The following is a 115343-nucleotide window of genomic DNA, read 5'->3' as shown; positions in this document are numbered from 1 at the left end:
GGAGAGAGGCGCACGGAGCCGCTCAGCAAGTGGATCGCGGACGGCTACGACGAGTTCCTCTTCAGGTCGAACGGCGACAATTTCGTGACCTGCACCATCAAACCGACGATCTGGCTCTACCATCCGTCCTGGATATTCGAGAACAATCCCAAGGTGCCTCTATGGGCCAAACCAGAAATCGAGCGGGTTCCGAGCAGGCGCGATCCTCTCGTCCCCACCGTTCGCTGCGACAGTCTTCCCATGGGGCCGTACATGGAGCCGTACGTCGTCATCTACAAGGGCGCATGTAGGTTCATGGGAGCCGACAGAATCTTCCAGATCTCCCGGACGGACGAATACCGCAAGGAGGTAGCGCAGCATATCTGGGATGCCTTCTACGATTCCAAGAACACCAAACCGCCGATGAGGAATGACTTCGGCGAGATAATTGAGAAGGATATTCCAGGAAATTACGATGCTCCCCGATCCCGTCCCGACGGGACCATAAATCCCTCCGGGAAAGCGCTCACCAAAATCAGTGAGAACACCCTGGCCGCTGACGGGAAGAAGATGCGAGGCAAGAACAGGTACTGGACCACCAAAGCCTGCCAAGAATACTATCCAAACTGGGCCCAGCAGGATAAGGAGTGCGATGAGTTCCCATTCGCCTCGACGCAGGAGGGCGCCGGTGACGGAGTCCTCCTGGATGGCAAGTGGTTCCGATGGGAGAACGCTTCGGCCCGCGCTGTGAAGAAAGCGCACAACAGGGTGGCCGGACGGGATCTCTGGCTCTTCTACGCTCGTTACCGAGTGGTCAATAGCAGCAAGTTCTGGGTCAGCGTTAAATAGCAGCCCGCAGAACAGGTGCCCTGGCCGTGCCGGGCACCTGTTCCGCCGTTCATCGAAAGGCCCTCATGGCTCACCCAACCGATCTGTACGATCTGCTGGTCTCCTTCGGCCTCGACAGCGAGGAATACTCAGGCTTCCACCTGTTGTGGGCGGAGGACATGGGCGGCAACGAGCTGTGCCGCCGTCTGGGCGGCGACCCGGCCAGCGCGTTCCGATGCGACATCGACAACCTGGCGCGACCCGAACCTGAGCCAGGCCCCGGCATGTGGGCCGGTACAGCCAACGGCTGGGCACAGGCCTTACTGTTCGACCTCTACCGCACACCGCTGTCCTTCCTTCCAGAGGTGTCGCGCGACACACGAGCGCTCAGCATCCAATGCGGCTACGACAACCACCGCCTTGACTGGGCAGTCAACGGGGTCGTTGTCACCCTCTTCGCCATCAACTGGCCGACCGAACGTGGAGGCACCGACCCGCACGCCCTCGACACGCTCATGGAAGATCTCGCCTTCCAACTGGACAACCCAGATGACGACGGGATCGAGGACCCCGTGACCATCCAGGTCAGCGTCACGTCCGCCCTACGGCTGGCAGGCCGGATCACCGGGCGCGAGATCGACGCCAAATGGTTGAGCGCCGTGCACAGCAATTACTCACTCAAATCCAGCTGACACAGGATCCGCCGGCACCGCTACACCGGCAGGCACACTGTCGTTCTACCAGCGCTGGTCTGGGTGTGCGGTGACGTCGCGCAGTGCCGGCGCGAGCCGCTCCAGTTGGTCCACGCCGACCGAGAAGTCGGTGCCGATCGGCTGCAGGAGCGTCACATGATCCGCGCCGGCGGCCAGGTGCTCGCGTACCTTGGCGGCTATGTCGGCAGGGTCACCGTGGGCGATGAGCGCGTCCACCACCCGGTCACTCACCTCGGCGATCTCCTGGTCCGAGTAGCCGAACCGGGCCAGGGCCGCCGCCAACCAGGTCTGGCGGAGACTGCCCGACACCCACTCCCGTGCGATCGCCCGCGCCCGGTCGCGGTCGCCGCCCGGGACCACGGAGAGCCCGATGACCAGCAGTTTGTCCGGGCCAAGCACCTGACGCACCTGCGCGGTGAACTCGGGAGGCCCTCCGGCGGGCAGTGCCCCATCGGCGATCTCGCCGGCCAACGCGAGCATCTTCGGGCCGTTCGCGGCGATGATCCGCGGATAGGCCACGTCGGGTGCGGGTGGGGAGGTCGGGCTGTCCATCCGCTCGCGATAGTCGCGCATCGTGGCCAGCGGGCTGCCGAACTCCCGACCGGTGTCGGCCGCCTGCTGCGGATGCCCGACCCCCAGCCCGAGCACGAACCGGCCGGGATATGCCTGGGCGAGAACGGCCGCAGCACCATGCATGGTCTGCGGTGACCGGGCCCAGATGTTGGCGATGCCGGTGCCGAACACCATCCGCCGCGTGGCGGCCAGCAACACTGCCAGCTGCACGAGGGCGTCCTTTCCGCCGACGACCTCGTTGGTCCAGACGGCGTGGTAGCCGGCGCGTTCCAGCCGCTCGACGGCCTCGCGCTGCAGGTCGATGGACAGGGCGCTGGTGAACGAGACCGGCAGCGTCACGCCGACCGGCCCCAACGCCTGGCGGGCCGCGTCGACCACGGTGGTGGACCTCATGAGAATGCTCCTTGGGCTGCTCAACTTGCTCATCAGCTTGGGACCGCACCCCACTCAGGGTCCAATGAATGTTTCGCAAGGCGCATCCCGATTCGCGCATCACCGCAGTTGGAGGGGTGAGAGCTACGCTGGGCGCATGGCCGACTCGCCACTTCCTCCGGTGGACCTGGACCTGCGGCTGGTGCGCTCGTTCACCACCGTCGCCGAGCACCGGCACTTCGGTCGTGCGGCCGCAGCCCTCCATCTCACCCAGTCCTCGCTGAGCCGGCAGATCGCCCGGCTCGAACAGCAGGTGGGCGCCCGCCTGCTGGACCGCACCCCGCAGGGCAGCCGGCTCACGGACGCCGGAGAGGTCTTCCTCCCGCTCGCCCTCGCGCTGCTGCGCTCCGCCACCGGCGCTGCCGCGCAGGCCCGAGCCGCCGCCCAGCCCAGCCGGATCGCGATCGGCTACATCGGCAACCTCGTCGTCACCTCGGCGGTACGCGAGCTACGCCAGCGGCATCCCGACGCCGAGGTACGGATCTTCCACCTGGACTGGGGCGAACCACGCGCCGCGCTCCTCGACCACCGGGTGGACGCGGCGGTGGCCCGGCTGCCGTTCCCCACCGACGGGCTGCACGTCACGGTGCTCTACGACGAACCCCGGGCGCTGCTGGTGCCCGTTGATCATCGCCTGGCGGGCAAGGAATCGGTCACCCTCGACGACATCGCCGACGAGCCCCTGCCCCGGGCGCTCGACCCGGTCTGGAACGCCTTCTGGCGCGCCGACCCCCGGCCCGACGGAAGCCCGGCGCCCGACGGTCCCCTCATCGAGACAGGCGAGGACAAGCTCGAACTCGTCGCCAGCGGACAGGCCGTTGCCATCGTCCCCGCCACCGCCCGCATTGGCGAACTGCGCCCCGACCTCACCACGATCCCCCTGGAGGGCATCGAGCCCAGCCACGTCGTGCTGGCCACCCGAGCCGACGACCGCAGCCGCCTCGTCACGGCCTTCCGCAAATACGCCGAAGCCCATTTCACCGGGCCGGCGTGACCCAGCGCCCGGCTCCGTGCCTTACATCGCAGGGCTGACCAGTCCTGTTTGGTAAGCGATGACGACCAGTTGCGCACGGTCGCGCGCGCCCAGTTTCGCCATCGCGTGGCTGACATGGGTACGCGCGGTGGCCGGGCTCAGAAACAACTCGGCACCGATCTCGTTGTTGCTCAGGCCCTGTCCCACCAGGGCCAGCACTTCGCGCTCGCGCTCGGTCAGCACCGCGAGCCGGTCGTCCGCGGCCCGGGCAGCTGTTCGTCGCGCGGTGAACTGGCCGATGAGGCGTCGAGTGATCCGCGGCGCGAGCAACGCCTCCCCCGCGGCGACCACCCGGATGGCGTGCAGGAGCTCGGCCGGTCCGGCGTCTTTGAGCAGAAAGCCGCTGGCACCGGCCTGCAAGGCGTCGAAGACGTACTCGTCGGTGTCGTAGGTGGTGAGAATGATGACCCGGACCTGCTCCAACCCGCGTGTTCGGGCGATCTGTGCGGTGGCTTGAATCCCGTCCACCTTCGGCATGCGGATGTCCATGAGCACGACGTCGGGACGGGTGGCGCGGGCCCGCTCGACGGCTTCGGCGCCGTTGGTGGCCTCTCCCACCACCGTGATGTCGTCCTCGAGGTCGAGCAGGACCTTGAACCCGGATCGTACGAGACCCTCGTCGTCGGCCAGCAGCACCTTGATCAACGGCGAGGCGGCTGCCGCGTTCATAGGCTCCGCCCGGTCGGCGCGAGAGGCAGTCGTGCGCTCACTTCGAACCCGCCGCCTGGAAGCGGCCCGGCGTCGAGTTCTCCGCCCAGCAGTTGGCAGCGCTCGCGCATGCCGAGGATCCCGCGGCCGGGCTGGGCCGAGCCGCCGGTGCCGGGCTGATGCCGGGCCGGCAGGTGCGGGCCCGCGGAGCCATGACCTGGGGCGGCGTGGCGGCCCTCATCGGTCACGCGGATCTCCAATGCCTCGGTCCCGTGGTTCAGCGCCACCGTCACCCGGGTGGGGCCGACGTGGCGGATCACGTTGGTGATCGATTCCTGAAGGATCCGGTAGGCGGCACCCCCCACCGCACTCGGCAACGGCGCCGCGGACGAGCTCTCCTTGAGCTCGATGTCGAGTCCGGCCGCGCGGGCCTTGGCGGCCAGTTCGTCGATCTGCCCCAGCCCCGGGTACGGCACGCGCCCGTCGTTGTCGTCGCCGTCGTCACGGAGGACCCCGAGGATGGCCCGCATCTCATGCAGCGCCCGAGAACTGGTCTGCTCGATGGCACGCAGTGCCTCGCGCGCCACTTCCGGCTTCCTGTCGAGCACGTGCGCGGTGACGCCGGACTGGACGTTGATGATCGCTATGGCGTGCGCGACGGTGTCGTGGACCTCGCGCGCGATCCGGAGCCGTTCGGCGTCCACCCGCGCCCGCGCTTCCTTTTCGCGAGTCCGTTCGGCCAGCTCGGCGCGCTCCTGAGCTTCGGCCGCGATGACCTGCCGGGACCGAACGGACTCGCCGAGGGCCGCGCTCATGACCGACGCGCCGATCCGGAAGTACACCCAGCCGACGGCGGCGCGTGGCTCGATGTCGGCCGCGGCGACCAGCCAGCCGATGGCGAGCACCGAGGTGGCCACGCCCGCGATCACCAGCGACCGGCGCCCGTCCCCGTAGGCGGCGACGGTGTACAGGGCGACGAAGAGCCCGAGCCAACCGGGCCCGTCCGGGAAGTCCAGGCCGTAGTACACCAAGCTGGCGAGCGCGGCGGTGACGAACACCAGCACCGGCCACCGGCGTCGGACGACAACGACCACACCACTCACGACCAGCAGGACATATCCCAGGTTTCCGAGGTCGCTGAGGGGACGCTGTACCACCTCGCCGACATTGCGGACTATCGTGCCCTGCACCTGCATCACGGTGATGAAGAGCGCGATCAGCACGTCCTGCGCCGGCACCGGCACGCGCAACGACACCACGCGGTGTTTCATGCCGCGATCCTACGGTTCCCGCCTGCGAGAACACTCCACCCAGACGCGCGACCGCCTACGACGACGAGCGTACCGAGGCACGAGTCGTCTACGCAGAACTGCGTAGACGCTGCCATCAACGGTCGGAGGCAGCGACCACCTCGACGGCGCGACGATCGATTCCGCGAACCCTCCCAGACGCTCGCTCTCGTCACCGGCGCTTCTGCCGGCATCGGCGATCCACCGCGCTGGACACGCTGCGGGCGTCCGTCATCCAACGGAGTCCGTCATCCGACCGAGTCCGTCACCCGATCGAAAGGAAGCTCAATGTCCGTCTTGCTGGTGCTTGCCGCAGAAGCGACCTCGCCAGTCTGTACGACGCAGGCAGAATGCGCGGCCCAGGGTGTGGATACCTTCATCGGAACCCCTGCGCGAATCTGGGCCAGTGTGGCCGCACTGGTGGCGCTGGGCGGCGTGGTCATCGGCTGGCTGGCGCTGCGCTCCGCCCGTCGTACCGGCAACGGCGGGAGAAGGATGGCCATCGTGGCCCTGGTGGTGGGGCTGACCGGCGGGCTCAACGGCGCGGTGAAGCTGGCTGTCTCCGACGGCGGTCTCGGCACCGGCAACGGAGTATTCGGGGCGGCCGTGGCCCTGGTACTGGGGCTGGCCGGTGCGGCCCTCGGCTGGCTGGCTCTGGCCCGCTCCCGCCACCCCGAGCTGATCGGCTGACCCCAGCGAATACCACTCCACCGGCATAGGCGATCCACCGCGTCGGGCACGCTGCCGACGCCCATCATCCGACCGAAAGGAACCTCATGTCCGTCCCTCACGTGCAAGCCGCCCTGCTCGGAATTCTGGGGCACGCCACACCGGCAGCCGCCCATGTTCTGGCCCAGCCCGTCGATCCTTACACCCTGACCACCGGGCGTCTCTGGTCCGTGGTGGGCGCGCTGCTGGGGCTGGCCGGCGTCGTCATCGGCGGGCTGGCTCTGGCCCGCTCCGTCCGTCGTATCGGCAATGGCGGGAGGAGGGGAGCCATCGTGGCCTTGGCGGCGGGGCTGGCCTGCGCGGTCATCGGCGGGCTGGTCGTGGGCGCCGCCGACGGCGGTCCCGGCACCGGCTACGGAATAGTCGGGGGCTACGTGGACCTGGTGGTCGGGCTGATCGCCGTGGTCCTCGGTGGGCTGACTCTGGCCCGCTCCCGCCACACCGCCCGGCCGGGCCTGCGGCCTCGGCATGAGTAGTCCGTAGCTACTGCGGGTCGGCGAAGTCGGCTGCGGACCAGGTCAGCCGGCCGGAGCGGAGGTCGTCGATCAGGGCGGTCAGCCAGCGCTCCTCGGCGACGGCCACCGCGTGCAGGTATTCGAGTTCGAGCAGGCCGGCCCGGTGCAGACCCCCCTCGGCCTGACCGGTCAGCGCGGTCTGCAGTTCCGCCACCGATGCCGTGACGGCCGTCCGCCGGCGCTCCAGTAGGTCGGGGATCTCCTCGGGCGAAAGCAGCAGCAGGTGGGACAGCGCCGCCGGAAACTGCGGGAACTCCCGCTTCGGCACCGTGAGCAGGTCCACCAGCCATTCACGGGCGGCCGCACGGCCCGCGTCGGTGACCTTATAGACGGTCCGCTCGGGGTAGGCCTGGTCCCGCTCGGTGTCCAGCACCGCCACCAGGCCGGCCTCCGCGAGCCGGTCGATCGTCCGGTAGAGGCTCGTCCGCTGCTCGACGTTGACGACCAGATCCTTCCCCCAGTCCTTGATCAGCCGCTGGATTCCGTACGGATGCAGGGGCTTGTAGTGCAGCAGCGCCAGGACGGTGAGGGCCAGCGGCGAACCTCGGAACGCAGTACTCATGTCACCGACACTACTCCGGAAAATACTAGTTGACAAGCTACTAGTTGCAGTGAAACTATCCCGTCATGGAACAGAACACCGCGACTGTGAAGTCAGCACTCGTCATCGGCGGCGGGATCGCCGGGCCGGTCACCGCGATGGCCCTGCAGAAGGCGGGCATCGACGCCACCGTCTACGAGGCGTACGAGAAGACCGCCGACGGGGTCGGCGGTGGCATGAGCCTCGCCCCCAACGGAGTCGACGCGCTGGACGCGATCGACTGCGCCGACCTGATCCGGCCGCTCGGCGCGCCGATGACCGGCATCGTGCTCCAGGACTGGAAGGGCCGTCCGCTCGCCGAGTTCGGCAACCCGCCTGGGATCCGGCCGATGCAGTTCGTCTGGCGCGACGAGCTCTACCGGGTGCTGCACGACGAGGCCGCGCGGCGCGGTGTCAGAACCGAGCACGGCAAGCGCCTCGTCCGGGCCGAGGAGACCGCCGACGGGGTGACCGCGTACTTCGCGGACGGCACCCAGGCCACCGCCGACATCCTCATCGGCTGCGACGGTATCCGCTCGACCGTCCGCTCCCTCATCGACCCGGCGACCCCGGGACCGCAGTACGCAGGCCTGATCAGCTTCGGCGCCCGCGTCCGGGCCCCGGGGATCCCCTCGACCGGGGGCAAGATGCCGATGACCTTCGGCAAGAAGGCGTTCTTCGGTTACCAGGTCTTCGGCGCGGACGACGCCGTCTGGTTCGCGAACCTCCCACATCCCGAGCCGATGACCGCCGCCGAGGTCCAGGCGACCCCGGCCGCCGAGTGGCTGCCGATCCTGGCGGAGAAGTTCGCCGCCGACGGCACCCCGGCGCGGGACCTGATCGAGCGGACCGACCCATCGAACGTAGTGATCGTCGGCCCGATGGAGAACATGCCGCCCACCACCGTCACGTGGAGCCGGGGCCGGATCGTGCTGGTCGGCGACGCGGTGCATGCGCCGTCGTCCAGTTCGGGGCAGGGCGCGTCCCTGTCGATCGAGAGCGCGATCCAGCTCGCCCGCTGCCTACGCGATCTCCCCTACGCCGAGGCGTTCGCCGCCTACGAGGCCGAGCGCCGTCCCCGGGTCGAGCGGGTCATCAAGGAGACGACCCGCAAGAACGCCAGCAAGGCAGCGGGGCCGGTCGGCCGCGTCGTCAACGCCTACGCGATCCGGATCTTCGGCAAGCTGGGCAAGCCCGAGAAGATGACCTGGATCTTCGACTACCGGATCGACTGGGACGCCAAGGTGACCGGATGATCGCGAAGGCTCACCATGGGCTGTTCACGAGTGCGGGTGACCTGCGAGGGAGAGCGCGGAAGGAAGATCGCTTCCCGGAGGGGAGCTGATCGGCAGCCTTACCCAACCTCAACGACGAAAAGGACATCAACTCGCGAACCGCCTCTCAGTACAGTGTGGGAGTGGCAGGTGAACAGCTGAGTGCTCGGGTGGACAGCTGGATCTGGTCGGTGCGGCTGACCAGAACGCGTTCGATCGCGTCCGATGCCTGCCGAGGCGGTCACGTCCGGGTCAACGGGGTACGGGTCAAGCCCGCGCACGTCGTGCGGGTCGGTGACGAGGTCCGGCTACGGCACGAGGGGCACGAACGCATCGTGGTCGTCTCCCGGATCATCACCAAACGCGTCGGCGCCCCCGTGGCCGCCGAGTGCTACGTCGACAAGAGCCCGCCGCCTCCTCCGCGCGAGGAGATCGTCACGGTGGCCGTACGGGCTCGTGGCGCGGGCCGTCCCACCAAACGCGAACGCCGCAGCATCGACAAGCTGCTCGGACGCCCGGCGGTGGAGGGGCGGGGCACCGACCCGGAGTGAACGGGCGTACCGCATCGAACACGTGGGGCGGTAGCGAGCTCATCGAACGCCCCGCTGGCGAGGAGCAATCAGCGACCGCCTAAAGACCTTGGTTCACGCGATGGCGGTTCCTCCTCCACCGGATCCGCGCGAATACCCGTGACGCCCTGCCGCGCAGAGCTCGGTCCACTCGTTACCTTCTGGCGCCCGCGCCCGTCATATGAGCGACGGCCGTGTACGCCCACGGTCGTCGCTACCGACAACGAGATTGGAGACCAGGGTGCTGACGAACATCATGTATGTGACGGTCAACGTCACTGATCAGGACCGCGCGCTGAAGTTCTACACCGAAGGGCTCGGCCTGGACAAGCGCATCGACTACCCGGGACCCGAAGGACGCTTCCTCACCGTGGGCGTGGGCGACAGTCCGGTCGAGATCATCCTCTGGTCGCACGCGCCGGCCGCTGGACAGCCGGTCGAGAACCGGCCGGGTGTCACCCCCGGCCCGCTCATCCTCGAGTCGGACGACCTGAGAAAGGATTTCGAGGTGTTTCGCCAGCGAGGCGTAACATTCGATCGGCCCGAACCGGAGGACTACCCGTTCGGCGTTCGCATCGAGGCGGTGGATCCGGACGGCAACCAGATCTCGCTCCGCCAGCAGCGCCGCCCAAACCGTACCGATGGCTGACCGACCATAGACCATGCGACGATCCAGGCCCGTCACAACCCCGCGATCCGAGGAAAACCACCCGATGACCGACACCAGCCGGACGGACCTGCTGGCCGAAGCGTTCGAGGCCCAGCGCGACCGGCTGAGCGCGGTCGCCTACCGCGTGCTCGGATCACACGCCGACGCCGAGGACGTGGTCCAGGATGCCTGGATACGGCTCGCCCGCCAGGACGCGACGACCATCGAGAACCTGGCGGGCTGGCTGACCACGGTGGTCGGCCGGATCAGCCTGGATGTCCTGCGGTCCCGCCGCGAGTCGTCCTACGGAGACGGGTTGTCCGAGCTCGTGATCACGGTCGACGACAGCGCTGAGCCCGAGGACGTCGTGGCGCTCACCGACTCGGTGGGGCTCGCGCTGCTCGTCGTCCTGGACTCGCTCGGGCCCAGCGAGCGACTGGCGTTCGTGCTGCACGACCTGTTCGCGGTGCCGTTCGCCGAGATCGGCCAGATCCTCGGCAAATCCGCCGACGCCACCAAGATGATCGCCAGCCGCGCCCGCAGGAAGGTACAGGCAACCGAGCAGCTGACGATCGTCCGACGAGAACAACGACAGGTCATCAAAGCCTTCCAAACGGCCGCGGGCGGCGGCGATTTCGAGGCGCTGCTGCGCGTGCTCGACCCGGACGTGAAGCTGACGGTCGACACTCCGAACGGGGTGGTCGTCACCCTCGGCGCCACCACAGTCGCCACCGGCGCGCGGATGGTCTCCGGCGCTGTCGCACGACATCAAGCGGTGCTCGTCAACGGCCTGCCCGGGTACGTCTCGTGGCGCGAAGACGGAACCCCGCTCTCCATCATCTCGTTCACAGTCGCCGACGGCCGGATCGCCGCCATCGCGATCGTGGCCGATCCCGCCAGGATCGCATCGATGCACCTGCCAGACCATGCGTAAAGAAGGACACCTTTGACGCGGTGGCCTTCTCCGCCGCGATTCCAGCTCCTGTCACGCTGAAACGCGAACGCTCAGGTGAACGGCCGGCCGTTGAGCAACGCCCTGCCGAGAGCAGTGATGTGATGGAAGATGGCGTTGCCCTCACGCCTGGAATCAACAAGGCCGGCATTGCGCAATACTGTCGTGTGCCGGCTCGCCATGGCCAGCGAGATGCCGAGGCGCCGGGCCAGCTCCGTCGTGGTCATGGGTCCGGCGACCTGCTCCAGGACGTACGCGCGGGTCCGCCCGAGCAGAGCAACGACCGGTTTGTGTTCCATCTCGCCGTCCGCTCGGACCCGAGGCAGCCAGCCGACGGGCGGTTGTACAGGAAGGCACAGTACAGGCGGCAAATCGGTGTCCCGCAGCGTGATCGGATGGCGGCGGCAGAACGCTGACGGCAGGAGAACGAGCCCGCGCCCCTCAAGGTGCACGTCGTGCTCCACGTAGTCGAGCACGCGCAGGACTGGCGGCTCCCACACCACATCAGGATGCAGATCGCCGAGCAGGCGATCGACGCCGCCGTCAGCGAGCCCCTCCAGCCGCCGAGCGCGGTCGGCCTGAAGGTGCGGTCTCAGCATGCGTTTGTACGGAGCTATTCCGGCACGATGATACTCGGTAATGGCGTTGCCCAACCGGTCGAGCATCGGAGCGCCACCATCCAGCAGCGCCTTGATCGACGAGGAATTCGGCTGCTTGTCATTGAAATAGCTCAGCTCCTCGCGGAACCGTGGTGTCGGAGTGGACAGCAGCCAATCCAGTTGCTCTTCCAGGGCGGCGTCCCCGCGCCCTGGGGTGAGAAAGTCCGGTGAATATCCTTGAGGTGGCGTCAGTGAACGTAACAGGCGCATATCAACGACTTTCACCTGCCGCGCCCGCCGCCACCACTCCCCATAAATCAGATCCCGCCCTTCTTGTAGCACATGTAGGCTCAGCAGCACGTCCCACAACGGGTCGGTGTCCTCGGCCAAAGTAATCCGCCGTAGGTCCTGGCTGGTGAAGTGTATTCGCAGCACTTTCTGCCTTCTCGTCTCGTCCGAGCAGCTTTCCTCATCCTTCGACTACGGTCCGGACAGAATGGTTTGGCTCCGGGGCGCACCAGGTCCGTTGGGCCGCCGAGCTTTGCGGGCGCGAGCGACCGTCACAGGAAGGAGGACCGGTGGGCCTATCAGGGCGATGGTGGTCGCGAACGGGGTTCTGAGGTTGCGGCCGAACCGGTACGTATCGCCCGGCGAGGAGAAGCACTTCCCGGAGATCAGTAACGCGGAAGACGCGCACGTCGCATGCCCTGGAGCCGGATTTCGGACGGGGGTCGGTGTGTCTTCACAGGCAGGTCTCTCTCTGGCACGGGCAGGCCGGTGAAGTGCGATATTGCGTCAGCGTGCAAACGTTTGATTCGGCAGAGCACAACCGGCATTCTCTTGAGGCGTCAAGTCATCATCGCGGGACGCATATAAGCCGACGCGAGCTTGAAGAGCCTTATCTCTAAGGCACGCGTCATGTCCAGCCGTGGCTGAGTGCCTCTTGTGTGCGCAGTGGAGACCAGGCAGACAGGCTCGTGGCGTGCCCCGAGTCCGAAGGGAGCAGTCGTGATCAATATCATCACTCGTCTGGGCGATCGCGTGATCAGCGCATTCGTGCCGCAGGAGAAGGCCGAGGCGGTAGGCAGCTGCCTGGCCTACTCGTGCACCATTAATGGTCACCCCCACGCGGGGAGCTACGGGTACGACGCCTTCCGCGACCTCTACTGCTGGTACTGCAGGAGCTGACACCATGATGAGCGCTTGAGCCGTCTGATTTCGAACGCGCTCAAGCGCTCTCAAAAGACGGCCTTCAGGTCGCATATCTCTTGCGCTCGGGGGCGAACGATGTCCTCGCCCTGTTCGGGCCGGCCAGTGGTCTCAGGTGACATTGTTTCCGTCGACGCTGAAGTCTACGGTGAAGGGGGAATGACGGTGGCGCTGCTCGCCGCGAGCGTCGTACTCGTCGGGATCTTGTGTCTGCTCAACCTGGTTCTGGTGCTCGCCCTGGCCAAACGGGTGAGGGATCTGGCGACCGCGGTGGCTCAGGCACGCCATACGGGGACCGTCCGGGGTGGTTTCCTGGCGGTCGGCGAGACGGTCGGTGAGTTCACGGCACGGACGGTTGACGGCGGGGAGCTGACGCGCGATGCGCTGACCGGCGGAGCTGTGGTCGGATTCTTCAGTACGAGCTGTGGAGGATGCCGGGAGATGATCCCGGTCTTCGTCGAGCACGCCCGTGACCTTCGTGACCAGGGACGTCTTGCGCTGGCGGTGGTGGTGGCGGCGGAACGTGATGATCCGACGTCTTATGTGGAGCCGCTGGCACAGGTGGCGCGCGTGGTGGTGGAAGGTCACGAGGGTCTTCTCGGTAGCGCGTTCAAGGTCGGGGCCTTTCCCGCGTTCTGCGTGATCGGCGGCCACGCACGGGTGGGGGCGGTGAGCGCCGATCCCGGCGAGGTGGTGCATGCGCATGTAGCGGCCTCCTCGGGCAAGGCCGGAGCGTGATGGGTCGACTCGCAGCGGGTGCGGCGCTCAGCGCCGTTCGGCACGGTGGACGGCTTGTCGGGCTCTGCGGGCGGGCGGCCATGCCGCATGTCTGGGGCTACTTCCTGCTCGAAATCCTGATCGGGACGCAGGGGGTGGCGGCCGCCTGGCTCACCAAAGTGGTCATCGACGCTCTGATCGCGCACGCGCGGTTGGCGGACGTGCTGTGGCCGGTGGCGGTTCTGTCGATGCTGGGGCTGGTACGCGGGGTCGCTCCACTGGCCCGCAGGTACCTGGTCGCGGAGATAGACCGCCGAGCGGCCTTGACCGCACAGGACGGCCTGTTCCAGGCGATCGAGGGCTTAGTCGGGCTCGATCGCCTGGAAGATCCGGTCTTCTTGGACCGGCTCCGGCTCGCGCAGCAGAGTGTGATGGCGCCCGGCAGGTTCGTCGAGGCGGCTTTCGGCATCTTCCGTGGGACGCTGTCGCTCGTTGGTTTCATCGGTTCGCTCGCCGTGATCAGCCCGCCGGTGGCCGGCATTGTGGTCATCGCGGCGGTTCCGGGGTTCGTCGCCGAGTTCCGCGTGTCACAGCGCCGGCACAAGATGTTCATGGACATCGGCCCGGCACAGCGGCGGGAACTGTTCTACGCGAACCTGCTCACCAGCCCGCGGGCGGCCAAGGAGATCCGCCTGTTCCGGCTCGGCCCGTTCCTGCGCGGCCGGATGACCAGCGAACGGCGGGCCGCGAACGCGGCCAAGCGCCAACTCGACCGGCGTGAGCTGATGACGCAGACCGTGCTGGTCGTGCTGTCGGTCGTAGCCTCCGGCGCCGGTCTGCTGTGGATGGTCGCGGCGGCCGGCGACGGCCGGCTCACGATCGGGGACGTGTCGGTGTTCATCGCCGCGGTGGCCGGTACCCAATCAGGTCTCACCGACTTGATCGTCTCGACCACCGTGGCCTACCAGGAGGCGCTCATGTTCGAGCACTACGAGGCCGTCCTGAGCGCCAGCCCCGCGCCTGCCCCGGCTCCGGACGCACGGCCCGCCGCCATGCCCGCGCTCCGTGACGGCATCAGGCTGCGCGACGTATGGTTCCGCTACAGCGATGATCACGACTGGGTGCTGCGCGGGGTCAACCTGTTCATCCCGGCGGGCGCCACGATCGCGCTCATCGGGGCCAACGGCGCGGGCAAGAGCACGCTGGTGAAACTGTTGTGCCGGTTCTACGAGCCGACCCGAGGCGCCATCCTATGGGACGGCATCGACATCCGGCGGTTCCCGCACGAGGAGCTCCGAGCTCGGATGGGCGCCGTCTTCCAGGACTTCATGGAGTACGACTTCAGCGCCGCCGACAACATCGCTGTGGGGGAGCTCTCCGCGCTGGACGACGAGGCCCGCCTGCGCGAGGCCGCGGAGCTGGCGGGAATCCATGACGCCATCAGCGCGCTGCCTCGTGGTTACCAAACCCTGTTGACCCGGATGTTCGCCGCCGGTCCCGGCCCGGCCGGCTCGCAGGTCGGAGTGATCCTGTCGGGCGGGCAGTGGCAGCGCATCGCCCTGGCTCGCGCCTATCTGCGTCAGGACTGCGATGTCATGATCCTGGACGAGCCCAGCTCCGGGCTGGACGCCGACACCGAGCACGACATGCACACCAGGCTCAAGGACATCCGCAGCGCGAAGACCAGCATCCTGATCTCGCACCGCCTCGGCGCCGTACGGGACGCAGACCTGATCTTCGTGCTCGATGATGGCATCATCGCCGAGCAGGGCACACACGCCCAGCTACTGACCCTCGACGGCGACTACGCGCGGATGTTCTCCCGGCAGGCGGCCGGCTACCAGAGCGAGCAGGTGGGTCAACCATGATCATCGCACTGGCCTGCGGCCTGGTCATCGCCGCGGCCGCAGGGGCCGGGCTCACTCTGCGACGCCGGCTGCTGGTCATCACAGTGATCGGCAACAGTATGAAGCCGACCTACACCCCGGGAACGCGCCTGCTGACCCGGCGTGTCGCGAACGTCTCCAAGCTGCGGAGAGACGACGTCGTCGTGCTGAGACCACCAGCCGAGGAACGGCCGGTCGGCGTCACAGTGCCGACCGCCGACGGCAGGATGGTAGCCACCAGCTTGGGGCCCGTGACCGACCTGGTCATCAAGCGGGTGCACGCGCTGCCCGGCGACCCGGTGCCGCGCGGCCGCGTCCCGGCGCTCGCGCACGTCGACGAGGAGACCGTCCCCGCGGGCCGCATCGTCGTCCTCGGCGACAACCCGGAGGACTCGGTGGACTCTCGCCGGTATGGCTACCTCTCCGAGAATGCGCTGGTCGCCGTGGTCATCCGCACGCTGGCTGCAAATCGGAGCTTCCAGAGCTGATTGGGCGTTTCTGCCTGTTTTATCCCAGGTCAGCCCGACCGTCGGTGTTGAAGTCGTCGGTACGCCGCCTGCCCTTGGCCAGTCGAGGCTTGGATGCTGGCGACGCGCCAGTCTCAGTAAAGAGTGGGAGTTGCAGGCGAGCAGCTGAGCGCCGGGGCGGACAGCTGGTTCTCGTCGGTGCGGCTGACCCCGGCAACTGACGGCGGCAGCAGGTGAGTGCAAAAGAGTCGATCTTGCATGAGGAAAATAATGCTGCGCATGAGGCCGGCCAGAATCATCCGGTCGGCCTCATGCGATATCACGATGATCCTTTCACCCGGCGAAGTCGGATGAATCCCTCAGCAGGCGGGTCGCTATGAGCGGGTGACGGATCGGTGGCTGCTGCGGCAGGCCCGCTCCGACGGGCTGCTGGTGGTGTCGATGACCATGGCGCCGTTCGCGAAGTACGGCTGGACGCGATGACGCCCAAGCTGCGCATGCGGTTGTTTCGCGAAGGCTCCGGCGGGTTGGAGCCGGTCTGGCTGTGGTTGAACCACGACGGCACCCCGCGCCCGCCGCACGCCTGGCACAAGACCTTCGCCCGGGCCAACGCTCGGGGTGGACAAGGCCATGGCCGCATCCGGGGCGACCGGGCGGCTGTGGGCTCGCGCGCACATGCTGCGTCGTCGGCATGCGTTCGGGCCTGTCAAGTAGGGTCGGTCCGGCCTCGAACGGCGGGTCGCGTGCAAGCGCAGAGGGCCGTTGCTTAGTTTCGGGTCAACCCGCCCGTTCACGCCTGAATCGTCGTGTTGCTGAGGGAGAACGATGGACCAAGCCTACGACCAGGACTTCATGGAGGGCGATGGGCTCGAGCGGCACCAAGGGACGGATCTCGACATCCGCACAGTGATGGCGCGGATGCCACGCGATGTGAAGGAGTGGACGAAGCTCAGCGAAGTGCCCTGGGCCCGCTTCCTCCATGCCTATGGGCCGGCAAATGATATCCCAGATCTCTTAACGGGTATCAGGTCCGGCGATGCCGCCATCGCGGCGCGCGCGCTCGACGAACTGCGTGGCGCGATATGTCATCAGGGCACCACCTACCCGTCGTCGGCGCTGGTCGTGCCGTTCCTGCTCCGCATCGCCGCCGACCCGACGACACACCATCGAGCGGACGTGCTGAAGCTGCCCGCCGACTCGGCCCGGTGCATCATGTACGTCCGCCCCGGCTCGCGTGAAGGCTTGCTGCAGACCATCCCTTCACCCCCCGTAGTGCTCTTCGACAACGGGGGTTACCCCGCCAACTGGTCGGTCGAGGCCGCCCGCGACGCCATCGCCGCGGACGCGCACATCGTCCTGCCGCTGCTCGACGACGCCGACGCCGCGGTCCGCCAAGCGGCCTGCTACGTGCTCGCCGTCGCGACCGGTGACGGCCGGCGGATCTCCGCCGCGCTACGCGAGCGGCTCGACGTAGAAGACGTGCCGGGAGTACGCGTGAGCCTCACCCTAGCGATCGCGCAGTTGGCTCGGGACCGCCCGGACGAGCGACAATCCGCCATCGATTGGACCCGCGCATCCTGGTCGGACCCGGCACAGCCCGCCGAGGTCCGGCTGGGCGCCGCGCTTGCGTGGTCTTGCCTGGCGGACGATGATCCGGTTCCCGATGAGCTCTTTGCCGTGCTCACCGAGACGGTGTCGTTGGACAGATCACGCATGATGGAGCAGGTGCCCTGGGTCTGGGATATTCCCTACCCGGACAGGGGATTCTATCGTTGCCTGGAAGCAATGTTCGGGCCAGGCGTATACCGCTGGCTTCACCCCAACTCCGTCTGAGGCCGAGTTTCCATGGCAATGGGGCCTCTCAACTATTTGGGAGGCCCCATTGCGGTGACTACAAGGTCATGTGATTACGGGACAGCCTCAGTAGGCAGGCGGACCAGTTCCCCGGATGGTCTTCGCCGACTGGGCTCCCGGCTCCCATACCGACATCGACCAACCCTTGGGAAGGATGCGGGACACTAGCCCGTAGCAGTTGACCGGGGCGTTCCACATGGCTTTGTTGATGACGACTTGCGCGTGTTTGAGGCCACTCAGCCGCATCCACATCGCGTATTTCGTTTCGACGTGGGATGCTGTATAGAAGTTTTTACCCAAATATCCGTCGACAGCGCCCGATAGTTCGTCGTATCCGCTCGTAAGCTCGTTTCCCAGCGGCACTCCGTCACTGAACTCAAGTTCTATCGGATTTCCGCCCTCATCGAATATCTTTCCGGTGGTCTCGCGCTTGCCCGCAAGACCGTCCCGGGCCTTGTCTACAAAGCTCGGACATGAATTATGGACCAGGACCGAGGTGTCGGCCGCCAGGACGTAGTAGGAGTGAAGGTCCTCAACGGTCATGTTGTGAACGCGCTGCACAGCGGTCCACTTGTTGATCGCGCTGATCTGGACGTACGTTCCCGCGGACGTGCGCAGCCACATGCCGGGCTTGAGCTCGTCGGCCCTTACCCACTGCCGCAGCGCGGGCACCCAGAACGGGTGGTGGTCGGTGGCGATGATGCTGCCGTGCTTGTCACCCTCGTCACCATCGGTGTCGATGCTGATCTGCACGAGGCGCTTGTCGCCCTTGCTGGTCATGACTGCCGTGACGCGTTCTGCTCTGGTCTCCCCGGTCTCCGGGTCGGTGGCCAGAACCTCATCCCCAGCTTCGACGTCCTCGATGGGCTTGCGTGTGCCGTCGGCCATAAGCACCTCGGTGCCGGGCACGAAGCTGTGGCCGCAGCTCAGGATATTGTCGACGACCGCTTTCCCGGCTTTTCTGACAATGCTACCGACCTTCATGGAGAAGACATCGAAGGCTGCCCATGCACAGGATTCGAGATCGCTCTGCACGCATCCCTTGATATCCCCGTAGGCGACCTCCTTGACGAAGTCGATAACACCGTCGGCGGTTCTGTCCCGATTCCTCGCCGTCCACTTGTTGACGGCGTCAGGATTCTTCTGCCCGACTGCGGCCATCGTTACTTTGGTTTTATCGGACTTGCTGAGATTGCTGATGTGGGTGTTGGAGGAATACTCCGCAACGTCCGCCGGAGTGGCAGTCTTGGAATCGACCTTCTGCTGGAGGGTCGGTGCGCATTCCATGCGTCCCGATCCGTCTCCGCAACCGTCCACTATGTGGCCGTCTAGTTCGATGTTGTTGATGGGGTTGCCGCCGGTGAAGGCGTAGCGGTTGCTGGTCCAGGGGTCGAGGCCGAGGCTGAGATCGTCGAGGGCGCCGTTATAGCTGTCGAGGTTGAGGAAGCGGTTGAGGCCGGGGTTGTAGTTGCGGAACCCCATGTCGTACATGCCGGTGGAGTTGTCCCAGCGCTTGCCGTTGAAGCGGTAGGGGTTGTACTCCTCCTTGGCCGTGGGGTCGGCCGGATCCGGCTTGTCGATGCCGGTGAAGAGTTTGTCGTCGTTCTTGCCGTAGGCGGTGTAGCCGTAGGTAGCGCGGGTGTCACCCGTCTCCGACGTGATCTGCTCGACGTCGGTGTGCGGGTTGTAACCGTAGTAGGACGACTCCTCGCGATTGTCGTCGGTGGACTTCACCTGCGAAAGGCGTTCGCCCCGAGGCGAGTACTGGAAGGATTTAACCAGCTTGCCAGCCACTTCTTCGTCCAGTACTTCGGCGGACAGGCCGAGGTAGGAGTAAGCGGTGAGCGATATCAAGCGGTGAGTGCAGAACGCCCCGTACCGGCCAAAGGCCGCGAGCGCTGCCTCTGATCCGGCGCTGGCTGAGCGAAACCACACGGGCCTGGAGACAGCTTCGCCTCCAGGCCCTGCGAGGGTCCAACCGGCAGGATCACACGTCAAAATCCAGATACGCCTGCCGTGCGATGGCCCGTAGCTCCTGCCAGGCGGGAGCTGTCGCGACCGCTTCCTCGGTCCAGAGCTCGGTACCGTACTCCGTCATGTGACCGAGCTTGGCATCAACTGGTAGGAGCGCCTCGAGCGCTCTGCGGCTCAGCAGACCATGCTGCACCTTCGCCTGAGCCAGATGCAGTGCATCGTCGAATTCCAGAGCAAGTTCGTCCACGTCGACGTTCAGGCTTCGGACATGCTCCATCTGGCGGTCGGCATCCCAGCTCAGCCGGGTGAGGACATCGCGGATCCACCGATGGAAGTCTGGCTCCTGTTCGCCGGTCATCGAATTATTCCCCCTAAGTCTCCGTGTGTACCCACGACCCGCCAGTACGGGTCCTTTCCATGATGCCCGCCACCAGGATGCCAGCGGATCATGCGTGGAGACTGATTCCCCGTGTAGGGATCATAATACCGGAATACCCATCCTTGACCTGTTTTATTGCCGTGGCGCAGTTTTTCTACACGCCACCCGGGGGTGTCCTTCACCACTGCCAAGATTTGCTCCGGAGTTGCGCCACGGAGAACATTTGGATTTTCGTAGATGTCATCGACCGACTGGATTGATCCTATTGGCCCTGCTTCTTCGCGCAGTTTCTCCTTCAGGCGTTCACCATTTGCCGCGCTCGAGGCGGGTGAATCGATGACTTCATCGGCCCTACGGAAGAGCTTCTTGACGGCCTTGGTCCCCCATCTACCGATCTTGGTGAAGGGTATGAACCCGACAGCAGCCCAGCCGCAGTCGCCTGCATTACCTTCAGAACATCCGATTTCCTCTTCGAAGAGGGCGTTGAACCAGTTTTGGTAGCCGGCCTTGGCGGCCTCGTAGAGGGATGGGTTCTCAGTGAAGGTGGCTGTGAGCGGCGGTGCGTCATTCTGGCAGCCGAAGCCGACGCACGAGCTCTTTGTTGCCTTTGTCTTCGATATATATGGATTGCTGGTGTGTCGTGGGTTTTTGGCGCGCTTTTCGACGTCTTTCCGCCAGGCTGTATAGCCGCCGTTCTTGCCGTTGGCCCAGTCGTCAGGGATGTGGCCGTCTAGTTCGATGTTGTTGATGGGGTTGCCGCCGGTGAAGGCGTAACGGTTGCTGGTCCAGGGGTCGGTGCCGAGAGAGAGGTCGTCGAGGGCGCCGTTGTAGTTGTCGAGGTTGAGGAAGCGGTTGAGGCCGGGGTTGTAGTTGCGGAACCCCATGTCGTACATGCCGGTGGAGTTGTCCCAGCGCTTGCTGTTGAAGCGGTAGGGGTTGTACTCCTCCTTGGCCGTGGGGTCGGCCGGATCCGGCTTGTCGATGCCGGTGAAGAGTTTGTCGTCGTTCTTGCCGTAGGCGGTGTAGCCGTAGGTGGCGCGGGTGTCGCCGGTCTCGCTGGTGATCTGTTCGACATCGGTGTGCGGGTTGTATCCGTAGTAGGAGAATTCCTCGCGGCCGTCGTCGGCGACCTTCACCTGGGAGAGGCGCTCGCCCCACGGGCTGTATTGGAAGGACTTGGTGAGTTTGCCGGCCACCTCTTCGTCCAGGACCTCGCCGGAGAGGCCGAGGTAGGAGTAGGTGGTGGATTTGGCGTTGGCGGTGCCTTCCTTTTCGGTCTTGGTGGTGGTGCGGTCGAGCGGGTCGTAGGTATAGGTGGTGACGGTGTTGGTGGTGCCGTCGGTGCCGAGCTTTTCGTGCTTGGTGACGTGGTCGAAGCCGTCGTAGGTGTACTTCTCCCAGGTCTTGCCGCCGCCTTGGGTGGTGCGCAGTCGCCCGTACGGGTCGTAGGTGTACGTCGACGTCTGGCCGCCTGTGATCGAGGTCAGGAGGCGGTTGCGGTCGTAGGTGAAGGTGGTCTTCTTGCCGAGGACCTCTTCTTCCCAGACGTTGCTGTTGGCGTCGTGGGAGTAGGTTTCGGTTTCGGCCGTGCCACCGCCGGTCGGGGTTTTGACGGTCTTGGCGATGCGGTCGCGGGGGTCGTAGGTGTAGGTGTAGTCGTTCTCGAGGTAGGCGCCGGGGTTGTCGGCGTTCTGGATTTTGGCGTGGTCGTGGGCGCGTTGCAGGTTGCCCTGGTATCCGAGGGTGTGTTCGGCGACGAGTGTGGCGTTGGGCTTCTTTTCGAGGGAGTGGCGCAGGACGCCGGACAGGAAGTAGTCGTAGTCGACGGTGTTGCCGTTGGCCTTGGTCTCTTGCAGGCGTTCGGCGCGGGGGGTGTAGGTGTAGCGGGTGGTCTTCGGCGCGGTGTCGGTGGCCGACTTCTTGTTGACGACCTCCTCGACCAGGTCACGGATGTCGTAGCCGTAGGTGGCCAGCGTCTTGTCGTGGGTGCGCTGCACCACCGCGCTGTTTTCGTTGTAGCGGTAGGTGGTGGTGTTCTTCAGGACGCTGTTGAGCTTTTCCTGGATCTGGTCGATCTGGTTGAGCCCGGTGTAGCCGATCTCCCACCGGTCGATTTTGGCGGTCGGGGACTTGTCCTCGAGCAGAGTGAGGTTGGCGTTGGGGTCGTAGGTGTAGGTGAAGTCCTTCTTCTCGGTGTCGGTGTCACCGGTGTTGTCGCGTACCAGTTTGACGGCGTCGGCGGCGACGGTGCCGTTGGCGTCATCGGTCAACGTGACCGAGTGAGCGGTGCCGGCGGTGAAGGTGTAGGTGCCCAGGTCGACCCAGGTGCCGCTGTCCTTGGTCTGGTCGAGCGTGACGGTGTCCTGGCTGCCCTGGTGCTTGACCGTGTACTTGGCGTTGGTGGCCGTCGCGCCGGAGGGGTATTGGACCTGCACCTTGTAGGTGCCGTCGGCCGGGGTGGTCAGGTTCCAGGTGAAGGAGGACTGGCCGGTGCCCGAGGGGGCGGTGGCGTAGTCATAGCCGACGAATCCGCTGGCCGGCTCGGCTTGCGGACCGACGATGTTGGAAGCGGATGTGCCGCCCGTACCGAGGGTCCAGGTGCCGGTGGTGGTGACCTGGCCTGTGTCGGAGTTGTCCTCCATGACGACGTCCAAGCCGAGGGGGACGCCGTCGTCGGAGTGGGTCTTGAGCTTGCCGTCGGGGTAGTACGACCAGTCCAGGGCGCGCTGTGACGAGCCGCCCGCGGACGTGACGGTGCGGTTGGTCTGCAGGCCCAGGTCGTTGTAGTCGTAGGTGGTCTTGATGTCCCACGGGTCGGTGGTGGTCTTGGACCAGCCGTTGTCCCAGTAGGTCATCGTGGTGATGTTGCGGACGGTCTGACCGTGTGAGGGCGGGGCGGAGATCTCCTTCAGCCGGGAGACGGCGTCGTAGGCGTACAGGACGCTGTCGGGCTTGTTGTAGACCGGGTCCTGCCGGTCGAACGGGTAGATCTCCTCGGCGGGCCGGTTCAGCTTGTCGTACTTGGTCTCGGCGACGAAGTCGCGCAGGTCGCCGCCGCGTTCCACGCCGCGCGGGGTGATGGTCTTGGTCTTGTTGCCGACCTGGTCGTAGGCGAACTGAGTGGTGACGTACTTGATGGCGCCGTCGGTCTCGGAGTGCGGGACGCGCGTTTCGATGACGTCGCCACGCTTGTTGTAGCCGGTGAGGGACTTGTTGCCCTCTTGGTCGGCTCCACTGACGACCAGCCCGTCGAGGTCGTAGTCGGTCTTGGTGATGTATCCGGCGGCGTCGGTGACGGTTTTGACCTGGTGGTTGAGGTCGTAGGTGGAGATCGCGGTGTAGTCGGCGGTGTCGGTGGTGGCGTTCTTGCGCGGGTCGACGACCTTGGTGGTGTTGCCGACGGTGTCGTAGCTGTAGGTGATCTTGCGCTGTTCGGCGTTCAGGACGTCGGTCAGCTGGTAGATCGGGTCGTAGACGTAGGTGGTGGTGTAGTCCGCGGGGTCAGCCGGAGTGAGGTTGCCCTTCGGCTCGGTCTGGGTCTTCAGGTTGCCGGCCAGGTCCCAGGTGAAGGACGCCTTGCGCTCCTGACCGGTCGGGGTGTCCTTCGGCAGAACGGATTCGAGGAGTTGGTCGGCCTTGTCGTAGACCGCGGTGGCGACGGCGCCGTTGGGGGCGGTCGTCTTGGTGACGTTGTCGTTGGGGTCGTAGATCGGCGCCGGGGCGGTGATGAACTTGCCGGCGTCCTGGTCCTTGGGGGCCTTGGACTCCAGCGGCCGTTTGAAGATGTCGTACGTCTGCGTGGTCTGCTTGCCCAGCGCGTCGGTGACCGTCAGGACGTTGCCGCGCACGTCGTACGTGGTGGCGGTGACCTGCGCGTACGCGTCGGTGATCTTCTCCGGGTATCCGGAGGGGTGGTAGTCGCTCAAGCTGGTGGGGTTGCCGTTGGCGTCGGTCGACTTGGTCAGCTGGCCGAGCGGGTCGTACTCATACGAGGTGGTGTAGTCGCCGGCCGTCGCGGACTCGACACCGAGGGGGTCGGTGACCGTCTTGAGGTTGCCATTGGCGTCGTAGCCGAAGACCCACTTGCGGCCCTCGGGTGAGGTCTTCTCGGTCAGGTCGGCGACGTAGCCGTTCAGGAACGACTGGTAGGCCAGTGTGGTCGGGTTGGTGTCGTTGACGTTGGCCTCGGCGTCACGCAGCTCCAGCGGGTAGCCGGTCTTCTGGTCGAAGCTCCAGGTCGCGTACGCGCCGTTGTCCTCGGTCAGCTTGGTGACGTTGTGGTCGGGATCCCACTCCAGCCCGGTGGTCTCGTCCTTGGCGTTGGTGATCGATTCGGTGCGGCCATAGGCGTCGAGCACGTACTTGGTGGTGTGCTGGAGCGGGTCGGTGACGGTGGCGTGGATCATGCCGCCCTGCGGCCCGTCCGGGTCGACGTAGTCGAACGTGGTGACGCCGTCGAGCCGGTCGGTGAGAGTTTCGACCTTCCACTTGTCCTTGGGGTCGACCGGCGCCTCGTAGTACTTCAGCGACGTGGTGTTGCCGCGCGGGTCCTTGACGTTGACGAGCTTGACGTTCTTGGTGCCCTGGGTGGCGTCGTAGGTGAAGCGGAACGTCTTGGCCTCGTCGTCGCCCGCGCCGTCGATCATCTTGGCCATCAGGCCCTTGTCGGTGTAGGCGAAGGTCACCTTGCGGCCGGCGATGTCGGTGATCGACTCGACGTTGTCGATGATGTGCGGGTTGGTCAGCTTGGTGTCGTCGACGTCTTGGCCCGCATCGTCGACGTAGGTGTAGTCCTGGCCCTTCTGGTAGTAGGTCAGGGCGAGCGTCTTACGTCCGGCCGCGTCGGTGATGTGCTGCAGGAACTTGGTGGGCTTGTTGTTGGAACGGCGCCGTTCGTAGGTGAACGACATGGTGTTGCCGTTCTTGTCGACGATCGCCGACTGGAAGCCCTCTTCGTCGAAGAAGAACTGGGTGCGGTCCGGCTTGGTGAACACCCAGCGCCGCTGCTCGGCCAGCTCCCGCTGCTCCTGGGGGAAGGAGTCCGGGTCGACCTGCTGCAGGTACAGGTGTACGCCGCGTGGGTGGGTGTAGTCGCAGGTGGTGTAGTCGCAGTCGCGCTTGTCCAGGCCGTGGGTGTCCAGCGTCCACACGTGTGTGGTGCCGTCGCCGTCGGTCAGCCGGACCTGGTCGGGCCAGTTCTGGCCGGGCGGGTGGAACTGCAGCTGGGAGCCGAGTTTCGCCAGCGTGGAGGTCTGCAGCGACCAGCCGTAACCAAGAGACGCCGTGGAAGTGTCCAGGCTGTTGTAGGTCATCCGGACGAACGTCTGCGCGCCCCGGGAGGGGTTGGAGAAGGCGTTGTAGTTCCACACCACGTTGCCGGCGTACGGGTTGACCAGCGCGGTCGCTCCGGCGCCGGTGTTCTTGCCGGTGTACTGGTAGAACTTCTCCAGCCCAAGCAGGTCGGAGGTCGGGGAGTCGATGCGGATCTGCTGCGGCAGCTGCGGCAACTGGTGGGAGGCCGACTTCCAGTTGTTGGTGAGCGTGTCCTGGACGTCCCACACCAGTTGCAGGCCCTCGGCCAGGTTGGTGCCGCCGCCGCTCACCGTCGGCGCCTTGACGTTCGCCTCGACGGCCACGCTCTCGCCCGGGGCGAGCTGGTTCGGCAGCGGTGTCTTGAGCTGGTTGTCCGGGGTGGAGATGTCGGTGCCGTCGGGCAGCTTCCAGTGGTAACTCACCGCGGTCGAGGTGGCGGGCCAGGTCTCGGTGGTGGTGTTGGTGACCACCACCGTGATCTGCCGGGTGGCGCCGGAATCCAGCCGCTCGGAAGTGCCCGGCACGTAGAAGGCGGACGCGCCCGTGCTCTTCTCCGCGTACGTCACCCGCAGGCTCGGGCGCAGCACTGGCTCATCGGCCTCCGAGGCCAGGAACGAGGCCGACTGCTTGGCGGTGCCCGCCTCGTTGGCGACCTTGACCAGCAGCCCCTTGTTGGTCGCCGGATCGGTGACCCACGCCTTGGCCGCGTCGGTGGCCGTCCAGGTGCGCCAGCCGGGCGTGGCCGTGACGCCCGCCACCGACCCGAGCGCGGTGGCGTCGAAGTCCCCGCCCGCGCTGCTCCATGGGCTGTTCCACGTCGCTGCTTCATCGAAGCCGGCGGTGAGCTTGTGGGCGGTGAAGCTCGCGCCCGTCCCGGTGGAGGTGGCTCCCCACAGCGACAGCGTCGTCTCGCTGATCTGCGCATCGGCCGGGATCTCGGCGGCGAAATCGCCGAAGGTCACCACCGCGCGGGTGTTGCCGAGCGCGGTGGCGGTGTTGCCGACCTGCAGCCGCTTCTGCCCGCCCACCTGGTCGTGGCCGATCGACGGCTCGCCGGAGGCCAGCGTGGTGTCCGCCGTCCCGTACAGGGTCTTGGCGATCTGCCCCGGCCGGGGCAGGGTCACCGTCATCTCCTGCGACGGGGAGCTCTGGCCGTTCTTCAGCACCGCCTCGACCCAGTACGTCGCCTGGTGGATGTAGGAGGGGTCGGCCACCGCGGCCGGGTCGCCGCCGCTGGCCGTGTCCACGTACGAGGTGACATCCGTCGGCAGCGTGGTGATCAGCGTGTCGTAGCCGGCGCTGAACCCACCGCCGCTCTGGCAACCCGACGGGCACGTGCGGTGCAGCTCGTAACCGGCCAGATCATCGGATTCGTCGCCCGGCGTGGGATCGGCGTAGGCCGTCCACGCCAGCGAAGCCCCCACCGAGGTGGCCGTGGTCACCGGCTTGAGCGTCACGCTCGGCACACCCCAGGTGACCAGCAGCCGCGGGTGGTTGACCGTCTCACCGAACTGGCCGGCGCCGCCGTAGACGTCCTCGCTCGCCTCGTACACCGGTCCGCCGACCTTGCCGGTCGTCCCCTCATCGGCCGCCTTGAGCATGAACCCGGGGGTGTCGCCGTCGGAGTTCATCCACCTGTCGACCACGCTGGTGACGTTGAAGGAGTGCCAGCGCGACAGCTCACCCGGATTGCGCGTCACGCTCGCCGCCGGCGTCGCGGCCACGGCCGGCTGGTTGTTCCAGTTCACCAGCCAGGACTGCCAGTCACCGGTGATCTCCCGTGCCTCCACCGTGACCGGCCCGGCCTCACCGAGCGCCTGGTCGAAGTACGTCTCCAGGCGGGCGTCGTCGATCCTGGTGCCGATCAGCAGATCGGAGGGCATGTTGAAGCGCAGCAGCGCCCGGTTGATCGCACCCGAACTCGTCTTGCCCACCGGCAGCTGCCAGGCGGCGTCGAAGTTCGTGGTCTTCTTGCTGGAATCGACGTAGGCATCCCACGCCTCCGGCGTGATCCGCACCGTCGGGTCGATCACCACCGGCCACTTGCGCTCCGCCGCGCCCAGCCACGCCGCGTCCGGCTTGAGGGTGATCGTCGCCTCGGCGCCGTGCTGCTCCACGCTCTGGGTCACCGCGTCGGAATGGCGCTTGCCGTACGGCGAGGCGGGATCCGCCTGCGCGTCGATCATGAACGGCTTGGGGATGGTGAACGCCGCGGTGCCGTCCTCGCCGACGAAGGAGATCGAGCCGTCCTGGCTCTGCCGCGCCTGCACCCCACCGGTCTTGACGGTGAACGCGAACGACGCATCGGCCGCCGGCGCCTTGGTCAGCACCAGGTACTCCTTCACCCCCTCAGGGGTGATCTTGTAAACCACATCGACGCCGTCCCACACACCCGGATAGGTGACCGTGGAGCCGTCGACCTTCGGCGTAACCGGCCGGGAGTCACCCGCCACACCGAAGGTGACCTGCCGACCATCCAGCTTGATCTTGACCAGCCGGTCGGACCTGTCACCGAATCGCGTGGCGAAGCCCGTCTTGTCGTTACCGTGCGGGAACCCGTCCTCCGACGCGTCCTCCACGCGCGTGTCGACTGGCTGCCACTTGCCATCGCCGTCGAGGAAGTTGGCCGGTCGCGACGACACCTCGGCCTGCAGTCGGCCGTCCTCGAGCTCGAACACCGTCGCGAACCGCGACCGCTTGCCCGCAACCTCCTTGACCCGCTTGCCCGGCGGCTGCGCCACCGGCCGGCCTGTCCGGCCGTCGGCGCTGCGGCCAGGCAAGGTGATCTCGCCCTTGCCCGGACGCACCTCACCCTTCGGATCCTCGGCGAACCAACCGGCCACCGCATCACTCAGCCAGGACGTGAACCGGCTGAGCACATGCGGTTCGCCAGGCACAGACGATGCCTGGGCCACAGCCGAAGACGGCGGCGCCAGCGAGGCCACCAACACCATCGTGAGGACGACCACGACGGCACGCCGTAACCGGGCGCGCCCACGAGGGCGACTCGACCCGGGCACACGAGGCCGCTTGGGGGGTAACAACGACACAAGTACTCCACTCACGCAGGAAGCCAGCGCATAAGGCCTACATAAAGGCCCCAGCGCAAAACATCCGAATCAGGCCATAAAGCGACACGAACCGTCAAGATTCGCGCACAGTGACATATGGAGCCGAGAGCACCCCGAGCTCCACGCGGCCACAGAGGCCTCCTGCTGGGAAGATCGATCCCGGTCCACGCAAGAGCTGACCGCTCGTCAACGTGACTGTCCGTAAAGGCCGCAGGTCGTCACGAACAGACCACATCAACGCGTTGATCACATTCACAGCAAACCCTCAGGAAACGCTCATACCGGCATACATATGGACGTTGGACCCACTAGCTGCCGAAATATATGAAACGAGTGCCCGGCTCACCTTTTTTGGCAAAACTAGCCACCGTGGTCGCCGAGTGCTACGTCGGCAAGAGCCCTCCGTCTCCTCTGCGCGAGGAGACCGTCACGGTCGTGGCGCGGACCGTCCCACCAAACGCGAACGCCGCAGCATCGACAAACTACTCGGACGCCCAACGGCGGAGGGATGAGGCACCGGGCCCGACCCGGCGTGAACGGGCATACCGCATCGAACAGGTACGGGCGGTTCTCCCGCACTCACCTCACCGACGCTGTTCTCGCCGTTCTTCCGCCCGCCCCGCAAGCGACCGAGACCAGGCGTGGATGAAACCCGCACGGTGCGGGTGTTGAACCCTTCGCACGCGAGTCGGCCGACGTAGGGACGGATGACATGCCTCTTGAGGGTGAGTACGAACCCAGCACCGCGCAGTGGGTGCGTGAGCAAGTGGAGCTGTACGAGAGCTCCGGCGGTACCAAGGGCACGACCTTGATGGAGACGGGATTGCCCGTCGTTGTGCTGACCACCCTGGGCGCCAAGAGCGGCAAGATCCGCAAGACGCCACTGATGCGTGTGGAACATGAAGGCCGATACGCCGTGGTCGCCTCGCAGGGCGGCGCTCCCCAGCACCCCGTCTGGTACTTCAACCTCAAGGCCGAGCCCCGTGTGGAGCTTCAGGACGGCCCGGTCAAGCAGGACATGAGGGCCCGTGAAGTGACTGGCACGGAGAAGGCCGAGTGGTGGGAGCGTGCGGTGGCGGCGTATCCGCCGTATGCCGACTACCAGAAGAAGACGGATCGGGAGATCCCGGTGTTCGTGCTGGAGCCGGTCGAAGTCTGACCGCGGGGAAAGCCTGCCCCACTGGACGCCTGCCACCGCGTCCACCAGCACCTGTGAGTCCCGCCGCGCTCGCCCTCGCGGCGGCACTCGTGCGTGCCTCTTGCGGCGGGCTCTCACGGGCGGCGCCACGTTGGTGATCGCTCTGTTCGACGGCCTTTGATTAACCGGGTACAGGCCTGGACCAGCCAGCTAGCTCCGCGTCCGGTGGCACCCCACCGGTGACTTCGCTAGTCCAGCCCAATACTCGAGGGCCAGCGGGAGGCCCAGCATCCACCCGGCTGTCGGTCCCCGGACATATCGTGATCCGATGGCTTTATCCGATCTCGATCGCGAGATGGTCCTGGCGGCCATCGAGGAGTACGACCAGCTAGGCCGCGACGCCTTCCTGAAGCGGTATGGCTACCGAGGAGCACGCGACTACTTCATCGTCCGCAACGGCCGCCGCTACGACTCCAAGGCCATCGCCGGCGTGGCACACCGCGGTATCGACGGGCATCCGCTTCGCGCTTCGGAGTTCTCTGGAGGGGCCGCAACGGTCGCCAGGGCCCTTGGCCACCTCGGTTTCCTCATCACTTCGCGCCAAGACGCGTCGCCTGCCGCGGCATTCCTCGAAAAGCTCAGAAACCTCGACACCGCCGTCTCGAACGGCCGCCCCAAACGGCACCAGCCACTCACCCTGCTGTGGGCCCTCGGCCGCGCCGCACACCGAGCGGAACGCCTTGCTCCTTGGAACACCACCCGGGCCGAGATCAGCGCACTCATCAGAGAGTTCGGCCTGCCGGGCGACCGGCCCACCCCTGAATACCCGGTCTTGAAGCTCACGCACTTCGGGCTATGGACGCTGCCCGACCACCCCGAGCCGCCTCGCCCCAGCGGCAGCCCACCTCTTGCGTGGATGAGTCGAAACCAGCCGGTCTCCGGTCTACGTGAGTGGGTGTACGACCTGGTGACGGAGGACCAGGCGGTACGGTCTCAAGCGAGCGCGTACCTCTTGAGCACGTACTTCCCAGACGTGGATCAGAACGCGCTGCTCGTACGCGTCGGTCTGAGCGACCTCGACGATGAGCCGCTCCCACCGCACGACGACGTCCGTACACCGGAACGCCGCCCGACCACAGTCAAGCGAATCGTCCGGGACAGCGCGCTCTCACAGCTGATCAAGACCCTGCACGATCACACCTGCCAGATCTGCGGAGTCCGGCTGCTGCTCCCTAACGGCCCGTACGCCGAGGGAGCGCATATCCGCCCGCTCGGCAGCCCGCACGACGGCTACGACGTGACAGGCAATCTCCTCTGCCTCTGTCCCAACGACCATGTGCTCTTCGACCAGGGCGCAATCATCGTCAAGGACGACCTCACGGTGATCAACCGGCTCACCGGCGAGTCGCGGGGGCTCTTGCGCACCGTTCCCGGGCACGACGTCGATCCGCAGTATCTGACGTACCACCGCGATTTGTACTGACTCGTAACACGTGCTCAGCCTGCGATCGAAACTGTCGGATCTCTCAGCCAGGATCCCCCTGCGACGAACTCAACAGTCGCGGCCGAGGTGAGACCCGAACATAAGCTGGCCTCGCCCGAGAGGATCAACCTCCACATACGTTCGGCCACCTGGCGGCGCCACGGGCCGGCGTATGACTCACGAGGAGACGATCCCTGGTCCGTACGACGGATTCGATAGTTGCCGCTGCAGGCCAGGAGCTCGTAAACGACGGTGCTGCACGAGCAGGTGTATTCGAGGATCCGGCAGCGGGACGGGTTGTCCGTGGTCCACTCCAGGAGGGTCTTCGGACCGTCTGTCCGGTGGGGTGGGTGCGGAGCAAGTCCAGGGCACGGCCATGCCTTCGTCACCAGACCTGTGGGTGGGGCCAGGACGCCAGCCGCTCGCTTCGCGTCCGTCATGGCCTCAACGCACCTCATCCAGTACTCCAGGCTGCTGCCTGATCTTCAGCAGGGCCCAGACGATCTTCCCGCCCGTGCTCAGCCATCGATAGCCCCACTCCGCGGCTGTCTTGTCGACCACCTGCAGCCCTCGTCCGCCAACCTCCGAGGCGCTGGGATGGCCGATTCTCGGCGGCTTAAGACTGGGATCCCACACCTCTATGACCACGTCATCGGCTGTGCGGTGGAGGGCGATCCACACGTGTCGATCACATCCGGCGAGTATCCCGAACATCTCGATTTCTGCTTCACGAGCTACTTCGCTTAGCTCGACCGCTTTTATGCCATTGGTCACCAGCTCACTGCCGATTAGCCTGGCATCGTCGATCAGCTCCTCGCACCCCCACCTCTCCAGCACCAGCGCGACATACCTGCGCGCGATCGACACAGATACCGGAAAAGCTGGTAGCTCAATACAGTCGTGTAGATTCGCCCCCTTCTTAGCTTCCCTGTTCATATCGCGTCCTCGAAGACGGCCACCTGAATCCGCACTCGCTGAGGCCAGCGATACCTGCATGTCCCGTTCATGGCCCGCACCGCCTTCTGCCTGCCGATCAAGCTCCGGATGTACGAACTGGGCAACCTCTCCACGAGCTGAGCAATGTGCGTCCACCTCGCCGACCACCTCCACAAGGGCCTGGAGATCCATTTACCGCACGCGACGAAGCCCCGTCTTTCGCTGCTGCGTGGAACCCAAGCATGAGCAATATCGGCGACCGAAAGTGCCCCTACATCGCGAAACTGGACGACAAAAGAAGACGCAAAGGCGGTATTATCTGTCACACATCTGTCACTCAATGACTGCGGCCAGGGGATATTTCAGGTGGAGCACAACGACCGGAGAGCAGCGTGGACACCGAAAACAGCGATCACATGTCTCCGCGAGCTCGCTTCGCCTCCGACCTGGAGCACTACCGGAAGAAGATGAAGCTTTCTCAAATATCACTAAGCACCCGGATGCGATGCCATACCTCCCTAATCAGCCATGTCGAAAGAGGACGTCGCACGCCAACACTTGAGTTCGCCGAGGCGGCCGATCAGGCTTTTGGGCTTGATGACCATTTCGTAAAGCTATATCGGCAAATCACCCATTCACCCGCCCTCGGTTGGTTTGCACGCTGGGTGGAGGAGATAGAGCCGCAGGCGGTCATCCTTCAGTCGTGGGACCCGCTCCTGGTTCCAGGGCTGCTCCAGACCCCGGAGTACGCCCGAGCGATCTTCTCCACGACGGCCTCTCCCGAGCAGGCGGAGGAGCGGGTTCAAGCGCGAACGCGACGCATGCAGATCTTCGAGGGGCCGACGCCTCCGACGTTCTTGGCCCTGGTCGACGAGAGCGTGATCGATCGCCCCATCGGAGGGCCGGCAGTCCTCCTGAACCAGCTTCGCTACCTACATGAACTGACGCAGCACCCGCGGATAACCATCCAATTGGTGCCAACCGCAGCAGGCTGTGTGGTTGGCATGGTGAGCGCTTTCGCCCTGGCACGCCTCCGCGATGGAACCGAGGTGGTGTCGGCGGACTCGCTCCTGTCCGGCCACGTCACCGGAGATCACGAAACGGTAGCGCAACTCAAGGTGAGATATGACACCATCAGAGCGGACGCTAACTCGCAAACAGCGTCACAACGGGCAATAGGGGATGCGATAAGGAAATGGTCGAAATGAACCTAGAGCAAGCGGAGTGGCGTAAGGCAACCGCCAGCGGCGATACGGGCCAGTGCGTCGAGGTCGCTACCAATCTTCCGAACGTCGTAGCTGTGCGCGACAGCAAGAACCCAACCGGGCCTGCCTTGATCTTCACTCGCAATGAGTGGACGGCGTTCCTGCACGGAGCGGCGCACGGCGAGTTCGACCTCTGATCTTTAGAAGGCCCTCACAGGTTCACGGTTTGTTGCGCGGAGGCGGCATCGGCGTAGCGGGGCGCTGCCCGACGGTTGCGGCCGTTGGGGCAGCGCTGCTCAGGGCTTGTCGACCGTCACCTGGCACGCGCTGTACGGGCCGCCGCTCTTCGCCTCCGGCACCACCTGGCCGTCGATCTTGATACGGCACTCCGCCGCGCCCTCGGTACCGGCGTTATGCACCCACAGGTACAGGTACGGCTAGGACCCATCCTCGTGGCCGATCAGTTCCCGGCCGCCGTCTCCAGCACGAAGACGGGGATCACCCGATCGGTCTTCTCCTGGTATTCGGCGTACGGCGGATACGCGGCGACCGCGCGCTCCCACCACTCGGCCTTCTCATCCCCGGTGATCTCACGGGCCGTCATGTCCTGGCGTACGGGCCCGTCCTGGAGTTCCACATGCGGGTCGGCCTTGAGGTTGAAGTACCAGACCGGGTGGCTCGGGAAACCGCCCTTCGAGGCCACGGCCGCGTACCGTCCCTTGTGCTCCACGCGCATCAGCGGGATCTTGCGGACCTTGCCGCTCTTCGCGCCGCGCGTCGTGAGAATGACGACGGGCAGTCCTGTGTCTGAGGTGCCTAGCAGATTCCGGACAGTCGGCTACATAAGCTGACAGAAGCTGGAATAGGTAAGTACGTGACGAGGCGTCGCAGGCCCGCTGCTCTTCGCTCCCCGCATCACCTGCCCGTCGATCTTGATGCGGCACTCCACCGCACGCTCGGCGCCGGCGCCCCGCACCTACAGGCACACCAGGCCGACTATGTGGCCCCAATCGTCGCCGAAGCAATCGCCTTCATGCGTGATACGCAGTAGACGAGAAAATTATTGAGATTATACCCCTTCGGCAGTTCCGCTCGACGAACCTCCCAGCGACCCTTATCGTCACATTAATCCCATAGCTAGTCGTCCTCAAGATCCAAGGTTTCGGATGATGGCGGCACAGGAAGAGATCAACGCTGCTCGACGCATGATCGAGGAGTTGCGAGACCAGCACGCCCACGACGTGCTCAAGCTCATCCGTCTGCTCGAAGACGGGGCGATGAAGGGCAAGGCCGCAGACAAGCTGATCAAAGACTGCCAAGCCTGGGAGGCAGCCTACAAGAGCGTCTTCCACCGGGCACTAGCAGTACTCGACTCCGCGCCGGTAGGCCCCGGCTCCGCGCAGTCGGCCCCCGAGCTGTTTCGGCATGCATTAGGGCAACTGCCATCTAGCACCGATCCTGGGATGCCTCACCGATGAGCCCGCATCCGACACGCATCGGCATAGATCCGACGCTGATGAGCCAGTTGATCAACGAAATCAAGCGCCTGAAGCAGTCGTGGCCTGATATCGATAACCAGATCGGGAGCGCCTTGCGCGCAGCTGGCACGAGCATGTCCGGACCAGGCATGTTAAGGGACATCAGCTTCCAGATCGGCGAGCGAGTTCCCGATCTACAGCGACGTCTGGACCTCATCATCGCGACTCAGAAGATCGGGCTCGACAAGGGCGTGGTGTGGGCGGATGAGTCCCTCTGGGTTTCGACCTCACCCACTAGCGGCGCCGCAGCGGCCAAGCAGGTAGCCGACGAGCTGCGCGCCGCGCGACGAAACTTCCCCTTCTTACAGCGGCCTCTCAGCGATAAGACACTCGATGCGCTGGAGAAGCATAAGCATGATCCATATTTTGCCATTGCGTTCGCTAAGGAAATCCCTCCTCAGGAGCTCAAAAAGCTCTTAAGAGACCTCGATCAGGCTCAGGCCACCATGCTTATAGACAAGGACGACGAAGGCCCCAAGTCTGATGCACAGCGACTTCTGAGCACTCTCGGAACAATTTTAGGAACGGCGTCGCGCGGAGTCGGCGACATGAAGTTACCCAGGGGCTATGTCGACGAGTTGATCAGCAATCAGAGTGCCCGAGATAGCTCCAACGTGAACGAGTTGCTGAGACATGGCACATTCGACGATGTCTTTCTACGCGACCTGGCAAACAAGGTATACGACAACACACAGAGGAGCGTTGGCGATCAAGGAAACATAATAGGGTTTGGCTCAGGGCTGGCAGCGGCCTTGGCTAACAACTCCAGGGTCGCACAAGATCTTTTCGCCGATCCTGCACGAAAACCGCTCGCCTTCTTGATGCGAAACAACCGTTGGGATGACGGAGGCCGAGAGATGGGACGAGCGATCGAAGCCGCCACAACCACGTACCGTGATAATACTCAACCTCCCAGCAATTCCCGCGGTTACAAGTCGGCTCTGATCGCCTCCTGGGCAGTGCACTTCTGGGCCGACAAAAAGGCTCAGTGGGTACTTCCCAAGGCACGACTGAGCGCAGCCCGCGTGCTGTCCGCCTACATCAGCGACGTTCATCGAACCCCTGGGAGCGGCGCCAAAGAAACCATGGGTGTTACGCCCCTGGCCGACTCGGATCCAAATCTGCCAGGTCAGCAGCCGTATGGGGCCCAGTTCGAACGCAAGGCCCTCAAAGATATGATGACGTGGGCATTCGATGACCCGGAGGCGCTTAGGACAGTCACTGAAGCTCACGGCAGATACAGCCTAAAGGTCGTGGATGCACAAGCAGGCCAGATCAAAGAGGCAAACACCAAAGCGTTCGAAGACTGGAAGGGAAATCATCCGAACGCTACCAAGGCCGAGCTTGCTGCAGAGTGGCAGAAAACTCTCGAAGCAGGAATGATCAGCGCCACAGCGGAAGAGTTCAAAGCCAAGGTGTTTGACCTCAGCAGGTCCCTCCACCTCATAGTAGATGCAGGCAACATTTCCGACATCAATAAGGCAGATCGGAAGGACGAATCCTATGAGACGTTCACCGACACGTTGATTGCCACGACGAAGATGGTACTCACGCCCGCCGGGGATGTAGTCGTTGCGGGATACGAGGGTATGCAGGGGAATCTTGATGACGCCTTCAAATTCGAAGAAGGACAGAAGGCACGTGCCCAAGCCGGATCAGCTCTGACCGAAAGCCAGAACATGTTCAAAGATCTAGTCGCAGGCGCAATGCTACGACATGGGATGTTCGGCGAGGGTTCAACTCCCGGCGGCACACACCCGCACGCCTCTCAAAACTACGCCAAAGATTCCCCGGGAGATTTTCTCAAGAAAGACGGACAGCTCAAGCCGCGCAGCACCATGGACGCCACCGAGGAATTCGCCTATACAGAATGGCTAGGGCACTCAAAAGCTTCGCGTATCTTCAGCGGCATAGACTCATCGGTCCGAAGCGGATTCGCTCCACCAGATCCAAAGGTGGGCGAATGAGCAGCCGCGCTTTGCTGTCAGCTTCACTCGCCGCGCTGCTGATCATGGCTGGCTGCTCATCCCCTCCTCCGCAACAGGATCGGCGCCCGTTAGGCAACATAACCGCCGAGCCTCGTGAATGCGGCCTCATCTCCCGCGATGCCATTGCTCGCGCCACAGGCTTAGATGACTTCTATGCGGATGGAACGACCTCGATATCGCACTTCGCATACTGCCAAGTGACGAGATCGCCGGACACTTCAGAACCCGCATGGATGTTGATCGAGCTGCGGGATCCGATGGATACCTCCATCCAGAGTCTCGAAGCTACGAAGTTAAGCGACAAGGGAGTGTCTTTGCCGACCGATCTAGGCCCTGGGTTCAGCGCGGCGATTAAGGATAAGGAGGGAACCTCTGTGGGCGCCTATGCGCTTGCATGGATGCCCGATGGGTCCAAGCTACTTTCCGTCAGGATCGCACGAGGCGCGCCCGGTCGGGACATTCGCGCCGACGCCATCGAGTTCGCCAAGCAGCTCAAGCCCTTCCTGCTCCCCTCGTCGCCAGGATAACTCCCAGCGGTCTGGGAGCGAGGCCGCGTCTTTCGCTGCAGAGGCGTTGCCGTCCCACAGCAGCACGTCGGCGACCCGGCGAACCTCCTCAAGATGGCTCTCGGCCTCTCGGCGATCCAAAGGGCTGACCCGTTGAGCAGCGACAGCCTCACCCTGCACGGCAGTCCAACCCAGGCCGTGGGTCCCAGGAGGTTGAACGATACTCGCGCCATGTTGCAGGCCGGCAGCATCAACGCTTCGGCCCGATCGACTTCGCCGGACGAGTTGTTGGTGATGGCCATGAGATCGGTAAGGATGAGATCCACAGGTTTCGATCATTGCTCCGGACGATCGCCCGGATCGGCAACTGCTCTGATCGGTGCAACCGGCGGGTCTCAGCCCAATCCTTCACACTCAACACTCCTCACGCTCCCACCTGGAGGGGCTCGAGGTGGGTCCGTTTTCGCGCGTCCCCAGAGGGTCAGGTTTTGCGGCGCCGTCGAGACTCATTCTGTGAGTTCAAAAACTTCAGCCCGACATAGACTGACAAGAGATTCGCCTTGCTCTGATGCCGTTTCCAGTTGTTTCTCCAGAGTCTCGAGCCTTCGAAAGGCTGCACCAAGGCGGCGTTGCTCCTGCAAGGGCACCCGCGGAATCTCCACTCGGCGGATGTCTGAGCGAGACGTCCCCGACTGCCCTCGCACCTGCGCTCCCGAGAGCTTCAAAAAGCCCGACAGGCACGTCGGATCTATCCGCTCGCGATCCATGCGGAGAAGTTGAAGTCCAGGCCCCAGCGCCATCCCACCCATCTTCGCCACACGGGCGACCATCGACCGTCCTCCGGAGGAAACCACCACGTCGCCAGGCTCGACTGTGACCATGTCGGAGGTCGCAGCCATTCGTCCGCTCGGGTCACCGCCCCGGACAACGTCCTCCAATGTAAGGACCGGTATTTTCCCTGGCTGTTGCTGTGTCTTCGGTGCTTGCACGACGGTGATCGCTCCCGCCCTGACTTGCTCGGCGATCGTGGTCATGGGCAGATTCCGCTGCAGAGGGGCGAGCTCTCGTAGGCTTTCCACCGCTCGAAGAAGGTCAGCCAGGGAAGTATGCAGCCTCTCCAACACCAGCGGGAACGCTTCTGCCTTCTCACGGCGCTCGGCGACGTAACGAGCGGGGGTCAGGTCGACATCCTCGTCGAGCAGTTCGATGAGTGGTACCGCTCCGGCCACGGGCTCTCGTTGGAAAGCCTTCCATCGCTCAAGGACCATCGATGGCAGCTCGATGAGGGGAATGTGGGAGGCATCCACCATGAGCACGTGCGTTGGAGTGGGATCTCCGGGCTCGGGCCGACGCAAGATCCAGAGATGCGGTGCTGTCTGGGAGCCAGGAGCGGTTCCGGCAGGAAGAGTGATCACGGATCGGATGGCACCCGTGCGAAGCAGCTGCGCGCGAATCCGCCGACCCGAGCGACGGTCGGCTGCGGACTGGGGCATTAGAACAGCCATATATCGGCCGGGCCTGAGGTGGAAAAGTCCGTGTTGTACCCATGGGAGCTCCGGCTCGCCACGCGGCGGCAGGCCGTACTGCCAGCGGATGTCACTGGCCAGCTCTTCGTAGCCCCAGCTACGCTCTCCGAAGGGCGGGATGCAGACGACCGCGTCGGCCTGGGCCGAGCCGAAGCGATCGTCGCGAAGAGCGTCCCCTGTCTGGATCGTGGCGTCGTGCCCGTGAAGGCGTAGGCGTGCGGCCGCCACTCGTGCGGCCGCTTCGTCCTGTTCTTGGCCAAGCAGGCGAGTGGCGCCAACTCCGGCGGCGGTCAGAAGCAGTGTTCCGAGGCCGCATGTGGGGTCGAGTACTGTGCCATTGTCCGCTGACGGCAGCGCGACCATGAGTTCGGCAACCTCGGGAGCGACGACGTCGATCCTTCGGGAGTGTGCTTCTAGATAGCGCTGGTAAAGAAAGTCGAAGATGGGCTGAGTCCCCTGTTCCTCTGCGAGGTCGGCGATGGCCCTCAGGATGGGGATTTCTACCCGCACAGTTGATACGCCAGGGAAAACGCCTTCGATGATCTCCGTATCGGTCTTCTTGGCTAGGCGCCTCCACTTCGTCCCTGATGCGCCGACGAAGACGAGGAACTCACCGATCTCTCCCAGCGCCTGCCCGAGGTAAAGATCGTCGACTGTCGCCCTCAGCTGCTGCCAGGCTCGTTCATCCGCGGGAACTGCTGAGAGCTTGCCCTGCCTGCGGAGCCACTCCTCGATCTCTCCGAGTGAGAACAGCGGGCTGCTCGATGTTCCGCCGACCGGTGCCGGAAAGTCGTCGAACCGCCGGCGCCAGTTGCTGACGGCGGCGCGCCCAACCCCCGCCAGCCTTGCGATGTCGGCCGCTGCGACCGTGGCGCTGTCTTGCATGGATGTCCCCAAGTTCACTTGCTGACGTGCTGAATGACCGCGGCGTACATGTGGACCGGGTCGTTGGAGAGGTCGCGGTCGACCAATCCGGGTATGGGAGGAGGCTGTCTGACGAACGTTTTCAGGACGTCGAAGACCTCGATCGCGCTGGAGGGGCGCCGGTCGGCGGACTTGTCGAGCAGCCGCAACGTCAGCCCTCCCATGTCCCGGGGAACATCGTCACGTCCGATCGCGGGCGGGTCCTCGAACCTGCTTCGGTTGATCTCGGTCATCAAATCCTTGGACGCATACGGCCGAACCCCGGCGAGCAGTTCGTAGAGCAGGCACCCGATCGTGTAGAGATCGGTGGAACGGCTGGCCTGTGCTCCGTCGAAAAGCTCGGGCGCCGTGTAGCGGGCCGAACCGGGTATCTGACCCGCCTGAGTGATCTGGGAGAATTCGCTGGCTCCGAAGGATGTGGCCACCCCGAAGTCGATGACCTTCACAGTGGCGTTGGGGCACATCACGAGATTGTCTGGTTTGATGTCGCGGTGAATCAGTTCGGCCTCGTGCGCGGCGGTGAGCACGGCGCAGACCTGAGCAGCGATCAGAGCCGTCCACGGCACCGGTAGTGGATGGTGTTCGGCGATCAGGTCGGCGACCATGTGACCTTCGACGTACTCCATGACCATGAAGAGTTCGCCGCCGTCGCTACCGAAGTCGTAAACCACCGGAACGCCGGGGTGTCGTAGCCGCGCGGTGATCCGGGCTTCGCGGTAGAAGCGACGGGTGGCGTCGTTCCGGTCGGCAAGGTCGTTCTCGTCAATGAGCTTGACCGCCACCTGGCGGTTCAGCCGCAGATCTGTCGCCTGCCAGACGATACCCATCCCTCCCCGAGCCACAGGGGTGGTCAGCGTGTAGCGGTCGGCGATGGTTTTCATGGCAGGAACCTGCTCTTCCGCCCATGCCAGGAGATCGCCAAGGTGTCGCGAGCCCGGGTAGCGGCGACGAACAGCAAGGACCGGGCGCGCTGTAGTTCACGCCGGTAGCGCAGCGGGTCGCTGTCCTCATACTGAGCTGCCCACTGCGAGGGCACGAGTCCTTCGGACACGCCAGCGATGATCATCCGCTGGTATTCCAGCCCCTTGAACCGATGCATGGTACCGACGTGGACCGCGTCGTGGAGCTTGGGTCCGTCTGGTCCGATCGCCGCCGCGATGATGCCTGCCTTGCCAAGGCGTTGCTCGACATCGGCCACCATGTCCCGTTCCGGGACGCAGATCGCGATCGACGAGAGCGACACGTCGTTCCATTCACGGACTCGGTCGACCACCCCGTCCAGTTCGGCGTCCCAGGTGGTGGCGCGCCGGAGTTCGGGGTTCAGCCCATGCAGCACAGATCGGTATCCGCGCAGGTCTTCCTGGCCGTCGTCGAGATCATCCCATTCCTCTTGGCCCAGCAAGGCGATCGCAGCGTGCAGGATTTCGGCGGTGACCCGATAGCTGAGCGTCAGCTTCGACGAGCGTCCGCGGATGTTGATACCGAGGCTGCCCAGGGACACGTAGTTGCCGTAGATGCGCTGGTGGGTGTCGCCCGCGATGAACAGATCGTTTTTTCCTTCGGGCACCATCGCCCGCAGCATTTTCCAGTGAGCCGCGCTGAGGTCCTGTGCCTCGTCGACGACGATGTGCCGGTAGCGCGGGCGATGCCAGATGCCGGACTCCCGCTGCAGCTTGATCGAGCTGAGCTGGTCGGCTTCGTAAGAGGCGTTCCGGCTGGCACGTTCGATCTCCAGGCGGGCGGCCCGCTCGGCGACCTGCCTGTAGGTCCACACGTCCTTTTCGTCGAGCCGCTTGACGTAGCGTTCGACCAGTTGCCATATGGCGGCACGGGCTTCCCTGCTGATGGTCCGTCCTCGGCCAGCGCGACGGGCCCGGAAGTAGTCGGATCGGGAGACGATGGCCTGCCCGAGGATCACGTGGGACCACTCGGCGTGCAGGAACTCAGCGTCCCAGTGTGTCTCGCCCACTTCGGTGAGCAGATCCTGCCATTCCTGCAGCGCTTTGGTGTCGTCGATCCAGCGCCGTCGCCCACCCGGTTCGGCTTCGGCGACGATCTGAGTGGCCAGTTTGTCGATGTTGACGATCTCGACTCGTTTGACAACTTCGGGTCCGACCAGGTCCAGCAGGCGCTGCCGCAGGTCGGCCGCGAGGTTCTTGTTGAACGTGGTGAGCAGGATGTCCTTGCGGTCGCCAGGACCGAGCCGCTCGACCAGGTGCCGGACGCGGTGGAGAGCGACGATGGTCTTGCCAGTGCCAGGGCCTCCGCTGACCCGGGCTGGACCGCTGTAATCCCGTTCCACGACCTTGCGCTGGGCGGGGTGCAGGAAGACCCGCCATCGTCCGAAATCACCCTCCAGGACCTCTTGGAGTTCGGTGTCGCTGGTGGTGACTTGGGTGGCAGGACGACTCAGGGCGGTCTGGTAGTCGTCGGCGTCAACGGGCTCTTCGACGGAGACCGGCGTGGTGACCTGCTCCAGGACCTCTTCGAAGCTTCTGCCCTCGTGCAGCGCTCGCAAGACCTCCCCAGTGAGCTGCGGAGCGCGTTCGACCAGGCTATTGAGTTCGTCCTCGGTCGAGATCCTCGTGATCAGGTCAAGCAGTGGCTCAGCCACGCCTAGCCGCAGGAGTTGCTGCGGGGCAAAGGCAGCGAACATTCCAGCGTGAGCCTCGCCGATCCGCTGTCCGATCTCGCCCAGGTCAGCGAATTCGATGCCGCCGGTGACCGGGTTGATCTGGTAGGCGAAGCGATCGAGATTCTCGCCGAGGTCTCGGTGGGGCTTGACCGCCACCAGGATGTAGTCGGTTTCCCCTGCGTGGAGGAGTATCGCCCCATAGTCGTCGTTGACCTGCGCAGTGAGCAGTCGCGGGCGGCCGGTGAGCGGGGTGAGCTGCAGTTCCGGGTCGGCCGGGTTCCGACGGAACCTGTGCTGAAAGTCGTAGATCGGCCCTCGGATGGTCCTAGGCAGTTTGCGGATCTCCTGATCAGTCTTGTCGAGCAGTCGCAGTGTGGCTTCGCCCTGCACGGTCACCGTCCTCCGATCCGGTCCGCCAGCTCCTGCGGAGTCCAGCCCTGTACATCGCGTACGTCCCATCCCGCGTCCACGTATGCCGCGTTCCGCTTGCGCGCCTCGTCGTCGTCGCCGGCGAGGACGATGCCCACCTTCACGCCTGGCCAAGCGATTTCCGCCTGCCACGCCTGGTCACCCAGTTCGAATCCGACATCATCGACGGCAGGAGCGGGCACCCCGAGATCCGCAAGGAGACGCACGAACTCAGCCAGGCCAGGCTCCTCCGGGTCGAGCAGGTCGTAGACCTTCTCCCAGCCCGTGTCGCTCTCCTTCGGTACGGCAGGCGCGGCCTCGGATTTCCACTGCACCGGCGTGGTCCGAGTGCCGGACGTGCTCTCCTGGGTGCCGTCGTCATCCTGGAGGTCCTCGTCCAGCGGCAGCAGACTCAACGCAGACAGGAGGCCCACACCGCCCGCCGACGCGAGCAGGGAGGGATCGAATCCGTCCAGTCCCGTGAGCGCGAGCTGGCCGCCGTCCCCGGCACCCGCGTCAAGGAACTGCAGGATGTTGCCCCAATACAGCCATGCAGCCCAGCGTTTCCTGTGCGCTGCCTCATCCGCGACAATCGTCCCCGTGGTGTCGTCGATGACCGCGAACGCCGTCCAGGCGTATCCGGATCGCTGGTCGACCACCACCGCGACGAGGCAGCCGTCGCTGTCCGAGGCCCTCATAATGGCCAGCTTGCCGGGAAGCGAAGCAGGCAGTGGTTCACCACGCAGCGCGGCGGTCAGCCGTTCCGGGACGCCTTCGGGCCCGCTGACTGATGGCGCCTGCGCCAGGCGCAGGAGGCCGGCTGTCACGGCTTCCGCACGTCTGAGCCACAGTTCCATGTCGGGGTCGCCGAGGAACGCCAGCAACGTGTCGACGGGGTTGGTCCACATGGTGCGGGCCAGTTCGTCGGGGTCGCGTCCGGGGCTGAACTGCTGGTAGGTCTGCCGTGCGGCGGTCCGGGCGTTCCCCTGGTAGGGGGCTCGGAGCGGTTCGCCTGCCGGGACGGGTCCGAAGCCACGCCGTTCCCATTCGTCAATATCGTCCCACGTCAGCTGGAAGACGACGCGCCCGTGCGCGCGCAGCATGGCCCGCTTCGCGGCATCGCCCGCAAGGCGGTTCTTGTCCGGCGCGGCGTGGTAGCTGTAGCCGTCGAGGTAGACCGCGACCTCCAGAGGAGCGTCGTCAAGGCGGCGGAACAGCACATCTGGGCGAGTTTCCCTGATGGTGTTCTGCAGGATCATCTGCCAGTGCACGATCGCCCCGTCGGGGCCCTCGATGCGCAGGTCGGCGACCCTTTTGCGGTTGACGTGGCCGGCGCGAGCGAGCGTGCCGGGAGTGTCCGCCTGGCGTGCCCACGCTTCCAGGCCTCCCAGGAACCGGGCTTCCAGCTCGCTTTCCACCTGGTCCCACAACGAGATCGCGTCAGTGGTGGCGACGGGCTTGGTCCCCCAGTCCTCCAGCAGATCCTTCAGCATGGCCAACGCCTCGGCCCTGCTGACCTTGTCGTACTTGCTGCCGGGCACGTGCGATAGCAGGCACCTGTGGCAGGCCGCCTTGCTCGGGTCTGTGGCGCAGACGCAGGTGGCGACGATGTCCAACGCCGCCGTCAGCACCTGGTGGAACTCCTCATGATCGGACAAGCGTTGGAGGTAGCCGGTGCCTCGCGGAAGGGTGTCGTGCAGAACGAGGAAACGTCGCTGCCGTCCGGTGTCCGGGTCGGGCATGGTGGCTGTGACGATGGCGAGATGGGAGGGGTCACCGCCGTAGCAGGCTGCGACGCCTGCCATCAGCGCGGCCTCGAACGAGGCCATCCGCTCCTCAATCAGCAGCGTGGCGACGGGCAGCAGGATGCGCAGCGCCTCGGTCTCCAGTTCGTGGGCGAGGATCAGCTTGACGTGCTCGACGTCTTCGGAGGCCCGCCGGTAGGGGCACCATTGCCGATGGTGCTTGCGGGAGGGGTCGGCGAACGAGGAGGCTACCGGCCCGACAGTGGCGACCATGTCCGGAGGCCCGTCCCAAGTCGTGCCGCCGCAGGCCGGGCAGGTGTAGAAGGGGTTGAGCCGGACGTCCTCCCCCGCGAACCTGCCGGTGGCGGGCCGGTCGTGGCGGGTGGTGCCCAGGTTGAACCGGCGGATGATCGCCTTGCGGGTGAAGTCGACGCCGAAGGTGGTCTTGGCATGACGCCAGGAGTCGGCCTCGATGTCGGCGGATTCGATGTCGACCGCGACTGCCTGTTCGTAATACCGGCGCTGCCGGTCGTCGTGGTCGTCGCGGATCTGCGCGTCGTCCCTGCGGTCATAGGAGGTGACGCGGGTCGGGCGGAGCACGCCGTACAGGCATTCGCGGTCACCAATCGCCTGGTTGCCGCAGCGTGAGCACGGGCTGGTGTCCTCGGCCGCCAGCGTGGTGCGCACGTAGCCGCAGTCAGGACAGACCCGCCAGTGTTGCCAAGCGGGACGGGCTGGGGTCCCTATGTCCAGGCCGGTGACCTGGTGCTGGTAGCCCTGTATGTAGAAGGAGTTGCCGGGGGCGAGTTCGGTGAGCGCGAGCCGGGCCGGACGTGGGTATTCACGCACCTCGCTGTGGTACCGAGCGGCGGCATTCGGTGATTCGTCCTCCCACGTGAGGGTGGCCTCCAGGCTGGTCGTGGAGTCGATCAGCGAGTAGTTGGGCAACAGCCCGAGCTCGACGAGGGCGCCTTGGGCGTTCTCTCTGCCGATCTCGCTGATACGTTTGGCGATGCCTCGGTGTTCGGCCCCCAGCGCACGTCTCTGAGCCCGCTGGATGGGGTCGGACTCCACGAGGGGTCCGATTGCCGCGTCGATGGCCGCCAGCCGGTCACGGAGATCGGCCAGGCGCTCGTCCCAGGTCAGCGCCGCTTCCTTGATGTCCTGGGCAAGCCCTCTGATGGCGAACTCGCGGAGCTCCGCGGCGGCGGCACTCTCGGAGACCGTCGCGTCGAACAGGGCGAGGAATTCCGCCACGAGGGTGGACCCGTCACGCAGAGCGGCCGCCGAGAACGCCTCCAGCCAGCCGGTGTCGCCGAACAGTGCGGAGGCCCGCTGGGGCAGCGGTGCCGCGCCCTGGAGACGTCCGCGGGCGCACAGGTCTACCAGGTGGGCGACGTACTGCCGGCGGAGGATTTCCACCGCCTTGAGGTAACTGCCAGGCGGGATGATCTCGCCCGCTATCATGTCGCGAGGTTCGCCGAGGAAGTAAAGGTCGCGGGGAGCGCGGCCGACCAGGGTGACCAGGAACGCGTTGCCGGTGCGACGTCCTGCCCGGCCGACCCGCTGCACGTAGTTGGCGGGGCCGGGCGGGAGCGAGGCGAGGACGACGGCGGACAGGTCGCCGATGTCGATGCCCAGCTCCAGGGTCGGGGTGCAGGCCAACACGTTGGGGTCGTTGTAGCGGTCGCCGTCGCGGAAGCGTTGCTCCACCTGTTCGCGTTGCTTACGGCTAAGTGCCCCGGTGTGCTCGGCGGTGACGACGCGGAAGGCGCCTTCGCGGCCGAGGTAGAGCTGCCGGTAGTAGTCGCGCCGGTAGTCGGTGTCGGTCCGCTGGGTGAGACTGCCGGTGCAGCGGTAGCGGGGGCAGGGGTGACCGTGCCAGCCGTCGATGAGGTCGGGATGGACGGTCTGCTCCCAGGCACAGGTGTCACAAGCGACACTCGCCTGGTCGGCCTGCGCGTTGTCCAGCAGTCTCACCTGGACGTGGCCGGGCTGCAGGCCGTAAACGCGGGTGGAGCCATCGTCGGCGGTACGCGCTGACACGACGCCTTCGGCGGCCAGCACGGGCAGGATCCGGGCCAGGTAGTCACCCGCCGTGCCCTTGCCGAGACCGAGGCAGCGCTTCGTCCAGTCCTGGTACCAACCCTGCTCGGCGTCGATGCGGTCGAACTCGGAACCGGTCTTCTTCCGGTCGAGCAGGAACATAGGGGCTGACAGGCCGCGGGGGAAGGCAGGCATACCTTCTGGACGCTTCCCCCAGATCGCCGTGTAGCGTTTGGTCCCGGCCACGCCGATCCACCGGTCAAGCCAGACGTGCTTGATCGCGCCGCGGGTGCGGAGCCGTTCCAGCAGTCCCCGGAGGTAGGCCAGGTAGCGGTCGTCGGCGGCGATCTCGACCAGTCCCTGCACCTCCAGGTGCTTGTCGCGGGCGAGCGCGGTGAGCCTCTCGGGGTCGGGCAGCACGACGTCGGCGGCGGCTGTGTGGGTGAGTTCGAGAGTACGCCCCTGCCGTGAGCGCAGTCCCATTTCCATGACGGCGGCAAACGCCAGGCGTTCCCCGATGAGGTCCCACGCCGGTGCGGAACCACTAGTCTCGCCTGACAGAATGGCGTCGATCTCGTCACGGTCGTGCAGGTCGGGCGGGACCACCGACGGGAGCACGTCGAGCTCGCTGGCCGCGGCGATCAGGTCGGCGACCAGGTCGTTGAGCAGTGTCGGTGTCTCGGTGTCGAGTCGTGAGGCGAGGAGACGGCGCAGCGAGAAGGCGTAGGAGCGGTTGGCGACGAATCCCGCGCGGTGGGCCGCGTCCTGGACGGAGTCGTTGAACAGCAGGGTTTTGCGCTGCTTCTGGTCGAGCTGGTTGCCGGCGAACAGCTGAGTAATGGTCACCGAGGCGAGCGACGCCAGGCCCGCACCGAGGAAGCGGATGCCCTGGTCCATGTTGCAGGCCGGGCAGCGGTCGGCTTCGGCGGCGCGGTTGGCCTCGGTTTGAGTGCGCAGGTCGGCTAGGACGAAGACGTCGTCGCCCTGGCCGAAGGTGTCCTTGGCGGGATCGAGGGGGCGTACCCGGTCGCCGGTGAACACCATCACGCCCGGTGTCCTGCCGTCGACCTCGCTCCGGGTGGCGACCAGCAGCGGACGGACGCGTTTCTTCTCCGACCCCACGGCGGCCTGGTAGATCTTGTCCGGGCTGGAGATCAGCTCGGCGGGGTCTCTTTCAGGGGAGAATGCGGCCCAGCCTGAGCGGCCACAGTGACGGCAGTAGACCGACGGCAAAAGGTTCTTGCCGAGCACGTTGAACGTCGAGTCAGCGTCCAGGACCGGCAGCTCGCCCACCCATGCGAAGGCCGGGCGATGGTCGACCAGGCGCAGCAGTCGCGATACCGCGCGCACCCAGATGTGCGTCTCGATGTGCAGGAGCGACCGCTGGGGATCGTCGGGGTTCTTCGCCGCCGACAGCAGCGCGATGAAACGGGCCAGTGCGGTCACGGCCTGGGCGGGAGACTTGCGAATGGCCTGACCCCAGTTGTAGGCGCCTCGGCGCGGCAGGAGTTCGAGCATCTCCTCCAGCGTCGCCGGGCCGCCGCTGAGCAGGTCGAGCACGGCCTGCGTGAGGATGTGCGTCTTGAGGATCCTGCCCAGCTCCTGCGAGCTGAGGCCATTTCTGCCAGTGACGGCGGCGGCGATCTGATCCATCGCGCCGGGATCACGCAGCGGGTCACCGAGCAACGCCAGGTCCTGCGGGTCGGGCAGGGGCAGCGTCACATCGATCTCACCGATGAACTCCTCAGCGGTGAGACGGTCCTCACCGATCACGGAGTCCTCGGAGAACGGCGCGCCGAAGACCTGCTCGGCGGCTCGGCGGATGAGGCCCCCGCCGTTGCTCTCGCCCAGGGTCGCGGAGGTGGCGACCGGACAGATGTCGCCGAGGGGTTTCCCCGGCCGGGAGTGCCCGCTGGCCGCGGCTAGGCGGCGCAGCAGCATGGCCACGTCGGTGCCCTGCGCGCCGTCGTAGGTGTGGAACTCGTCGACCACCACGTACGCCAGGTTGACGTCCCTCCACAGAGGAAGGTCGTCGACTCGCTGGAGGAGTAGGTCGAGCATCTTGTAGTTAGTGATGAGGATGTCCGGCGGGTTGCGGCGGATCTCCTCGCGCCGGGTCATCACGTGCTTGTAGCCGACCTCAGGGGTGTCGCCGATGTAGAGGGCGGCGGTGACGTCCTGCAGGTCAGGCAGGCTGAGATAGTCGTTGAGCCGATGGGCCTGGTCGGTGGCCAGGGCATTCATGGGGTAGAGCAGCACGGCCTTCACCCCGTACTGCTCCCGGCGCTTCTCCCTGCGGCAGTGATCGAGAATGGGGACGAGGAACGACTCGGTCTTGCCAGAGCCGGTGCCGGTCGTGATCAGTGTCGGCTCGGCGGCCTTGCGGAGCGTACTGAGCCGCCGGAACGCTTTCGCCTGGTGCCGGTACGGGGTCCACTCCCCTGGCGGCTTCCACTCCAGGCAGTCGTCCCAGCCGGGCTCAGCTGTTTGGAACGGGGTACGGATCCGCAGGTACGGCCCGCGGAAGATGCCTTGCTCGGGGTGGTTGAGGAACCGCTCCAGGGCCTCCCTGACGGGTTTCTCGGCGAGGGCGAAGGTCGTGGTGAGGTACTGGGTCAGATTCCGCTGGAGCTCGTCAGCGGCGAGCGTCGGCTTCACACCTCACCGTCCTTTTCCTGTACGGCTTGCGCCCGGCGGAGCCGCTCGGAGAAGACGGCGTGGGCTTGGCGGTATTCGGCCTCCCGATCGGCCTTGTAGAAGGGCGCGGTATAGCCGTCGGGCACGGGGGCAGTTTCCGGCGCTTCCTGGTATGCCGCGAACTGGGCCCAGGTCTCCTTGGTTTGGCGCTGGCCAATCGTACGGGCGTTCCCAGCGAGCTTGTAGCCGTCGGCGTCGAACCATGTCACCGCCTCGTATTTCTGGAGCACGGGGAATCGACCCCGGTATGCGGCGATCAAGGCATCGGCATCCATACCTAGCCAGACCGCAACCAGGGCATCGATCTCAACCAACGCCGAGCGCCGGGCGCGTTCGGTTCGCAGTGGTGTTGAGGCCTGCCAGTCGGCGGTGACCTCGTGAAGCGGCTGCAGGCCGGGCCATTCACAGGCCCAGGCTTCATGGCTAGCCCAGACCGGATCGAATAGCTTGCCCCAGAAGTCAGCGTAGGCGCGGGTGAGGCAGTTCAGCCGGAGCGTGCGAAGGAGCAAGCTGGACGCCAGAGGGTGGTCAGAAGTTGGAGAGGGCATAGCCCGGGCCCCCTTCGCCAAGAGATCACTTCGACCAGTTGTGCGGAGGAAGTAGTCCACTGGGAGCGAAGCCCAGAACCCAGCAACAAGAGCCGTGAAGCGATCTTGTGGCATCGCAAGACTGTTTACGGCATGAATGTGGGAAGCGCCAGGAGGAATAAGCGCTGAATACAAGGCTCGTTCCGTATTGGGCGCGATCATGCGTCGCCATGCCAGACGGGTGAATGCTGTATATCTGCGCCGCGCTCTCCCTTCGAGGAGCTTATCAATCCTTTGCGGATCGACATCTTCTTCGGAAATGCCCTCAATGTTCACGAGATGCCTACGCGCGCAGGTGATCGCCTTCAGGTCGGAGCGCAGACGAGCCAGAGCCGAGTGATTAATCCAGCGGTCCTGCGCCGCGAGGTAGGCCAGAGTGCGGCCCTCCACGCGCACATACGCTGTATCCGGAACAAAATCGGCAGAAAGGGTGACCAGGTCCACCCCATACGGGTCGTTGCTGTTGGCGTCGTGGCGCTTGAACACCGGGGTCGCCACGCTCAGCTGAGTACCCTTAAGGATCACCCTCCGCCACGAGGTGGGCTGAAATTCTTTGCCCGTGGCTGCATCAGGACGATTATAGTCGATCAAATGCTCATTCTTTGCGCCACTTTCTTCGTAACCGCGTGTGACCTGAGGCCCGAAGGAGCCGAGCCGCAACGGATAGTCAGCCAACGCTGAGATGGCTGAGGCCTCCGCAGTACTCACAGGAAAAAGGAGACGCGCTTGCCGCAAGGGCTGGCTCTCATCATCGAGAAGCCGCCGCCATACAGAGAGCAAATCTGCGTCGACTCTGATAACGCGAGTTCGATGCGGCCTTTCATCGAACTCAGCATTTCGGTATCGGATCCCCGGAATCTCGCCCGAGCCATCATGATCACCGGAAAGCCGCAAGGCATCAGTAGACACCAGCCACGAGAGGTGGTCGAAGCCAATCTCTCTAGAGCGGCCGTAGATGTGAACCCCAAAGTGAGCGGTATCTCCCACAGGCCGGGGAAAGAACCGCTGGCCGGAGTTTACAAAGTCGCCATGGATGCGAAGCCTCTGATAGGCGGCCTCCCGGAGAGCCCCTTCCTTGTCACCGGTGAAGTGCGTGTCGGGATGTACCAAACCGGTCGTTCCCGCGGGACTGGCATGCGCCCAGACCTGGCACATGAACGCCCTGTACAAGTCGGGCTGGGTCCCAGCCAGCAGCGGGTACGCCTGCTGTGACCCGAACACAGCAACCTGTCCGCTGATATTTGTCAGCTCTCCAAGCACATACTGGTGGGCCGAAGACCGCGAGAGGAGTGCTGCCCGCCGCCGCTCTTTATCCGCAGCGGATGCCTTCTCCTCAAGTTTGAACCACGGTTCGAACTCGGCCAGCACTCCCGGCTCGTCCCAACGCGGACGCACCCATGGCGGGTTACCGACCTGCAAGTCAAAGCCGCCTCGGTTGAAGATCTGCGCGAACTGGAGCTCCCAATGGAAGAATCCCTGTTCCTTCGCAATCACCTCGACGGTATGCAGCCATGGGAATCTCTCGGCGATCTTGTCCGGGGACTCCATTCTCATCCAGCCAACGATGTCGTCCTCGTGGTGCTCCATCTCGTCGAGCGTCGTGAACGTCGTCGCGAAACCCTGCTGGGCTCCCGTCTCGCCGTAGTCGATGTCTACCCGGCCGAGCACCGCCTCGGCGAAGTCCAGCCAGTCGTCGAGGTCGGCGAGCGGGATGACCGGCCGGAGTGGTTCAAGGGCCGGGCGCTTGCGTGCGGGCTTCGGACGGTTCGTCCTGGATTCCTTGATCTCCTGAGCGAGCCCGTCCAAGCCGAGCTGCTCGTCCCCCACAGGGAACAGCGGCTCCTGGGCCTCGAACCGAAACCCGATCGACTCCTCGATGTCCGGAAGTCGCACGTCGACGGACTCCGGAAGGCTCTCGGCTGCAGCAGGGATCGCCGGCGCCAGCCGCACATAAACGTCGTCGGAACCGTCGAGCAGGCCGACACGGTCCAGCGGCCAGAACCACAGAGCGCACCCGGCGTCCATGACAGTCTTCAACCGCCAGTACGGCGTGCCGGGTGCGACCAGATCGCCGTAGACCTTCTCCTTGGTGACCGCGTCGGCGGGTTGCTCGATCCAGTCCGCGCCCCAGACGTCGATCTTGCGGCTGATCTCCCGCTCGGAGATGCTCAAGCGTTGGACGACCAGGCCCCACAGGTATTCAGCGCGCCTGGACAACGCCTGGAGCCGCTGCAACTGTGTGAGCTTCTGCCTCTGCCTCCGCTTCTCGGAGACCTTGCCCCGGACCTTCTTCCCCCAGGCCGCGAGCTGCTTGGCCTGGTCGGGAGCAAGTTCCTTCGCCTCCGTGGCCCCCGCGACGGCTCCCCATCCCTCGGCGGGCAGCAGGAAGTGATGGACTTTCCCTTCCGGCAGCTCTCCCGCGGAGAAGGGCAGATCCTCAGGGGCGGTCTTGAGCCACTCCCCTGTGGTCAGCGCCGCCGGGCCGTACAGGCGGCGTCCCGCGCCGATGAGCGAGTTGCCCCGCCGCAGGTGCAGCCCAAACCAGGGTGCCTGGAGCCCGGGGTACATGACGTTGAGCCAGAGGGAGACCTCGGCCAGCTCGATCGCGGTCTCGTTGAGGTCGACGCCGTAGGAGTTGTGCAGAGCGATGTACGCCTTGGCCTTCTGCCACTCCTCCTCGTACCGTTCCGGGTCGATGTCCACACCCAGTTCGCGCTGGCGCCTCTTCAGGTACTCGGTGGCCACCTGGTTGATCGCCTCGTTGAGGAAGGCGCCCGAGCCGAGGGCAGGCTCGCAGATCTTCCAGCCGAGAATTTCCTGGGCCGTGGTGGTCACGCCGCCCTGATCCAGGCGATGCTTGAGGGCCAGCTCGACCGTGGCTTGGGTCAGCGATTCGGGGGTGTAGTAGGAGGCGCTGGTCTGCCGGTCGCGGCCGGCGAGGCGGTAGACGAATGCGCCCTTCGCATGATGCTTGAGCCCGCCGGTATCGGCGTCGTAGACCTTGACGTCATCGGGGTAGTCGTCGATCTTCGACGCCGGGATGGTCCAGGTGCCGCCCTGGTCATCGCCTTTCTTCGCGACCTCGTAGAGCTCCTCGGTGGAGATGAACCCGGTGTAGGACATCAGTCCCTCGTACACCGCGCCGAGCTGGTTGATGCCGAGCTGGGCGTAGGAGATGAAGCCTCCGCGCTCGTTCTTCTTGCCCTTGGTCAACATGAGGTTACGCAGGACCCGGTAGAGGACTTCGTTGCGCAACCGGGTGTCGATCCTCGGCGCGTCCGGGTCGTACTTGCTGCAGCCGGGGACCAGGATCGCGTCCCGGCCGATCAGCTTGGTCTTCGACGGTTCGAACAGGTCGGAGCGCAGCGGTTCGAAGCGCAGCCCTTCCAGTTCCGAGGTTTCTTCTACAGTCCCGGCCCGTGCCCGGTGGCCCTTGTTGACCATGCGAAAGAGCAGGTCCAGCGACTCGTACAGGTGGAAAGACCGCTTGGCCTCCTCCCCCACCAGGTCACGCACCACGAGATCGCCGAGCCGGGCCAGGCTGTAGCCCTTGCCGTAGTCCTCGTCGTCGGTGGGGAGGATGCCCAGCTCCGGCCGGGCCTCGGCGTAGAGGAGGAACAAGATCCGGTAGAGGTAGCGCAGCGCCTCACGGCCCAGCTCCTTGGCGAGGGCTCCGGGCTCCATGATGTCCTCGGGCTGGACCGGGACCATGCCGTTCTCGGAGGGCCGCTTCGCCTGGCGAATCCGGTTGAGCACCTCATTGGCGATCAGCTCGACGGACGTCTGAATGCCTCTGCGTAGTTCCCTGTCCACGCCGACTGCGTGCTGGCGGGAGTTGGACAGAAGCTCGGTGAGCCGGTCGGAACCGCCCTCCTCCGGAGGCCGCAGCGAGTCCGCGCCGAAGAGCGCCGCAATGAGATCCAGCTCCGCCTGGTTGTTCCGGCTCAGCGCCACGTCGAGGTTGACGGCCAAGTAACGGCCATCACCCCAGGTCGCCCGGTCGGCGAGGATGACCACCCCCCCGGCGAGGATGAGCACGTAGCGCAGCCCGATGTCGCTGTTGAGCAGCCACGAGGCGAGCTTCGTCGCCGCGGTGATCTGTTCCCGGGTGTCGAGCTGGACTGGGGCGAGGAGTTCGCCGGCGATGGCGGCCTCAACAGTGGAGGCCCAGCCGCATTCGATAGCGGCCAGGTGCCGGTCAGCGTGGGCGACGTGGACAGTGTGCTCCCGGCCCGCCCGTTCGACCGTCAGCTCGCGGGGCTTCGCCTCGTAGCCGAGCGCGCGGAGGATGTCGCCGTGCAGTTCGTTCAGCTCTTTGCGCCACTCGGCCACGTCATCGGGGTTGACGGGTTCGCCTTCGCGGAGCCGTACGTCGAACTCCGAGAAGAACGGCCGGTCGGCGAAGTAGGGCTTGCTCAGCGCACGCAGCCCTCTACGCGGAGTCGTACGGCCGGCCTTCTCCTCCTCGGCCCACCGGGCGAGCAGGCCGTCCTTCTTCTTCAGATCCTTGGGCAGAATCTCGGCCAGGTAGTGCGCCGAGAAGTAGTCGCCGCGGTTGACGATCGAGTCGAAGCTCACTGGTGCCCACCCCGGGGAATCAATACGGCGAGGATCCGCAGCAACGGCTCACCGGTGGTCTGCATGGAATCGAGAAGACGTCGCTGCTCGTCGGCCGTACGGCGGGCGCGATCGGCCTGGGCTTTGGTGCGCGCTCCGTCCAGGGTGAGCTGCTCCCAGTCGGTGAGCCGTTCGCGGTAGAGCTCCAGCGGACGGACAACCTCCGCGTCGTAATGTGCGCGCCGCTTTTCCAGATGAACGCGCGCGATGTCGACGGCAGGCTTGACCAGTTCCTGCAACGGCTCGAGATCCACTGGGCGATCCGGATTGATCATCCGTGGTCCGACTCCAGCGCGCCTCAGAACCTCGACCATGTCAACGTCCTGGACAGCGGAGCCGGTGACGGCCATCCACTCGACGACCGTGGGCTGGCCCAGCTTGTTGGAGTAGATGCCCTGGATAAGGAAGGTCGACTCGGTGACGTCGGCCATCATGACAGGGGCCTTCTGGCGGCCGAGTTGGACCAGGACCTTGTCGGTGAGCCAGTCGACCAGGGGATGCATGTCGGACAAGTAGGCGATGTCCGGCCACATGGTCTTGCTGTTGCGGGCCTCTTCGAGCTTGCGTTCCGCAAGGCCGCGGTTGAACGTGACCTTCATCCGTTCCTTGATGTCATGCGTTCGCAGGTAGGAGGCGGGCAGCGCGGACAGCCGGTGGATCAGGTCCTTCGGCGGTGTAAAGGCGAACATCTCACCGTCGTCTTCGAGATCCCCGAGCAGCTTCAACTCCTTGATGGACTCCTTGACGAACTCCTCGGTGCTGTCGAACAGCTTCGGTGCCGTGGCGAGCAGCGGGTCGGGGTTGGCGGGCTCGTCGCCCACACCCGCGAGCAGCCCAGCCAGGAAGCCACCCGCAGGGTGCGCCTCAATCGATTCCTCGACTGTCTTACCCGCGAGCAGGTCCTGAATGAGTCGCCGTTCCTCGCGCTCGGCCCGGTACTCGCCGGTGACCGCCTCAGCCGTGCCCAGGCTGTGATGCGCGGACTCTTCCTTGGCGAGCAGTTTCTCCGCAACCAGACGGTCGTCCTTCGCCTCCCGGGGATCCTCCACGCTGGACGTCAAGATCAGTGCCTTGAACTGGGGGCTGTGCTTCTGGCGATAGCGGTCGATACGGCCGTTGCGCTGCTCGATGCGGATGAGGCTCCACGGCACGTCGTAGTGGATCAGGTGATGGCACTGCTTGTGGAGGTTGACACCCTCGGACGCGACGTCGCCGGTGAGCAGCACACGGACCTTGCTGTCACTCAGCGAGAAGCGTTCGACGATCTCCTGCTGCGCGGTGTCGGAGAATCCGCCATGCATGATCTCGATGGCACCTGGCTCGGTCAGGCCGAGCCTTTCGGGTAGTACCCGCTTGAGCCATTCCAGCGTGGGGACGCTCTCGGAGAAGACCACGACTCGGATGGCGCTGCCGGGGACTACGCCGATGTCCGCGAGCTGCCCGGTCAGCGCGGTCAACTTGGCTGAGTCGTCGTCGGTCATCTCCAAGACCAGCCGGCCGAGACTCAGCAGCGCATCACGCTCCCGGCCGCGCGCGACCGGCGGTTCGTTGACCAGATTGCCCAGCTCCACCAGGGGGTCCTGATCCCGCTTGACGCGAAGCGCGACCTTCTGCTTGGCCGCCTTTTTGTCCTCCGCATCGATCGATCGCACTCGGTTGACGACCGTCGCAGCGAGAGCCACATGGGAGGAGAGGAACGACTTGAGCAGGGTGTAAGGGAAGAGCCGGTGCTTCTGATCGACGACGGGGCCGCCTTCGCGCTGATCTCCGGCCAGCCAAACTTCGCGGAACTCGTTGAAGATCCGCTCCTCGGTGGGGCTCGCCGCACATCTGACGGGGATCGACGGACCACGCTCGGGCCACCTGCTGCCCATGCGGTCGCGAACCTCGGGACTGATCTTGGTGCGCCGGATGTAGAGATGTTCGATGTCCTCCGCCGAGTAACGCTCGTCGTTGGCAATGGCCGCCGGGTCCAGCATGCGAATCAACTCGGCGAAGGACTTACTGTCGCCGTTGTGCGGGGTGGCGCTGGCCAGCAGAAGGGCGTCAGTCCGCCGGGATAGGAGCCTGGCCAACCTGTTACGCGCGGTGGTCTCCCCCATCAAGTTGTGCGACTCGTCGATGACGACCGCGTCCCAATGGAGCTTCTCCAGGTGCTGGCCGTACTTGCCCTCGTTCTTCAGAGTGTCGACCGAGATGATGGCGCGCTTGTAATAGGTGAACGGATTGCGGCCCGCGGGGATCTCACGCTGGATCCGTTCGACGCCGATCGAGTCGAGACGGACCAACGGGATGGAGAAGCGGGTCCACAGTTCGTGCTGGAACTGTTCCAAAACCTGCTGCGGGGTAACGACCAGGATGCGCTCACCCCGTCCTCGCCTGATCAGTTCGGCGAGGATGAGACCGATCTCCAGGGTCTTGCCCAGTCCGACGACGTCGGCGAGCAGGATACGCGGACGCAATCCCCTCAGCGCCAGCTCCGCCGGGCGCAACTGGTAGGGCAACGAGTCCAGAAGGAACCTGTCGGACAGAGCCAGCCCCTTCTCGGTCTGCGGGAGAGGAGTCCTGCGGAGGACCGCCTCCAGGAACAACCGTCCGGCCGCGAAGTGATCCGTCCTGTCCTGCTCCAGGATGGTGTCCTCGGGACGCATCAGTTCGATGTCTTCGACGTCGGTGAAGAAGACACCGTCCTCGTCGCGGACGAACTCCGACGATCCGATGGCCGTTACCTTGAACCCCTGGGTGTAGGTCAGGGGCGCGCAGGTGCGGACGATCCACTCTGCGTCCCGGACGAGGATCCGGGCACCGGGCGGGTACGGGGTCTCGGACACTGATCTCCTCAGAAACGGGCGTTGCAGGCGTAGGTGCCGCGCAGTCGCTCCGCGAGCAGGGCGACGACGGAGCCGGGGACGACCACCTCGGTGAGATCACGTCGCTTCGGCAGAGGCGGGTCGACCTCGGGGGGGTCGGTGTCGCGCACGATGTAGGTTGTGACGGCCAGGTGACGGACCGCGACCGCAAGGGTGATCCCCCCGGCGGTCGCCAGGTCGCTCAACCATGCTCTGACCCGCGGAATGTCGGGACGTGCCGCCGGATCGTGGGCGAGCATCGCTTCGATGATCGGCTCGAAGCCGTCCGGCAGGCCGCTCAGGTCCGGAGCAACGTCCGGATTTGTCAGGTCGATGAGCATCTTGTCCCTGTTCGGGCGACCGTCGTAGGGATAGTGCTTGGTCAGGGCGAACAGGAGTGTCGCCCCCAGGGCGTGTACGTCCGCGGCCGCGGTGACCTGCATGGGCGCTGTGACCTGCTCGGGCGCCATACAGGCCGGGGTTCCGAGCATCGACGTGTCGGTTGTGAGATCGGTGGGGCCTTCAATGAAGGCGACCAGGCCCAGATCGATGACCTTGGGGCCGTCGACGCTCATCAGGATGTTCGCCGGCTTGAGGTCTCGGTGGATAAGACCCGCCTGGTGAAGGGCGGCGAGGGCGTCGGCGAGCACCACTCCCAGGGCCGCCGCGTCCACCGAGCCGAGCGACTGCTGGGAGTCGACGAACTCGCGCAGGTTCAGGCCGCGAACGTAGTCGACCGCAAGCCACGGCTTGTCGGCGTCTTCCTCTGAGGCGTTCACCAGGGCCGCGACGTAGGGGCTCTGGACTGTTCGTAACGCGTCGATCTCCCGGGTGAACCGCTCACGTACCTCGGCCTTGTCGAAGAACTCCTCCCGGATGACCTTCAACGCCACGGGCTCGGAGTCCGGCGTCACGCCGTAGAACACCTGGCCCATACCCCCGCTGCCGAGCCGACCGTGCAACACGATGTCGCCGACCTGTCGCAGATCGGAGGGCTTCAGTGGATCCATGCTCACCGCCTCACTGGGAACGCCAGCTCGATCTCTCCCTGCGGACATCCGGAGGATCGTGCGTCACATCTTAACGGACACACCAGGCATCAGTCGACACGAGATTCTCTATTGTGCACTGAGTTCACGGTGCGCTTTACTTATGATGCATGCTCTTACCGCCGACAGGGGCCCCGCGAGGTCCCCGCCCTACGGGCGCGTCTCGCGTGGTCTCCCATCGCGATCACCAGCCGAGCTATCAGAGGACCCTGACTTGCCAACAGCCTCCCGTACGCAAAGGCGACCAAGTCGTCCACATCCGCACGACCAAGACCCCGGTCTGCTGGAGTTCACCCACGACGGCGAGGCCAGCTTCATCGTCACCGCCGTCAATTCAGCCAGGAAGAGGAAAGACTTGCTGGTCAACGAGATGAGCCCGCACGAGGACACCCTGCGGCGCAACGGCAACAGGACCAGCAAGGGCATCGCCACGCTGGAGATCAAGGCCGCCGGCGCCTGGACTGCCATCTCCAAGCAATGCGGCCCGCTGCTGGGCACGGCCACAATCCACGGCGTCGGCGACCAGGTGCTCAAGCCCTTCCCTCGCTCGCGACCTTCGCGTCATCCGTGCCGTCCACTTCGGCGGCGCCAACGCCATTGTGCACAGCTACCCACGCGTCGCACCTACGGCGATCTACTGCTCAACGAGATCGGCGTCTACCAGGGCAAGGCGCTACTGTCCGCCGACCCCCCTCCTGGTCAGCATCAAGGCCGGCAGCAAAGTCGAAGTCGGCACCACCATCGCGCTCACCTGCACGAAGACATCCTGATGACCTCGCTCATCCTGCTCAGGACCCAGCACGAGTGCGGCGTGATCACGCCGTCCAGTCCAGGCGGTGGTGTTCGATGCGTACACCGCGGTGACTCCAATGCCGACGGCACGCCTACTTGCAGCTGCTACCGGATAAGTACATATACCGCAACCTCAATGAGCAACCTTACAAGCCCATAAGTCGCAGACCAGTGCCGACGTTCCACCGCATCAAGCCAATCACAAGAACATTGTTCCGCTCTCCCAGAACTTTCGACCCATCTTTCGGGATAAGCCGGACAAAATGTCACACACCTACACTCCGGTGAGTACTTAAATCCGGCTCCCAGATATTTCAGGGTGTAGCTTCTAACAGCTCCACATCGATGACCCTAGGCGCTTAATCCGTGATGAATGATCAAATTCCCGCTAGATGGCCCATTGGTACCCTCATGGACAGACTCAGCCCGGAGGAGCGGACGGAACTTCTCGCTCTCGCGCCGCCCTCCCCGCGGGGGGCTGGCGAACCACTCATATATCAAGGAGATCGAGAGAGGTCCGAGGTCTTTCTACTGAGGTCCATCCCAGGTCAGCGGCTCACGGCGTGCGTGAAGGTGACGGCCTACCTGGAATCGGGCGGGGCGGCCATGCTGGGCATCCGCGTCAGCGGCGATGTGGTCGGCGAACTGGCAGCTCTGCGCAGACAGCCGAGATCGGCCATGGTGACCACATGCAGTCCGATGTTGGTGCACGTCATCCGTGCACAGGCGTTCACCGACTTCCTCGATCGCCGCCCGGCGGCATGGAATGCACTGGCCAGGATGATCGCCGACCGGCTCGACTGGGCCAATCGTAGAAGAACTGACTTCGCTCAGTTCAGCGTGCCTATACGTGTCGCGAACGTGCTCGCGGAAATCTCCAGCCGACACGGAGTCGAGAGGGTCGACGGAAAACGGGACCTCGGAGTCGATCTCACCCATGAGGAGATCGCCAATCTTGTCGGGGCCAGAAAAGACGCCGTCTTCAAAGCCATCCGACGTTTCAAAGACCTTGAACTGATCGACCCCAGTCATCGCCGGAAGATCGTCATCGACCCGATCGGTCTGGCCAATTTCCGGTGAAGCGTACTGGTACGTCTTGAGGCGATGCGATCTTCGCCAGACTCTATCCCCGTCGATCTACCCGACCACTCTGGTCGATCTTTCGCAACCACAAGGTGACGTGATGCTTGATTCTGATTTCAGCCGCCGCTTGGTCGTGGCGGTCGATGCGGAGGGATACGGCCGCGGCGACGACCTACGGCACGACTCGATCCAGTCCGGTCTGGCCCAGGTCATGGACCGCGGCGCACGAGAGGCCGGCCTGCGCCGCGAGACCTGGACCCGCCAGGAGGCCGGCGACGGTGAGGTTATCGTCCTCCCCGAAGGGGAGCCCGAACTCCGGGTCATCGACGACCTGGTCCGCCGCGTGCGTAAGGCGCTCCATGACCACAATCGCGAGCGCCGGGACGACGCCCGCCTGCGGATACGCATCTCCATCGGCCACGGAGTCGTGAAACGTGGCGCGATGGGCTTCGTCGGCCAGGTCGTGGTGACCACCTGCCGACTGCTCGACGCGAAGGCCGCCCGTACCGCCCTGAAGGTGAACCCGCGCGCCGACCTGGTGCTGATCCTTACCGATCGGCTCTATGAGGACGTCATCCGGCAGCTCCACACCTCCTACCAGCCAGAGTCTTTCACCCGACTGGAAGTGCCGACCAAGGAACGCACCGAGATCGCCTGGATGTGGATCCCCTCAGAAGATCTGGATCAGAAAGGAACTCTCGACATGGACAACCTGCCCGAGGTCGCCGACACACTGTGGGCACTGATCGCTGGTGGCGCCCTCGAACGTCTCGGTGCCTACGGCACCGAGACCGGGCTCGGTGGCGCTCGGAAACTGCTCACGAAGATCAAGAAGTTTCGCTCCGAGCAGGGCCAACCGGCCGAGCCGGAGTCGCGCGACGACCTGCTGGAGTCCCTGGAGAAGCTGGTGCGGGTCGACGCCACCGCGAAGCAATTCGCGCAGCAGTTCAACGCCGAGCAGATGACAGTCAACCTGATCACCGCTCCCATTTCCGGTGAGGAGATCAACTTTGGCATCCGAAACTGACTCGCCGGCCGAGGGGGTCCTGCTCGGTGAGGAAGCCACGCCGGTCGATCTAACTGATCAGGCCGAGGCGACGGACGAAATCTTCGCCCAGGTCTCCCATGTCCAGACCGTCATCAACCACATCCACGGCAACATTGGGGGAGCCTCTTTCGGTATCTCAGGTTCTCGCCCCAAGTCTCGCCGCACGTCCGGCCCCGTCTCCCAGCACGAGATGGAGGAGGCCCGCACCTGCTACGTGCGCCACGCCAGCTACAAGGCCGCCGCCGAACAGCTGGAGAGCGGCAACATGGTGGCCTTGATCGGCAACGTCGGCACGGGCCGCCGGACGGCGGCGCTCAACCTGCTTCATGACTTCGTCGGCGCGCGGCGCGACAGGGTGGTGGAACTCAGCCCGGCCTACACGCTGGAGAAGCTGGCCGTCCGCGAAATTCGGCCAGCTCACGGCTATTTGCTGTGCGACTGGCCCAAGGACGACGTTGACGGGAGCATCGCCGACTTTCACGTGCGGGAGATCAGGCGCCACGTGCGCGATGCCGGAGCTTATCTGGTGATCACAGGGACGGCTACCTCGCTGCCCGAAGGAGACCAAATACCTTGGCTACCGCCGCCTGCCTGCGACGTTCTACGGGCTCACGAGGTGGCGCCCGAGATCGCTGACGAGGCGGCCGCTCAGATCACCACCGACCATGCCATGACCGACGTGGTGACACTAGCGCGTGATCTGGCCTCAGGGGTTCCGCTGAACAAGGCGCTCGGCAGGCTGGACTCCGCCGGGCGGCGCGACGTGGTCGCCTGGTTCGATGGCCCGCGTACTCGAGGCGAGCTCTTGGAGATGGCTGCCATGGCATTCACCGCCGGCCTCCCGGAAAGCGACTTCGAATTGCTGCTCGCTCAACTGGAGTCCCTCGCCGGTATCAGCGTGGAAAAAGCAGATGCCATCTCGGCGGATGATCCAATGCCGAGCCGCCGTCTGCTCCGGGTGGCAGAGGGCTCGCTCTTCAGTCTGTCGCCGCAACGCAGGCTGGAGTTCAAGGTCGAGGGCCACCGAACACATGCGATGCGAGAGCTGTACCAGAGGCACGGTATGCGGTTGTGGGATCCGGTCACCGAATGGCTACATGAGTGCGCGAATCTACGCGACCCAAGCGTACAGGCGGAGATCGCCAGGGGCGTGGCCGTTCTGGCCTCCGTCGCGAACTACTCATACGTCGAAAGCACCTTTCTCACCCCATGGGCCCGCGGAACGGGCGTCATGCGCAGGCAGGCCACCGCCGCGATGGCCATCTCCTGGTTGTGCCTGGACGAGACGACCTGTCCGGAGGTTCTGCGTATGGTCAGCTTGTGGACGAGGGCGTCCGCCGCCAGACCCAAATTCACCGCCACCCTTGCCTGGTCCGGCGAGCTGGGCATCCGGTTCCCGCTGGAGGCGACCCGGATGCTTTGGCTGCAGATCAGAAACAGTGAGAAGCCTATCCGGCATGCGGAGATTGCGCTGGCCCGTCTGTTCGCAGCGCTGACCGAGGCCACCGGCAACGCCCTCCCGATGCTCGACCGGCTGGCTCATCAGATCAGCAACGACAGGCGGATCGGCCGTGCGGTCGACCCGCAGATTCGGGCGATCTTGGGCGTCCTGTCGGCTCGCCCGGACGGTGTCAGGACCCCCACAGTCACTGCCCACCTGCGCAGTTGCCCTGAATCAGCTGCACCCCTCGCCCAACTTTGGTCCGCGGTTCTGGTCAAGCGCCCTCACCGCCAGGATGCACTGGCCGCCCTGTACGACGCCGTCTGCGCCTTCAACGAGCGCGACGACGATGACCGCGACCGTGTCCGTGCCCTGTTCGCAGCGCTCGTGGAGGCACTCCCTGCGAAGGAACGGCCGCTGCTGGCCCATGACCTGCGGCGTTACGCCATCTCCCGCAACGCCGACGAGAACCGGCTGGAGCTTCTCCTGTCGCTGCTCCGGATCTTCTTGAACCCGGCTCTACTGTCCCTCGACACCCCTGGAAAGCGTCCATGAGCTACCCCGTGATCAGCCAGATTCCCCTTGATCCTGTCGCCAAGCAAGGGTTCCTGAGCAAACCCCGGCGCCCGATCTCCAGCCTGCCCCGCCAGCTCCCACACCAGCGGCTCGTCTTCGAGTACGACGGCACGTTCGTGCTGGGTGACCGGCGGCTGCGCGGCGACGAACCGCACGTACTGCACGGCGACAGTGTCAGCGTCGTGGACGTGGCCAAGGACCACCCGGTGACGATCCACGTGTCGATCAACTCCTCCGGCGCCCACGACTTCACAGTCGCTGCACATTTCCGCTGCACGGTCGATGAACCGATCGAGGTGGTGCGCGCCGGTCTGACTGACGTCACTGAGCATCTGGTCACCTACATCCGGGCCTACCAAAAGCTTTTCGAACTCGGCCGAAGCTACGGGTTGCACGAGGTCCACGAGTTGTGGACGATCGTGCACGCCCAGGTGAAGGCTTACACGACCGTAGTGCCGTGTGTATTGTCCGGCATGTCGGCCGAGTTCGCCGGCCTCGACGTATACGCCCCCGACGAGATCGCCCACGGGCGGCGACGCTACGAAACCGGCCTGCACAACATCCAGGGCGAACACGGCCTCCGCGACGCCAAACGCAAGCTCGACCGTGACTTCGAACTCGATGAGCAGGATTACCTGCACGGCAAGGATCGCAGCGCCAACGACTTCACCCGGCAAGAGGCGACCCTCGACCGGGATCAGCAGATCACCGAAGCCACGAAGGTCAGGGACTTCCTGAACAGCGGTCCTAGTGCCGTCGACGGCCTGTACTTCACCGCTCGCGGTCTCGACGACCAGCAGGCCGCCGACCGTTACGCCGCTCTGGGTGACCGGGAATACAGCGCTACCCAGCGCGGGATCCAGCAGGAGTATGAGTTGCGAGTCGTTCAGGCCCGAGCCAGGGCCGATGTCGTCCAGGCGGCGATTGCCCGGGGACTGTTCGACGAGACAAGAGGCAAGGAGTTGCTTGCCAGCTTCGATGACGTCGAGCCTGAAGTGGAGGTGAAGGAGCTCGAAGGACCCGCTTACGAGGCCCGTGCCGAGGTTGCGGCGGGCGAGACCGACGACGATTTCTTCATGGAGGAGGACGTCCGTGGTTGACATCCTCCACGGACCCAAGACGGCCGAGCAGCACGGACGGCACCCCCGGCGCCGGGAACAGCTCACTCCTGGGGCGTTCCTGCGTCGGTTCACCGGAGTCGACGAAAAGATCCTCGCAAGTGTCCCGCAGGAACGCTCCCGCTACACCAGCCTCGGCGGAATCGTGGTCAGCACCGCGCTCATCGCGGGCGCCTCCATGCTGGGCGCGCTGACCCTGCTCTCGCAGGCGTCCCCGCTGTATCTGGTGCCGGTGGCGGTGCTGTGGGGCCTGATCATCGCCAACGTCGACAGATTCCTGATCGCCAGCCTCCATGGCGACGCTGACGGCTGGTCCCGCTGGGGCAACGTGCTCATCCGCCTTGCCCTCGCCGTTGTCATCGGGATCTTCATCGCCGAACCCCTAACCCTGAAGATATTCCAGGAACGGCTCGACCGGCAGATCATGGTCGAGCGCGACCAGGCGATCAGCCTGACGGAGAGCCGGTACGAGCAGTGCAACCCTCTGAGAGGGGCGGCGCCCTCAGGTGTCAACTGCACCGGCTATCTCCTCGACGGGGGCCGCAAGGCACTGGCTGTGGAAGGCGACCTGAATCCGAGGCAAGACGCGCTCAAAGCCGCGGAAAGTCGGCTGGCGGCGGCCATGCAGCGGCACGGGGAGCTAGAGGACCTTCGAGAGCGCGAGTGTCTAGGCGTCCAGGTCATGGGACGGACCACAGGCGTAAGAGGCGACGGCCCTGAATGCGAGGCCCGAATGAAGCAACTCAGAGCCTTCCTACGCAACCAGGACATCCCCCAGCAGCAGGCAGAGGTGAAGAAGCTGAAGGCGGAAATCAGCTCTCTCACAACCGATCGCGCCGACGCCGAAAAGGATCGCTCGACGACTCTCAGCAAGAAGATCGCCGAGCATGTCGAGGAGAAGAAGCGGGCCTACGCCGACATCGGTCTGCTTGACCGATGGGAGGCCCTGGGCACGGTCGCCGGCCAGAGCGGCATGGTCAACTTCGCCCACTGGTTGTTGCGCATCATCTTCGTCCTGCTCGACTGCATGCCGATCATCTCGAAGATGCTGAACGGCAAGACCGAGTACGACCGCCTCCTCACACAGGAGCTGCGCGCGGGCTCGGCCTGTCACGAGGCCGAACTGAACTTCACCACCCGGCGGACGACCGGCGAGTACGAGATCAAGCTCCGCGAGGAGGAGCGCCGGCTGAAAGCCGAACGCGGCCGGATCGACCGAGATCAGCGCGTCGACGAGGCCTCCAGGGACGACGAGATCGACCGGCTCGCCCGTACCTTCATGACCTCGATGCCCACGCAACGATAACGACCGACACCTCTATCCCCGACCGCGAGGTCCCTTCGAAGACACCACACATCACCCCTGTCCTCCCCGTTAGTCGGCCCCTGCACCTTGACGCCTTCTTCCGCACCTGCAAAGGCGTCAAGGCCGCCCTGGTCATCCTTTACGATGTGGTCACGCTGATGGAACGCGACGAGAAGACTCGCGCGCACCACGCCCAAGCGATCACAGAATTCGGCCGTCGTTGGCACCAACAGCGCGGCTGCCAGTAGACGCGCCGACGCGAAAGTCGAAGTCGGGCTCGATCATCGTCCTTACCTGTACCAAGCAGTAGCGAATTTGTGATCCACCGTCCCTATCGTCAAGGGACCCGGAGAAGGGCGGCGACACATTGCAGCGTTCCAGCACAAAGAATTTTCATGGGCCGCACTCGAGGCCGCTGGGCAGAGTCAGCGACCTCGACGCGTTCGGGCAGGCTGAGCTAATAACGGCGGGTGCGGCAGCCGGGGTTACAGAGGATGATCTCCTCGCGATCCACGCCTATCCCACGCAGCTTCGCAAGGGCATTCTGAGCCATGTCGGGCTTCGTGACATGAGATCGATCACCAATCTTGCGACTGCCACTCTCGCCGGGGCGTTGCGTGGCAAAGACAAACGGCGACGTGCCTCGCTGATCCGCAATTTGAGCTTGCCCTTCATCTTCGCGTTCGAGAACCACGACGACCTTTCCCGGAACGAGTGCGCGGAGCTGATGAAGCACGCCTCGGCCGGAGCCGCCCTCGCCAAGGCTCACGCGTTCGTCAAGATGCTGGTGAGCACCAGAGATCTGAGCGATTCCCTGACGGATCTCGTCCTCACCGAGATCTATCGGCTTGACGTACCCCTGTCCCCCATGGCGCTCGCATTTCTCGCCCCTTCTCACGAGCGCCTGGGGTCCGCCGCAGCGACGGCGGTTCGTTCGGCCTGGGACGAGCTTCGCGCTCGCCACCCTGGACTCCCCGACGAACCGATTTCGCTGCCCCAGCTCAGAGACATCGCGCTGGCACTTCCCTCGCAATCGACTTCGCCTGCGGAGGTCACGCCGGCCGACGACGAGGATAACGCTCTCGATAGGAGTGAGATGGCCCTCTATGAGGACAGCCGAGAAGGCGCTCCGCTCACGGCCGAGGCTCTGCGGGCAGAGCTGGATCTACTGCGCAAGACGTTTCTGGGCGCGGCCGACGCCGCCGAGCAGGCGCGGGCGGCGTTCGTCAACGGTGCACGTCCTTCGGGCCGGGACATCGACGTGATCATGCGCGGTATCCAGGACTTCGACGGGCTGCGGGAGAGGCTGGAGTCCGCGCAGGGCTCCCCGATCGCCGCACCCACCACCGGTGCCCTCAATGAGCTCCTCACCACCCTCGAGTCGGCCGAGGCGCCGCGTGAGGAGATTCACGCGCTCGCTCATCTCAGCGGCCCACCTCAATTAGAAGGACTGCTTCAGGAGGTTCGTGAGGCGGCCGTCGTCGAATCGCCTGCCCTGGAGATCCTTGCTGAGCTCATCCGTCTGGCAGATGATGATGAGGCCATCATGCAGGTGGTCGAACTGGAGGAACGCTTCCGGGAGGAGGCGCCTAGCCACTGGGTGCCGTTGGCCACGGCCGCAGCACGCGGCATGCTGACCGTCCCCCCAATTCCTGTCAGAGCCGATGGAGACGACAACCCCCCATCGGATGAAGGGGACGAGCCACAGGCACTGCCGCAGACACCCGCCCTGGAGGTCGAGCCGGAGCCGACCGAGAAGGACGATCTGGCGGACCTGGACGCGTTCCTAGATGACCATCAGGCCCAGCTAGCAAAGGCGAAGTCGGCACGACCGGCCAAGGGACGCACCGCCGTTGAGTCGGAGCGGGAGCAGTCTCCCACTCCAGCCGCACAGGACGCGCCCGACCAGCCATTGACCGAACCGGCTCGGGTGCCCTCCCTCGCACTGGCCGTTGACGGCCCGAGCATCACAGATGACGTGGCCGAAGCCGAAGCGCTCGCGCTCCGCGCCGGACGGTTCGGGTTGGCGGCTTGGCTGCGTAACACCACGGGCAGACCGCCCGCCGAGGTGAACGCGCGGCGATGTGCCGCGATCTCCGCCAACATGAGCGAGTTCGCCGGCCGTCTGTCGGCTGCCTTCACCAAGTGCGCCCGCGAGGTGTCGATGAAGGCTCTCAGCAACGACACGCCCGGCCAGTTGCTCGTGTGGGCGGCCGCGCTGCGCACCGGTCTGATCCACCCGACACCAGAGGCGGCCGACCTGCTCGACGAACTCTCCTCTGCCCTGTCGCCCTACCCCGGGCTTGCCGCATACGGCGAGGCGTTCAGCGCGATGGCGCAGGCCGGCGCCTACCTGGTGCCGGGACTGTCCGGGCGGATGCACGACGCGTCACAGGCGGAAGCCAATCGAGAGATCGCCGCTGCTGCCGCTGCCAGATTCCTGGAGGACGGCCCGTCCCAGAAGATCAAATTTGCCCTGGCCACCGAAGTCTGGAAGTCCCTGCTGCAGGAGAGCACCAGCCCGAGCCCAGGCAGGCTGCTGTCCATCGCGGCCCAGGACGACGCCTCCCGGGTGCGTGAGGTAACTCAGGAACTCGACGCTTTGCGCACCGGAGACGCCATCGACCGGTTGATCGATGCAACGACCAAGGCCAGGACCTCCCGCAAGGGAGGCAACCACATCCACTCCAGTGCCAGGGCCAAGCTCGTCGAGAAGATCGACAGAGCGCTGGACCTCGTGGCGGACTGGGTCAAGGCGATACGCGAGGTGAAGTCGCTTCAGACGGACGACGCCGGTGTCTCCTGGGTGGTAAAGCCGCTCAATGAGCTGCGTACGGTCGTCAACCGCAACAGGACTCAGGCGCAGGAAGACCTCGCGGGCTTGGCGAACTCCGCCGATCCGCTCATCGCCGCGGCAGCGGTCGGCGCTTCAATGCTCGTCGATGACACCCTGCGACTGCTGGATGGCGGCGCGCTTGGGCAGACGGAGCCGTCCACGACGCACGTGCTCAACGCCGACCTGCTCCTATCACCCGCGATCCGATTTAACGGGGACACTGCCAGCCCGTTGGGTAAGCCAGCACTTTCCGACCTATTGGCCGCCTGCGCGGCCGACAACCGGGACTGGCGTGCCACCTTCGAGGCCAGAGCCGATCGCGGCGACCACGCCGGTACCCGGGTTCTGCTTTCCGTGCTGGGGCACTACGACCCGACACTGGCCACCGAGCTTCGCGGGCGGAGAGAGAAACTCGTCGATGCCGCCCGGCACGGCCGTGACAACCGGATCGAGGACATCCAGGACCGGATCGCGGAATGGCGGCGGGACGGCGTGCTGCCCGAGGTAGTCGCCACTCGGTTCGCCGCCAGGCTGCAGGCGCTCGGCAACGACGACCGCGACGACTTCGACGCCATCTCCGATGCCCTGGGTCAGCTGGAGCAGGAGGTCGCCAAGATCCGCGGGGAGCAGCTCGCCGCCGAGCTCACCGCCCTGAGCAGCATCAGCGCCGAGAACACCGACGTCGCCGCCGTCCACGAACGGATCAAAATATACATTGAAAGCGGTGACCTGACCACCGCCCGTGAGTTCCTCGCGCAGGCCAAGGCCGGCAAACAGCTTCCAGAGATCTCTGACACGGTCGATCATTTGGATCGATACTTTCCGCACTTTCCTTCGGCGTTCGAGGCCATGTCCGCCAGGCTGCCGGGCAAGCAGAAGGGCCGCGAAGGCGCGGGATGGCTGCAAAAGCTCAAGGACGCGCTCCACACCGGCAACGAGATAGACGATTCCGCTCTGAGCAGCCTCCTGCTCCATGCCGGACTGTCGATCTCCGCCATCCCCAGAGGCCGACGCGGGGTCTCCGAGAACGGGCTGCGCGTCTGGCAGCACATGGCTCAGGGACCGAAGTCCGCGGGCAACTTCAGAAGCGCCGTCACCGGGGTACTGCAGATGATCGGCCTCGAAGGCGATCAGGAGCCATCCCGCGAGGAACAGAACCGGATCTGGATCACGCTGAACCGGGTTCGGACGATCGGCGACCCGCTCCTGCCTTCCTTCGGATCCCGGATGAGCCCGTCGGGCGACCGGCTCCGCCTGTTGCTGGTGTGGAAGTCTCCGGGACCGCAGCAGGTGATCGAGTGGCTCAAGGATCAGCCCGAAGATCAGACCGTGGTGGTCTTCTACTTCGGCGTCCTTACAACAGAGCAGCGTCGCCAACTCGCCGCGGCGAGTCGGCGACGGCCCGCGCCAGTCGCGGCGGTGCTCGACGACACCGCGCTCAGTTACCTCGCCTGCCTGCCCGAGGCCAACTGGACGTCGACCGTGAGTTTGCTGGCCCCGTTCACCTCCACCAACCCGTACGCGCCTACCGGCGACGTTCCCGAGGAAATGTTCTACGGGCGGCTGGACCAGCTACACGAGGTCACCAGCCGCACCGGATCCTCCTTCGTATACGGCGGGCGTCAGCTCGGCAAATCGGCCTTGCTGCGCAAAGCCGAACGGAACGTCCGCAAGACCGACGAAAACCGGAAGGTCATCTCCGCGATCATCCAAACCATCGGCAGAATCACACCCGTCAAATCGCTCTGGCAGATGCTCGCAGGACAACTCGCTGAGGCCGAAGTACTGCCCAGTTCTGCGGCCAGCCTGACCGATCCGAAGGAGATCTGCGACGGGGTGAAGGGGTGGCTCGGGGCCGATCCCGTCAGGCAGCTGCTGATCTTGCTGGACGAGGCCGACGAGTTCCTCAACACCGACGCCAGGGACGCCGGCTTCGCAAACGTGATGGCGCTGCGCAACCTCATGGTGGATACGGACTATCGCGTCAAGGTCGTCTTCGCGGGCCTCCACCAGACGGCCCGGTTCAAGAGCTATTCCAACCAGCCGATCACCCACTTGGGGACTCCCATAGCGGTCGGACCGCTCGACCCCCAGGACGCCTACAGTCTTCTGACCAAGCCGCTACAGGCACTGGGATTCCGCTTCACTTCACGGTTGGCGGCACGTGTCATCGCTGAAGCGAATAACGCCCCGGCTCTGATCCAGCTGTTCGCGGACGCCCTTCTGACGAGGCTGCGTCGGATCTCCACCATTCACGCGGCGGTGCCGTACGAGATCACCCGCGAGGATGTGGACAAGGTGTGGCGGGACAACAAACTCGCACGTGGTTTCCGCGATCGCTTCGAGTGGACACTGAACCTGGACAAGCGGTACAAGGTCATCGCCTATTCCGTGGCGTTCCGCGCGCTCAATGAGGGAACCGACGTCAGGCTGACGGCCAGCGAACTGCGGATCGAGTGCCAGGAATGGTGGCCACAGGGGTTCAGGGACTCCACCAACGACGGTTTCCTCGGCCTCCTCGAAGAATGTGTCAACCTGGGCGTACTCGCAGCTGACGGTGAAAGCTACCGGCTGCGTACCCCGCATATTCTCAACCTGCTAGGCGGAGCCGAAGAGGTCGAGACCGTGCTGGCGCAAGCCGACACCTTCGAGCGCCCCGACTCCTTCGACGCTCAGTCGTACCGCCACTCCTACAAGTCCAACGACGAGTGCTCCCCGCTAACTGGTGGCCAGGTCACGCGGCTACTCAGCCCGCGTAATGTGCTGCACCTCATAGCCGGATCCCCAGCGCTGCAGGTCGACCGAGTCGCCGCGGCTCTCGAAGAGGCGGCACAAACGCACAAACAGGCCCAGACGTGGCGTGTGGAGCCGGGTGGTTTCACGTTCGAGGGAGCGCTACAACGTGCCGTGCAGGGCCCGGACCACGATGTCGTGATCGTCAATCTCACCGGACTGTCGCACAAGACGACGACCACCATGCATCGAAAGGCGGTCAGGGCGCTCTCCGCGCCAACTCGGGGAACGATCGCCATCGCGATGATCGCACCACCCGAGCACGCCTCCTTCTGGCTTTCAGCAGGTCGTGGAACAACAACCGGTGAGGGCGGAAATACCCTGCTGGCCGGCGCGACAGAGCTCATCGAGTTGCAGCGGTTCAATCGTCCCGCCGTTCGGCAATGGATGTATGAGGTCGGACTCGGGTTCCAGGAGGATCCGGACCGAGCTTCTCTGCTCCGGACCACCGGTGGATGGCCACTGTTGATCAGCAAGGTGATCAACATGCTTACTGATGGCGACGCCGACCGCGATCATGCCCTGGACTCCTGCCAGGCTTATCTGGAACGGGAACCGGAGCAGTTCGTCCAGTCGACCGGGGTGCTATCGAGCACGGCGATCAGCTCCGCCTGGCGCATGCTCGTGGAGCTCTCCGACAGTGATACGCCCGAAACGCTCGCCGACTTCCTGGCGTCGGAGGACGCCGGTCATCCACTGGCCGAGGCCAGCTTGGAGGAGGAGGGCTATATCTCCACCGCGGACTTGGTGGAGGTGCTGCGCATCCTCGGTGCGCTGGTCCCTCAGGATGACGGGAAGCTCATGCTCGAGCCCGTTCTCACCAAGGCTACTCAGCAGATGGGGCTCCCCAAGTGATCTCCGACCCCCTCATACCGATCCTCCAAGCGGCAGCGCGTGTGCTCCTGTCACGGCCGGGCTTGGCCGGGCAGGGGCATGACGCAGAGCGGTTCGCCACCGAACGACGCCAGTTGATCACCGATGCGCTGGCCAAGGTACCCGGGCTACGGAGTAGGATCCGCGACGCCTTAGAGATCCGTCGTGATGACGTTGATCTCCAGGCGGTCAGCAGCCTGGTTCTGTCCGCCGACGATGATGTCGTACAAGCTGGCCTGCGACTGCTCGAACTGCTCGGTCGGGAGGAAGCGGCTCGCCAAACCCTGCGTGCTCGCCACCACAGCAAGGTCAGCGGGCTGAGGAGCAAGCTGGAAACGGAGAAGGGTCGCCGCAACCACTCCGTCGCGGACCTGCGGAGCGCCCGCAACGCGCTCGCCGACGCAAAGAAGCGCGCGGAGGAACTGGACACTCAGGTCGCGGCGCTCCAGCGCCGACTACACGACCCACATGTCCTCGCCTCAAACCTGCTCGGCGCCCTCCAGCGATCTCCTGACGCCACCGGTGAGACCTCTGAGGCGCGCGATCCGCGCAACACCCGCGCCGATGTCCAAAGCCAGCCCCCTGTCTTGGTGGCCGCCGAGGTAGCCGGGATCACGCCGGATTCCCTCGTCGCCGCCCTACAGGCGATCATCTCGCCGCCACGAAATAAGCCGGAGAGCCCTCGGGTGACCGTCTCCCGAGAACGGCGTCTACGCGTGCGCCCTCTCGGAGGCGCCACCGAGATCGGCGGCTCGTGCGTGCTCATCGAAGCAGGAGAGACCCGCCTGCTGATCGACGCCGGACTGATCCCAGGCGATCCGGTACGTCCGCCACGTCACATCGGCCAGGCTCTGTTAGAGCCCATCGACGCCGTAGTGATCACACACGCTCACACGGATCACTGCGGGTACGTTCCCGCCCTAGCCACGCGCCTTCCGAACCTGCGCATCATCGCCACGCCCGAGACCACCGCGCTGATGCCACGCATGTGGGCTGACTCGGCCAAACTCATGGGCCAACGGGAGCGTCTCCACCGCCGATGGGGTTCCGACAGCGAGCCGCTTTACCAGCGTGACGCCGTCGAAATGACCACACACCGCTGCGAAGAGGTGCCTTTCGGCGTCGTGCGCACGATCGGCGATCTCACCGTGGAGCTCTTCCCCGCCGGGCACATCCTCGGCGCAGCTGGAGTCGTCGTACAGGCCGGCGACCAGCGGGTGGTCATCACAGGCGACATTTCGGGCTTCCGCCAGGAGACCGTGGACGGCTACTCGATTCCGGACTCGGCGCGAGAGGCAGACCTCCTCGTCATGGAGTCCACGTGCTGCACCGAGGAGCACGATTCCCGGGAAACCCGAGTCAAGGACCTGGTCCGGGCCGTCGAGGACGTCTACACGGCCGGGGGCCGCGTACTCATTCCGGCCTTCGCGCTTGGACGCGCACAGGAGCTCGCCATGATCATGCGGGCCCATCTACCGCATGTGCCGGCGCTGCTCGATGGTATGGCAGCCGATCTGACGTCGTCCTTCGAGAGCGTGACAGGGGACCGGCACTCGCCCTTGCGCATCTTCGGTGGCAACGTCAACCGAGCAGAACGACCGCAGCACCTGGACCTGTTCACCTCCGGCGTAGTGATCACAACCTCCGGCATGCTGACGGGAGGGCCAGCCGTCGAGTGGGCGGCCAGGATCCTCCCCGAAGCGCGCAGCGCCCTGTTCTTGTCCGGATACCAGGATGAGGAATCGGGCGGCGCCAGGTTGCTCAGACTCGTCGAAGACCGCGCCTCCCACCTGACGATCGACGATCACGGCACGACGAAGGAGATCCCACTCCGAGCGCGGATCGAGATGATGCGCCTGTCCGCCCATGCCGACAAGCGGGGCCTCCTTGACATCGCCGACGAGGTCGGCGCCCGTCAGATCATGCTGGTCCATGGCCTCCCGCACCGCCAACAGGACTTCCGCAAGATCCTCGAGGTTCGAGGGCATCACTGCGTGACGACTGGATCCTGGCACTAGGAGCGTCCTGAAGATCTTGGTGGGTGGGTCGGTATGAGCTGGCCCGTCGGTCGTCTATGGGGTGGTTGGGGTGAGGGTCCAGGTGTTGTTGAGGTAGGTGAGGCCGAGGTTGACCAGGCGGCGGAGGTTGAGGGCGGCGGCGCGGTGGTGGAGCCAGCGGTCGTTGGCGTGGGTGCCGCGGTAGGGCAGGCGGCAGTTGCCGCGGGCCATCAGCCGGGCCACGGCGCGTTCGACCATGGGTCGCCAGCGTCGGTAGTCGTCTTGCCAGGTGGGGTCGGTGGCGGCTTGGTGGCGGGCGGCGGCTTGGAGGTCGTGGTGCGGGCGGATGGTGAGCATGCGGCCGGTCTTGGCGGTGGTGCAGCGGTCGTGGAGGGGGCAGGCGGCGCACAGGCCGGTGAAGGTGGCGCGGCGTTGCTGGTAGCGGCGAGGGGGACGGTGTGGCCGGCGGGGCAGGTGACTGTGCCGGCGCCGGTGTCGATGGTGAAGTCGTCGAGGGTGAATCCGCCGGGGATGGCGGGTTTGAGTGCGGGGGGCTTGATCAGTAGCCGGTGTCCGGCGGTGGTCAGGTCGGCGCGCAGTTTGGCGTAGGCGGCGTCGGCCAGGATCTGCAGCGGGCCGTCTTCGTCGGCGAGCAGGTCCGGGGCGACGGCGGCCTCGTGATGCTGTGCCCCGGCGCCGGGGCGCAAGGTGACGGCGGTGAACAGGCCGGTCTCCGGTTCGACGGCCAGGTGGCCCTTGTAGCCGTCCTCGCGCTGGTGCGCGCTCTTGTGGATGTGGCGGGTCTCGGGATCGACGGTGGAGATGATCCGGTCCGGTGCGGTGCGGCGGGCGATCCGCCACTGGCCGTCGGTGCCGTCGGATCCGTCGGCGCGGCAACGGGACATTGACATCAGTCGGCAGCCGATGAAAGTCCCGGCGATTGACCGAGCAAGCCCCTCATCGAGCGAGCGATCGGGATTCCCGACTCGTCGCGCTCAACGTCCGGTTCCGCTACGTCCTTCCAGCCACCATCGAATCCGAAGTAACCGATCCGGCCAGCAGGGTTTTGGATCCGGTGGATCTTGAAATCATCGTTCTGAGCGTTCTCTACGACGTAGAGCCAGAACAAGTCTCCATCTTCGACTGCCTGCTCATGCTGACGACACGACATCATGACGCCGGCGGTGGACCAGTGACCGCCCGTCGACTTGATCTCGATCCGCCTCACAAGCTCGCCGTGCTTGTCGTACGACTCGACATCGAAGCCCGCATTACTGTGCGTCATCTCGCGGGGATCGCGGCGGCATTTGCGTTCATACTCCAACACGCGTGCTACGCCAGCCATGTCGATCGGCGACAGGTCTGGAGCCTCGTCACCAATGGTCCCGCGATCCCCCTCGTCCTCGTCGACCTCCACGACGTAGGTGCGCAGGCGGGTCTGTCGCCCGGTCCGGGTATCCGATCCGCTGTTCTTGCGCCTTCGCTCGTCCGTTCCCGTTCCCGTTCCGCTGCTGCCGCCCGTGCGCGTACCGCGGAGGTGCTCCTTCTGGTCGTCTGAAGTTTTGTCTCCAGCTGGCTCCACGGCTTCGCCGTTATTGCTCCCGACGACGTAGCCCTCGGTGTTGGCAGCCGTTGGCGTATCGTGCACGAAGTCTTCGACCCCGATGGCGTCGTCGTCCACGTCTGCCGTAGGGCTCCATGCGGCTTCGCGCTCGGTCGTGTCGAGTTTCGCGATGCCGAAGTCGTCGAGTGCCCGGTGTGCCTCGTCGGACGAGATCGCACTCAGGATGGGCTCAAGCCTCATGGCGAGTGGACCGGGGTCGTCGTCAGGCGCTATGGCGCGAGCAAGTTCTCGTGCAAGTGCTCGGTCCGAAGCCCTGTCCGCATACACGAGATGGCCCTCATCAGGCAGGTAGATCGCATCAGCGGGCTCCGGGCCGATCTCGTACGAGTGGCCGAAGAGTTCGGCGCGGTAGGAAACCAGAAGTCGCGCTGCGCGCAGGATCGTGAGCTCTTGCAGCTCACCGAGGACATGGTCGTCGTCGAACACCCGCCGGAGGGCGCTCATGCGGTCAGCGATCGTGGCCGGGAGGTCGGTGTCGACCCGGGTATCGACCTCAACCACTTTGGCCTTGATGAGTTCTTCGACCCTCCGCACTCCGGCTTGGGTAAGAGCCGGCCAGGTGCCATGGACACGAGGGATCACGTTGTGAGCCAGCTGCGGGAAACGCTTGTGGAGCGCTCGGCTGTCTTCAAAGAAGAGTTCGTCCGGCCGCGCCAGGAGTCCGCGGGGATCAAGGGTTGAGCGGATGCGCCCCAGCGCTGAAAGGACGATGTCGACCTCTGTGTGATCCAGGAGGTCAGACAGCCGGCTCCAGCAGCCGTGGATGGCTTCCTGGCCCTCCTCGTCTACCAGGTCCGTTCCGTAGTCTTTAAGGATCGTTCTCAGGACGGCCGCGATCTCGGTCGGTCCAGGTTCTTGCTTCACGCCGACGACGTCGAAGAATGGCTTGTACTGGAGCCAGTCTTCGGAGAGTGCCGTGCCCCACCTGCCGAAGGGCGGCTGCTGCCAGAACACCGTCGCGGGCAGGACAAAGCGTCCTCCCCCGACGTAGACGCACCGCGTCCCGCGCAGCTGCCTCACGGCTTGATGCTCTGCGTTGTTGTTCAGCACCCGATAGACATCAGAGTTCATCTCGCTCTTGGTGGCCGCGCAGTGTTGGAGGTGGGCCACGACCGTCCTTACCGGCGGAGACGACGGCATGCCGAGCCAGGTCAGTCGCTGGTAGAAGCGGCTTTGCAGGTCCGAGGCCAGTCCGAGTTCGTTGCCCTGAGTGCCGTACAAGTGGCGGGCGTTGGTGGGTAGCACCTCGCTGGGCTTCGCACGTCCGCCGCGCTTGAGTGGAAGCCATCGTCGCGCGGTTAGGAACTCAGGTGGGCTCTCCGGCAGATCATCACGTGCCCGGAGTGTCCGCAACACCGCCCCGACGACGGAGGCGTCCGGATCTTCGTCGCCGCTGGCAAGCCTTTCAACTGCCACGATAAGGGCGTGGTCGGAGGGTAGCTTCCGCACGCCGAGCCACTCCAGAACCGAGGGAGCTAAGCCAGCGGTGAGTGCGACGGGAAGGGCGGGGGCCAACGTCGATATGTCCGAAGACGGCAGGTGTACCTCCGGCGCGGGGTATAGCCGTCCATCCGTGCAGGGCACAAGCGCGGCTGACGTAAGCCGGTTCTGGAGACTGGTGAGTTCCGCCTGGTGCACGGCTATGAGCTTGAGAAGTTCGGTCGCCTGGTCGATGGAGATTCGCCCCGCCTCTGCTGCCGGGAGAGCGTGAAGGCGAATGTAGTCGACGATGTCGAGTGGCCGCGCGCCAAGCGCACTTAGAAGTCTGCGATAGTCGCGCGCCACGGTGCCGGCCACCAGGCTCGCGACCCCGATCGGGTCTGGGAAGTCGTTCGGAAGGGACAGCTTCGTCAAGGGCGCGAACCCGGAGGCGGTCGGGAAGATGGGAAGCTCGGCGATCTTCTGACGAGTTGTGGTGTCGACGATCCCAGCCAGGTTGCGGTTGAGCCATTCGAGCAGACCGTCAGCAAGTATGCCGAGCGGTTCGGCCTCTACCTCCTGCAGGATGCGTGCAGCGCACGCGACGTCGAGCGGCGGACATGCCTCCTGAAGCCCCGGACAGTGCGTCTCGATCGTCTCCACGTCTGCGATCAGCAGATCGTCGACCAGGAGCTCGAATAGGGTGCCGTCATTCTTCGATGCTGGCCACACCACCTGTGACGGCGGCGCAACCATGCCCTTGCGACAAGGAACGATCGCCACATGGCCGACGCCATCGAGGTTGGCGACCTTTCCTTGGATGCGGTTGAGCGCGTTGAGAGTCTGGATCAGTTCATCGCGGTCGAGCGGACCGTCTGACGAGGCGAACGCTTCGGTGATGCCCTTGAACTTGAGTTGCTCGACGACATCCCGGCCGGTCAACTGGCGTATTCCATACGCCGTGTACATGTTGTGCGTGTGCAGGCGACGGTGCAGGTGCTGGGCGACGACCGGCAGGCCGATCTTGGCCAGCACCTCGCCGGACTCGTAGAGCTCTGTCTCTGCCGGAAGCAGCGCGTCTTTCGGTAGCGCACATGCGCCGCTTATCGTCGTGACGAGGGGAAGGCGCGGGACCACCTGGCGCAAGGCGTTGAGGTACGTCGCAGCGTGGTTCGGTTGATCGGTTCCTACCCCCCGGCTTAGGTCCGTGATGCCGCCGAGGAACTCCCAGAACGCCGGCACGCCGAGCCGGTCGGCGATGCTCCCTGCCTCATTCGCTAGGCCTCGTGCTGCCGCGGTGATGGCGGCATAGTTCCACTCCGATTGATACCCGGAGGATTCGAAGCGGACTGACTTCCGGTCAGTGCTGGGAAAGAACGCAGCGTTGACGTTGGCGGGCAGTCCGCTGGAGGTCTGGGTCGGCAGCGTCGCATAGAGCACGCCGGACTTGAGGCTCTGGCCGACCGGCACCGCGATGGTGACGGTCGTGGGTCGCTCCGGATTGATGAAGCCAGCTACACGTTCCACCAGTAGGCGAGCATCCGTCTGGAAATCCGACTGAATGGTGAGCCACCGCGTGCTGGAGGCCCCATCGTGAACGACCAACCCATCCTCGGCCTCCTCGCGCTCGATGCAGAACCTACCCTGCGTGGTTTCGAGTTCAATGCTGGTCACGTGCTGCAGGAACAGCACCGTGGCGCGAGCGTCATCGATGAGCGCCGTCTCAAGTTCCGCGATCGTCTCGTCACTTACCGGCGGGACCTCGAGTTTCTGCCGAAGCGGGCTGGCGGCGCGGGCCCACGGCAGAACGAATGTTGTTCCTGGCCCTCCGTGCGTTCTGGCGCACTGCCCATCGCATGAGCGGAGGCGCTGGTGCTCTTGGGCAGTTTCGTCAAGAATCCAGTGCTCATCACCGTACAGAAGCTCAGGAGCATCCGTGATTTGGTAGACCGAGGTGAAGCCGACCCCGAAAGCCCCAGTTGTCGATGCGTCGCTCGCCTTGGTGCGTCCAGCGAACCGGCGGAAGGCGTGAAGGTCACATCGCTTCGGCAAGGGGCAGCTGTCGCTGTCCTCTCCGCAGTCGGTGAAGGTGCCGTCGTTCCAGACCGTGAGCGCCTCGTCGGTCACCGCGAATCTGATGGTGGTGGCGTTGCCAGCGTCATCAGCGTTCTGGGTGAGCTCGTGAGGGATGGTCGTCGCCCCGCCGAGGTCTCGCAGCGCCGTCGCAAGCGCATCGAGATAGTTGGACGACTTCGACAGTGTCCGGCGCTTCTGCTCGCTCACGGCAGGCGTAGCTGCTTGTCGAGCGGGGCGGACGTCGGGGGGAGCATCGTGATCAGCAACTCGTCGGCGTCCCAACCCATCGCGTCGTACTCTGCCATGCCGCCGAGGACCATTTCGCGACGAAGATCGGGGAGTTCCACAGCACAAGCATATGGGTTGATTCATCACGACGCAGACTTCCCGCGCGACCTCAAAAAGGATGGTGGGCACGAAGTAATCGGTGTGCTTCATTTCTCACAGTGCAATAGACGAGCCGAAGGCGCAGGGGTTGGTGTTACGTTGATCGTGCAAAGTGGATAGAGGGAAGCGGTACCGATGACGTCGCGGGCGTGGCTGGTTCGACTCGGTGAGACCGGGCAGCGAGAGAGCGTTGCCCTGAACGAAGGGCTGGTGATCCTGGGCTGGTCGGAGTTGGGCGACCTCAGCGCCTGCGAGAGCCGGGCGGACATAGCGGCACTGGTCGGGGAGAACTATTCCCACGAGGGAAAGGCGACGCTGTCCAACTGGACGGGGCAGTTGTGGCGCTTCCTCCGGGAGGTCCGCGAGGGCGACCTCATCGTGTGCCCGCTGAAGTCGCGTCCGTACGTCGCCTTAGGACGGGTCATTGGGCCTTACCGCTATGAGGGCGACGCCGACCCCGGTTTCCGCCAGGTGCGACCGGTGGAATGGCTGCGTACGGACATCGCCAAAAGCGACATCGAGCAGGACCTGCGCAACAGCATGAGCTCCCTGCTGACGATCTGCGCCCTCAGCCGCTTCGGCGCCCCTCGGCGCATCGCCCATCTTGCCGAGCAGGGTGTCGACCCCGGTCCCACGCCGGACGAGATGGTCATGCTGGAAGGCTTCGCCACTCCTCACGAGCTTCTCGACGGAGTGATCGCCAACAGCACGGGTGAACCGATCCGGCTCACCATCCGCGAGTTTCTCAAGCGCTGGGGAGTCACCCGCCGGACCTCGGCATCGGTGGCCCGCATCGAGGCGGATCTCGTCGCCAAGGGGGTGACGACGCGGCCGTCCTTCACTGAGGGCTGGTTCGACAACGTCATCGAACTCCTCCCCGTCGGCGAAGAGCCCGACAGCGCCAAGGAGATTCCCAGCCTGTCGTTGCAACCCGACGTCGAGGACGCCCCAGACCTGCCCGCAATCACCCTGCGGGTCGGCGTCCTGGAGTCCGCGAATAAGGGCGTGGCTTCCGTCCGCCTGGAGGACGAGCTCAAGATTGCCCATACCAAGATGCTGAGCGGGAAGTACTCACAACTTGCCGTGATCGACGAGAACGGGACCCTGCGCGGCGCCCTGAGCTGGGAGTCCATCGGCAAGGCGTCCATGCGAGGCCAGAAGCTCCGCACCGTCTCAGACGCGGTTGACCGGACCGCCGGTTTGGTCGACCATCACGAAGACCTGCTGAGCCAAGTAAGCGAGATCTACAATAAGGGCTTTGTCTTTGTCTGCGACTCCCACAAGAAAGTGACCGGCATCATCACCGCAGCCGATCTGACACAGCAGTTCGGTAATTTGGCCCGGCCCTTCGTCCTGGTGGAGGAGGCCGAGCGGCGCCTGAGAAGGCGAGCTGATGAGGTCTTCACCGTCGACGAACTCCGGCAGGCCGCGCCCGGACGCTTGGCCGCCCGGGTCAGCTCGGCGAACGACCTAATGCTAGGGGCGTACAAGCATCTGCTCGCCTCCTCCGCGAGCTGGAACCGGCTGGAATGGCCGCTCGATCACGCGCTCTTCCTTGAACTACTGGAACTCATCCGGGCGGTTCGCAACGAACTGATGCACTTCGCTCCCGACCCGTTGGATGAGGAGACCCTCACGAGAGTGGAGGGCTTCATCGAAATGCTCCGCATCGTAGATCCACGGCCTTGAAAACTGGACTCTCTCATTCGATCCCGAGTGAACCGCTCCGGCCCTTGTGAGGCGTTGGTATGTAGCTAGAACAGCATGATGAACTCACAATGACCGATCTGCGGCGTCAATCCCCCGAAAACCGTGGAGTCGGTCCTATGCCGCAGCGGCCCTCAGCAGCGCCGTTGATGCTTGACCCTCTTCGATCATCAGACGTCGAATGTGACAGACGGAAGCCCCTCGTTGGGGCTGTGCCTGCGCTTGACGCTGTAGAAGTCCGCGATCCAGGTCGCGATCTTCAGCCGAGCCTCTGCCCAGGTACGAAAGTGGTTGCCGATGCACGAGCTCGACCTTCAGGGTGCTCCGGTTCGCCTTCCGGGACCATCGTCCCAGGCACGAATCGGCTGTCTTCGTCGAACCTCGGCCCCACCGTACTACGGTCGCAGTAGAGCCGATGGGTACCACGGGATGAGGGAATTCGCCCAGGTCAGGCCTAACGTTTAGAGGTGCGTACGGTGACCTGGCTGCGACGGGAGCTCCTTTCCCGACCCTATGTGGCCGACACGATCCTGGCCGTGTGCGTCTATGCGATGACCCTGCTGGCGCCGGGCGGGCCCCCGCCGCCGGGGGCCGAGTGGCACGGTGAGATACGGTCCCTCACCGCGTACGACCTCGCGCTGGCTTCGGTCGTCTGCGGTGCTCTGGTCTTTCGGCGGCGATGGCCGCGCGCCGTTCTTGCCGTCACGGTCGCCGGGTTCGTTGCCTCCGCCGTGGTCGACGACGGGCGGAGTCCGTTGAACCTGGGGTCGGCGATCGCGGTGTACACGGTGGCCTCACGGGTCCCGCGCCGGCACGCCTGGGCCTATGGAGGGCTTGCCGCGCTTGTGGTCACCGTTGCCAGGGTGGTGTTCGGTGGAAGCGCGTTGCTGACGCCCGAAATGCTGGCACCTATCGCGTCGATCGGTATGGCCACCGCAGTCGGGGACTCGCTGCGTAGCCGCCGGGCTTATGTGGCCGCCATCGAGGAGCGGGCGCGCAGGGCTGAGGAGACGCGTGAGGAGGAGGCCGAGCGGCGGGTGATGGAGGAACGGCTGTACATCGCGCGGGAGTTGCATGATGTTCTCGCCCACCACATCGCGCTGATCAACGTACAGGCGCAGGTGGCCTCGCATCTGCTGGCGACCGAACCTGAGCAGGCCCGTACGGCGCTGGGCCATGTCCGGGAAGCGGGCAAGGAGGCGCTGGATGAGTTGCGGACGACAGTGGGGCTGCTGCGGCGGCCGGGTAGCCGGGAGGAGCTCCTGACCGAGCCCGCGCCGGGGCTGGATCGGCTGCCTGAACTGGTTGACTCCTTCACCGCCGCCGGGCTGGAGCTTGGTTGGCTCATCTACGGCGATCCAAGGCCGTTGCCCGCTCCTGTGGATCTCGCGGCGTTCCGGATCGTTCAGGAGGCGCTGACCAACGTGAGCAAGCACGCGCCGCGGGCGACCGCGACCGTGCGGATCGACTATGCCACCGACGAGGTGATCGTCGATGTGGCCGACGACGGTCGGAGTGATGCGGGTGGGATCTCCTCCGGGAACGGGAACGGGAACGGGAACGGGACCGGTCACGGGCTGATCGGTATGCGGGAGCGGGCCCTATCGGTCGATGGGACCTTCGTCGCCGGGCCCGTGGACGGCGGTGGGTTTCGGGTGCACGCCGTGCTCCCCGTCTCAAGGAAGAACAGGTCATGACCGTCAAAGTGCTGCTGGCCGACGACCAGGCGCTGGTCCGCGCGGGGTTTCGGGTGCTGATCGACTCGGCGCCCGACCTGACAGTGGTCGGCGAGGCCGCCAACGGTCATGACGCCGTACGGCTGGCACGGGAGACCATGGCCGACGTGGTGCTGATGGACGTCCGCATGCCTGGAATGGACGGTCTGGCCGCTACGAGGGAGATCACCTGCGATGAGGCCACGGCCGGGGTCCGGGTGCTGGTTCTGACCACGTTCGAGATCGACGAGTACGTCTTCGCCGCGCTCCAGGCGGGTGCCAGCGGGTTCCTCGGCAAGAGTGTGGAGGCCGGCGAGTTGCAGGAGGCCATCAGGGTGGTGGCCAGGGGCGAAGCGCTGTTGTCGCCGTTGGCGACCCGACGTCTGATCACCCGCTTCCTGGACGGCCGTGGCGTCCAAGCCCAGCACGTGCCCGAGGACCTGGCCGTGCTCACCGAGCGCGAACGTGAAGTGATGATTCTCGTGGCCCACGGGCGTACCAACGACGAGATCGCCGATCTGCTGGGGATCAGCCGAGTGACCGCCAAGACGCACGTCAACCGGGCCATGACCAAGCTGAAGGCACACGACCGCGCCCAGCTGGTGATCATCGCGTACGAGACCGGTCTGGTCCGTCCCCAGTCCCGCTGATCGCCCCCAAATAGAGACCACAGGCGCGGGCCACCGCAACCCCCTGATCACCCGCAAACCGAAGTCGGGGCCCACGGCGCCCCCGACTAACAAAAAGCTGATCGCCCACGAACCGCGAACGCAGTAGCCCGCGCCCCCGCCTACTGCGATCGCCGCAGATCAGAACCCTCCTCCAGGCGGACGTCCGCCCAAAGCGACGCCCCGAAGCTTGAGGTAGCGCCCCAAGTGCGTCCTCTCTGGCTCGCCCGTTCCCGCGCACCGTGCGATCTGACACCCATGCGAAGAGAAGTGGAAAGATGTCGTTTCTGGCTAGGTTGAGCCTTGCGCAACGGGGGCTCATCGCGCTCATCACGGTCGTGGTGCTCGGGTTCGGTGTTTACGTCACCCCGGCGCTGCAGCAACAACTCCTACCTTCCCTGTCGTTCCCCCAGGTGTCGGTCGTGGCGGCATACGCCGGCGCCGCTCCGGAGATCGTCGAGGACCGGGTCACGGTGCCGCTGGAGGAGGGCGTACGCGGGGTCACCGGCGTCACCGGGGTGAACTCAACCTCGCGGGAGTCCAGCTCGACGGTCCAGGTGGCCTTCGACTTCGGTACCGACATCGACGACGCGCAGAGCAAGATCCAGCAGGTGGTCAGCGGGCTGGCCGACCGGCTGCCGGACGGCGTGGAACCGAAGGTGGTCGTGGGGAGCACCGATGACCTGCCGGTCATCCAGCTCGCCGCCGCTTCCGACAAGTCGCAGCAGCGGCTCGCCGAGCAGTTGTCCACCCACGTGGTCCCGACGCTCACCGGCATCGAGGGGGTCAAGGAGGCCTCCGTCACGGGTACCCGGGATCAGGTCATCACCATCACCCCCGACGCCGACGAGCTGAAGAAGAAGGGGCTGGACGCCAGCGCGATCTCCACCGCCATCCAGGGCGCGGGCCAGCCGATTCCCGCCGGATCCCTCACCCATGCGGACACGACGCTGAGCGTCCAGGTCGGCGGCAGGTTCGAGTCGATCAAGGACCTCAAGGACCTGTACCTCGCCCCCGCCGCGCAGGCATCCCAGCCCCAGGCCCAGGCCCAGCCCGCAAGCCAGAATCAGCGGCCGGGCTCCCCACAGGCCGCCCCAACCACCGCGAAAGCCGAGAAGCCGAAGCCCGTACGGCTGGGCGACGTGGCCACCGTGAAGCTGGGACTCGCCGAAGCGACCACCCTCACCCGAACAGACGGTAAGCCCAGCCTGGGCGTCTCGATCACCATGAAGCCCGGCGGCAACGCCGTGTCGATCTCCGAGGACGTACGGGCCAAGCTGCCCGCCCTCGCCACCGCCCTAGGCACCGACGCCGCCCTCACCATCGTCTACGACCAGGCGCCGGAGGTGGAGAAGTCGATCGAGAGCCTGACCACCGAGGGACTGCTGGGTCTGGCCATGGCCGTACTGATCATCCTGGTCTTCCTGTTCTCGGTACGCTCCACGCTGGTCACCGCCGTCTCCATCCCGCTGTCGGTGCTGATCGCGTTGATCGCACTGTGGGCCTGGGACTACTCGCTCAACATGCTCACCCTAGGCGCGCTCACCATCGCGATCGGCCGCGTCGTCGACGACTCGATCGTGGTCCTGGAGAACATCAAACGCCACCTCTCCTACGGCGAGCCCAAACAGCAGGCGATCGAGAACGGCGTACGCGAGGTCGCGGGTGCGGTGACCGCCTCCACCCTCACCACCGTCGCGGTGTTCCTGCCCATCGCCTTCGTCGGTGGGTTCGTCGGCGAGCTGTTCGGGCCGTTCTCCATCACCGTCACGGTGGCGCTGCTCGCGTCGCTGCTGGTGTCGCTGACCGTCGTACCGGTGCTGAGCTACTGGTTCCTGAAGCCGCCGAAGAACGGTGACCGGCACAAGGCGGAAGAGAAGGAACGCCGCAGCCTGCTCCAGCGCGCCTACGTCCCGGTGATCCGCTTCGCCACCCGGCACCGGCTCACAACAGTCGCCGGGGCTCTGGCGATCCTCATCGGCACACTCGCCCTGGTCCCCCGGCTGGAGACCAGCTTCATCGACAACGCTGGGCAGAACACCGTCAACATCACCCAGAACCTGCCCGTTGGCACGTCCCTGGCCGCGGCCGACACGAAGGCCAAGGAGGTCGAGAAGGTCCTGATCGGTCTCGACGCGGTCAAGTCGTACCAGGTCACGGTGGGTGGCGCGAGCGGCGTCGGGTTCGCTGGCGCCGGTTCAAACGGAGGCGGTGGGGGTACGGCCCGCGCCAGCTACTCGCTCACCCTGCGCAACGGCAGTGACACTGCGGCCGTGGAGAACACCCTGCGCGACCAGTTGGGCAAGCTGCCCGACGCCGGAGAGATCAGCATCGGCGAGACAGGCGGGTTCGGCGGCGACGGACTCGAAGTCCTGGTACACGCCAGTGAGCAGGACACGTTGAGCGACGCGGCGCGAGTCGTACAGCAGACCATGTCGGCCATCCCCGGCGTCACCGAGGTGACCAGCGGTCTGGCCGAGACCGCGCCCCGCATCGACGTCACCGTCGATCGCAAGGAGGCCGCGGAGCGCGGCCTGACCGAGGCCGCCGTCGGCCAGCTGGTCGCCCAGGCGTTCCGTGGCAGCACCGTGACCCAGCTGACCTTCGACGGCACCACCGCCGACGTCGTCGTGGACACCGGCGACGCGCCTGTCTCGCTCGGTGAGCTGCGCAAGCTCGACCTTCCCGGCGAGGGGGAACTCGCCGACGTGGCCGAGGTCAAGCAGGTCAACGGGCCCGTTTCGGTCAGCCGGATCGACGGGGAGCGTACCGTCACCGTCTCCGGTAAGAGCACCGGCGCGAACCTCGGCGCCATCAGCGCGGACCTGGACAGCCGGCTCGCCAAGCTGACCCTGCCCGCCGGCGCCACCTACTCCGTCGGCGGTGCCAGCGCCGACCAGGACGAAGCCTTCGGCAGCCTCGGACTGGCCCTGGTGGCGGCCATCGCGCTGGTGTTCTTCGTCATGGTCGCCACCTTCCGCAGCCTCATTCAGCCGCTGCTGCTCCTGGTGTCGATCCCGTTCGCCGCCACGGGCGCGATCGGCCTGCTGCTCATCACCGGTACCTCGCTCGGGCTGGCGGCGATGATCGGCCTGCTGATGCTGGTCGGCATCGTGGTCACCAACGCCATCGTGCTGCTCGATCTGATCAACCAGTACCGCCGTCAGGGGATGCCGCTGCATGAGGCCGTCGTGGAAGGCGGGCGCAACAGGCTTCGTCCCATCCTGATGACCGCGCTGGCCACGATTTTCGCCCTGCTGCCGATGGCTCTGGGCATCACCGGCGGTGGCGGGTTCATCTCCAAGCCGCTCGCGATCGTGGTCATCGGCGGGCTGATCAGCTCGACGCTGCTCACGCTGCTCCTGGTCCCGACCCTCTACACCATGGTCGAGAGCCGGAAAGAGAAGATCCGGGCCAGACGTGCGCCGCGACCCCCCGTGCCGCCCATCGCCGAGAACCCCGTGGAGCTGGCAGCTGCTTCCGGAGGGCATCGATGACCAACACGACCCGCGGCTGGGGTGTCCTCCGCGATTTCCAGCCCTCGAAGCTACCGAATCCCACGGTCGAGATCGTCATCCCCGTCTACAACGAGGAGCGGGCGCTCCCCGGGTGCCTGCGTACCCTTCACGCACACCTCCGTGAGTGGATGCCCTTCCCCTGGCGGCTCACCGTGGCGGACAACGCGAGCGTTGACCGGACGCTGGAGGTGGCCCGGGAACTGGCCGCCGAGCTGCCCGGGACCAACGTGGTCCACCTCGACAGGAAAGGGCGCGGGCTCGCGCTGCGTACGGTGTGGGGTGCGAGCGAGGCCGACATCGTCGTCTACATGGACGTCGACCTGTCCACGCGCCTGGACGCGCTGATGCCGCTGATCGCCCCGCTGGCCAGCGGTCACTCCGATCTCGCCATCGGCAGCCGGCTGGCTCCCGGCGCGCGTACCGTGCGCGGACCGCGCCGGGAGCTGATCTCCCGCTGCTACAACGCGATCATCCGGCTCACTCACGGCGCCCGGTTCAGCGACGCGCAGTGCGGCTTCAAGGCCGCGCGTACGGACGTGCTCGGCCCGCTGCTCGAAAGGACGCAGGACGACGCCTGGTTCTTCGACACCGAACTGCTGCTCCTCGCCGAGCACAACGGGCTGCGCATCCACGAGGTCCCGGTCGACTGGGTCGAGGACGTGGACACGCGGGTCGACGTCGTCAGCACCGCCACGGACGATCTGCGCGGGCTGTGGCGGGTGGCCCGCATGAAGGCGTCCGGCGCCGCGCGTGCCCCGTTGCCGAGTCGCCCCGCCCCGGCCGCCGAACACCCCGACGCCGTACTGGCCCCCACCAGGGCACGCTCCCGGATCACCTGGGAGGTCGGCTGCTTCGTGGCCATCGGCGTGCTCTCGACGGCCGGTCAGGCCCTGCTGTATTGGCTGCTGCGCGCGTGGTGTCCGCCCGTGCTCGCGAACCTGGTGTCGCTGCTCGTCCTCACCGTGCTCAACACCGAGGCCAACCGCCGCCTCACCTTCCGCTGGTCCGGTACGGGGGCCGGGCGGGCACACCTGGGAGCCGGCCTCCTGTTCGTGATCGGGTACGTGGTCACCTCCGCCGCCGTGCTGCTGTTCCGCGAGGTGCAGCCCGAGGCGTCGGCCGCGGCCGAGACGCTGGTGCTCACGGCCTCGTCCGTACTGGTCACCGTCGTCCGCTTCCTGGTGCTGCGACTGGCCGTCTTCCGCCGCACCACCCCCCTCTAGAGAGTGACGTACGAGATGACTCCGCCATCCACCGCAGGCCGCCCACTCCCCGATTGGGCGGCTCCGGCCGCGCTCGCGGTGATCCTGCTCCTGGCCGCCGGTCTGTACGGCTGGGCATTGGGTTCCCTCGGCTGGGGCAACAGCTACTACTCCGCCGCCGTGAAGTCGATGGGCCAGAGCTGGACAAACTTCCTGTTCGGCGCGTACGACCCGGCGGGCGTGATCACCGTCGACAAGCCACCGGCGGCGCTGTGGCCGCAGGTGCTCAGCACCAAGATCTTCGGCTTGCACGGCTGGGCGATGATCCTTCCGCAGGTGCTGGAGGGTATCGCCACGGTGTTCCTGCTCCACCGGACCGTACGCCTGTGGGCAGGCGAGGCGGCGGGGCTGCTGGCCGCGCTGGTTCTGACGCTGACCCCGATCACGGTGGCGATCAACCGCGACAACAACCCTGACACCCTGCTGGTGCTGACGCTGGTGGCGGCGGCGTACGCGCTGACCCGCGCCATACGGACAACCTCCGGCCTGAGGTGGTTGTGCGCGGCCGGGTTCCTGATCGGCCTCGGCTTCATGACCAAGATGCTGGCCGCCTGGATGGTGATCCCCGCTTTCGCGGCGGCGTGGCTGATCGGCGCGCGCGGCCCCTGGCTCGGCCGGCTCGGGAAGCTGCTGATCGGTGGCGCCGTGCTCGTGGTGTCCTCCCTGTGGTGGATCGTCATGGTCGCGCTCTGGCCGGCGAACCGTCCGTACATCGGCGGCAGCACCGACGGCGGCGCCTGGGACCTGGTGATCGGCTACAACGGCCTCGGCCGGATCCTCGGCGGTGACGGCCCAGGCGGCTTCAGCATCTCCTTCGGCGGAGCGGCCGGCCTGGGCCGGCTCTTCAACGACCAGGTCGGCGGGCAGATCAGCTGGCTGCTGCCGTTGTGCGCGGTGGCGCTGGTGCTGGCCGTGGCTGGCGCCGTACTGCGCTGGCGTGGGGTCACGATGCCCGGTGAGCCGCTCGCCGCTGCCGGGTGGGTGCTGTGGGGAACCTGGCTGGTGGTCTGCGGCCTGGTGTTCGCCACTCAGAAGGGGACCTTTCACCCGTACTACACGACACAGCTGGCCCCGGCGGTCGCCGCCGTCACCGCCGGCTTCGCCACGACGTTGGCCCGTGCCCACCGGGCGGGGGCTCGCTGGGCGCTCCCGCTGGGGGCCGGGGCCGTCGCGGTGACCACGGCTTGGGCCTATGTCGTGATCGCACGGGTCCCGTCCTGGAACGGCTGGGTGGCGTGGCTTGTGGGTGCGGCCGGAGTGGTGGCAATCGTCCTGCTCCTTCTGTGCGCGGGTCGGCGAGGACGGCTGCCCGCCGGGCGACGACTGCTGCCCGCCGCCTTCGGCATCGCGGTCCTGGCGGTGCTTACGGCGCCCGCAGCCTGGGCGATCAGCGTCCCCGGCACCACGTCGGCGATGGGCGGCGCCAACCCCACCGCGGGGCCACCCACCATGCCCTTCGGCCGCGGGGCAGGCGGAGGCGACCCGGCTCCGGGCGGCTTCGAACTCCCAGAAGGAATGCAACTCCCACCAGGCATGAAGCTCCCGGAAGGCATGGAACTCCCGGAAGGGATGCAGCTCCCCGAAGGATTTCCTGGGGGTTTTCCTGGCGGGACCGGTGGCATGCCACCCGGGCTCTTGGGAGGCGGCGCCGAGCTCGCCCCCGACCAGCGCAAGATCCTGGACTATGCCGTCAAGCAGTCCGGCTCCGCCCGGATCAAACTCGCCACCGAGGGCGGCGCCATGTTCGCCTCCACTTTCATCCTCAACAGTGACGCCACCGTCATCGGCATGGGCGGCTTCATCGGCATCGACGACGCCCCGACCGTCCAACAACTGAAGGACTGGACGAGTTCGGGGCAACTACGCTTCGTCCTGGGATCCGGTCGGAGCGGCTTCGGCGCCATGATGGGCGGGGCGAGCACGCACCGCTCGCAATGGCTGAAAGAGAACTGCACCGAAGTCCCCGCCGCCGCGTATGGGGGAACTCCCGCCGCCTCCACACCGAACAGTCCAATGACGGGAGGCGGCACCACCCTCTACGACTGCGCCGCGAAGCACTGACGCACGGCGCCGCCCGTACAGCAAGGGCTCAGAAATGGGCCCACGCAGCGAGCCGGCGCAGCGCGATGTCCAGGCGAAAGGTGGGTGCTACGTGGCCTTTCGCCTGGGGCGCATGTCGAACATGTAGAAGACGAGCAGCAACACGTAGAACACGAGCGCGCCTATCGCGCTGAACGCGCCGATGACGGTCGCGACGAGATAGAGCACCGGCCCCATGCCCCAGCGAATTCGCAACGAGCGGGCCTCCGCCGGGGTGATGTGCCCGCCGAGGTGGCGGTGTCCTAACGAGGAGTACCACCACACGGCGTTGTAGAAGATGCCGCCGATCACCAGCACGATTCCATAGAAGACGGCGGCCATCTGCGTGCCGTGTTCGCTGCGCAACGCCTCGGCCAGCACGTGCGTGGGAAACGGCAGAAAGGCGACATCCATCAGGAGGAGCACGTTGAGGGCCAGCAACATGCCGTCAGTCCTGTGGATGAAGTGGAACATCCGATGGTGGTTCATCCAGATCATCCCCACCAGCAGGAACGTCACCACGTAGGCGAGGTAGGACGGCCACAGGCCTATCAGCGCGCCCCCGAGGTCCTCTTCCCAGCCTTCGGGCAGCCGGATCTCGAGCACCAGCAAGGTGATCGCGATGGCGAACACGCCATCGCTGAACGCCTCCAGGCGCCCGGTGCTCATCGCAGAAGAGTCATCACTCACGCCGGGCATGGTAGCGAGAGGACCTAGTTCACGCTCGCCTCAGCCTGTCAGGCGAGCACGTCCGACTCCATCCGGGCCCTGTCGACTCAGCTGCGGAATCAAGCTCCCTCCCCTGCGGAACGTCACCCGCGGCCACGCACGCGTGGGCGCGTTCATCATGGTGCTCGCTACATGCAACCGCGGCGCAAGCGCCGCGCTGAGAGGCGCCGTAGCGTCCACCGAGTGGATCGGCGATCGGGACAGTTCTCCACGAATGCGCAATTAGGGAAATAGGAGGGAACATGAAAAGAGGCACATCGTCTGTGCTTGCTTCCGCATGTTCTGGGTTGGCTCGGTGGGGGCGTAAGGCGGCGGCGGTATCCGTCGGCCTGACCTTGGCCTTCGGCGCGCTTCCGGCCACCGCGGCACACGCGAAGCCCCATTGGGTCACGTGGAAGAACTTCGCGGACTTGTATGGGAAGCGATATCTCGAGGTACTCCACTCTTCCAAAAAGAAAGGCGCAGCCGTCGGAGCCTACAAGTGGAACGGCACCATGACCCAGTGGTGGTGGGACCAGAAGCTCAGCGACGGATACTACGTGGAGTTCAACGGGAACAGCAACCTGCTGCTCACCGCCTACAACAGCTGCGGGTCCGGGGTCACTCAATGGCCCACCGACAAGGGCCATCACGCATTCATCACCCAGGAGTGGAAACAGAAGCACCTCAAAACCTACCCGGGCTGGGTCCTGATCAACAAGGGCGGATGCGACGGCGATTCCTCCCATGACATTCTTTCTCTCAGCGTCGAGCATTTCAACTGGTACAACGTGTTCCTGTACCCGGAAAGCTTCGGCGCATGCAATATTCACATGTATCCGTCAATGGGCCCCCAAACTGAATGTGTGTGGCAATAGGAGGAAGAGTTATTATGCAGCGAGAAAACCCTCGCGCGGGGCGCTCACACGGACCGAGAAGGCGGTTGGCCGTGGTCGTGACGCTGAGCGCGGCCGTTTTCGCCGCCGGCGGTTTCGCCACGGCGAAGGCCGACCCTGGCGGGCCGGGCGCCGGTAGCACACCTACGCCGGTCGCATCACCCAGCGAGCCGCCGGTGACCTTCACGGAGACGCCGCCCACGCCGACTCCGGATCCTTCGGACACTCCGTCGACCCCGCCGCCTCTCGGCCCCATCCCGAAGATCACCAGCAAGGATCCGATCCCCATGCCCCTGGATCCGGTGATGACGTCGCTGAGCGACATCGATCTCATCGACACCGCCAGTGAGCTGAAAGCCCGCGACTGCATGCGGACGCTCGGCTTCACCACCTGGACCACCGACGCCATGTCTGGACCGAAGGACGACGAAGACAGCGACCTGCTCGACTACCTGCCTCTTGCGGACGCCACCCAATCGGGGTATCCAACGGTGCTTTCGGAGAAGGCGCCAGATCTTGGATCGTCTTCGGAGAGCGCGCCCAGCGCCGATGCCGTGCGCGCCTATGCGGGCGCCGAGACCACGACCGCGAGCGGTGCCGCGGTACCCGCAGGAGGCTGCTTGTCCGAGGGTGAAAGGCAGCTGAAGGGCAACGCGCCGGAGCTGCCCATCGACCCGCGTTTCCTTGCGGTGGAGGCGAAGTTCTCGGCCCTGCGCGACGACCGGATGCAGCCGGTGTTGGCCACGTGGAGCTCCTGCATGGCCAGCCGCGGCTTCCACTACGACAACCCGGTCAGCGCCCACTTGGACCCGCGTTGGGCACAACGTGCGGCCGACACCCCGGCCGGCGCCGAGGAGAAGGCCGCCGCGGCCGCCGACGCCGCCTGCCAGGCGGAGACCAACCTCGTCGGCACCTACAAGGCACTGGAGATCGCCTACCAGAAGCAGGTGCTCGACCAGAACCAGGCGCAGCTCACCACCGCACTGTCGATCTTCAACACGTGGGTCTCGAACGCCAAGTCCATCATCGCCGCCCACTGATCGGCTCAGTCGCGTGAGAGTCGCCTTCTCCCCCTGAGAGCGACCGAGCCGCGACCTATTGGGCGTATTCCATCGCAGCCTGCCGGCCCGCCGGTCAAACCGACGGCGAGCCGGCATGCCCGCGTGCGTGAAAGTGCCACTTCCCCCGAGTAAAGAGGGGTCACGAATGAGAGCGCATCGGCGCTGGGTCTTACTTCTTGTCACAAGTCTCATCTGCTCACTTCTGGCGGCCCCCGCTTCCGCCGCCGAACCACCCGGTCCCGAGGCTGACATCGCCGCGCCCCGCCATCCCGGCGGCGGCCCGGCCATGGTGGATGCCCGTCAGCGAGATGGCCTGCTGGGCAACGGGTGGCAGCGGTCGGGCGATCTGATCTGGACGACCTCCGGGGACGGCGACGGCCTGCACGTCCTGGTCGCCGAGGAGAAGGACGGGTATGCCTGGCGCACCGTCGCCACGCTGTCCGAGCCGGGGTTCGAGGCGGATCAGTGGATCGGCAACGCCTGCTTGACGGGTGGCGGACGGCGGATCGTCGTCGTCTACGCCCCACGGACCTTCACCAACAAGGAAGAGCTCTCGGCGCGGGGCGGCTTCACGGCCGTGGTCGACCTGGTCAGCGGCAGTGTGCGGAAGCTGCCGGTGCAGACGTCCCTGGCCTACTTCAACCCCGGATGCGGAGCCGGGGAGTCGGCCGTACTCATCCAGGAGGGCGTGCAGGACCAGGCGAAGACGCGGGGCAGGACCCGGCTGATGCGGGTCGATGCCGGCAAGGGCCTGGTAGGCGCGCCGCTGGAGTTGGCGGGGCAGGTGACCTCTCCGGTCCCGGTCCAGGGCGGGGTGGTGGCCGCCGACGGCAGGCGGCTGGTCATGGTGACGGACAAGGGGAAGCGCGTTCCCTTACTCCGTACCCGTGACGTCCCGTTACGGCTTCATGTGGACGCCGGCGGCGGCGTGGTGTTCATGGACCACGACAGGGACGCTGCGGTGGTCCGGCGGACCGTTGTCCCTGAGCAGCCTCGGGCCGTGAAGCCTGCCGAGATCACGGACCTGGCCACGGGGAGATGGGGGTCGGTTGGCATCTCCGCCGGCTCGGAGGGGCGGGTGTTCCTGACCGGTGACGTCGCCGCCACCGCGCGGCTCTCCCCCTCCGTCACACGGCTCGACGCCTCAGCGGGGGCGCAGGTCTCCACCCAGGGGCGCGCCGCCCTCACCTCCGTCGACTGGGCAGGTAGCACCGACCCCCGGACGCCGGTCTCCTCGCCTGCGGCTCCGAGGCCGGTCAATGTCGCCATGCGGGTGACGGCCACGGGCAAGACCGTTGGCTTCACGGTCGACACCGCCCACCCGACCTCCCCCGAACCCGCTTCGGGCCGCGAAGCAAGTCCAGCCCTGAAGCCTGCGAAGCCGTCCGCGAAGGTCACTGCGGAGAGCGGTTCCTCGAGTGATCCGGTCGAGGGCGAACGGACATGCTCGGTTCCCCGCAACGATCCCCGCAACCAGGCGTTGCAGCCGAAGCCGCGGCAGGTCGAGTGGGCGGTGGACCAGGCCGTCCGAGGCGCGCTCGCGAACTTCGAGCGGAAAAAGGACTGGAACAACCTCGGGATGCCCTTGTACACCCCGCAAGGGCTGTTCCCGCGACCCGGCCTGGTGGGGGGCGGCTACATCCCGGCGCAGATCATGCTCGGTGTGACCGCCCAGGAGTCCAACATGTGGCAGGCCACCCGCCTGGTCGTTCCCGGCGAGACCGGAAATCCCCTCATCGGCAACTACTACGGTCTGGCAATCTACAACTCCAACCCCGATGACGACTGGGATGTGCACTGGGACAAGGCGGACTGCGGCTACGGCGTCACCCAGGTGACCGACGGGATGCGCCTGCCCGGCAAGGGGCAGTCGACGAAGCCGTACGACCAGCAGCGGGCGGTCGCGCTGGACTTCGCCACGAACATCGCGGCCGGGGTGCAGATCCTGGAGCAGAAGTGGAACCAGACCGCCGGTGCCGGCATGAAGATCAACAACGGGGACCCGTCGAAGATGGAGAACTGGTTCTTCGCGCTCTGGGCCTACAACAGCGGCTTCTATACGAACCAGGGGGACGGCTTCTGGGGCGTCGGATGGGCGAACAACCCGATCAACCCGCGGTACCCGGCGGACCGTGCGCCGTTCCTGGAAAGCGGATATACCGACGCCAAGACCCCCCAGTACTGGCCATACCCGGAGAAGGTGCTGGGCTGGGCCGGGCATCCCATCGAGGCTCTGGAGTCGCCCAACACGTACGTGGTGGGTTTCCGTCCCGCTTGGTGGAACGGCACCGGCACCACTGCCCCGCAGAACAGGTACAACGTCAAACCGCCGCGTGAGCTGTTCTGCAACAGCTCCAACGCCTGTTATCCGGGCGAGAAGTTCCCCAACAACCTCAACGAGCCCGACGGGCCGTGCAGCCAGAGCGACCTGCGCTGCTGGTTCCACCAGTCGGCGACCTGGAAGAGTGACTGTTCCTACAGTTGCGGCAACGAGACACTCCGCTTCGATCCCGGCTACGCCTACCAGGACAACGGAACCGCCTATCCGCCCGCGTGCAGCGCGACGGGCCTGCCCGCCGGCTCCCTCATCATCGACAGCATCTCCGGCGGTACCCCCACGCCTCGCTGCGGGACCACGGGCACCAATGACGGGCAATTCGCCTTCACCTTCGCCGACGATGGGCAGGGCCACTATCCCTCGAAGATCGACCTGCACCAGATCGGCGGCGGCTACGCCGGGCACTACTACTTCGGCCACACCCGTGACCCGGGCCGCAGCACGATGCGGATCAAGGGCACCTGGACGCTGGGCAAGTCTCTCAGCCAGCCGGCCCAGGTCCTGGTCCACCTGCCGGATCACTACGGCTACACCAAGGAGGCGACGTACGAGATCGAGACCGCCAACGGCGTGCGGAAACGGACGATCTCCCAACAGGTCAACGCCAACCAGTGGAGGTCTCTCGGAGCGTTCATGTTCGACGGCGTTCCCAAGGTGACGCTGAGCACGGCGGTCGACGGGGCGGAAGGGGACGAGAGCATCGTCTTCGACGCCATCGCGGTCCGGCCCATCAAGGGCACCTTCGCCGAGCACACCGTGGACGCGGTCGCGCTGTTCGACGAGAACCAGGACATCGACTCGAGCTCCACCTTCAGCTGGGTCAACTCGCCGCTGGTCAGCCGCAGCGCCCTGTACAACTGGGGGCTGAAGACCTCCGGCGATGTGACCGCGTTCCCGACCTGCGACTCTGAGCCGAGCCGCACGTGCGCGATGCCGAAGATCAAGGCGGCCATGCAGGCATGGCACCAGCAGGTCGTCGAGGCCGGCACCGATCCGGTCAACCATCCGCCCGGCAAGGCGCTCAACAACTGGATCCACTTCGCCAATCCCTACACCGACCGGCCCACCAGCTCGACCAAACCCTCCTGGTTCGACTCGCGCGACACCAGTTACAAGGTCAGGGCAAAGGCGACCGTCTCCTTCGTCAAGGCGGACGACGGCACCATCGTGGACGGCAGCCAGTACGTCGACTACGACGACCGGACCGGGGACACCGTGCTTCCCGCGTTCGTGATGAACACCTTCCAAGCCCTGTACGACGACTACGGCATCGTCCCGCCCGACCTCACCTACAGCGTCGCCGACCTCAACGAGCATGACGGCAGGGTCCGGACCGCCACGGCGAACGCGGACGGCATCCTGCCCGGACGCGCCTACCTGGCCACCGGCAAGCCGGTCGCGCTCGTCGACAACGGCACGTGTGTGGCGGCCAAGTCCGTCTCCGGCGGCTTGATCGGATACCGGCCCATGCTGGGAGTGTCGAGGGTGGGCGACGAAACCGCCGCGTGGCTGGCGCGCGTGTCCACCGATCAGCGCCTGCCGGCCGAGGTCCAGCAGGTGGCGATCGAGGTGTACAACATGTTCTTCGCCACCTCGGGCGCGACAGAGGCGCTCGGGTCCATCTTCAACAACGCGCCGCCGATCTGGCAGCAGCTCGACTTCAAGGTCTGTGCCGACGGGCAGGTCCGGCAGAACGGCGGCAACCCGGTGCTGCGCTCCAGCTTCATGCCGGACCAGTACCTCTACCACAACGGCCAGGCGATCGACCTGACCGGGCAGCCGACCGGCAGCGCCGCACCGGCCGTCAAGGGAGATTTCGGAATGTTCACCCGGGCGCCGAGAAACGGCGGCGCGTGGGAGAGCGCCTACGGCGCCTGCACCGGATCCGGGCAGGCCGGCAACCCCTGGAACCTGTCGATGCCGGAAGCGGCCGGCATCGATCCGGGCAGCGTCCACCTGTGCGAGTAGCCCGCACTCCACTCCTCATCCGGGTCTCCGCCGCCCTTGCCCGGCGGCGGCGGCCCGGATGGCGGCGGCCTGGTAGCGGAGGTCAGCACGCAGGCGGCCTGGTAGCGGAGGTCCGGCACGCAGGCGGCCTGGCGGCTACAGGCCGCCTGCGTGCTGGACCTCGGCGAGCCGGTCGAGCAGTCCCGCCTTCGTCTCGGCGTCCCCGACGCTCGCGCACAGACCGATCGCACGGTTCACCATGTCGAGGGCGTGGCCATGATCACCCAGTTCCGCCATCAGCGTGGCGATCTCGGTCAGCGTACGGACCGCACGGGCGCTGTCGGGCACCTCATGCGCCATCGCGCCGGCCTGAAGAAGGAGGTGGCCGGCCTTCTCACGCTCTCCGGCCTCAAGGTGGCTACGAGCCAGGCCCTCCAGCGCGGACACTTCGGCTCGTGTGTCGCCGGTCGTCGAAAGCAGGCGGACCGACCGGGAGAACGCACCACTCGCCGCAGCGTAATCCTGCTTGCTCAGGTAGGTCATCCCCAGCCAGTAGTGGATGTAGCCCTCGACCGGCCCGCTGTCGACACTGCACGCGAGGAGACGGGCCTGGTCAAGGGCGCCCTCCGCTTCCCCCACATCGAGCAGCGCGAGGTGAGTCTGCCCCATCTGAAGAAGAACGTGCGCTTCGGCCAGCGGATCCGCCCGGCCGCTCAGCAACGCGTACGCCTCACGGAAATGCCACAGTGTGCCGCGTAGGTCACCCTGACCCCGCTTGGCGATCCCCATGCCCACATCACAGAGCGCCAGCGCCCGCATGTCACCCAGATCGGCCAGATTCGCCGCCGCCTGGGACAGGAAGCCGAGGGCTTCCTGGTAACGGCGCTGGTATATCCGAAGCGCGCCCATATGGCTCAGAACGATGGCCTCGCCCCGCCGGTTCGCGTACCGCCGGGTGGCGGCGAGCGCCGTGTCGTGAGTGACCTGCCAGTCGTCGAGGTAGCCGTACGTACCGAAAAGGGTTGTCGAGGTGACCGCCAGGTCCCAGCACGCCTCGTGCGCACCCTCATCGGCCGCCTGGGCAATGAAGCCGACCAATGACTCACGTTCGGTGTCCCACCACGTCCACGGATCGGCCAGCAGACTGTCACAGTGGGACGGGTCCAGCGGCCACCTGGGGAAGTCGCCGTGATTGAGCAGGAAATTCGCCCCATAACTGGTGTCATGGGCGCGATCGGCCAACGTCAGCCAGGCGCCCAGCAGCCGCGTCGTCGCCGCCATCCGCTCGTGCGCCGTCAGATGAGCTTGTCCCAGTTCTCTGCTGTAGAGATGGATCAGATCGTGAAAGCGGTAGCGAAACTGTCCGGCGCGGTCCCGGCCCGCCACCTGGAGGAGTTGGTTTTCGACGAGCAGCTCGACGTGCTCCTCGGCCTCGGGCAGCGAGGTGTCGAGAAGGGGAGCGGCCAGCCAGGCGGCGAAAGTACGCACCCGCAGCAGCCCCAGCAGCTGGAACAGCCGCTGGGCCCCGGGAGGAAGCCCCTGGTAACTCAGGTTGAAGCCGGCTCGTACCGTGGTGGAGCGGTACTCCAGCTCGGCCAGTCTGTTCCGCTCGTCGGCCAGCCGCTTCACCAGCAGGTCGATCGTCCAGTGCGGTTTGGCCGCCAAGCGGGTGGCGGAAATCCGTAACGAGAGGGGATGACGTCCGCACAGCGCGGCCAGGCGCCGTACCTCTTCGGGCCCGTCGCTCGTCCGCGCCGGCCCGATGACGTCCGCGAGCAGCTCGCCGGCCTGCTCCTCGGTGAACAGGTCGAGCTCGAAGTGATGCGCTCCGGCAAGCCCGGGAAGCCTCCTGCGACTGGTCACCAGCACCGAGCACTGGTGGCCGCCGGGCAGCAGCGGTTCGACCTGTGCCTCGCTTGCGGCGTTGTCGAGCACCACCAGCATGCGGCGGTTCGCCAGCACGCTGCGGTACATCGCGATCCGATCCCCTGGCTCCGTGGGCACGTCCTGGCCGGAGACTCCGACCCACCGCAGAAAACGCTGCAGCACCTCGGCTGGATCGAGTGGCCGGGCCTCGGAGGAGTGCAGATCCACGAAGAGCTGCCCGTCGGGGAACCGGTCCTGCATCTGATGAGCCAGATGGAGCGCGAACATGGTCTTCCCGATCCCTGCCATGCCGGAGATCGCGATCACGGTGCCCCGGTTGCGCGCCCTGCCCTGACGGAACAGCTCACGCGCCCCAGTCAGCTCCTCCTGCCTTCCAATGAAATGCGGCAAGTCAGGCGGTAACTGGCGGGGAAGGAGGACCGAGGCCCGGTTGGCCGGGTTGGGGCGCACGTCGGTCTTCGTGGTGGATTCAGCGGGAGGAACAGTGCTGTCCAGGATCTGCGCGTGGAGTCGGCGCAGTTCTCCTCCGGGTTCGACGCCGATCTCCCTGACGAGCAGCTCACGCACCTCGATGTACGCCTTGAGCGCCTCGGTCCGGCGACCGCTGTGATACAGGGCGAGCATGAGCTGGCCCCACAGCCGCTCGCGCACCGGATGCTCGGCGAGCAGCGCCTGATGCTCGACGATGACCTCCTCGTGGGCGTTGCGGGCCAGCCGGATGTCGGCCCACATCTCCCAGAGCTGCAGCCGTGCCTCTTCCAGCCTTGTGGCCTCCGCCGAGATGACCGGAGTCGCCGGAACGTCGTCGAAGGCGGAGCCTCGCCACAGCCCGAGAGCCTGGTCGACCCACGCGGCGACGTCCTGGTCGTAACCAGCGGAGGCCCGCGCCCTGATCCGTGTCACGGCGTCGTCGAATGTCCGCATGTCGAAGTCGGCGGCGTCGGATAAGACGAGCTCGTATCCGTTCGTGTAGCTGACCACCGCACCAGGCGCGCCTTCTTCTAAGGAGCGTTTGAGCCGTGAGACGAGTGATTGCAGTGTCTGTTTCGCGGACGCGGGCGGTTTCTCGTCCCAGACCTCCTGAATCAGCCGGTCGATGGAGACGAACTGATTGGCCCTGCTGAGGAGAAGCGCGAGTACCGTACGTTGTTTCGGGGCCTTGATAGGTATCTCTGTGTCGCCTCTCAGCACCCTCATGGGACCGAGCACCTGGAACTTCAACAATGGCCTTCCTCCCCGAACACGGCCTCTGGTTGATGTTCACCTGAGGGCCCTTCCTGCAATCGGCGAATGTTCAGACGACCACGGGCTCGGTGATGTTCAGGCGACTCCACGTACCGGCAGAGGTGGCCAGGGCGGGCAGGTGCGGCCTGTATGTGATCGTTAGCTCGCGAACCGGGGCGAACGTTTCGGCGCCCCGCGTCGTTGATCCTCTAGGCGACGAAGGGGGGCGCGGATGGCGCGGGCAGGGGCGATTCCCGGTACGGACGGGTGGGTCGAGCGTTCGGCGGAGGTGGATCGGGTCGTGGCCGCGCTGACCTCCGGGGACGGCGGCCTGGTGACGATGGTCCCGGAGGTGGGCGGCGTGGAGGGGATGGGCGTCACCGCCCTCGTGGCGGCCGCGCTGCGCCGCCCCGAGGTGGCCGGGCATTTCACCGAGGGCATCGGCTGGGTCAACGCCGGCGGCGAGGGCCCGGAAGAGTGGGCTTCCGAGGTGATCGACGTTCTGGGCAGCCTGTATGGCGAGGAGGATCAGCTCCTGTCCCGGTTTGACGACATTCCGGACATCCACGACGAGGACGCGGTGTCGGAGGCCCTGGATGAAGTGATCTTCAAGCCCGGGGCCCGGCTGGTGGTGATCGACGGCGTGCCGAACGCGCGCCTGGTCGTGCCGCTGGTCTCCTGGGTACCGGGGTGGACGTGGCTGGTCACCACCGCTGTCGCCGATGACCTGCCGGAGTTCGGCGTCACGCTGCCCGTCGGGCCGATGACGTCGGCGCAGGCTGTCGAGCTGCTGCGTCGCGACCTGCCCGAATTGACGGAGGCGGCGGCCGCCCGGCTGGCGGAGCTGACCGGTGGCTGGCCGCTCGCCCTGGCCATGGTCCATGGGGCGATCGCCGAGCAGGTCGGCACGGGAGAACCGGCCGGCGCGGTGGCGGCGCGGATCGCGGGGCGGATCGCGGAACGGGTGGATCTTGCCGACCCCGCTTCGCGCGCGGCGCTGATCGGCGCTCTCGTGGATCACTCCGTCGGCAGGTTGCGCTCGGTCGATCCGTCCGCCGCCGAGCGGTTCCTGGAGCTCGGCCTGTTCGGCGCGGACGAGACCGTTCCCCTCGGTGTGGCCGCGATGATGTGGAGCGCGGACGGCGGCATGACACGCGGCCGGCTCGACGCGCTGATCGCCAGGCTGGAGAGCCTGTCCCTGCTCAGGCGGCGTATCGATGAGGCGAATCTGGTGCTCGTGCGCGAAGCGGGCGCCCGTGTCCGCGAGGTGCTCGGCCCGGAGGGCCTGACCCGGGCGCGCCGGGCGCTGATCGACGCCGACATGGAGCAGGACCCGGAGGATTGGCTCGACCTGCCCGGCACCAGCGAGTGGCTGCTGCGGCGCATCGCCGGCCTGTACGCCGACGCCGGAGACATGGAAGGGCTGCGGGAGGTGGTCTGTGACGGGCTCTGGCTGGCCGGCCGGATCCAACGGTCCGGCGTCGAGGCGGCGATGGCGGACCTGGCCAGGGCAGGCGCCGGACCGGCCGAGGCGCTCGGCCGTGTCCTGGGCGGCTCGGCCCACGTGCTGGAGTCGGCTCGTCACGGCATCGGCGTGGACGTCCTGGCCACGCTCGCCGCCCGCCTGCACGCGATCCCGGGCCGGCCCGCGGAGTTCCGCAGGTGGCTGCAGGCTGACGGCAGGCCTTGGCTGGAGTCCCGCTGGACGCCGCCGGGCCTGCCGCATCCGGCGCTGCTACGCACGTTCCGCCATGGCTTTGTGGGGCTACCCGACCTGGCGATCAGCGGGGACGGAGCCTGGCTGGCGGCCGCGGGTGATGCCCTGGTGCCGCGCTGGGGCTTGGACGGCGTACGGCCAGACAGCCTGCTCGGCCACGAGGCCATGGTCACGTCGGTGGCCTCGGCTCGTGACGGCTCCTGGCTGGCCACCGCGAGCTGGGACGAGACCGTCCGCCTGTGGGAGGCGGACGGGACGCCGCGTGCGGTCCTCACTGGTCATCCCGGCGGCGTCGAGGCGGTGGCGATCGCGCCGGACGGGACATGGCTGGCCGCGGCCGGGGACGGGTTCCTGTGGTTCTGGGGGGCCGACGGGACGCTGCACGCCCGCGTGGAGGAGGGCGACGAGTACGAGCGCATCGCCATCTCCCCTGACGGGACATGGCTGGTCACCACCGGGCCAGGCGGCGTCCACCTGTGGAACGCCGACGGGACGCACCGGGCGACCATCCTCGAGGACGACGGCGCCGAAGCGGTGGTGATCGCGCCCTCGGGAGAGTGGCTGGCGCTGATCGGCGACGAGGACGGCGTCCTGCTGGTGAACGCCGACGGCAGCCGGCGCGCCCTGCTCGACGTGTCCTGCGGCGGCAGAGCCCTTGCCGTCGCACCGGGCGGCGACTGGCTCGCGGTCACCGACTTCGACGACAACGTGGTGATCGTGGACCTGAGCGGAGCGGTACGCGCCCGCCTGCACGGCCACACCGCCGGGATCCACGCTTTGGTGGTCACGCCCGACAGCGGCCGGCTGGCCTCGGTCAGTCTCGACGAGACGGTGCGGATCTGGGATGTGGACCTGGCCTTGCGGGAGGCTCCGGCCGAGCCCGGCGGCGGCCGGCACACCCCGTATGCCGTCGCGGTCGTACCGGACGGCTCCTACCTCGCCACGGCCGGGCCGGACGGCGTCCGCTTGTGGAATGCCGACGCGAGCCCGCGCGGGCAGGGGCCCCGGGCGTGGGCGGAGAGCGTGGCGGTCTCCCCCGACGGGACGTTCCTGCTCACGGGCGATGGCGACGGGCTCATCCTGGTGCTGGACGCGGACGGCAGCGTGCGCAGGACCGAGGCCGTGCACTCCGACAGACCCACGGCCGAGCTGCCGTCGGCGGCGATCGCGCCGGACGCCGCCTGGATGGCCGTCGCCGCCGACGACGAGGTCCACGTCCTGACCCGGGACGGTGAGGGGTCTGTGGTCCTGGGACCGTACGACGACGACGTCCGCGCGGTCGCCATCGGCCCGGACTCCACCTGGGTGGCCGTCGCGGCGGGCCGGGAGGTACGACGGTGGACGCGGGACGGCCGCCCGCTCGGCCCCGGCATGGAGGCGGACCAGGACGTCCAAGCGCTGGCGGTCGCGCCGGACGGCCGGTATGTGGCGGCGGGCACGACGGGCGGCGTTGTCGAGCTGTTCGACGTCATGGAGGGCGAGCGGGTGGCGCGGTTCGGGCACGACGACCAGCTGACCGGGGTGGCCTTCTCACCGGACGGCACCCGCCTGGCCACGACCGCGGCCAACGGATGCCTGCGCGTGTGGCACTTCGGCCTGCGCAGGTCCGAGAGCGGGATCGTGTTGGACGGCGCGCTGCACGGTGTCGCGTGGTTCCCCGACGGTTCGGGGCTGTGCGTGGCGGGCGCGGCGGGGCTCGCGGGCTTCACCTATCACCGCTGATCAGCGCTCAGGACGCCGGGTCTGGCAACACTGTCGAGGGGCGGTCGCCTGCCGGTCGCCCAGACGGCCAGCGCGCAGGCCGCGAATCCGGCCCCGAGGAGACTGGAGCCCGCCCAGCCGTGGGCGGTGAACATGGCGGTGGTCGCGGCCGCGCCGAGGGCGGAGCCGAGCGAGTAGAAGACCATGTAGCCGCCGATGACGCTGCTGGTGCGATCCGGATGCGCGGCGGTGAGCAGGTGCTGGTTGCTCACATGTACGGCCTGGACCGCGAAGTCGAGGACCACGATTCCGACGATGAGGAGCCACAGTGACCACGGCAGCCGCGCGATCGCCGCCCACGAGAGGATGAGCAGGGTGAGCGCGAGACCGGTGACCGGGGCCGCCCGTCCCGCGTCCGCCCAGCGTCCCGCGCGGGCCGCGCCGAGTGCGCCGGCGAGTCCGGCGAGGCCGAACAGTCCGATCTGGCTCTCGGTCAGCCGCCACGGCGGGTCCGCCAGCGGCAGGGACAGTCCGCTCCACAGGGTTCCGAACGAGGCGAACAAGAAGAACGCGATGAGCCCGCGCGTCAGGAAGACGCGCTGCCCGAACAGCCCGCCGAGTGAGACGACGGCCCGCCCGTACCCCGTAGGCCGGTTGGGGCGTTCCTCTGACGGCAGTACGGCGAGGACGAGGGCGGCGAGCCCGAGTGACAGCACCGCGAGCACGGCATAGACGCTCCGCCAGCCCCACACCTCGGCGAGCGTGCCGGCGACGATCCGCGCGCCCAGGATGCCGATCACAACACCCGAGGTCACGACGCCGATGTTCCGTCCGCGTTCGGCAGGCGGCGAGACCGACGCGGCGTAGGCCACCGTGGTCTGCACCACGACCGCGAACACCCCGGCCACCGCGATCCCCACGAACGCCACCCACGCGGCTGACGCCGAGGCCGTCAGGGTCATGCCCACTGCGGTGAGCGCCAGGTGTACGGCGATGAGCCGGCGCCTGTCGACCACATCGCCAAGCGGCACCAGCAGCACCAGCCCTGCCAGATAGCCGAACTGGCCGGTCGCGACGATCCACCCGGTGAGCTCCGCCGACACACCGAGGTCGCGTCCCATCGGCTCCAGAACCGGCTGCGCGGCATAGATGCTCGCCACCGCGACACCGCACACCATCGAGAGCAGCAACCGCCGCCACACGCCCATCGCACTCCAAATCCCGATCAGTAGCAGATTGCAACCAATTTGACCGTAGGGCATAATGGTTTCAATTCGCAACCGATCGGGAGGTGTCGTGTCGAGCATCATCAACTCCGACTGGACCGACCCGGAGTGCCCGGTCGCCCGCACGCTCGACCTCGTCGGCGACAGGTGGAGCCTGCTCGTCGTCCGCGACGCGATGGACGGGGCACGATCGTTCACCGAGTTCCAGCGACGCACCGGCATCGCCCGCAATGTCCTCACCGACCGTCTCCGCAAGCTCACCGCTCACGGACTCCTCGCTCAGCGCACCGCGTCATCGGGGCGCCGCCAGGAATACGTGCTCACCGAGGTCGGCCGCGACCTCTTCCCGGTCATCCTCACCCTGCGGCAGTGGGGAGAACGCCACGCCTTCGCCCCCGGAGAGACCCACTCCACCCTTGTCGACCAGCACGGCACCCCGGTGCCGGAAATCGCGCCGGCCAGCGCCGACGGCACCCTCCTCGACACCGACACCACGCACGTGCGGAAGGCCCCATAGGAAGCAGTCTGCTTGTCAGCGTGGGTCGACGAGCGACGAGCCGAAGACCCACGAAGACGTCTGGTTGATGAAGTCCCCCGGGAATCCCAGCGCGAAGCCGGTGGCCTGTTCCAGGACGGCGATGCTTTCGGGCGGCAGGGTGAGGTCGGCGGCGGCGAGGTTGTCGCGGAGTTGGTCGGTGCTGCGCGCCCCGACGATGGGGTGGACGGCGTGGGAGCGGCTCGTCGTCCAGGCGATGGCTACCTGCGAGGGCGTGACGCCGAGGTCGTCGGCGACGTCCTGTACCACTCGGGCGACGGCGTGGTCACGAGCCGAGAGCGATTCCGCGCTGAGCCGGCCACCGGTCGCGGGTCCATCGGGGCGGATGTACTTGCCGGACAGCACGCCGCCGCCCAGCGGGCTCCACGCGGTGACGCCCAGTCCGAGCGACTCGGCCATGGGCAGCAGCTCGCGTTCGATGTCGCGCTGGAGCAGGCTGTACGGCACCTGGAGACCGATGAACGGACTCCAGCCGTGCCACTGCGCCAGCGTGTTCGCCCGGGACACGATCCAGGCGGGGGCGTCGGAGATCCCTACGTACAGGACTTTGCCGGCCCGGACCTCGTCGTCCAGCGCACGCATGGTCTCCTCGATCGGCGTGGCGCGGTCCCACATGTGCACCCAGTAGACGTCCACGTAGTCCGTGCGCAGCCGGCGCAGGCTGGTCTCCAGCGACGCCCGCAGGTTCTTGCGATGGTTCCCGGCCGCGTTGGGGTCGGCGCGGTCGCGTGAGACGGTGTACTTCGTGCCGAGCACGAACGACTCGCGCCGGCCCTCCAGCAGCTCGCCGAGTATCTGCTCGCTGGCCCCGTCGCGGTAGTTGACGGCGGTGTCGATCATGTTGCCGCCGGCCTCGGCGTACAGGTCGAGCATTCGCCGGCACTCCGGCAACGGCGCGCCGACGCCTCCCTGCTCGCCGAAGGTCATGGCGCCCATGATCAGCTCGGAGACCCGCAGACCGCTCGCGCCCAGCGTGCGGTACCTCATGCCGTCGCCGATCCGCTGAACAGCTCCGCGGCGCGGGAGACGATCTCGTCGTGCGGCACGTCGCGGATGCGCTGGTCCAGCGCCCAGCGATGCCCGAACGGGTCGAGCACCTGGCCGGTGCGCTCACCCCAGAAGGCGTCGTGCACCGGCTCGAAGACCGTGGCTCCCGCCTTCAGCGCTCGTGCCCAGGCCGCGTCGACGTCCAGGACCGGTAGGTGAAAGGCGGCGGAGGTGCCACCGAGGGCGGCCGGGGAACGCATCCCCAGCGCGGGCATCTCCGCGGCCACCGCGAGGACGGTGTCGCCGAGCAGGAGGTCGACGGTCAGCGTGCGGCCGCCGGGAAGGGTGATGCGGTTGGTCTCGCGGGCGCCCAGAGCCTCGGCGTACCAGGCTGCGGCGTGGTCGGGGTCGGTGACGACCAGGTGGATCGCTATGTGTGCCATGAACCGCGACCATACACAATGTATGGACATGGCGTCTAGACGCGTTGTCCGTACAGGCGGTCGTATGCTGGATCGCATGTCTGCCAAGCGCACCGCACAGTCCGCTCGCCGATCTGGAGCAGCGCCGGCCGCCGCGGAGCTTCGGGAGCGCATCATGTCGGCGACGCGCGAGCTGCTGCGCGAGCGCCGCTTCGACACCCTGAGCGTGGCCGACATCCTGACCGCCGCCGAGGTCTCCCGGGCCAGCTTCTACTTCTACTTCCCGAGCAAGCAGGCCGTACTTGGCGAGCTGGTACGCGCCGCCGTGGCGCAGGGGCAGCAGGCGGCGCAGCCCTGGATCGGCGGGCAGCAGGACCCGGCGGCCGCGCTCCGGGCCGGCGTGAGCGACGGCGCCCGGCTGTGGCGCGCCAACGCGGGCGTCCTCATGGCGATCGTGGAGAGCTGGGGCTCCGACGATGGCCTGCGGACCCTGTGGCTCGAACAGATGGACCTGTTCACCGAGGCCGCCGCGGCCCGCATCCGATCCGACCCGGAGGCGCTCCGGCAGCTCGGCGACGTCGACGTACGCGCCGTGGCCGCCTCACTGACCTGGTTGGGGGAACGCCTCTACTACCTCGCCGCGGCCGGGGTGCCGCCCTTCGACGACGAGCAGGTTCTCATCGACGTCCTCACCAATGCGTGGACCGCGATGCTCTACGGCCGGTCGGCCGATCGGCCGGCCCCGGAGCGCTGAGCGCCGGCGGCTGAGCGCTGAGCGGCTGAGCGGCTTGGCGCCGCACTGACCGCCATCCGGAGATCGTCATCCGCCGCCAGTGAAAACCGGGTGACATTTCGCATCACTCGCCGGAATGCTGGGGCAGGGGCGATGAGTTTTGTCGGTGGTGCCGGTCAGTCTTTGCATGACGACAACTTCTTGTGAGACCCAAGGCTGCGACGCCAGCCATGACCACGTCATGTCCGACAACCAAGATCGAGGTTCCGTGCCCAGCCCACAGCTCGACTCACCCGCCAACTCCGCGGCCGCCGTTCGAGGTCGTACCCCGGCCGTGATCCGGCTGCTGGTGCTCGCCACATTCGTGGTCATTCTCAATGAGACGATCATGATCAATGCGATCCCTCGGCTGATCGACGCGCTGCACATCACCGAGCAGACCGCGCAGTGGCTCTCGACCGCCTTCATGCTGACCATGGCCGCTGTGATCCCTATCACCGGATGGTTCCTGCAGCGGGTGTCCACGCGCAGCGCGTACACCACCGCGATGGGCTTGTTCCTGCTCGGCACGGCGTTGGCCGCCGTCGCGCCGTCGTTCGAGGTGCTGCTCGGCGCCCGCATCATCCAGGCGTCCGGGACCGCGGTGATGATGCCGCTGCTGATGACCACGCTGATGCAGGTGGTGCCCCAAGAAGAGCGGGGCCGGGTGATGGGCAACGTCACCCTGGCCATCTCGGTCGCGCCCGCGATGGGTCCGGCGGTCTCCGGGGTGATCCTGCAATTCGGGTCCTGGCGGCTGCTGTTCGCCGTGGTGCTGCCCATCGCCGCCTTGATCACGTGGCGTGGCCTGAAGCAGCTCAAGAACGTCGGAGAGACCGAGTTCAGCACCATCGACTGGTTGAGCGTGGTGACCGCGGCGGTCGGCTTCGGCGGTCTGGTCTATGGGCTCAGCCGGTTCGAAGGCGGTGACGTGGGCGTCGCCGCCACGATCGTGGGGGCCGGTCTGGTCGCCATCGCCGTCTTCGTCGTGCGCCAGCTGTCGTTGCAGAAGCGCGGCACGCCGCTGCTGGACCTGCGCACCCTGCGCCACCGCACCTACACGGTCGCGCTGATCATGATGTCGGTGGCCTTCATGGCGATGCTCGGCTCGATGATCCTGCTGCCGCTCTACCTGCAGAACATCCGCGGGCTCACCCCCCTGGAGACCGGACTCCTCGTGATGCCGGGCGGCCTCGCGATGGGGCTGCTCGGTCCGATCGTCGGCCGCCTGTTCGACCAGTACGGCGGCCGGGTCCTGGTCGTCCCCGGCGCGATCGGCATCACGCTCGCGCTGGCCGGCTTCACCCAGATCACGATGACCATGCCGTTCTGGCAGCTCCTCGGTCTGCACGCGCTGCTGATGGTGGGTCTGGCCGCGACCTTCACCCCGGTGTTCACCATCGGGCTCGGCGCGGTTCCCCCGCCGCTCTACTCCCACGCCAGCTCGATCCTGAGCACGCTGCAGCAGGTCTCCGCGGCCATCGGCACCGCGCTCGTGGTCACCGTGATGAGCGCGCGAGCCGAAACCCTGAGATCCGAGGGAGTCACGCAGGTGCTCGCCACCCTCGACGGCATGCGGCTGGCCTTCATCATCGGCGCGGTGCTGTCCGTGGCCGTGATCGTCACCGCTCTGCTCCTCCCGGCCCGAGCGGCCAGCGCCGGCGAGCACGAGGACCAGCCGATGCACCCGGCGTGACGGCGGCGGCGAGCTCGAGGAACCCGGCACGGAGGTCGGCCTGCGGCTAGGTGCGGGTGGCGCTGTCCATGGCCTGTTCCACGAGTTCGGCGAGTCGGGTGAGCGTCGGAGCCTCGAAGAGCGGGTCGAGCGGGAGGGAGACACCGAAGGACTCAAGAATTCCGTGGTGAATTCGGGTGATCAGCACGGGATCGCGGTCAAGAGTGCGGAGGTCGTCGTCGAATCCGGCGGCGGCACCGAGCACCTCCCTCAGGATCTCCGTGAGCCGGAAGACGGTCGAGGCGCGGGGGCGAGGCGCCCGGCCTCGGGTCTGGCGCGGCCGGCGATCGGTCATGGAGCCCCTTCCTCGGACGGCAGGCTCCTCCCTATTCCAGTCCATCCTTCGTGGCCATCGGGAGTCCGATTTCGGAGAGGTCCACTTTTGGACTACTAGCTCCGAAGGGATGTCCCGTGGCTGAATGACCGTGTCCAACCAACCATCGAACCGACGATAGGCAGGGCATGGCTGAACCCGCCTGGCGGCTGTGGCCGGACATCGTGTTGCGTGGCGCGGGACTGCCGGTACTGGAACTGCTGCGACTCGCCGACCCGGAGACCGCGGCCCTGGCCCTCGACCCCGGCAGCACCGCCGAGCAGATCGAGCTCTCCTGGCAGGCGGGCGCCGAACGCGCCAGCGCGGACCTCCTTGATATCGCGCAGGGCGACTCCTTCACGACCGCGCTGCTCTGGCAGAACCCTGAGATGATCGGCCAGCTAGTCGGCTGGCTGCTCCGGCATGAGCACCCTTACGTGCACAACCGGGACAGACGCCGCAAGGAGGCCACGCTCGCCAGATACGCCCAGCGCTACCACGTCCGCAACGAGACCATCGGCTCGTTCGGGCCCTACGTCTGGTTCCGGATCGACAGCGGCGGCACGTTCGTCCGTGCAGGAGCGCGTCTGGTCTCCAGAAGGTCGGTTCGTTTCGAGGACTGGGCGATCGACGCGCTGGCGGAAGCCCTTTCGGCGGACGCTGCCACGCGCAGCGGGATACCGGCGGCCCGACGCCACGGCGTCATGGTCATGGGGCGGCAGGTGATCCGTCCCGGCGCCCCGCCTCACAGGTTGCCCGCGGCGGACGCGGCCGTTCTCGCCCGCCTCGATGGCGTCAAGCTGGCCGTCGACCTGGCCGACGACCTGCGTCGGCGCAACCTGACCGAGATCCAGGGCGAGCGCGATGTCCTCGCCGCCCTCGAACGACTGAACGACGCCGGCCTGATCATCTGGAAGTACGACGTACCGCAGGACGCGTGGCCGGAGCGGGCCCTTCAGAATGTCCCCGCGGCGGCGGAGGCCCTCGGCAGGCTCGAAGAGGGCCGTCGTCGGCTCGAACTCGCGGGTGACCGGCCTGAGCCGCTGGCGGCCGCCTTCCAAGCTCTCGACGCCGACCTGGTCGAACTCACCGGCGGACCCGCCGTGCACAGCCGAGACCAACGGCCCATGGGCAGACGCGCGGCGTACGAGGAGTGCGAGCGGGATCTGGAGCTGCGGCTGGGAGCCGATGTCGAGGCCGCCTTGCTGCCCCCCATGCACCTGATGCTGGCCGGCGCACAGTGGCTGACCTGGCGGTTCGGCTCATGCCTCGAAGCGCTGGTGGGCGAGATCTTCGATCGGACGGCGGCCGGGGCACCCGTGCCGCTCGGGTTGCTGGTCGGTCAGTTCTTCGAGCGCATGGGAGACCACTCCTGGTTCGTGGCGGCGACGGAGGAGTTCCAGGACATCTGGCATGAGCTCCTCGCTTTCCAACCGGGCACCCGGCGCGTCACCAGGCGGTCATCCGACCTCGCCGACCTCGTCCGCACCCGGTTCGCCGCACCCCCTCCGACCTGGTACGGCGCTTGTCACCACAGCCCCGACGTGATGATCGCCGCTCGCGGCCCCGAGGACCTGTGCGCGGGCAGATACGAGTTCGTCCTGGGCGAGCTCCATCCCGCGATGGTCACGGTGGACTCGGTGTCGTTCGCCGAGTTCCATCCCGATCCCGCACGGCTGATGCGGTACGCGGAGCAGGCCCTGGCCAGACACCCGCGGCTCGTACCGGTCTATCCCCGGACGGGAGAGCTGACCGGACGCGACTACCCCACCCCCGAGCTCTACTCCGATCGCTATTGGTATCTCTCCTTCTCCCCTGGCAATGGCGAGCGGCCGACGCCTCGGGGCCGCCTGCTGGAGCTGTCGAAGCTCATCGCGGAGCGTGATCCCGACCTCGTCGTACGCACGCCCGACGGCGGACGTCTCACGATGCTCGATGTCTTCGGCGAACTCGCCCAGGACGCGCTCGGCAGCCTGTTCCGCCCGTTGCGTCCGCTGCCGCACACGCCGCGCGTGACCATCGACCGGCTGGTCATGGCGCGGGAGACCTGGCGGGTGCCGGCCGCCGAGATTCCGCATCGCGGATCCGGGGGCGCCGCCTACGCCGCCCTGCGACGCTGGGCCGACGCGCACGGGATGCCGCGGTTCGTGTTCTGGCGGGCCGCGTCCAGGACGAAGCCGAGATACCTCGACTTCGACAGCCCGCTGTTCGTCAACGACTTCCTCACAGAGGTCCGCAAGGGACGCAAGTCCGGCGGGGTCATCTCCATCACCGAGATGCATCCGGACCCCGCGCACACGTGGCTGCCCGACGCGCAGGGACGTACCCACACCAGCGAACTGCGCCTGGTCTTCAGTCAGGACTGAGTGTCGGCCACGACAGCGTTGGCCACGACAGCGTCGGGCACGACCAGTCAGGGCTGAGCGTCGGCCACGACCGGTCAGGGCTGCGTGTCGGCCACGACCAGGCGGAACTCGCTGGTGTATCGCCGTCCTTCGGCATCGCGCAGCCACAGCAGACCGGGATCGGGAAGCATCTCGGTGAGCGTCACCACCTGGTCGGGGCGCTCCCGGCGGGCCCGCCTGACGATCGCGGCGAACAGGTTGACCAGCGCGGGACTCGCCAGATCGAGGTAGATCGGCTTGGGCTCCCCCGGAGTGCGCCAGAACAGGTGTCGTGGCAGACCGAGCCGGCGCGCCCACGCCCGGACGGCGGCGAACGCCTCCGCCTCGCCGGTGCCCGGTCCCACCGGAATCTCGGCGGCCGGGCGCCGCCACGACTCGCGGGCGATCACCATCCGGTCGACGGTGACGCGTGGCGTATGGCCGAGCGGCCGCATGAGCTGGAAGGCGTCGACGACCAGGTGGCTCAGGTATTCGCCCAGGACGTCCAGCAGCGGGGATGCGAACCCGCCGGACCGTCCGGTGACGACGAGACCCGTGTCGCTCTCCGCGACCACGAGCCGGTCGACGGGCCAGACCCGGTGCGGTGGGACGGGCCGGGCGCCGGTCCGCGCGCCGAAGGACAGGTACAGGTACTGATCCGAGACCAGGTCGGGAGTCGGGTAGGAGCGGCCGGTGATGCCCGGCGTGCCGCGCGGATACAGGGGGACGAACCTCGGCTGGTCGTGATCGTGTTCTTCGGACGCGGCGACGAGCCTTTCCGGCTTCGGATGCCATCGCGAGAAGGTCAGGGAGTCGAGCGTCTCTCTGGCGATGTGCATCTCCCCCATGACGAGGAAGAAGCGGCCGGCCGCGAACTCTGCCGGGCTCTCCGCGGCCACCATCACGTCGGGGCTGTGGCGCGCCGCGCCGTACCAGGGCGCGCGGCTGGGCGCGGGGAACGCCCTCTCGACAGCCTGGGCCAGTGCTCCCGAGGTCCGTTCGACCCGAGAGGGGGTTTCGTCATAGTCCAGGATCTCCTGCCAGCGCTCCCGCAGGCCGGCGATGACCGGATCGAACGCCGGGCTGCCTTCCAACACCGAATAACCCCGCGCGAGCACGAGCCCGAGCGGTACGCGGCCATCGTGGGAGGCGAGGTCGGCACCGAGCTGCCTGACGACATCACGCAGCGTCGACTCGATCACCGCCGCCAGTTCGCCGAGCAGCCATCGAACGCTGGTGAGGAGCAGCGACATCGGCGCCTCGAAGGCATCGAGGAAGGTACGGCCCAGCGTGACATCGACGTCTCGCCGGCACTCCTCGTGCGCCAGCCTCCTCCCGGCGCGGTACTGGCCGTGCCCACGCCTCGCCAGGCTCCCCGTCAGCGCCTCGAACTCCTCGTCGAGCGCGGCGAGCCCTTTCGCCAGCGGCTCAGGACGACCCTGCGCCTGCTCCAGATCCGCACGCAGCCGCTCGAACCGGTCGACGACCGCCGGCAGCGTGCCCCGTGAGGCCGGTGGCAGCGTCTCTAGCTGCGTGCGCAGCTCGTCCATCGCCGAGGGCCCCTGCGAGACGTCGAACCGCCATCCGATGATCCCGCGTTCGGCGAGCTCGGCCAGCCATGCGGCGACGCGGACCTCGTCGTACGCGCCGGCCCCGTGCTTCCAGGCCAGCTCGGTAGTGATCATGCGGAGGTCCCGCGAACCGTCGCAGCACGCGGCGACCCGCGCCAGATCGGCGGACAGGACCTCGGTGGACAGGTCGGGACGCGCCACGATCCGGCCGTGCAGTCGGACACCCAGGGCGAGCGCCGGCGGGAGATGGCGACGCACCTCCGGATCGGCCGCGAACGCCCGGGCCAGGCCGTCCACCGCCCAGTCCTCGAAGTCGACCTGGCGGGCGCGGATCAGGCTGGGGCCGATACGCACGTCAACTGACGGTCCGTCCAGCTCGGCCCAGGCCGCGGGGCCGAATGCGCCGATGGTCTCGTTCTTCGCGTGATAGCGCTGGAGATAGTTGGCGAGCGCCACTTCCTTGCGGCGCCGCCGTTTGTTGCGCTCGGACGTGTCCCCGTGGCGTTTGAGCCAGTCAACGACATGTTCCAGGATGTCAGGATTTTGCCAGACAAGGGCGGAGCGGATCGCCTCCGTCTCAGCGATCTGGATCATGCGCTGTACGCCGCGCGACGTACCGGTCTCCCAGGCGCGCAGGAACGCACCGTCGTCGCCCGGATCGTCCGCGAGGGCGGCAAGAGGCTCGTCGGCCAGGTCCTCCAGCGCGGAGAAGGGGAAGCCCGCGCTGCGCAACCCCACGTCGCGCCAGATCCACCACTGTCCCTGCGACATGGGCACCCGCATCTTGACATGTCCTCTCAGATCACACGCGTCGCCGGGCCGCGATCCGGCGCGAACGCTCGGACGTGGACCGGCCTCGCGGCCGGCGCTCGGAGCCGATCAGGTCTTCGCGCTCTTGCGCCAGCCCACGGGCCAGCGCCTGGATGGTGGGATTCTCGTAGAGCGTGATCAGCGAGATGGCGGCGCCCAGCTCCCGGCAGACCGCCGTGTGCAGGCGGATCATCTTCAGGGACGTACCGCCGAGATCGAAGAAATTGTCGGTGATACCCAGATCGGTGACGCCGAGGACGGATGACCAGATCTCCGCCAGGTGCCGTTCGAGTGGGCTCTCCGGCGGCTCACGATGAGCCGACGCCGTCGGCTGCGCCCGCTCGGGCAGCGAGGACAGATCTATCTTCCCGTTCGCGGTGACCGAGAGCCGCGCGACCTCGATGATCTCCACTGGTACCGAGGGGGACGGCAACACGGCCGCGAGCCGCGAGCGCAACGAGGCGACGGCCGGGCGGTGAGCCGCTGACGGTACGACATAGCTCACGAGCTCGTTCCCGTCCGCCCCGGGCCGGACCACGGTCACCGACGCCGCGACCGCGCGGTCGCGGGCCAGCACCTCGTCGACCTCGATCGGGTTGACCAGGAAACCGCGGATCTTGACGAGGTCGTCGGCCCGCCCGAGATAGGCGATCGTCCCGTC

General features: G+C 66.2%; 72 protein-coding genes and 3 pseudogenes (1 of these 75 running past the window's edge). 43 read left to right on the top strand and 32 right to left on the bottom strand.

The features are described 5' to 3' along the window. On the top strand, positions 1-828 hold the final stretch of the coding sequence (locus tag AB0H88_RS46670; RefSeq protein ID WP_357655879.1) for an Ig-like domain-containing protein. It extends 2250 nt beyond the left edge of the window; only the last 828 of its 3078 coding nucleotides appear in the window; its start codon lies off the left edge, out of view; it ends in the stop codon at positions 826-828. A 26-nt stretch (positions 829-854) separates the two neighbouring features. Next, positions 855-1499, top strand: a complete 645-nt coding sequence (locus AB0H88_RS46665) for a DUF6461 domain-containing protein (protein WP_357655868.1) — start codon at positions 855-857, stop codon at positions 1497-1499. Positions 1500-1544: 45 nt separating this feature from the next. Here AB0H88_RS46665 and AB0H88_RS46660 read toward each other — a convergent pair whose 3' ends face one another. Further along, entirely contained in the window at positions 1545-2486 is a 942-nt protein-coding gene (locus AB0H88_RS46660) for a TIGR03620 family F420-dependent LLM class oxidoreductase (RefSeq protein ID WP_357655865.1), read from the bottom strand. Positions 2487-2622: 136 nt separating this feature from the next. On the opposite strand from AB0H88_RS46660, the gene AB0H88_RS46655 reads away from it, so the two are divergent. Continuing rightward, positions 2623-3519, top strand: a complete 897-nt coding sequence (locus AB0H88_RS46655) for a LysR family transcriptional regulator (protein ID WP_357655862.1) — start codon at positions 2623-2625, stop codon at positions 3517-3519. A gap of 21 nt (positions 3520-3540) precedes the next feature. Here the strand turns inward: AB0H88_RS46655 and AB0H88_RS46650 are convergent, their stop codons facing one another. Both AB0H88_RS46650 and AB0H88_RS46645 read right to left on the bottom strand, forming a co-directional pair. Further along, positions 3541-4203: a response regulator transcription factor gene (locus tag AB0H88_RS46650; protein ID WP_357655860.1), complete on the bottom strand. Its 663-nt coding sequence runs from the start codon at positions 4201-4203 to the stop codon at positions 3541-3543. A 20-nt stretch (positions 4204-4223) separates the two neighbouring features. Further along, positions 4224-5477: a histidine kinase gene (locus tag AB0H88_RS46645; RefSeq protein ID WP_357655857.1), complete on the bottom strand. Its 1254-nt coding sequence runs from the start codon at positions 5475-5477 to the stop codon at positions 4224-4226. A 306-nt stretch (positions 5478-5783) separates the two neighbouring features. Between AB0H88_RS46645 and AB0H88_RS46640 the strand changes: the two genes are divergently transcribed. Both AB0H88_RS46640 and AB0H88_RS46635 read left to right on the top strand, forming a co-directional pair. Then, positions 5784-6185: a DUF6223 family protein gene (locus AB0H88_RS46640; protein ID WP_357655854.1), complete on the top strand. Its 402-nt coding sequence runs from the start codon at positions 5784-5786 to the stop codon at positions 6183-6185. Positions 6186-6271: 86 nt separating this feature from the next. Continuing rightward, on the top strand, positions 6272-6700 hold the full coding sequence (locus AB0H88_RS46635) for a DUF6223 family protein (protein WP_357655853.1): 429 nt from the start codon (positions 6272-6274) through the stop codon (positions 6698-6700). A gap of 7 nt (positions 6701-6707) precedes the next feature. Here AB0H88_RS46635 and AB0H88_RS46630 read toward each other — a convergent pair whose 3' ends face one another. After that, entirely contained in the window at positions 6708-7301 is a 594-nt protein-coding gene (locus AB0H88_RS46630) for a PadR family transcriptional regulator (RefSeq protein WP_357655850.1), read from the bottom strand. 65 nt (positions 7302-7366) lie between these two features. Between AB0H88_RS46630 and AB0H88_RS46625 the strand changes: the two genes are divergently transcribed. From AB0H88_RS46625 to AB0H88_RS46610, 4 genes are all read left to right on the top strand, one after another. Continuing rightward, positions 7367-8575: an NAD(P)/FAD-dependent oxidoreductase gene (locus AB0H88_RS46625; protein ID WP_357655848.1), complete on the top strand. Its 1209-nt coding sequence runs from the start codon at positions 7367-7369 to the stop codon at positions 8573-8575. Positions 8576-8736: 161 nt separating this feature from the next. Further along, positions 8737-9144 (top strand): RNA-binding S4 domain-containing protein, encoded by a 408-nt coding sequence (locus AB0H88_RS46620; RefSeq protein WP_357655845.1) that lies wholly within the window; start codon positions 8737-8739, stop codon positions 9142-9144. A gap of 280 nt (positions 9145-9424) precedes the next feature. Next, complete coding sequence (locus AB0H88_RS46615) at positions 9425-9811, top strand: VOC family protein (protein WP_357655842.1); 387 nt, start codon at positions 9425-9427, stop codon at positions 9809-9811. Positions 9812-9875: 64 nt separating this feature from the next. Next, positions 9876-10745 carry a sigma-70 family RNA polymerase sigma factor gene (locus AB0H88_RS46610; RefSeq protein ID WP_357655840.1) on the top strand — a complete coding sequence of 290 codons (870 nt, stop codon included), beginning with the start codon at positions 9876-9878 and terminating at the stop codon, positions 10743-10745. Positions 10746-10816: 71 nt separating this feature from the next. Here the strand turns inward: AB0H88_RS46610 and AB0H88_RS46605 are convergent, their stop codons facing one another. Further along, positions 10817-11752 (bottom strand): helix-turn-helix domain-containing protein, encoded by a 936-nt coding sequence (locus tag AB0H88_RS46605; protein ID WP_357655837.1) that lies wholly within the window; start codon positions 11750-11752, stop codon positions 10817-10819. Between the two features lie 618 nt (positions 11753-12370). Between AB0H88_RS46605 and AB0H88_RS46600 the strand changes: the two genes are divergently transcribed. From AB0H88_RS46600 to AB0H88_RS46585, 4 genes are all read left to right on the top strand, one after another. Then, on the top strand, positions 12371-12550 hold the full coding sequence (locus AB0H88_RS46600) for a hypothetical protein (protein WP_357655834.1): 180 nt from the start codon (positions 12371-12373) through the stop codon (positions 12548-12550). Between the two features lie 180 nt (positions 12551-12730). Further along, positions 12731-13309, top strand: a complete 579-nt coding sequence (locus AB0H88_RS46595) for a TlpA disulfide reductase family protein (protein ID WP_357655831.1) — start codon at positions 12731-12733, stop codon at positions 13307-13309. After that, positions 13309-15156 (top strand): ABC transporter ATP-binding protein, encoded by a 1848-nt coding sequence (locus AB0H88_RS46590; protein WP_357655828.1) that lies wholly within the window; start codon positions 13309-13311, stop codon positions 15154-15156. Before AB0H88_RS46595 ends, AB0H88_RS46590 begins: the two co-directional genes overlap by 1 nt. Next, a complete protein-coding gene (locus tag AB0H88_RS46585; protein WP_357655825.1) occupies positions 15153-15662 on the top strand; it encodes a S26 family signal peptidase in 510 nt (169 codons plus the stop codon). Before AB0H88_RS46590 ends, AB0H88_RS46585 begins: the two co-directional genes overlap by 4 nt. 113 nt (positions 15663-15775) lie before the next feature. Here AB0H88_RS46585 and AB0H88_RS46580 read toward each other — a convergent pair whose 3' ends face one another. Further along, a complete protein-coding gene (locus AB0H88_RS46580) occupies positions 15776-15964 on the bottom strand; it encodes a hypothetical protein (RefSeq protein WP_357655823.1) in 189 nt (62 codons plus the stop codon). A 502-nt stretch (positions 15965-16466) separates the two neighbouring features. Here AB0H88_RS46580 and AB0H88_RS46575 point away from each other — a divergent pair. Beyond that, positions 16467-17474 carry a HEAT repeat domain-containing protein gene (locus tag AB0H88_RS46575; RefSeq protein WP_357655821.1) on the top strand — a complete coding sequence of 336 codons (1008 nt, stop codon included), beginning with the start codon at positions 16467-16469 and terminating at the stop codon, positions 17472-17474. Positions 17475-17561: 87 nt separating this feature from the next. Here the strand turns inward: AB0H88_RS46575 and AB0H88_RS46570 are convergent, their stop codons facing one another. The 3 genes from AB0H88_RS46570 to AB0H88_RS46560 form a co-directional block, all read right to left on the bottom strand. Further along, the gene (locus tag AB0H88_RS46570) at positions 17562-19349 is read right to left on the bottom strand and encodes a DddA-like double-stranded DNA deaminase toxin (RefSeq protein WP_357655819.1); all 1788 of its coding nucleotides are present in this window, start codon (positions 19347-19349) and stop codon (positions 17562-17564) included. 133 nt (positions 19350-19482) lie between these two features. Then, positions 19483-19827, bottom strand: coding sequence for a hypothetical protein (locus AB0H88_RS46565; RefSeq protein WP_357655816.1), 345 nt, complete (start codon positions 19825-19827; stop codon positions 19483-19485). After that, on the bottom strand, positions 19824-28058 hold the full coding sequence (locus AB0H88_RS46560; protein WP_357655813.1) for a DNRLRE domain-containing protein: 8235 nt from the start codon (positions 28056-28058) through the stop codon (positions 19824-19826). The genes AB0H88_RS46565 and AB0H88_RS46560 overlap by 4 nt, the downstream gene beginning before the upstream one ends. Positions 28059-28944: 886 nt before the next feature. On the opposite strand from AB0H88_RS46560, the gene AB0H88_RS46555 reads away from it, so the two are divergent. Next, positions 28945-29391 (top strand): nitroreductase family deazaflavin-dependent oxidoreductase, encoded by a 447-nt coding sequence (locus tag AB0H88_RS46555; protein ID WP_357655811.1) that lies wholly within the window; start codon positions 28945-28947, stop codon positions 29389-29391. Positions 29392-29698: 307 nt separating this feature from the next. After that, entirely contained in the window at positions 29699-30853 is a 1155-nt protein-coding gene (locus AB0H88_RS46550) for an HNH endonuclease (protein ID WP_357655808.1), read from the top strand. A gap of 444 nt (positions 30854-31297) precedes the next feature. Here the strand turns inward: AB0H88_RS46550 and AB0H88_RS46545 are convergent, their stop codons facing one another. Continuing rightward, a complete protein-coding gene (locus AB0H88_RS46545) occupies positions 31298-31981 on the bottom strand; it encodes an ATP-binding protein (protein WP_357655806.1) in 684 nt (227 codons plus the stop codon). Positions 31982-32181: 200 nt separating this feature from the next. Here AB0H88_RS46545 and AB0H88_RS46540 point away from each other — a divergent pair, with 200 nt between their 5' ends. Together AB0H88_RS46540 and AB0H88_RS46535 are read left to right on the top strand one after the other, a co-directional pair. Beyond that, positions 32182-32997, top strand: a complete 816-nt coding sequence (locus AB0H88_RS46540) for a helix-turn-helix transcriptional regulator (protein WP_357655803.1) — start codon at positions 32182-32184, stop codon at positions 32995-32997. Beyond that, positions 32994-33191, top strand: a complete 198-nt coding sequence (locus AB0H88_RS46535; RefSeq protein ID WP_357655877.1) for a DUF397 domain-containing protein — start codon at positions 32994-32996, stop codon at positions 33189-33191. The genes AB0H88_RS46540 and AB0H88_RS46535 overlap by 4 nt, the downstream gene beginning before the upstream one ends. Before the next feature lie 99 nt (positions 33192-33290). Here AB0H88_RS46535 and AB0H88_RS46530 read toward each other — a convergent pair whose 3' ends face one another. After that, complete coding sequence (locus AB0H88_RS46530) at positions 33291-33413, bottom strand: hypothetical protein (RefSeq protein ID WP_357655801.1); 123 nt, start codon at positions 33411-33413, stop codon at positions 33291-33293. 41 nt (positions 33414-33454) lie between these two features. Continuing rightward, positions 33455-33802, bottom strand: a pseudogene (locus AB0H88_RS46525) (nitroreductase family deazaflavin-dependent oxidoreductase); the annotation flags it as partial. Between the two features lie 358 nt (positions 33803-34160). On the opposite strand from AB0H88_RS46525, the gene AB0H88_RS46520 reads away from it, so the two are divergent. From AB0H88_RS46520 to AB0H88_RS46510, 3 genes are read left to right on the top strand one after another with little or no spacing between them, the layout of a single operon-like run. Further along, positions 34161-34472 carry a hypothetical protein gene (locus AB0H88_RS46520; RefSeq protein ID WP_357655798.1) on the top strand — a complete coding sequence of 104 codons (312 nt, stop codon included), beginning with the start codon at positions 34161-34163 and terminating at the stop codon, positions 34470-34472. Further along, positions 34469-36499, top strand: a complete 2031-nt coding sequence (locus AB0H88_RS46515) for a DUF6571 family protein (RefSeq protein ID WP_357655796.1) — start codon at positions 34469-34471, stop codon at positions 36497-36499. The genes AB0H88_RS46520 and AB0H88_RS46515 overlap by 4 nt, the downstream gene beginning before the upstream one ends. Further along, on the top strand, positions 36496-37047 hold the full coding sequence (locus AB0H88_RS46510; RefSeq protein WP_357655794.1) for a hypothetical protein: 552 nt from the start codon (positions 36496-36498) through the stop codon (positions 37045-37047). Before AB0H88_RS46515 ends, AB0H88_RS46510 begins: the two co-directional genes overlap by 4 nt. 485 nt (positions 37048-37532) lie before the next feature. On the opposite strand, the gene AB0H88_RS46505 is transcribed toward AB0H88_RS46510, so the two are convergent. From AB0H88_RS46505 to AB0H88_RS46475, 7 genes are read right to left on the bottom strand one after another with little or no spacing between them, the layout of a single operon-like run. Next, complete coding sequence (locus AB0H88_RS46505) at positions 37533-39437, bottom strand: N-6 DNA methylase (protein WP_357655791.1); 1905 nt, start codon at positions 39435-39437, stop codon at positions 37533-37535. 14 nt (positions 39438-39451) lie between these two features. Continuing rightward, positions 39452-40357: a serine/threonine-protein kinase gene (locus tag AB0H88_RS46500; protein WP_357655789.1), complete on the bottom strand. Its 906-nt coding sequence runs from the start codon at positions 40355-40357 to the stop codon at positions 39452-39454. Then, positions 40354-42507, bottom strand: a complete 2154-nt coding sequence (locus AB0H88_RS46495; RefSeq protein WP_357655786.1) for a UvrD-helicase domain-containing protein — start codon at positions 42505-42507, stop codon at positions 40354-40356. Before AB0H88_RS46495 ends, AB0H88_RS46500 begins: the two co-directional genes overlap by 4 nt. After that, positions 42504-48968 (bottom strand): DEAD/DEAH box helicase, encoded by a 6465-nt coding sequence (locus tag AB0H88_RS46490; protein WP_357655784.1) that lies wholly within the window; start codon positions 48966-48968, stop codon positions 42504-42506. The genes AB0H88_RS46495 and AB0H88_RS46490 overlap by 4 nt, the downstream gene beginning before the upstream one ends. Continuing rightward, positions 48965-54172 (bottom strand): class I SAM-dependent DNA methyltransferase, encoded by a 5208-nt coding sequence (locus tag AB0H88_RS46485; protein ID WP_357655781.1) that lies wholly within the window; start codon positions 54170-54172, stop codon positions 48965-48967. Before AB0H88_RS46485 ends, AB0H88_RS46490 begins: the two co-directional genes overlap by 4 nt. Beyond that, positions 54169-57042: a DEAD/DEAH box helicase gene (locus tag AB0H88_RS46480; protein WP_357655779.1), complete on the bottom strand. Its 2874-nt coding sequence runs from the start codon at positions 57040-57042 to the stop codon at positions 54169-54171. Before AB0H88_RS46480 ends, AB0H88_RS46485 begins: the two co-directional genes overlap by 4 nt. An 8-nt stretch (positions 57043-57050) precedes the next feature. Further along, on the bottom strand, positions 57051-58070 hold the full coding sequence (locus tag AB0H88_RS46475; protein WP_357655777.1) for a serine/threonine-protein kinase: 1020 nt from the start codon (positions 58068-58070) through the stop codon (positions 57051-57053). Between the two features lie 253 nt (positions 58071-58323). Between AB0H88_RS46475 and AB0H88_RS46470 the strand changes: the two genes are divergently transcribed. From AB0H88_RS46470 to AB0H88_RS46435, 8 genes are all read left to right on the top strand, one after another. Beyond that, entirely contained in the window at positions 58324-59061 is a 738-nt protein-coding gene (locus tag AB0H88_RS46470) for a hypothetical protein (protein ID WP_357655774.1), read from the top strand. A 209-nt stretch (positions 59062-59270) separates the two neighbouring features. Continuing rightward, positions 59271-59981 carry a Crp/Fnr family transcriptional regulator gene (locus AB0H88_RS46465; RefSeq protein WP_357655772.1) on the top strand — a complete coding sequence of 237 codons (711 nt, stop codon included), beginning with the start codon at positions 59271-59273 and terminating at the stop codon, positions 59979-59981. 103 nt (positions 59982-60084) lie between these two features. Then, positions 60085-61011: a hypothetical protein gene (locus tag AB0H88_RS46460; protein ID WP_357655769.1), complete on the top strand. Its 927-nt coding sequence runs from the start codon at positions 60085-60087 to the stop codon at positions 61009-61011. Beyond that, on the top strand, positions 60995-63028 hold the full coding sequence (locus AB0H88_RS46455) for a hypothetical protein (RefSeq protein WP_357655767.1): 2034 nt from the start codon (positions 60995-60997) through the stop codon (positions 63026-63028). The genes AB0H88_RS46460 and AB0H88_RS46455 overlap by 17 nt, the downstream gene beginning before the upstream one ends. 137 nt (positions 63029-63165) lie before the next feature. After that, the gene (locus tag AB0H88_RS46450; RefSeq protein WP_357655764.1) at positions 63166-64149 is read left to right on the top strand and encodes a hypothetical protein; all 984 of its coding nucleotides are present in this window, start codon (positions 63166-63168) and stop codon (positions 64147-64149) included. After that, positions 64085-65473, top strand: coding sequence for a DUF4407 domain-containing protein (locus AB0H88_RS46445; RefSeq protein WP_357655762.1), 1389 nt, complete (start codon positions 64085-64087; stop codon positions 65471-65473). The genes AB0H88_RS46450 and AB0H88_RS46445 overlap by 65 nt, the downstream gene beginning before the upstream one ends. A 568-nt stretch (positions 65474-66041) precedes the next feature. Next, the gene (locus AB0H88_RS46440) at positions 66042-71957 is read left to right on the top strand and encodes a hypothetical protein (protein ID WP_357655760.1); all 5916 of its coding nucleotides are present in this window, start codon (positions 66042-66044) and stop codon (positions 71955-71957) included. A gap of 41 nt (positions 71958-71998) precedes the next feature. Continuing rightward, the gene (locus tag AB0H88_RS46435; protein ID WP_357655758.1) at positions 71999-73993 is read left to right on the top strand and encodes an MBL fold metallo-hydrolase; all 1995 of its coding nucleotides are present in this window, start codon (positions 71999-72001) and stop codon (positions 73991-73993) included. 54 nt (positions 73994-74047) lie between these two features. Here AB0H88_RS46435 and AB0H88_RS46430 read toward each other — a convergent pair whose 3' ends face one another. The 4 genes and pseudogenes from AB0H88_RS46430 to AB0H88_RS46415 all read right to left on the bottom strand — a co-directional run bounded on the left by AB0H88_RS46430 (position 74048) and on the right by AB0H88_RS46415 (position 79438). Further along, entirely contained in the window at positions 74048-74383 is a 336-nt protein-coding gene (locus AB0H88_RS46430) for a transposase (RefSeq protein WP_357655875.1), read from the bottom strand. 173 nt (positions 74384-74556) lie between these two features. Then, positions 74557-74877 (bottom strand): annotated as a pseudogene (locus AB0H88_RS46425) (transposase); the annotation flags it as partial. A gap of 5 nt (positions 74878-74882) precedes the next feature. Continuing rightward, positions 74883-79298: a DUF3883 domain-containing protein gene (locus AB0H88_RS46420; RefSeq protein WP_357655756.1), complete on the bottom strand. Its 4416-nt coding sequence runs from the start codon at positions 79296-79298 to the stop codon at positions 74883-74885. Then, entirely contained in the window at positions 79295-79438 is a 144-nt protein-coding gene (locus AB0H88_RS46415; RefSeq protein ID WP_357655753.1) for a hypothetical protein, read from the bottom strand. Before AB0H88_RS46415 ends, AB0H88_RS46420 begins: the two co-directional genes overlap by 4 nt. Positions 79439-79613: 175 nt before the next feature. Between AB0H88_RS46415 and AB0H88_RS46410 the strand changes: the two genes are divergently transcribed. The 6 genes from AB0H88_RS46410 (at position 79614) to AB0H88_RS46385 (ending at position 90409) form a co-directional block, all read left to right on the top strand. Then, positions 79614-81167, top strand: a complete 1554-nt coding sequence (locus AB0H88_RS46410; RefSeq protein ID WP_357655750.1) for a hypothetical protein — start codon at positions 79614-79616, stop codon at positions 81165-81167. Between the two features lie 494 nt (positions 81168-81661). Then, complete coding sequence (locus AB0H88_RS46405; RefSeq protein WP_357655749.1) at positions 81662-82882, top strand: histidine kinase; 1221 nt, start codon at positions 81662-81664, stop codon at positions 82880-82882. After that, the gene (locus AB0H88_RS46400) at positions 82879-83550 is read left to right on the top strand and encodes a response regulator transcription factor (protein WP_357655746.1); all 672 of its coding nucleotides are present in this window, start codon (positions 82879-82881) and stop codon (positions 83548-83550) included. The genes AB0H88_RS46405 and AB0H88_RS46400 overlap by 4 nt, the downstream gene beginning before the upstream one ends. 296 nt (positions 83551-83846) lie before the next feature. Continuing rightward, entirely contained in the window at positions 83847-87065 is a 3219-nt protein-coding gene (locus AB0H88_RS46395; RefSeq protein ID WP_357655743.1) for an efflux RND transporter permease subunit, read from the top strand. Then, a complete protein-coding gene (locus AB0H88_RS46390) occupies positions 87062-88309 on the top strand; it encodes a bifunctional glycosyltransferase family 2/GtrA family protein (RefSeq protein WP_357655742.1) in 1248 nt (415 codons plus the stop codon). The genes AB0H88_RS46395 and AB0H88_RS46390 overlap by 4 nt, the downstream gene beginning before the upstream one ends. A gap of 15 nt (positions 88310-88324) precedes the next feature. Continuing rightward, positions 88325-90409, top strand: a complete 2085-nt coding sequence (locus AB0H88_RS46385) for a glycosyltransferase family 39 protein (RefSeq protein ID WP_357655739.1) — start codon at positions 88325-88327, stop codon at positions 90407-90409. A gap of 87 nt (positions 90410-90496) precedes the next feature. Here AB0H88_RS46385 and AB0H88_RS46380 read toward each other — a convergent pair whose 3' ends face one another. Beyond that, entirely contained in the window at positions 90497-91117 is a 621-nt protein-coding gene (locus AB0H88_RS46380; protein ID WP_357655737.1) for a TMEM175 family protein, read from the bottom strand. A gap of 281 nt (positions 91118-91398) precedes the next feature. Between AB0H88_RS46380 and AB0H88_RS46375 the strand changes: the two genes are divergently transcribed. The 3 genes from AB0H88_RS46375 to AB0H88_RS46365 all read left to right on the top strand — a co-directional run bounded on the left by AB0H88_RS46375 (position 91399) and on the right by AB0H88_RS46365 (position 97398). Beyond that, entirely contained in the window at positions 91399-92013 is a 615-nt protein-coding gene (locus AB0H88_RS46375) for an RICIN domain-containing protein (protein ID WP_357655734.1), read from the top strand. 71 nt (positions 92014-92084) lie between these two features. Then, on the top strand, positions 92085-93071 hold the full coding sequence (locus tag AB0H88_RS46370) for a hypothetical protein (RefSeq protein ID WP_357655731.1): 987 nt from the start codon (positions 92085-92087) through the stop codon (positions 93069-93071). 307 nt (positions 93072-93378) lie between these two features. Then, positions 93379-97398, top strand: a complete 4020-nt coding sequence (locus AB0H88_RS46365) for a hypothetical protein (protein ID WP_357655729.1) — start codon at positions 93379-93381, stop codon at positions 97396-97398. Positions 97399-97533: 135 nt separating this feature from the next. Here AB0H88_RS46365 and AB0H88_RS46360 read toward each other — a convergent pair whose 3' ends face one another. Together AB0H88_RS46360 and AB0H88_RS46355 are read right to left on the bottom strand one after the other, a co-directional pair. Continuing rightward, positions 97534-100245 carry a BTAD domain-containing putative transcriptional regulator gene (locus tag AB0H88_RS46360; protein ID WP_357655873.1) on the bottom strand — a complete coding sequence of 904 codons (2712 nt, stop codon included), beginning with the start codon at positions 100243-100245 and terminating at the stop codon, positions 97534-97536. A gap of 18 nt (positions 100246-100263) precedes the next feature. Continuing rightward, a pseudogene (locus AB0H88_RS46355) lies at positions 100264-100461 on the bottom strand (winged helix-turn-helix domain-containing protein); the annotation flags it as partial. 259 nt (positions 100462-100720) lie between these two features. On the opposite strand from AB0H88_RS46355, the gene AB0H88_RS46350 reads away from it, so the two are divergent. Then, positions 100721-103927: a WD40 repeat domain-containing protein gene (locus tag AB0H88_RS46350; protein WP_357655726.1), complete on the top strand. Its 3207-nt coding sequence runs from the start codon at positions 100721-100723 to the stop codon at positions 103925-103927. Here the strand turns inward: AB0H88_RS46350 and AB0H88_RS46345 are convergent. Beyond that, positions 103918-105114, bottom strand: coding sequence for an MFS transporter (locus AB0H88_RS46345; protein WP_357655724.1), 1197 nt, complete (start codon positions 105112-105114; stop codon positions 103918-103920). The two genes, AB0H88_RS46350 and AB0H88_RS46345, sit on opposite strands and share 10 nt — an antisense overlap. 88 nt (positions 105115-105202) lie before the next feature. On the opposite strand from AB0H88_RS46345, the gene AB0H88_RS46340 reads away from it, so the two are divergent. Further along, on the top strand, positions 105203-105649 hold the full coding sequence (locus AB0H88_RS46340; RefSeq protein WP_357655721.1) for a helix-turn-helix domain-containing protein: 447 nt from the start codon (positions 105203-105205) through the stop codon (positions 105647-105649). Positions 105650-105664: 15 nt separating this feature from the next. On the opposite strand, the gene AB0H88_RS46335 is transcribed toward AB0H88_RS46340, so the two are convergent. After that, positions 105665-106675, bottom strand: coding sequence for an aldo/keto reductase (locus AB0H88_RS46335; protein ID WP_357655720.1), 1011 nt, complete (start codon positions 106673-106675; stop codon positions 105665-105667). Then, a complete protein-coding gene (locus AB0H88_RS46330) occupies positions 106672-107118 on the bottom strand; it encodes a VOC family protein (RefSeq protein ID WP_357655717.1) in 447 nt (148 codons plus the stop codon). Before AB0H88_RS46330 ends, AB0H88_RS46335 begins: the two co-directional genes overlap by 4 nt. 154 nt (positions 107119-107272) lie before the next feature. Here AB0H88_RS46330 and AB0H88_RS46325 point away from each other — a divergent pair, with 154 nt between their 5' ends. Both AB0H88_RS46325 and AB0H88_RS46320 read left to right on the top strand, forming a co-directional pair. Further along, positions 107273-107851, top strand: coding sequence for a helix-turn-helix domain-containing protein (locus AB0H88_RS46325; RefSeq protein ID WP_357655714.1), 579 nt, complete (start codon positions 107273-107275; stop codon positions 107849-107851). A 247-nt stretch (positions 107852-108098) separates the two neighbouring features. Next, entirely contained in the window at positions 108099-109565 is a 1467-nt protein-coding gene (locus AB0H88_RS46320) for an MDR family MFS transporter (RefSeq protein WP_357655711.1), read from the top strand. 46 nt (positions 109566-109611) lie between these two features. Here the strand turns inward: AB0H88_RS46320 and AB0H88_RS46315 are convergent, their stop codons facing one another. After that, complete coding sequence (locus AB0H88_RS46315) at positions 109612-109899, bottom strand: phosphopantetheine-binding protein (RefSeq protein WP_357655709.1); 288 nt, start codon at positions 109897-109899, stop codon at positions 109612-109614. Positions 109900-110066: 167 nt separating this feature from the next. Between AB0H88_RS46315 and AB0H88_RS46310 the strand changes: the two genes are divergently transcribed. Then, a complete protein-coding gene (locus tag AB0H88_RS46310) occupies positions 110067-112283 on the top strand; it encodes a lantibiotic dehydratase (protein WP_357655706.1) in 2217 nt (738 codons plus the stop codon). Between the two features lie 74 nt (positions 112284-112357). Here AB0H88_RS46310 and AB0H88_RS46305 read toward each other — a convergent pair whose 3' ends face one another. Next, on the bottom strand, positions 112358-114655 hold the full coding sequence (locus tag AB0H88_RS46305) for a lantibiotic dehydratase (RefSeq protein WP_357655703.1): 2298 nt from the start codon (positions 114653-114655) through the stop codon (positions 112358-112360). 19 nt (positions 114656-114674) lie between these two features. Continuing rightward, positions 114675-115343: phosphopantetheine-binding protein (locus tag AB0H88_RS46300; RefSeq protein ID WP_357655701.1), on the bottom strand; the 669-nt coding region annotated here is incomplete at its 5' end.

The sequence above is a fragment of the Nonomuraea sp. NPDC050680 genome, from assembly GCF_040654555.1.
Lineage (GTDB): Bacteria > Actinomycetota > Actinomycetes > Streptosporangiales > Streptosporangiaceae > Nonomuraea.
The sequence above is the reverse complement of the archived record's forward strand: the minus strand, read 5'-3'. Positions and strand labels throughout refer to the sequence as shown.

Coding starts and splice junctions, on each gene's coding strand:
- AB0H88_RS46660 (WP_357655865.1), bottom strand. CDS start 2,486: ATGAGGTCCACCACCGTGGTCGACGCGGCCCGCCAGGCGTTGGGGCCG.
- AB0H88_RS46655 (WP_357655862.1), top strand. CDS start 2,623: ATGGCCGACTCGCCACTTCCTCCGGTGGACCTGGACCTGCGGCTGGTG.
- AB0H88_RS46645 (WP_357655857.1), bottom strand. CDS start 5,477: ATGAAACACCGCGTGGTGTCGTTGCGCGTGCCGGTGCCGGCGCAGGAC.
- AB0H88_RS46640 (WP_357655854.1), top strand. CDS start 5,784: ATGTCCGTCTTGCTGGTGCTTGCCGCAGAAGCGACCTCGCCAGTCTGT.
- AB0H88_RS46635 (WP_357655853.1), top strand. CDS start 6,272: ATGTCCGTCCCTCACGTGCAAGCCGCCCTGCTCGGAATTCTGGGGCAC.
- AB0H88_RS46630 (WP_357655850.1), bottom strand. CDS start 7,301: ATGAGTACTGCGTTCCGAGGTTCGCCGCTGGCCCTCACCGTCCTGGCG.
- AB0H88_RS46625 (WP_357655848.1), top strand. CDS start 7,367: ATGGAACAGAACACCGCGACTGTGAAGTCAGCACTCGTCATCGGCGGC.
- AB0H88_RS46610 (WP_357655840.1), top strand. CDS start 9,876: ATGACCGACACCAGCCGGACGGACCTGCTGGCCGAAGCGTTCGAGGCC.
- AB0H88_RS46595 (WP_357655831.1), top strand. CDS start 12,731: ATGACGGTGGCGCTGCTCGCCGCGAGCGTCGTACTCGTCGGGATCTTG.
- AB0H88_RS46590 (WP_357655828.1), top strand. CDS start 13,309: ATGGGTCGACTCGCAGCGGGTGCGGCGCTCAGCGCCGTTCGGCACGGT.
- AB0H88_RS46585 (WP_357655825.1), top strand. CDS start 15,153: ATGATCATCGCACTGGCCTGCGGCCTGGTCATCGCCGCGGCCGCAGGG.
- AB0H88_RS46575 (WP_357655821.1), top strand. CDS start 16,467: ATGGACCAAGCCTACGACCAGGACTTCATGGAGGGCGATGGGCTCGAG.
- AB0H88_RS46565 (WP_357655816.1), bottom strand. CDS start 19,827: ATGACCGGCGAACAGGAGCCAGACTTCCATCGGTGGATCCGCGATGTC.
- AB0H88_RS46555 (WP_357655811.1), top strand. CDS start 28,945: ATGCCTCTTGAGGGTGAGTACGAACCCAGCACCGCGCAGTGGGTGCGT.
- AB0H88_RS46550 (WP_357655808.1), top strand. CDS start 29,699: ATGGCTTTATCCGATCTCGATCGCGAGATGGTCCTGGCGGCCATCGAG.
- AB0H88_RS46545 (WP_357655806.1), bottom strand. CDS start 31,981: ATGGATCTCCAGGCCCTTGTGGAGGTGGTCGGCGAGGTGGACGCACAT.
- AB0H88_RS46535 (WP_357655877.1), top strand. CDS start 32,994: ATGAACCTAGAGCAAGCGGAGTGGCGTAAGGCAACCGCCAGCGGCGAT.
- AB0H88_RS46520 (WP_357655798.1), top strand. CDS start 34,161: ATGATGGCGGCACAGGAAGAGATCAACGCTGCTCGACGCATGATCGAG.
- AB0H88_RS46515 (WP_357655796.1), top strand. CDS start 34,469: ATGAGCCCGCATCCGACACGCATCGGCATAGATCCGACGCTGATGAGC.
- AB0H88_RS46510 (WP_357655794.1), top strand. CDS start 36,496: ATGAGCAGCCGCGCTTTGCTGTCAGCTTCACTCGCCGCGCTGCTGATC.
- AB0H88_RS46505 (WP_357655791.1), bottom strand. CDS start 39,437: ATGCAAGACAGCGCCACGGTCGCAGCGGCCGACATCGCAAGGCTGGCG.
- AB0H88_RS46500 (WP_357655789.1), bottom strand. CDS start 40,357: ATGAAAACCATCGCCGACCGCTACACGCTGACCACCCCTGTGGCTCGG.
- AB0H88_RS46475 (WP_357655777.1), bottom strand. CDS start 58,070: ATGGATCCACTGAAGCCCTCCGATCTGCGACAGGTCGGCGACATCGTG.
- AB0H88_RS46465 (WP_357655772.1), top strand. CDS start 59,271: ATGAATGATCAAATTCCCGCTAGATGGCCCATTGGTACCCTCATGGAC.
- AB0H88_RS46460 (WP_357655769.1), top strand. CDS start 60,085: ATGCTTGATTCTGATTTCAGCCGCCGCTTGGTCGTGGCGGTCGATGCG.
- AB0H88_RS46440 (WP_357655760.1), top strand. CDS start 66,042: ATGAGATCGATCACCAATCTTGCGACTGCCACTCTCGCCGGGGCGTTG.
- AB0H88_RS46410 (WP_357655750.1), top strand. CDS start 79,614: ATGACGTCGCGGGCGTGGCTGGTTCGACTCGGTGAGACCGGGCAGCGA.
- AB0H88_RS46400 (WP_357655746.1), top strand. CDS start 82,879: ATGACCGTCAAAGTGCTGCTGGCCGACGACCAGGCGCTGGTCCGCGCG.
- AB0H88_RS46395 (WP_357655743.1), top strand. CDS start 83,847: ATGTCGTTTCTGGCTAGGTTGAGCCTTGCGCAACGGGGGCTCATCGCG.
- AB0H88_RS46390 (WP_357655742.1), top strand. CDS start 87,062: ATGACCAACACGACCCGCGGCTGGGGTGTCCTCCGCGATTTCCAGCCC.
- AB0H88_RS46385 (WP_357655739.1), top strand. CDS start 88,325: ATGACTCCGCCATCCACCGCAGGCCGCCCACTCCCCGATTGGGCGGCT.
- AB0H88_RS46375 (WP_357655734.1), top strand. CDS start 91,399: ATGAAAAGAGGCACATCGTCTGTGCTTGCTTCCGCATGTTCTGGGTTG.
- AB0H88_RS46365 (WP_357655729.1), top strand. CDS start 93,379: ATGGTGGATGCCCGTCAGCGAGATGGCCTGCTGGGCAACGGGTGGCAG.
- AB0H88_RS46350 (WP_357655726.1), top strand. CDS start 100,721: ATGGCGCGGGCAGGGGCGATTCCCGGTACGGACGGGTGGGTCGAGCGT.
- AB0H88_RS46345 (WP_357655724.1), bottom strand. CDS start 105,114: ATGGGCGTGTGGCGGCGGTTGCTGCTCTCGATGGTGTGCGGTGTCGCG.
- AB0H88_RS46335 (WP_357655720.1), bottom strand. CDS start 106,675: ATGAGGTACCGCACGCTGGGCGCGAGCGGTCTGCGGGTCTCCGAGCTG.
- AB0H88_RS46330 (WP_357655717.1), bottom strand. CDS start 107,118: ATGGCACACATAGCGATCCACCTGGTCGTCACCGACCCCGACCACGCC.
- AB0H88_RS46325 (WP_357655714.1), top strand. CDS start 107,273: ATGTCGGCGACGCGCGAGCTGCTGCGCGAGCGCCGCTTCGACACCCTG.
- AB0H88_RS46315 (WP_357655709.1), bottom strand. CDS start 109,899: ATGACCGATCGCCGGCCGCGCCAGACCCGAGGCCGGGCGCCTCGCCCC.
- AB0H88_RS46310 (WP_357655706.1), top strand. CDS start 110,067: ATGGCTGAACCCGCCTGGCGGCTGTGGCCGGACATCGTGTTGCGTGGC.
- AB0H88_RS46305 (WP_357655703.1), bottom strand. CDS start 114,655: ATGCGGGTGCCCATGTCGCAGGGACAGTGGTGGATCTGGCGCGACGTG.